This window comes from Vogesella indigofera (assembly GCF_003633895.1).
In the GTDB taxonomy this organism is placed as follows: Bacteria; Pseudomonadota; Gammaproteobacteria; order Burkholderiales; family Chromobacteriaceae; genus Vogesella; species Vogesella indigofera.
Genome location: NZ_RBID01000017.1, coordinates 36507 through 149132 on the forward strand (window position 1 = coordinate 36507; position 112626 = coordinate 149132).

At 65.1% G+C, this 112626-nt stretch carries 104 protein-coding genes, 4 tRNA genes and 1 riboswitch (1 of these 109 cut by a window edge); of the genes, 67 read left to right on the forward strand and 41 right to left on the reverse strand.

Annotation, left to right across the window (positions count from 1 at the left end):
* The 3 genes from C8E02_RS13380 to C8E02_RS13390 form a co-directional block, all read left to right on the forward strand.
* A protein-coding gene (locus C8E02_RS13380) for an Ig-like domain-containing protein (protein WP_425451996.1) crosses the window boundary here: on the forward strand, window positions 1-36 show its end. Its footprint begins 1401 nt before the window's first position; only the last 36 of its 1437 coding nucleotides appear in the window; the start codon falls outside the window, past its left edge; its stop codon occupies window positions 34-36.
* Window positions 30-1535, forward strand: coding sequence for a VCBS domain-containing protein (locus tag C8E02_RS17755; protein ID WP_120811440.1), 1506 nt, complete (start codon window positions 30-32; stop codon window positions 1533-1535). The genes C8E02_RS13380 and C8E02_RS17755 overlap by 7 nt, the downstream gene beginning before the upstream one ends.
* Window positions 1536-1834: 299 nt before the next feature.
* Entirely contained in the window at window positions 1835-3097 is a 1263-nt protein-coding gene (locus C8E02_RS13390) for an MFS transporter (RefSeq protein WP_120811442.1), read from the forward strand.
* Between the two features lie 12 nt (window positions 3098-3109).
* Here the strand turns inward: C8E02_RS13390 and C8E02_RS13395 are convergent, their stop codons facing one another.
* The 3 genes from C8E02_RS13395 to C8E02_RS13405 form a co-directional block, all read right to left on the reverse strand.
* Entirely contained in the window at window positions 3110-3811 is a 702-nt protein-coding gene (locus tag C8E02_RS13395) for a substrate-binding periplasmic protein (RefSeq protein ID WP_170152167.1), read from the reverse strand.
* A gap of 185 nt (window positions 3812-3996) precedes the next feature.
* A complete protein-coding gene (locus tag C8E02_RS13400) occupies window positions 3997-4767 on the reverse strand; it encodes a sulfite exporter TauE/SafE family protein (protein ID WP_047967862.1) in 771 nt (256 codons plus the stop codon).
* Window positions 4768-4895: 128 nt separating this feature from the next.
* On the reverse strand, window positions 4896-5651 hold the full coding sequence (locus tag C8E02_RS13405) for a sulfite exporter TauE/SafE family protein (protein WP_245961151.1): 756 nt from the start codon (window positions 5649-5651) through the stop codon (window positions 4896-4898).
* Between the two features lie 102 nt (window positions 5652-5753).
* Here C8E02_RS13405 and C8E02_RS13410 point away from each other — a divergent pair, with 102 nt between their 5' ends.
* The 8 genes from C8E02_RS13410 (at window position 5754) to C8E02_RS13450 (ending at window position 15242) form a co-directional block, all read left to right on the forward strand.
* Complete coding sequence (locus C8E02_RS13410; RefSeq protein WP_238377337.1) at window positions 5754-6665, forward strand: LysR family transcriptional regulator; 912 nt, start codon at window positions 5754-5756, stop codon at window positions 6663-6665.
* Window positions 6666-7282: 617 nt separating this feature from the next.
* A complete protein-coding gene (locus C8E02_RS13420; protein WP_120811450.1) occupies window positions 7283-8392 on the forward strand; it encodes a hypothetical protein in 1110 nt (369 codons plus the stop codon).
* 189 nt (window positions 8393-8581) lie between these two features.
* On the forward strand, window positions 8582-9829 hold the full coding sequence (glyA, locus tag C8E02_RS13425; RefSeq protein WP_120811452.1) for a serine hydroxymethyltransferase: 1248 nt from the start codon (window positions 8582-8584) through the stop codon (window positions 9827-9829).
* Window positions 9830-10057: 228 nt separating this feature from the next.
* A complete protein-coding gene (nrdR, locus tag C8E02_RS13430; RefSeq protein WP_047967867.1) occupies window positions 10058-10513 on the forward strand; it encodes a transcriptional regulator NrdR in 456 nt (151 codons plus the stop codon).
* A gap of 36 nt (window positions 10514-10549) precedes the next feature.
* Entirely contained in the window at window positions 10550-11662 is a 1113-nt protein-coding gene (ribD, locus tag C8E02_RS13435; RefSeq protein WP_120811454.1) for a bifunctional diaminohydroxyphosphoribosylaminopyrimidine deaminase/5-amino-6-(5-phosphoribosylamino)uracil reductase RibD, read from the forward strand.
* Between the two features lie 181 nt (window positions 11663-11843).
* Window positions 11844-12899, forward strand: a complete 1056-nt coding sequence (locus tag C8E02_RS13440) for a malate/lactate/ureidoglycolate dehydrogenase (protein WP_047967869.1) — start codon at window positions 11844-11846, stop codon at window positions 12897-12899.
* Window positions 12900-13008: 109 nt separating this feature from the next.
* On the forward strand, window positions 13009-13659 hold the full coding sequence (locus tag C8E02_RS13445) for a hypothetical protein (RefSeq protein ID WP_047967870.1): 651 nt from the start codon (window positions 13009-13011) through the stop codon (window positions 13657-13659).
* Window positions 13660-13757: 98 nt separating this feature from the next.
* The gene (locus C8E02_RS13450) at window positions 13758-15242 is read left to right on the forward strand and encodes a carboxypeptidase M32 (protein ID WP_120811456.1); all 1485 of its coding nucleotides are present in this window, start codon (window positions 13758-13760) and stop codon (window positions 15240-15242) included.
* 88 nt (window positions 15243-15330) lie between these two features.
* On the opposite strand, the gene C8E02_RS13455 is transcribed toward C8E02_RS13450, so the two are convergent.
* Both C8E02_RS13455 and C8E02_RS13460 read right to left on the reverse strand, forming a co-directional pair.
* Window positions 15331-15906 (reverse strand): cold shock domain-containing protein, encoded by a 576-nt coding sequence (locus tag C8E02_RS13455; RefSeq protein WP_120811458.1) that lies wholly within the window; start codon window positions 15904-15906, stop codon window positions 15331-15333.
* 75 nt (window positions 15907-15981) lie between these two features.
* Window positions 15982-17409: an aminotransferase-like domain-containing protein gene (locus C8E02_RS13460; protein WP_120811460.1), complete on the reverse strand. Its 1428-nt coding sequence runs from the start codon at window positions 17407-17409 to the stop codon at window positions 15982-15984.
* Window positions 17410-17718: 309 nt separating this feature from the next.
* Here C8E02_RS13460 and C8E02_RS13465 point away from each other — a divergent pair, with 309 nt between their 5' ends.
* The 3 genes from C8E02_RS13465 (at window position 17719) to C8E02_RS13475 (ending at window position 19891) form a co-directional block, all read left to right on the forward strand.
* Window positions 17719-18327, forward strand: a complete 609-nt coding sequence (locus C8E02_RS13465; RefSeq protein WP_120811462.1) for a LysE family translocator — start codon at window positions 17719-17721, stop codon at window positions 18325-18327.
* Between the two features lies 1 nt (window position 18328).
* Window positions 18329-19042 carry an aspartate/glutamate racemase family protein gene (locus tag C8E02_RS13470; protein ID WP_120811464.1) on the forward strand — a complete coding sequence of 238 codons (714 nt, stop codon included), beginning with the start codon at window positions 18329-18331 and terminating at the stop codon, window positions 19040-19042.
* A 90-nt stretch (window positions 19043-19132) separates the two neighbouring features.
* Window positions 19133-19891, forward strand: coding sequence for a substrate-binding periplasmic protein (locus C8E02_RS13475; RefSeq protein ID WP_170152168.1), 759 nt, complete (start codon window positions 19133-19135; stop codon window positions 19889-19891).
* A gap of 134 nt (window positions 19892-20025) precedes the next feature.
* Here the strand turns inward: C8E02_RS13475 and C8E02_RS13480 are convergent, their stop codons facing one another.
* The 7 genes from C8E02_RS13480 to tgt all read right to left on the reverse strand — a co-directional run bounded on the left by C8E02_RS13480 (window position 20026) and on the right by tgt (window position 28435).
* Complete coding sequence (locus C8E02_RS13480; RefSeq protein ID WP_120811468.1) at window positions 20026-21189, reverse strand: benzoate/H(+) symporter BenE family transporter; 1164 nt, start codon at window positions 21187-21189, stop codon at window positions 20026-20028.
* 22 nt (window positions 21190-21211) lie between these two features.
* Window positions 21212-23182 (reverse strand): DNA mismatch repair endonuclease MutL, encoded by a 1971-nt coding sequence (gene mutL / locus C8E02_RS13485; protein ID WP_120811470.1) that lies wholly within the window; start codon window positions 23180-23182, stop codon window positions 21212-21214.
* Window positions 23183-23286: 104 nt separating this feature from the next.
* Complete coding sequence (locus tag C8E02_RS13490) at window positions 23287-23925, reverse strand: DedA family protein (protein WP_202902783.1); 639 nt, start codon at window positions 23923-23925, stop codon at window positions 23287-23289.
* 88 nt (window positions 23926-24013) lie between these two features.
* Window positions 24014-24949 (reverse strand): protein translocase subunit SecF, encoded by a 936-nt coding sequence (secF, locus tag C8E02_RS13495; RefSeq protein WP_120811473.1) that lies wholly within the window; start codon window positions 24947-24949, stop codon window positions 24014-24016.
* A 12-nt stretch (window positions 24950-24961) separates the two neighbouring features.
* Window positions 24962-26809: a protein translocase subunit SecD gene (secD, locus tag C8E02_RS13500; RefSeq protein ID WP_047967880.1), complete on the reverse strand. Its 1848-nt coding sequence runs from the start codon at window positions 26807-26809 to the stop codon at window positions 24962-24964.
* Between the two features lie 45 nt (window positions 26810-26854).
* The gene (gene yajC, locus C8E02_RS13505; RefSeq protein ID WP_120811475.1) at window positions 26855-27157 is read right to left on the reverse strand and encodes a preprotein translocase subunit YajC; all 303 of its coding nucleotides are present in this window, start codon (window positions 27155-27157) and stop codon (window positions 26855-26857) included.
* 162 nt (window positions 27158-27319) lie between these two features.
* Entirely contained in the window at window positions 27320-28435 is a 1116-nt protein-coding gene (gene tgt, locus C8E02_RS13510; RefSeq protein WP_170152169.1) for a tRNA guanosine(34) transglycosylase Tgt, read from the reverse strand.
* Window positions 28436-28570: 135 nt separating this feature from the next.
* Here tgt and C8E02_RS13515 point away from each other — a divergent pair.
* From C8E02_RS13515 to C8E02_RS13575, 13 genes are all read left to right on the forward strand, one after another.
* Window positions 28571-28647, forward strand: a tRNA-Val gene (locus C8E02_RS13515).
* A gap of 184 nt (window positions 28648-28831) precedes the next feature.
* A complete protein-coding gene (gene thrS / locus C8E02_RS13520) occupies window positions 28832-30733 on the forward strand; it encodes a threonine--tRNA ligase (protein ID WP_047967883.1) in 1902 nt (633 codons plus the stop codon).
* Between the two features lie 35 nt (window positions 30734-30768).
* On the forward strand, window positions 30769-31293 hold the full coding sequence (gene infC, locus C8E02_RS13525; protein WP_082133798.1) for a translation initiation factor IF-3: 525 nt from the start codon (window positions 30769-30771) through the stop codon (window positions 31291-31293).
* Between the two features lie 153 nt (window positions 31294-31446).
* Window positions 31447-31644 (forward strand): 50S ribosomal protein L35, encoded by a 198-nt coding sequence (gene rpmI, locus C8E02_RS13530; protein ID WP_047967884.1) that lies wholly within the window; start codon window positions 31447-31449, stop codon window positions 31642-31644.
* 11 nt (window positions 31645-31655) lie between these two features.
* Window positions 31656-32012 (forward strand): 50S ribosomal protein L20, encoded by a 357-nt coding sequence (gene rplT, locus C8E02_RS13535; protein ID WP_047967885.1) that lies wholly within the window; start codon window positions 31656-31658, stop codon window positions 32010-32012.
* Between the two features lie 116 nt (window positions 32013-32128).
* A complete protein-coding gene (pheS, locus tag C8E02_RS13540; RefSeq protein ID WP_120811479.1) occupies window positions 32129-33115 on the forward strand; it encodes a phenylalanine--tRNA ligase subunit alpha in 987 nt (328 codons plus the stop codon).
* 18 nt (window positions 33116-33133) lie between these two features.
* Complete coding sequence (pheT, locus tag C8E02_RS13545; protein ID WP_120811481.1) at window positions 33134-35494, forward strand: phenylalanine--tRNA ligase subunit beta; 2361 nt, start codon at window positions 33134-33136, stop codon at window positions 35492-35494.
* Between the two features lie 65 nt (window positions 35495-35559).
* On the forward strand, window positions 35560-35862 hold the full coding sequence (locus C8E02_RS13550; protein ID WP_047967888.1) for an integration host factor subunit alpha: 303 nt from the start codon (window positions 35560-35562) through the stop codon (window positions 35860-35862).
* Window positions 35843-36190 carry a MerR family transcriptional regulator gene (locus C8E02_RS13555; RefSeq protein WP_047967889.1) on the forward strand — a complete coding sequence of 116 codons (348 nt, stop codon included), beginning with the start codon at window positions 35843-35845 and terminating at the stop codon, window positions 36188-36190. Before C8E02_RS13550 ends, C8E02_RS13555 begins: the two co-directional genes overlap by 20 nt.
* Window positions 36191-36218: 28 nt before the next feature.
* Window positions 36219-36295 (forward strand) — tRNA-Pro (locus C8E02_RS13560).
* A 92-nt stretch (window positions 36296-36387) separates the two neighbouring features.
* A complete protein-coding gene (locus tag C8E02_RS13565) occupies window positions 36388-36792 on the forward strand; it encodes a DUF1289 domain-containing protein (protein ID WP_120811483.1) in 405 nt (134 codons plus the stop codon).
* Between the two features lie 86 nt (window positions 36793-36878).
* Complete coding sequence (locus tag C8E02_RS13570; RefSeq protein WP_245961152.1) at window positions 36879-37472, forward strand: methyltransferase domain-containing protein; 594 nt, start codon at window positions 36879-36881, stop codon at window positions 37470-37472.
* A gap of 97 nt (window positions 37473-37569) precedes the next feature.
* A complete protein-coding gene (locus C8E02_RS13575) occupies window positions 37570-39369 on the forward strand; it encodes a methyl-accepting chemotaxis protein (RefSeq protein ID WP_120811488.1) in 1800 nt (599 codons plus the stop codon).
* 69 nt (window positions 39370-39438) lie between these two features.
* Here C8E02_RS13575 and C8E02_RS13580 read toward each other — a convergent pair whose 3' ends face one another.
* Entirely contained in the window at window positions 39439-39771 is a 333-nt protein-coding gene (locus tag C8E02_RS13580; RefSeq protein ID WP_047967893.1) for a DUF2325 domain-containing protein, read from the reverse strand.
* Between the two features lie 108 nt (window positions 39772-39879).
* Entirely contained in the window at window positions 39880-41538 is a 1659-nt protein-coding gene (locus C8E02_RS13585) for an ABC1 kinase family protein (protein ID WP_342766780.1), read from the reverse strand.
* A gap of 84 nt (window positions 41539-41622) precedes the next feature.
* Between C8E02_RS13585 and C8E02_RS13590 the strand changes: the two genes are divergently transcribed.
* The 10 genes from C8E02_RS13590 (at window position 41623) to C8E02_RS13635 (ending at window position 52921) form a co-directional block, all read left to right on the forward strand.
* Window positions 41623-42402, forward strand: a complete 780-nt coding sequence (locus C8E02_RS13590; protein ID WP_120811491.1) for a C40 family peptidase — start codon at window positions 41623-41625, stop codon at window positions 42400-42402.
* A 96-nt stretch (window positions 42403-42498) separates the two neighbouring features.
* Window positions 42499-42711, forward strand: a complete 213-nt coding sequence (locus C8E02_RS13595) for a hypothetical protein (protein ID WP_047967896.1) — start codon at window positions 42499-42501, stop codon at window positions 42709-42711.
* Window positions 42712-42736: 25 nt separating this feature from the next.
* Window positions 42737-43984 carry a lipoprotein-releasing ABC transporter permease subunit gene (locus C8E02_RS13600; RefSeq protein WP_120811495.1) on the forward strand — a complete coding sequence of 416 codons (1248 nt, stop codon included), beginning with the start codon at window positions 42737-42739 and terminating at the stop codon, window positions 43982-43984.
* The gene (lolD, locus tag C8E02_RS13605; protein ID WP_120811498.1) at window positions 43977-44675 is read left to right on the forward strand and encodes a lipoprotein-releasing ABC transporter ATP-binding protein LolD; all 699 of its coding nucleotides are present in this window, start codon (window positions 43977-43979) and stop codon (window positions 44673-44675) included. The genes C8E02_RS13600 and lolD overlap by 8 nt, the downstream gene beginning before the upstream one ends.
* Window positions 44672-46000, forward strand: a complete 1329-nt coding sequence (locus C8E02_RS13610) for a mechanosensitive ion channel family protein (RefSeq protein WP_211329248.1) — start codon at window positions 44672-44674, stop codon at window positions 45998-46000. Before lolD ends, C8E02_RS13610 begins: the two co-directional genes overlap by 4 nt.
* Complete coding sequence (locus C8E02_RS13615; RefSeq protein ID WP_047968070.1) at window positions 45997-46617, forward strand: response regulator transcription factor; 621 nt, start codon at window positions 45997-45999, stop codon at window positions 46615-46617. Before C8E02_RS13610 ends, C8E02_RS13615 begins: the two co-directional genes overlap by 4 nt.
* Window positions 46614-47075: a dihydroneopterin triphosphate diphosphatase gene (nudB, locus tag C8E02_RS13620; RefSeq protein WP_120811501.1), complete on the forward strand. Its 462-nt coding sequence runs from the start codon at window positions 46614-46616 to the stop codon at window positions 47073-47075. Before C8E02_RS13615 ends, nudB begins: the two co-directional genes overlap by 4 nt.
* Window positions 47076-47169: 94 nt before the next feature.
* Window positions 47170-47904 (forward strand): response regulator, encoded by a 735-nt coding sequence (locus C8E02_RS13625; protein WP_120811504.1) that lies wholly within the window; start codon window positions 47170-47172, stop codon window positions 47902-47904.
* A gap of 17 nt (window positions 47905-47921) precedes the next feature.
* On the forward strand, window positions 47922-52190 hold the full coding sequence (locus C8E02_RS13630) for an ATP-binding protein (RefSeq protein WP_120811507.1): 4269 nt from the start codon (window positions 47922-47924) through the stop codon (window positions 52188-52190).
* Complete coding sequence (locus tag C8E02_RS13635) at window positions 52172-52921, forward strand: endonuclease/exonuclease/phosphatase family protein (RefSeq protein ID WP_238377352.1); 750 nt, start codon at window positions 52172-52174, stop codon at window positions 52919-52921. Before C8E02_RS13630 ends, C8E02_RS13635 begins: the two co-directional genes overlap by 19 nt.
* Window positions 52922-52936: 15 nt before the next feature.
* Here the strand turns inward: C8E02_RS13635 and C8E02_RS13640 are convergent, their stop codons facing one another.
* From C8E02_RS13640 to C8E02_RS13660, 5 genes are read right to left on the reverse strand one after another with little or no spacing between them, the layout of a single operon-like run.
* A complete protein-coding gene (locus tag C8E02_RS13640; protein WP_120811513.1) occupies window positions 52937-53683 on the reverse strand; it encodes a proteasome-type protease in 747 nt (248 codons plus the stop codon).
* Window positions 53680-54474 carry a transglutaminase family protein gene (locus C8E02_RS13645; RefSeq protein ID WP_120811516.1) on the reverse strand — a complete coding sequence of 265 codons (795 nt, stop codon included), beginning with the start codon at window positions 54472-54474 and terminating at the stop codon, window positions 53680-53682. Before C8E02_RS13645 ends, C8E02_RS13640 begins: the two co-directional genes overlap by 4 nt.
* A gap of 60 nt (window positions 54475-54534) precedes the next feature.
* Window positions 54535-55041 (reverse strand): arsinothricin resistance N-acetyltransferase ArsN1 family B, encoded by a 507-nt coding sequence (locus C8E02_RS13650; RefSeq protein ID WP_211329249.1) that lies wholly within the window; start codon window positions 55039-55041, stop codon window positions 54535-54537.
* On the reverse strand, window positions 55038-55961 hold the full coding sequence (locus C8E02_RS13655; protein ID WP_202902790.1) for an alpha-E domain-containing protein: 924 nt from the start codon (window positions 55959-55961) through the stop codon (window positions 55038-55040). The genes C8E02_RS13650 and C8E02_RS13655 overlap by 4 nt, the downstream gene beginning before the upstream one ends.
* Window positions 55962-55963: 2 nt before the next feature.
* On the reverse strand, window positions 55964-57391 hold the full coding sequence (locus C8E02_RS13660) for a circularly permuted type 2 ATP-grasp protein (RefSeq protein WP_047968064.1): 1428 nt from the start codon (window positions 57389-57391) through the stop codon (window positions 55964-55966).
* A gap of 252 nt (window positions 57392-57643) precedes the next feature.
* Here C8E02_RS13660 and C8E02_RS13665 point away from each other — a divergent pair, with 252 nt between their 5' ends.
* From C8E02_RS13665 to C8E02_RS13695, 7 genes are all read left to right on the forward strand, one after another.
* On the forward strand, window positions 57644-59230 hold the full coding sequence (locus C8E02_RS13665; protein ID WP_120811519.1) for a GGDEF domain-containing protein: 1587 nt from the start codon (window positions 57644-57646) through the stop codon (window positions 59228-59230).
* Between the two features lie 81 nt (window positions 59231-59311).
* Complete coding sequence (locus tag C8E02_RS13670) at window positions 59312-60073, forward strand: hypothetical protein (RefSeq protein WP_120811522.1); 762 nt, start codon at window positions 59312-59314, stop codon at window positions 60071-60073.
* A 340-nt stretch (window positions 60074-60413) separates the two neighbouring features.
* Window positions 60414-61151, forward strand: a complete 738-nt coding sequence (locus C8E02_RS13675; protein WP_120811525.1) for a methionine ABC transporter ATP-binding protein — start codon at window positions 60414-60416, stop codon at window positions 61149-61151.
* Entirely contained in the window at window positions 61152-61841 is a 690-nt protein-coding gene (locus tag C8E02_RS13680; protein ID WP_120811528.1) for a methionine ABC transporter permease, read from the forward strand.
* Between the two features lie 74 nt (window positions 61842-61915).
* Complete coding sequence (locus tag C8E02_RS13685; protein ID WP_047968073.1) at window positions 61916-62725, forward strand: MetQ/NlpA family ABC transporter substrate-binding protein; 810 nt, start codon at window positions 61916-61918, stop codon at window positions 62723-62725.
* A gap of 324 nt (window positions 62726-63049) precedes the next feature.
* The gene (locus C8E02_RS13690) at window positions 63050-63913 is read left to right on the forward strand and encodes a MurR/RpiR family transcriptional regulator (protein ID WP_211329250.1); all 864 of its coding nucleotides are present in this window, start codon (window positions 63050-63052) and stop codon (window positions 63911-63913) included.
* Window positions 63914-64171: 258 nt separating this feature from the next.
* Window positions 64172-65944 carry a cyanophycinase gene (locus C8E02_RS13695; protein WP_211329251.1) on the forward strand — a complete coding sequence of 591 codons (1773 nt, stop codon included), beginning with the start codon at window positions 64172-64174 and terminating at the stop codon, window positions 65942-65944.
* A gap of 131 nt (window positions 65945-66075) precedes the next feature.
* Here the strand turns inward: C8E02_RS13695 and gltX are convergent, their stop codons facing one another.
* The 4 genes from gltX to C8E02_RS17275 all read right to left on the reverse strand — a co-directional run bounded on the left by gltX (window position 66076) and on the right by C8E02_RS17275 (window position 68391).
* Window positions 66076-67461: a glutamate--tRNA ligase gene (gene gltX, locus C8E02_RS13700; RefSeq protein WP_120811537.1), complete on the reverse strand. Its 1386-nt coding sequence runs from the start codon at window positions 67459-67461 to the stop codon at window positions 66076-66078.
* A 188-nt stretch (window positions 67462-67649) separates the two neighbouring features.
* A tRNA-Glu gene (locus C8E02_RS13705) sits at window positions 67650-67724 on the reverse strand.
* A 5-nt stretch (window positions 67725-67729) separates the two neighbouring features.
* A tRNA-Ala gene (locus C8E02_RS13710) sits at window positions 67730-67805 on the reverse strand.
* A 136-nt stretch (window positions 67806-67941) separates the two neighbouring features.
* Window positions 67942-68391, reverse strand: a complete 450-nt coding sequence (locus tag C8E02_RS17275; RefSeq protein WP_147424501.1) for a hypothetical protein — start codon at window positions 68389-68391, stop codon at window positions 67942-67944.
* Between the two features lie 611 nt (window positions 68392-69002).
* Between C8E02_RS17275 and C8E02_RS13715 the strand changes: the two genes are divergently transcribed.
* Window positions 69003-70958: an Ig-like domain-containing protein gene (locus tag C8E02_RS13715; protein ID WP_245961153.1), complete on the forward strand. Its 1956-nt coding sequence runs from the start codon at window positions 69003-69005 to the stop codon at window positions 70956-70958.
* Window positions 70959-71027: 69 nt separating this feature from the next.
* Here C8E02_RS13715 and C8E02_RS13720 read toward each other — a convergent pair whose 3' ends face one another.
* The 4 genes from C8E02_RS13720 to C8E02_RS13735 all read right to left on the reverse strand — a co-directional run bounded on the left by C8E02_RS13720 (window position 71028) and on the right by C8E02_RS13735 (window position 77463).
* Entirely contained in the window at window positions 71028-74129 is a 3102-nt protein-coding gene (locus tag C8E02_RS13720; protein ID WP_245961154.1) for a hypothetical protein, read from the reverse strand.
* Window positions 74130-74405: 276 nt separating this feature from the next.
* Window positions 74406-75005: a lytic transglycosylase domain-containing protein gene (locus C8E02_RS13725; RefSeq protein WP_245961155.1), complete on the reverse strand. Its 600-nt coding sequence runs from the start codon at window positions 75003-75005 to the stop codon at window positions 74406-74408.
* Window positions 75006-75103: 98 nt separating this feature from the next.
* Entirely contained in the window at window positions 75104-75817 is a 714-nt protein-coding gene (locus tag C8E02_RS13730) for a general secretion pathway protein GspB (protein ID WP_147424502.1), read from the reverse strand.
* 2 nt (window positions 75818-75819) lie between these two features.
* Window positions 75820-77463, reverse strand: a complete 1644-nt coding sequence (locus tag C8E02_RS13735) for an ExeA family protein (protein WP_120811552.1) — start codon at window positions 77461-77463, stop codon at window positions 75820-75822.
* A gap of 433 nt (window positions 77464-77896) precedes the next feature.
* On the opposite strand from C8E02_RS13735, the gene gspG reads away from it, so the two are divergent.
* The 11 genes from gspG to C8E02_RS13790 all read left to right on the forward strand — a co-directional run bounded on the left by gspG (window position 77897) and on the right by C8E02_RS13790 (window position 87112).
* The gene (gene gspG / locus C8E02_RS13740; RefSeq protein WP_120811555.1) at window positions 77897-78322 is read left to right on the forward strand and encodes a type II secretion system major pseudopilin GspG; all 426 of its coding nucleotides are present in this window, start codon (window positions 77897-77899) and stop codon (window positions 78320-78322) included.
* Between the two features lie 12 nt (window positions 78323-78334).
* Window positions 78335-79516 carry a type II secretion system F family protein gene (locus tag C8E02_RS13745; RefSeq protein WP_120811556.1) on the forward strand — a complete coding sequence of 394 codons (1182 nt, stop codon included), beginning with the start codon at window positions 78335-78337 and terminating at the stop codon, window positions 79514-79516.
* Entirely contained in the window at window positions 79513-81207 is a 1695-nt protein-coding gene (locus C8E02_RS13750) for a GspE/PulE family protein (protein ID WP_120811559.1), read from the forward strand. The genes C8E02_RS13745 and C8E02_RS13750 overlap by 4 nt, the downstream gene beginning before the upstream one ends.
* Window positions 81188-82021, forward strand: a complete 834-nt coding sequence (locus C8E02_RS13755; protein WP_147424503.1) for a hypothetical protein — start codon at window positions 81188-81190, stop codon at window positions 82019-82021. Before C8E02_RS13750 ends, C8E02_RS13755 begins: the two co-directional genes overlap by 20 nt.
* 2 nt (window positions 82022-82023) lie before the next feature.
* Window positions 82024-82548, forward strand: coding sequence for a hypothetical protein (locus C8E02_RS13760; RefSeq protein ID WP_120811564.1), 525 nt, complete (start codon window positions 82024-82026; stop codon window positions 82546-82548).
* Window positions 82545-83093, forward strand: coding sequence for a hypothetical protein (locus C8E02_RS13765; RefSeq protein ID WP_120811566.1), 549 nt, complete (start codon window positions 82545-82547; stop codon window positions 83091-83093). Before C8E02_RS13760 ends, C8E02_RS13765 begins: the two co-directional genes overlap by 4 nt.
* 2 nt (window positions 83094-83095) lie before the next feature.
* On the forward strand, window positions 83096-83596 hold the full coding sequence (locus C8E02_RS13770) for a hypothetical protein (protein ID WP_245961157.1): 501 nt from the start codon (window positions 83096-83098) through the stop codon (window positions 83594-83596).
* Window positions 83597-83661: 65 nt separating this feature from the next.
* The gene (locus C8E02_RS13775) at window positions 83662-85578 is read left to right on the forward strand and encodes a secretin N-terminal domain-containing protein (RefSeq protein WP_245961158.1); all 1917 of its coding nucleotides are present in this window, start codon (window positions 83662-83664) and stop codon (window positions 85576-85578) included.
* A 17-nt stretch (window positions 85579-85595) separates the two neighbouring features.
* Window positions 85596-86096, forward strand: coding sequence for a type II secretion system protein (locus C8E02_RS13780; RefSeq protein ID WP_047967218.1), 501 nt, complete (start codon window positions 85596-85598; stop codon window positions 86094-86096).
* 52 nt (window positions 86097-86148) lie between these two features.
* A complete protein-coding gene (locus C8E02_RS13785) occupies window positions 86149-86529 on the forward strand; it encodes a type II secretion system protein (protein ID WP_211329252.1) in 381 nt (126 codons plus the stop codon).
* Window positions 86504-87112 carry a type II secretion system protein gene (locus C8E02_RS13790; protein ID WP_245961159.1) on the forward strand — a complete coding sequence of 203 codons (609 nt, stop codon included), beginning with the start codon at window positions 86504-86506 and terminating at the stop codon, window positions 87110-87112. Before C8E02_RS13785 ends, C8E02_RS13790 begins: the two co-directional genes overlap by 26 nt.
* 51 nt (window positions 87113-87163) lie before the next feature.
* Here the strand turns inward: C8E02_RS13790 and C8E02_RS17475 are convergent, their stop codons facing one another.
* The 5 genes from C8E02_RS17475 to C8E02_RS13815 form a co-directional block, all read right to left on the reverse strand.
* Entirely contained in the window at window positions 87164-87334 is a 171-nt protein-coding gene (locus C8E02_RS17475; protein ID WP_170152170.1) for a hypothetical protein, read from the reverse strand.
* A gap of 111 nt (window positions 87335-87445) precedes the next feature.
* A complete protein-coding gene (locus C8E02_RS13800; protein ID WP_170152171.1) occupies window positions 87446-87970 on the reverse strand; it encodes a MarR family winged helix-turn-helix transcriptional regulator in 525 nt (174 codons plus the stop codon).
* 23 nt (window positions 87971-87993) lie between these two features.
* Window positions 87994-89529: a DHA2 family efflux MFS transporter permease subunit gene (locus C8E02_RS13805; protein ID WP_120811901.1), complete on the reverse strand. Its 1536-nt coding sequence runs from the start codon at window positions 89527-89529 to the stop codon at window positions 87994-87996.
* A gap of 10 nt (window positions 89530-89539) precedes the next feature.
* Window positions 89540-90682 carry an HlyD family secretion protein gene (locus tag C8E02_RS13810; protein ID WP_120811580.1) on the reverse strand — a complete coding sequence of 381 codons (1143 nt, stop codon included), beginning with the start codon at window positions 90680-90682 and terminating at the stop codon, window positions 89540-89542.
* Between the two features lie 39 nt (window positions 90683-90721).
* Window positions 90722-92170 carry an efflux transporter outer membrane subunit gene (locus C8E02_RS13815; RefSeq protein ID WP_120811584.1) on the reverse strand — a complete coding sequence of 483 codons (1449 nt, stop codon included), beginning with the start codon at window positions 92168-92170 and terminating at the stop codon, window positions 90722-90724.
* A gap of 105 nt (window positions 92171-92275) precedes the next feature.
* Here C8E02_RS13815 and C8E02_RS13820 point away from each other — a divergent pair, with 105 nt between their 5' ends.
* Window positions 92276-92956 (forward strand): TetR/AcrR family transcriptional regulator, encoded by a 681-nt coding sequence (locus C8E02_RS13820; RefSeq protein WP_120811587.1) that lies wholly within the window; start codon window positions 92276-92278, stop codon window positions 92954-92956.
* A 97-nt stretch (window positions 92957-93053) separates the two neighbouring features.
* On the forward strand, window positions 93054-93659 hold the full coding sequence (locus tag C8E02_RS13825) for a TetR/AcrR family transcriptional regulator (protein ID WP_120811590.1): 606 nt from the start codon (window positions 93054-93056) through the stop codon (window positions 93657-93659).
* A gap of 67 nt (window positions 93660-93726) precedes the next feature.
* Here C8E02_RS13825 and C8E02_RS13830 read toward each other — a convergent pair whose 3' ends face one another.
* The 4 genes from C8E02_RS13830 to C8E02_RS13845 all read right to left on the reverse strand — a co-directional run bounded on the left by C8E02_RS13830 (window position 93727) and on the right by C8E02_RS13845 (window position 100242).
* A complete protein-coding gene (locus C8E02_RS13830; protein ID WP_120811594.1) occupies window positions 93727-94695 on the reverse strand; it encodes an AraC-like ligand-binding domain-containing protein in 969 nt (322 codons plus the stop codon).
* A gap of 145 nt (window positions 94696-94840) precedes the next feature.
* Complete coding sequence (gene capA, locus C8E02_RS13835) at window positions 94841-96925, reverse strand: caprolactamase subunit alpha (RefSeq protein WP_120811596.1); 2085 nt, start codon at window positions 96923-96925, stop codon at window positions 94841-94843.
* The gene (capB, locus tag C8E02_RS13840) at window positions 96922-98703 is read right to left on the reverse strand and encodes a caprolactamase subunit beta (protein WP_120811599.1); all 1782 of its coding nucleotides are present in this window, start codon (window positions 98701-98703) and stop codon (window positions 96922-96924) included. Before capB ends, capA begins: the two co-directional genes overlap by 4 nt.
* A 198-nt stretch (window positions 98704-98901) precedes the next feature.
* Entirely contained in the window at window positions 98902-100242 is a 1341-nt protein-coding gene (locus C8E02_RS13845) for a purine-cytosine permease family protein (RefSeq protein ID WP_211329253.1), read from the reverse strand.
* A 186-nt stretch (window positions 100243-100428) separates the two neighbouring features.
* On the opposite strand from C8E02_RS13845, the gene hpnC reads away from it, so the two are divergent.
* From hpnC to C8E02_RS13885, 8 genes are all read left to right on the forward strand, one after another.
* The gene (gene hpnC, locus C8E02_RS13850; protein ID WP_120811602.1) at window positions 100429-101268 is read left to right on the forward strand and encodes a squalene synthase HpnC; all 840 of its coding nucleotides are present in this window, start codon (window positions 100429-100431) and stop codon (window positions 101266-101268) included.
* The gene (gene hpnD / locus C8E02_RS13855; protein WP_120811604.1) at window positions 101265-102110 is read left to right on the forward strand and encodes a presqualene diphosphate synthase HpnD; all 846 of its coding nucleotides are present in this window, start codon (window positions 101265-101267) and stop codon (window positions 102108-102110) included. Before hpnC ends, hpnD begins: the two co-directional genes overlap by 4 nt.
* The gene (hpnE, locus tag C8E02_RS13860; RefSeq protein WP_245961161.1) at window positions 102107-103399 is read left to right on the forward strand and encodes a hydroxysqualene dehydroxylase HpnE; all 1293 of its coding nucleotides are present in this window, start codon (window positions 102107-102109) and stop codon (window positions 103397-103399) included. Before hpnD ends, hpnE begins: the two co-directional genes overlap by 4 nt.
* The gene (locus C8E02_RS13865) at window positions 103383-104132 is read left to right on the forward strand and encodes an SDR family oxidoreductase (protein ID WP_047967206.1); all 750 of its coding nucleotides are present in this window, start codon (window positions 103383-103385) and stop codon (window positions 104130-104132) included. The genes hpnE and C8E02_RS13865 overlap by 17 nt, the downstream gene beginning before the upstream one ends.
* A gap of 15 nt (window positions 104133-104147) precedes the next feature.
* Window positions 104148-104750 carry a hypothetical protein gene (locus C8E02_RS13870; RefSeq protein WP_047967205.1) on the forward strand — a complete coding sequence of 201 codons (603 nt, stop codon included), beginning with the start codon at window positions 104148-104150 and terminating at the stop codon, window positions 104748-104750.
* A gap of 96 nt (window positions 104751-104846) precedes the next feature.
* A complete protein-coding gene (gene radA, locus C8E02_RS13875) occupies window positions 104847-106217 on the forward strand; it encodes a DNA repair protein RadA (RefSeq protein WP_120811609.1) in 1371 nt (456 codons plus the stop codon).
* Between the two features lie 14 nt (window positions 106218-106231).
* On the forward strand, window positions 106232-106792 hold the full coding sequence (locus tag C8E02_RS13880; protein WP_120811612.1) for a sigma-70 family RNA polymerase sigma factor: 561 nt from the start codon (window positions 106232-106234) through the stop codon (window positions 106790-106792).
* On the forward strand, window positions 106789-106965 hold the full coding sequence (locus C8E02_RS13885; RefSeq protein ID WP_202902739.1) for a zf-HC2 domain-containing protein: 177 nt from the start codon (window positions 106789-106791) through the stop codon (window positions 106963-106965). The genes C8E02_RS13880 and C8E02_RS13885 overlap by 4 nt, the downstream gene beginning before the upstream one ends.
* Window positions 106966-107029: 64 nt before the next feature.
* Here C8E02_RS13885 and C8E02_RS13890 read toward each other — a convergent pair whose 3' ends face one another.
* The 3 genes from C8E02_RS13890 to C8E02_RS13900 all read right to left on the reverse strand — a co-directional run bounded on the left by C8E02_RS13890 (window position 107030) and on the right by C8E02_RS13900 (window position 110030).
* Window positions 107030-107587 (reverse strand): TMEM165/GDT1 family protein, encoded by a 558-nt coding sequence (locus C8E02_RS13890; protein ID WP_047967202.1) that lies wholly within the window; start codon window positions 107585-107587, stop codon window positions 107030-107032.
* 5 nt (window positions 107588-107592) lie between these two features.
* Window positions 107593-107774: riboswitch (yybP-ykoY riboswitch) on the reverse strand.
* A 74-nt stretch (window positions 107775-107848) separates the two neighbouring features.
* Window positions 107849-108304 (reverse strand): large-conductance mechanosensitive channel protein MscL, encoded by a 456-nt coding sequence (mscL, locus tag C8E02_RS13895; protein ID WP_120811615.1) that lies wholly within the window; start codon window positions 108302-108304, stop codon window positions 107849-107851.
* A gap of 133 nt (window positions 108305-108437) precedes the next feature.
* Window positions 108438-110030 (reverse strand): methyl-accepting chemotaxis protein, encoded by a 1593-nt coding sequence (locus tag C8E02_RS13900; protein ID WP_120811617.1) that lies wholly within the window; start codon window positions 110028-110030, stop codon window positions 108438-108440.
* A 232-nt stretch (window positions 110031-110262) separates the two neighbouring features.
* On the opposite strand from C8E02_RS13900, the gene C8E02_RS13905 reads away from it, so the two are divergent.
* The gene (locus C8E02_RS13905) at window positions 110263-111258 is read left to right on the forward strand and encodes a 2-hydroxyacid dehydrogenase (protein ID WP_120811619.1); all 996 of its coding nucleotides are present in this window, start codon (window positions 110263-110265) and stop codon (window positions 111256-111258) included.
* A 37-nt stretch (window positions 111259-111295) separates the two neighbouring features.
* Here C8E02_RS13905 and C8E02_RS13910 read toward each other — a convergent pair whose 3' ends face one another.
* Complete coding sequence (locus tag C8E02_RS13910) at window positions 111296-111694, reverse strand: GFA family protein (RefSeq protein ID WP_120811622.1); 399 nt, start codon at window positions 111692-111694, stop codon at window positions 111296-111298.
* Window positions 111695-111781: 87 nt separating this feature from the next.
* On the reverse strand, window positions 111782-112561 hold the full coding sequence (gene yaaA, locus C8E02_RS13915) for a peroxide stress protein YaaA (protein ID WP_120811624.1): 780 nt from the start codon (window positions 112559-112561) through the stop codon (window positions 111782-111784).
* Between the last annotated feature and the right edge of the window lie 65 nt (window positions 112562-112626).

Below are 112626 nucleotides of genomic sequence, written 5' to 3' on the forward strand. Positions count from 1 at the left end.
GCACCGAAAACCAGCTACTCAACATCGACGTGCTGACCAACGACACCGACGTCGACGACGGCCACGTGTTGAGTCTGGTCAGCGCCAGCGCACCGGCTGGCATGGGCACAGCCAGCGTGGTGGACGGCAAGGTGGTGTTCAACCCAGGTAGCGACTTCGACCACCTGGCCAAGGATGCGGTGGTGCACGTCACCCTCAGCTACACCATGACCGACCAGTTCGGTGCCGAGTCGAGCAGCACGGTGGACGTCACCGTCACCGGGACCAACGATCTGGCAAGCATCACGGGGACGGCCAGTGGTGGCGTGCAAGAGGCTACCGCTTCCTCTGCCGGCGTGCCGACGACCGGCGGTGTGCTGCTGCTCAGCGATGTCGATGACGGCGAAGCGGTGTTCCAGCTGCCGGCCAGTCTGGACGGGGTGTACGGCAGCTTCACGCTGGATACCGGCAGCGGGGTGTGGAGCTATCAGCTGGACAACAGCAGGGCGGCCACCCAGGCGCTGAATAGCGGCACCACGGTCTACGATACGCTGCTGGTGAAGTCGTACGATGGCACGGCGCAGCAGACCATCACGGTTTCGATCCAGGGTGCGACCGATAACTCGGCACCGCAATTCCTCAGCAGCGGCGTGCTGGTCAGCATGTTTGAGCATTTGCTGAATGCGGCGACGAGTCCGACCGGTTTTGCTTCCGCCCTGCTGGGCAGTGTCCTGGCCAGCGATGCCGATGGCAATGCCTTGACCTATAGCCTGCTGTCGGATGCGTCCGGCGGTGGGTTCCAGATGTCGGCGGGCGGGGCGGTGTCGGTCAAGGATCTGTCGCTGCTCGATTACGAGTCGGCGGCGCTGATTCCGGGGGGCGGTGGTGCCCGGGGCTATGCGCTGGAGGTGGCGGTCAGCGACGGGATTGCCGCACCGGTGACCACTACCCTGTATGTCGAGGTCAAGAATGTGACGACCGGGCTGACTGGTGGCAATCAGACTGACTATCTGGATGGTGGCAGTGGGGGCGAGACCCTGATCGGAGGCGGGCAGGCGGATGTGGTCTTCGGCGATGGCGGTGATGACACGCTGACCGGCGATACAGGCACCGGTGCCGAGAAAGCCGACCAACTGTTTGGCGGTGCCGGCAACGACCAGCTGTTCGGCAATGGCGACAGCGACATGCTGCGCGGTGGCAGCGGCAACGATGGACTGACCGGCGGGACGGGCAGCGACACCTTCGTCTGGTCGCTGGCCGACATTGCCGGCGGGCCTTACACGGACACCGTCAAGGATTGGGGCGCCGGCGGGACCGCCGACAAGCTGGACCTGCGCGACCTGTTGCAGGGCGAGCATGCCAATGCACTGTCGCTGGATGGGTATCTGGATTTCAGTTACGCCAGCGGCAATACCACCATCGCGGTTCATTCCGCCGGGGCCGGCACGGCGGTGACGCAGTCGATCGTGCTGGAGAGTATCCAGCTGGCCGGCGCCGACGATCAGGCCATCATCAGTAATCTGCTGAGCAGCAACAAGCTGGTGGTCGATGTCTGAGTGAGGGCAGGGTTGTGGTCATGGCCCTCTGCGCGAGAGGGGGCTTTGTCGCCGGGTGCTGACCGGCACGAGGGGGAGAACAAGGTTGGCCGCAACACTGCGGCCAACCTTGTTCATTTTTTGTCCTGGCGTAATGACCGTCGCCGGATGGGAGCGGCACAGGCTTGGCCGCAATCGACCGCCCCCCCGCTCACAACAAAGCGGTTTGGATATGGCCGCGCTGGCGATATGCTATGCGTTTGGCCTGATGCCGGCGGTGCGCTGCCGCGGCGGGAGGGCCGTTTCCTGGATAAACAAGCATGGCTCTTCCCGTGACGCCCTCCGGCGTGGCGCATCCGCGCCTGATCTTGCTGGCCATCTGCCTGGTGGCGTTGATGAGTACCGCCGGGGTGGCGATGCCGTACCCGATTCTGGCGCCGATCTTCGTCGATGCCGCCGCCGACGGTTTCAACCACTTTGCCGGCCTGCCGCCCAAGCTGCTGCTGGGCATGGCGCTGGCCGCCAACCCGCTGGGCATCCTGATCGGCAGTACCTTCATCGGCGCGCTGTCCGATCGTCTCGGCCGACGCCGCGTGTTGCTCAGCACGCTGTCGCTGACCTTGCTCGGTTACCTGCTGACGGCGTGGGCGCTGGATTTGCGCTGGTATCCGCTATTCGTGTTCGCGCGCTTTCTGACCGGCCTGACCGAGGGCAATGTCGCGGTGGCGCGCGCCATCGTCGCCGACCTGCATCCGCAGCTGGATCGCACTCGCAGCTTCGCCATCCTCAACGCAGTGCTGTACATGGGCTGGCTGGTGGGGCCGATGATCGGCGGCTTCACCCTGCCGCTGGGCGAACCGGTGCCGTTCCTGATCGGCGCGCTGACGCTGCTGCCGTGTCTGGCGATCCTGCTGTGGGTGCTGCCGGAAACCGGTCGCGCCGCCGGGCTGCAGGGGGTGTCGCTGTGGCAGACGGTGCGGCAGCAGCAGGCGTTCCGGCTGTTGCAGCAGGATGCGCTGCTGGCCGGGCTGTTCTGGATGCAGCTGCTGTTCGCGCTGGGGGTGAACGCCTTTTACGAGTTCTATCCGCTGTGGCTGGTGGAGTTCGCCGGCCTCGGCAGCAGCGGCATTGCCTGGGTCACCGCCGGGCTGTGCCTGATGATGTCGCTGGCCAGCACCGTGTCCGGCAAGCGCGGCCTGCACCATGATCCGCTGCGCCAGGCGCGCAAGTCGGCGGTGATCTTCGCGCTGGGGCTGTTGCTGCTGTCGCTGTTGCCGGATGGCCCAGGCGTGGTGCTGGTGGTGTTGCTGGGGCTGCCGCTGGCGATCTACAACGCGGTGCTGCCCAGCTGGTGCGCCGAGCGTTTCGAGCACCACGGCCAGGGCAGCGTGATGGGGCTGCTGTCGACCATCTTCTGCATCAGCAATGTGCTGATCGCGGTGATCGGCGGCCTGCTGACGTTGCTGGACACGCGGCTGACGCTGGCGCTGGGCGCGGTGATGTGCGTGCTGGCGGTGGTGCGCCTGAACCGGCTGATCCGCCAGGCGGCACGCATGCCGCAGCTGGCCGGCGCCGGGGGGTGAGCACGCGGGCGTTTACGGCGCGCGCGCCTTGTCCGGCAAGTCGGCAATGTGGGGGTTGAGTTGCAGCAGCAGCGCCCGTGAACGCGGGCTGTCGGGCAGTGCGATATAGGTCAGGTTGCTGGCGAGGATGCCGGCTTCTTCCAGCTCGCCCTGATTGAGCGCGGCGATGCTTTCGCGGATGCCGATCAGGTAGTCCAGCCGTCCCAGCCGCAGCTTGTCGACATTCTGCGCGTCGCGCGCCGCCTCGTCGGCCAGCAGCCGCTTCTCGTCGCGGGCGCGGCTGAAGGCGTCGCTGTAGAACCAGCCGGACAGCACGCCGACGCGCTTGCCGTACAGCGAGGCAATGCCGCTGTACGCTGCCATGGCGTGGCCCTTGCGCGCATACACCACCAGTTCCTCGCGGTAGATCGGTTTGGAGAACAGGTATTTGCGTTGCCGCTCCTCGTTGCGGTAGATGCCGGCCACGCCGTGGCTGCCCTGTTCCAGATAGGCCAGCGCCCGCTTCCACGGTATCGCCTCGATGCGCAGGGTCAGTCCGGCGCGCTCGCCCAGCTGGCGCAGCGTCTGCGCGTACAGCCCCTGCGCCACGCCTTGACCGTCGACATACATGAACGGCGGGTTGTGGGCGTCGATGGCAAAGCGCAGCACCTCGCGCGCCTGGCTCAGGCTGCACAGCAACAGCAATACGGCGGTGGCAAGACGGGAGGCGGACATCGCGGAATCCTTGGCTGATGACGACGGGGGCGGCCGCGAAAGTGATCGCCGGCATCCTTTGATGATAAGAAGATAACGGCGATATCCCAAGCCGGCAATGCGCACCGCCCGCACCAACGGCATTGCGGCCAACCTTGAACCCAAGGTTGGCCGCAATGTCATGAAGCGGGAGCGGGGTGAAGCGTTTACAGCACCAGCTTGGCGCCGATCAGCGCCATCATCAGCGCCAGTGCCGGACGCAGCCAGCGCTCGGCGACGCGGCGGGTCAGGTGGCTGCCGAGCCAGATGCCGGGCAGCGAGCCGATCAGCAGCTGCGCCAGCAGGCCGTAGTCCATATTGCCCATGCTGGCGTGGCCCAGGCCGGCGACCAGGGTCAGCGGCACCGCGTGGGCGATCTCGGTGCCGACCAGGCGCGCGGTCGGCAGCAGCGGGTACAGCGCGAAAATCGCCAGCGTGCCCAGCGCGCCGGCACCGATGGAGCTGAGGGTGACGATCACGCCCAGCACCACGCCGGTAAACACGGTGGCCTTGGTCGGGATGTAGCCTTCCGGCCGTGCCGGCATGAAGCGGGCAATCTGGCGCAGGATCCATGGCTTGAACAGGATCGCCAGCGCGGTGAGGATCAGCGCAAAGCCGAGCATCACCTTGATCAGGCTATTGGCGGCCTGGGTGTCCAGCTGCAGGTAGTGCAGCACGATCACGGTCAGCAGCGACGCTGGCACGCTGCCGATCGCCAGCAGTTTGGTGATGTGCCAGTCGATGTGCTTGTGCTTGTGGTGCACCCACACGCCGCCCATCTTGGTGATACAGGCGTACAGCAGGTCGGTGCCGACCGCGGTGGCCGGATTGATGCCGAACCACAGCAGGATCGGTGTCATCAGCGAGCCGCCGCCGACGCCGGTCAGGCCGACGATGAAGCCTACTGCCAAGCCTGCAATGATGTAACCCGGATCCATGCCGTCTGCTTTCTGCCAAATCGTGATCAGGCAGCCATGCTAACCGAAGGGTTTATAACCGCTTAGATGTTTTAAGAGATTAGTTATTCGGTAAATGAATAAGCTGTGCACGGCAGGCGGACGGCGGCTCACCGCCCGCTGCTGCACCACAGCAACAGCGCGGTCAGCAGCAGCATTGCGGCGAAACACTGCTTCAGCCGCGCCTCCGGCAAGCGGTGCGCCAGCGCCACGCCCCAGGAGATAGTCGACAGGCCGCCAACGGCGAGGGCGATGCCGGTGGCCCACTGCACCTGGCCGGAGCCGGCATAGGTCAGCAGCGCCACCAGCGCGCTGGGCACCACCAGCGCCAGCGCCATGCCTTGCGCCACCGCCTGCGGCAGGCCGAAACCGCGCACCAGCAACGGCGCGGCGATGATGCCGGAACCGACACTGAACAAGCCGCCGCAGGCACCGCCGAGCACGCCGACCGCCGGCAGGTAGCGTTGCGGCCAACCTTGCACCGCCTGCGGCCGGGCGCGGCGGCCCTGGCGCCAGAAGTAGTACGCCAGCCACAGCAGGAAGGCGGCGAACACCTGCTGCAGCCGCTGCTGGTCAAGCGCCACCGCCAGCCGCGCCGCCGGATAGGTTGCCAGCATGGCGCCGGCACCCATCGCCAGCGCGGTGCGCAGCGGGAACGGATGGCGCTGGCGGTAACGCCAGAACGCCAGCAGCACATTGGGCACGATCATCACCAGCGCGGTGCCCTGCGCCAGCGCCTGCGGCTGGTGATAGGCCAGCACCAGCAGCGGGATGGCAATGATGCCGCCGCCGATGCCGAACAGGCCGCCGACGGCGCCGAGCAGCGCGCCCAGCAGCAGGGTGGCAAACAGCAAAAGCAGGTCCATGGTTGGCTCCGTCACGCGATGACGCCAGTTTAGCGCCGCCATTCATGTTTATAATTCAGATTGAATTAATCCATTCTTTACCTGAAAGCAACAATGGACGCGATGGCCGATTTGACCCTGGTCGCCAGCATTGCCCGCTGCGGCAGCCTGACCGCGACCGCGCAGGAGCAGGGCGTCACCACCCCGGCGATCAGCCGCCGGCTGGCGGCGCTGGAGCAGCGGCTGGGCGTGGCGCTGTTTGCCCGCACCACGCGCACGCTGCTGCTGACGCCGGAGGGCGAGCGCTACCTGCAGGCGGCGCGCCGCATCCTGGACGACATCGGCGAGCTGGAGCGCTCGCTGCGCGGCAGCCACGCCGAGCCGCAGGGGCTGTTGCGCGTCAACGCCACCTTCGGCTTTGGCCGCCGCCACATCGCGCCGGCGATCGCGCTGTTTGCCGCGCGTCATCCGCAGCTGTCGGTGCAGCTGAGCCTGACCGAGCGCATGCCGGCGCCGGGGGAGGGCAGTTTCGATGTCAGCATCCGCTTCGGCCCGCCGCCGGATGCGCGGCTGTGCGCGCAGCGCATCGTGCACAACCGCCGCATCCTGTGCGCGGCGCCGGCCTATCTGCAGCAGGCCGCGCCGATCCGCCAGCCGCAGGACCTCAGCCGGCAGCAGTGCCTGTTCGTGCGCGAGAACGATGCCGTCTACGGCCAGTGGCAGTTGCAGTGCGACGGCCAGCAGCAACGGGTGCGGGTCAGCGGCCGGCTGAGCGCCAACGACGGCGAGAGCGTGGTCGGCTGGGGGCTGGCCGGCCACGGCGTGATGCTGCGTTCGGAGTGGGATGTCGGCGCGGCGCTGGGCGACGGTCGCCTGCAGCGGGTGCTGCCGCAGTGGCAGGGCACGCCGGCGGACATCTACGCGCTGTACCCGCCGGCGCTGACGCTGTCGGCGCGGGTGCGGCTGTTTGTCGATTTCCTGTGCCAGCATTTTGCGGAGGCGGCGACCGGCGCCGTTACGCGCGACAGCAAATAAATCGGCATCCGCCTGAACTTTTCAGCGCCGGGCGTGACCAAGCCGTAGCAAGCGTCGTCCTGACGTTTTCTCCTCTGATTGTTTCGCATTGACTTGACCGCGCCGCGCAAGCTGGCGCGGCTTTTTTTTGTTCAGTTTTCAGTGAAACCGAACTTTGGATGTTCGTTTTTGATTACAGCAAGGTGACAAACCGAACGCTGATGGCGGGGCGGGGGCGCATCACTTCCATGCCATTGGCGTTAACGATGCGCGTGCGACAGCGACGACGGCCGGCGAGCTGCGAGCGGAACAAGTGTTTGATTTTGCTGGAGGAGAAAAACGGGCAAAAAAATTGCGCGGGGTTTTACGCCCGCGCCAAGTCTACAAAGGAGAAATAGAGGAGAAACTATCAAGAAGCAATTGCTGCATCCCAACGAGTACGGATTATCCGGATCGTGTTTGTCGCTGTCAATGTATACAATCTGCAATAACGCAAAAAATATAACATTTTGTCGCGCTTTGAACACATCGCGTGTTGGAAAGTGAAAATCTAGCGCTTGCTTGCTGCGCTTGATGCGGCGCATCACGCCAAGCTGTGCCACAATATCGTCTTTGCCAGATTTGTCCGGTTGCCTGTGATGAGCGATATTTCCCTGCAGTTGCCTGATCCGCGTCAGTACCCCGAATCCTCCCCTTCCAATATGTTGATCCACTACACGCAATCGATCGTGAACGCGCGTAGCGAGGACGATCGTGCCATGTGGCGTGCCTCGCTGCGCGCCGCGCTGGTCGAGATGCTGGAACGCGAAGAACTGTTATCGCTGTCCGTTGCGCTGGCGATGGTGACCTCGCAGCAGATCTACCGCGAGCTGTGGGACGCGCTGCGCGATGCCGCCGAGCGTCCGGACAGCGGCCGCCACGCGGTGATCTTCGCCGTGCCGCTGGTGCTGGTGATCGGCAGCAAGGGCAAGGCCACGCTGCCGGAGCGCATTGCCGACGTCGATACCCTCAATGCCTTGTTCCGCCAGCACGGCCTGTTCGCCGACGGCGCCGAGGTGTTCCTGTCCGGCAAGCTGCTGCACCCGGACAATGTGGTCGGCATCCATTCCGCCCAGATCTACCGTTACACCCGCCAGCTGGTGGACGCCGCACGCGGCCTGCCGCTGGAATTGCCGGCGGCGCCGATCGTGGCCAAGGACGAGGGCGTGTTCCTGCGCTACCTGCTCGGCGTGGCCATCCGTGAAGACGGTGCCGAGGCACCGGTGAAACTGGGCGGCAATGTCGGCGCCTGGGGCGTGCCGGTGATGAAGTTCATCGGCGAGCAACTGAAGACCGAGGGCGTGACCCTGTTCCCGATCCCGCGTCCGCCGATGCCGCTGATGCAGGCCATTGTTGCGGCCAACTTTGCACGGCTGGAAGTGGCGCTGCAGGTATTTGCCAGCACCCAGATCCGCCAGCTGCGCGACCTGGGCCAGGAGCCGGTGGCGATCATGTCGGCGCACGACAACGGCGAGTTGCACATCACCGTGTCGGCCACCGGCAACGAGAAGGACTGGGGCGGTTTTGTGTGGCCGCTGGCGGCACAGGACGACGTGGCACAGATCGAGACCAACTTCCGCCTGCTGATGGCGGAGTGCCAGGTCGGCGACGTGCGCGTGGTGGACGGGGTGCAGCCGGAAAGCCGCGACGGCATTCCGCTGTTCTTCACCGCCGACGACTGGCCGCCGCAGCCGGTGACGCTGCAGTAAGTCATTGAAATGGCAGGGGCAGCATGAAACGCTTTCATGCCAAACCTGCCATTTGTTCATCACGGCGCCGCGCCGGATGAGGTAAAATAGCCGCCTTGCAGTGTTGACGTTTGCCCTGCCGCCGCCGCGCGACAGGCTAAACGTCAAGACTGCCTTTTAGTTCAAACCCTCCAGATGGAAGAGTCAACGATGTTTGCTGATCTGAAAATTGCCCAGTTTGACCCGGAACTCGCAGCTGCGATCGGCGCGGAAGTCCAGCGCCAGGAAGACCATATCGAGCTGATCGCCTCCGAGAACTACACCAGCCCGGCAGTAATGGAAGCCCAGGGCTCCCAGCTGACCAACAAGTATGCCGAAGGCTACCCGGGCAAGCGCTTCTACGGCGGTTGCGAGCACGTTGACATCGTCGAGCAACTGGCGATCGACCGCGTCAAGCAGCTGTTCGGCGCCGAATACGCCAACGTGCAGCCGCACTCCGGTTCGCAGGCCAACCAGGCGGTGTACTTCTCCATCCTGAAGCCGGGCGACACCGTGATGGGCATGAACCTGGGCCACGGCGGTCACCTGACCCACGGCAGCCCGGCCAACCTGTCCGGCAAGCTGTTCAACATCGTGGCCTACGGCCTGAACGAGAACGAAGAAATCGACTACGACGACATGGAGCGCGTAGCGATGGAAACCAAGCCGAAGCTGATCATCGGCGGCGCTTCCGCCTTCGCACTGCGTTTCGACTTCGAGCGCATGGGCCAGATCGCCAAGAAATGCGGCGCCTACTTCATGGTCGACATGGCGCACTACGCCGGCCTGATCGCCGCCGGTGTGTACCCGAACCCGGTACCGCACGCCGACTTCGTGACCTCCACCACCCACAAGACCCTGCGCGGTCCGCGTGGCGGCCTGATCCTGGCCAAGGCCGAGTTCGAGAAGTCGCTGAACAGCAACGTGTTCCCGACCCTGCAGGGTGGCCCGCTGATGCACGTGATCGCCGGCAAGGCGGTGGCGTTCAAGGAAGCACTGCAACCGGAATTCAAGGCCTATCAGGAACAGGTGCTGAAGAACGCCGACGCCATGGCCAAGACCCTGGCCGAGCGCGGCCTGCGCATCGTGTCCGGCCGTACCGAGAGCCACGTGTTCCTGGTTGACCTGCGTGCCAAGGGCCTGACCGGCAAGGCGGCCGATGCCGCGCTGACCAAGGCGCACATCACCGTCAACAAGAACGCGATCCCGAACGACCCAGAAAGCCCGTTTGTGACTTCCGGCATCCGTATCGGTTCGCCGGCGATCACCACCCGCGGCTTCAAGGAAGAAGAAGCCCGCATCGTCGCCAACCTGGTGGCCGACGTGCTGGACAACCCGACCGACGAAGCGGTACTGGCGCGCGTGGCCAAGGAAGCCACCGAGCTGTGCCACCGTTTCCCGGTGTACAGCAAGAAGTAAGTCACCGTCCCGACGGTAGACGACAAAGCGGCCTGCGGGCCGCTTTTTTCATGCGGCCAACGTTGGCCGCAGCGTGGGCCGGGCAGGGGGCGGGCAGCTTGCTGCCGGCGGGCCGCTGCTTGTGGTGAGCGGTGCGGCCGCCGCTTACGCTGCGCTGCGGCACGGGCTGCGCGGCAGTGCCGATTGCTGATAACATCAGGCTATTGAAACCAGCAGGATTGTAAAGCCATGAAATGCCCGTTCTGCGGCTGTGCCGATACCCAGGTGGTTGATTCGCGTGTCAGTGACGACGGCAACAGCATCCGCCGCCGCCGCCGCTGCATGGGCTGTGAAAAGCGCTTTACCACCTTTGAAAACGCCGACGTGCGCATGCCGCAGGTGGTGAAATCCGGTGGCCACCGTGCTGAGTTCGACGTCGAGCGGGTGCGCACCAGCTTCCTGCGCGCGCTGCACAAGCGGCCGGTACCGACGCCGCTGGTCGACGACGCCATCGACCGCCTCTGCCAGCGCCTGCTGCAGCTGGGCGAGCGCGAGGTGTCCAGCCGCCAGATCGGCGAGATGGTGATGAACGAGCTGGCCCGGCTGGACAAGGTCGCCTACGTGCGCTTTGCCTCGGTGTACAAGAGCTTCCAGGATATTGCCGAGTTCAGCGACGCGATCAAGGAAATCCAGAAGCGCGACTGAGTGTCGCCGCCAGCCTCCACCGCGATGGAATTGCCGATGAGCATATTTACTGCCGACGATCACCACTACATGCAGCAGGCGCTGCGCTTGGCCGAGTCCGCCACCCGCCGCGCGGCGCCCAACCCCGGTGTCGGCTGCGTGCTGGTGCGCGACGGGCAGATTATCGGCGAGGGCGCCACGCTGGCGGTGGGCTCGGACCACGCCGAGATCCAGGCGATCAAGGACTGCTACGCGCGCGGCCTGAGCCCGGTCGGCGCCACCGCCTACGTCACGCTGGAGCCGTGCAGCCACCACGGCCGCACCCCGCCGTGCGCCGGGCGGCTGATCGCGGAAAAGCTGGGCCGCGTGGTGGCGGCGATGGTCGATCCCTATCACGAGGTCGCCGGCCGCGGCATCGCCATGCTGAACGCCGCCGGCATTGCCGCCGCCGCCGGCTGCCTGCAGGCGGAGGCCGAGCGCGTGCATCGCGGTTTTCTGTCGCGGGTGACGCGGCAGCGCCCGTTCGTGACGCTGAAGGGCGCGGCGACGCTGGACGGCAAGACCGCACTGCTCAATGGCGTCAGCCAGTGGATTACCGGCGCCGACGCGCGCCGCGACGTGCACCGCCTGCGTGCGGCCAACTGCGCCATCCTCACCGGCAGCGGCACGGTGCTGGCCGACAATCCGCAGCTGACGGTGCGCGAGGTGGCGTGTACGCGCCAGCCGCTGCGGGTGGTGGTGGACGGCGCGCTGCAGACGCCGACGAGCGCCGCGATCTACGACTCCACCGTGGCGCCGACCTGGCTGGCCACGGCGGTGAGCGATCCGACCCGCCACGCGCCCTACCTGGCACGCGGCGTCAGGCTGCTGCCGTGCGCGGCGGACGATGGCCGTGTCGACCTGGCGCAGCTGCTGCAAGCGCTGGCCGCCGACGGTATCAACGAGCTGATGGTGGAGGCGGGCGCCGGCCTAGGCGGCGCGCTGGTTGCCGCCGCGCTGGTGGACGAGGTGGTGCTGTACCTGGCGCCGTATCTGGCCGGCGACGCCGCACGCGGGCTGTTTGCCTGGCCGGCGCTGACCTCGCTCGACGACAAGGTACCGCTGACGGTCCGCGACCTGCGCCTGGTCGGGCGCGATATCAGGGTTACCCTCACTTTTCCGCCGCGCTGAGTAGCGGTTCAATGCCTGCGCCAGCGGAGATCAATGCGGCGATACGGCGTGCTGGTTTATCTCCAGCCAAACGCCGCTTCCGCCGTCGTTGTTGCCTTGTCTTGCGTGAGCGGGCGAGAGCTTGAACCGGTTCCAAACGCGTCATACTGTTGCAATCCATTTTCTTCCGACAAGGTATGCCATGCTGATTCCGGCCGAGCGTCTCCACCGCCTGGCGCACGCCACCCTGTGCGCACTGGGTTCCACCGCCGACGAGGCCAGCGTGGTGGCCGACCACCTGCTCGCGGCCAACCTCAAGGGCCACGACAGCCACGGCGTCGGCATGCTGCCGTTTTACGTCGACAGCGTCGCCGCCGGCACGCTGCAGCCGAACCAGCCGGCGTGGCTGCTCAACGATTGCGGCGCCATCCTGCAGTTCGACGGCGAGCGCGGCTACGGCCAGCGCGTGGTGCGCGAGGCGATGGACGCCGCCATCGAGCGCGTCGGCCACAGCGGCATCGTGCTGCTGACGGTGCGCAACAGCCACCACATGGGCCGCATCGGCAGCTACGGCGAACAGGCCGCCGCCGCCGGCAAGGTGGCGCTGTTCTTCGTCAACGTCACCGATTTCCCGCAGCCTCTGGTGGCGCCGTTCGGTGGCTCGGCGCCGCGCTTCGGTACCAATCCGCTGTGCATCGCGTTTCCGGCCGGTCATCGCGAGCCGGCGTTCATCCTCGATTTCGCCACCAGCATGGTCGCCTACGGCAAAACGCGGGTGGCCTATCTCGCCGGCCAGCACTTTGACGAGGCGGTGATGCTGGATGCCGCCGGCCAGCCGACGGCCGATCCGGCCGCACTGCACGAAGCGCCGAGCGGTGCGCTGCGCCCGATCGCCGCCCACAAGGGGGGCGGGCTGGTCGCGGCCATCGAGTTCCTTGCCGGGCTGTTGTCCGGCGGCGGCACGCTGCAGCCGGACAACGCGCGGGAGGGCGGCATCGTCAACAACCTGACCGCGATCCTGATCGATCCGGAGGCGGTCAGCGATCTGGACTGGCTGCGCGCCGAGTACGACGCGATGGCCGCCTACATCCGCAGCTCGCCGCCGCCGCCCGGGCAACCGCCAGTGCTGCTGGCCGGCGAGCCGGAGCGGCAGCGCGAGGCGCAAAGGTTGGCCGCAGGGGTGGAAATTTCCGATAATGAGTGGGCGGCGATCGTGGCGGCGGCCCGGCGTGCCGGGGTCATTGATGCCGATCAGTAGTGGCGGCTGAAAACACGTTATGCTTGGCGCGCCTGGCCTTGTTGCCCGCAGTGGTAACCAGGCCAGTGCTGTATCTGGCGCAGTCGTTGTCATAAATGAGGTTGTCATCGTGGGTGATATTGCTGTCAGGGCGCTGGACGCGTACCTGAATCTGCTCGAACAAAAAGGTGCGGCGGTGGAGGTGGTGCTGTTCCGTCGAAACATCCTGCGCCGGCTGGTGCAGATCCTGCGCGGCCAGCCGCGCAACCGCGATGTCTATCGCAGCGCGATCAATGCGCTGCTGTCGATCTGCCCGCCCGGCGACCGCCCGGCGGCGATGACGGCGGCGCGCGAGTACTACTATTTCTGGCTCGGCGACCTGCAGCAGCTGGCGCAGATGAATGCCCGCGCCGGCTTTACCACCCATCACGTGCGGTTGCCGGTGCTGGCCTCGTTCGCCGACCTGCAGCAGCGCATGAGCGATGAAAACTTTGCCAGCTTCCCGCCGTCGCTGGACATCTATCTGGGCAAGCTGTACGAGCTGGGCGCCGACGACGAGGTGCTGGCCGAACGCGCCGGGCTGATCAAGCCGCTGTTGTACCTGCTGCACGGCCAGGCGCATCATCCGGACAGCTTCCGCACCGCGGTCGACGCCATGCTGATGCACCTCACCGACAGCTACGCGCGCGACAGTTTCCTCACCATCTCCCGCGAATTCTTCTACTACTGGATGACCTTTCCCGACGCCGGCGTGCGCCACAAAAAGGCCTCGCTCGCCTGAGTGATCAGGGCTTTTTATGTGTCGCCACATGGCTGGATGATTGATTGCTGCCGCTTGTGCTGGCATCATTGGGCATAATATTCCAAGAAAGTCACGCCATGACCACACCTGCCTACCAGCAAGTCGTTGCCGCCTTTACCCGTCTGTACCGCTACCAGCATCTGGCCGCCATCGCCGGCTGGGACCAGGCGGCGATGATGCCGCCCGGTGGCAACGAGGCGCGTGGCGCGGCGATGGCCGAGCTGCAATTGCTGATGCACGGCCTGCTGACCGCGCCGGCGCTGCAACAGGCCTTGCAGGCGGCGGCGCAGGAAAGCCTGTCCGACGCCGAGCAGGCCTCGCTGCGCGAAATGCGCCGTGTGTGGCAAAGCGCCAACCTGCTGCCGGCGCGGCTGGTGGAGGCCAAGTCGCTGGCCGGCAGCCGCTGCGAACACGCGTGGCGCGAACAGCGCAAGGGCAATGACTGGCACGGTTTCCTGTCCAATTTCCGCGAGGTGGTGCAACTGGCGCGCGAAGAGGCGCAGCTGCTGGCCGACGCCAGCGGCAAGTCGCGCTACGACGCGCTGCTGGACAAGTACGAACCTGGCATGAGCAGTGCCGAGCTGGAGCGCATCTTCGGCGACGTGAAAAGCTGGCTGCCGGGGCTGATCCGCCAAGTGATGGACAAGCAGGCCGGCGAGACGCTGATCCCGGCGCAGGGGCCGTTCGCGGTGGAGCGGCAGCGCGCGCTGGGGGTCGAGATCATGGGCCTGCTCGGTTTCGACTTCAACGCCGGGCGGCTGGACGTGTCGGTACACCCGTTCTGCGGCGGCGTGGCCGAGGACGTGCGCATCACCACCCGCTATCGCGACGACGACTTCATGCAGAGCATGATGGGCATCGTGCATGAAACAGGCCACGCCCGTTACGAGCAGCGCCTGCCGCGCGCGCTGGTGCAGCTGCCGGTGGGCCAGGCGCGCTCGATGGGCATTCACGAAAGCCAGAGCCTGGCGTTCGAGATGCAGCTGGGGCGCAGCCCGGCCTTCCTGCAGCTGATCGCGCCGCTGGTGAAGAAGCATCTGGGCGAGCAGGACGCCTTCGATGCGGCCAACCTGGCGCGCATGTACAGCCGCGTGCGTCCTGGCTTCATCCGCGTCGACGCCGACGAGCTGACCTATCCGGCGCACGTGATCCTGCGCTTCGAGATCGAGCGCGCGCTGATCGAGGGCGACATCGAGGCGGAAGACATCCCGGCGCTGTGGGATGAAAAGATGCAGGCCTATCTCGGCGTCGATACCCGTGGCAACTACCGCGACGGCTGCCTGCAGGACATCCACTGGACCGACGGCAGCTTCGGCTACTTCCCCAGCTACACCCTGGGCGCGATGTACGCGGCGCAGTATTTCGCCACCCTCCGTCGCCAGGAGCCGGCGCTGGACGCGCGCATCGCCGCCGGCGAGCTGGCGCCGGTGTTCGACTGGCTGGACGCCAACATCTGGTCGCAGGCCAGCCGCTGGGAAACCGGCGAACTGGTGCGCCGCGCCACCGGCGAGGCGCTCAATCCGGCGCACTTCCGCGCCCATCTGGAGGCGCGCTACCTGTAAGCGGCGAGACGCCTGAGCGGGACGTGACTGCGGCCAACCCTGGTGACAGGGTTGGCCGCAGTGTTTTTGACGCGGTGTGGCTGCTGGCTCAGTTGGCGAATTGCGTTTCGCACGGTTGTCCGTCGCCGTCACCGTCCATCCGGGTGTCCGGGCAGTGTTGCAGGAAGTAGGCGGCCTCCTGCAGCGTATTCATCTGCGAACAGTGCTGGCGGCCGTCGCAGCGGAAGCCGGCAGTGGTCGCTGCCGGCGTGGTGGCGGGCCGGGAGGTATCGATTGCGCGACTGGCCGGTGCCGCGCTGCTGCGGCCGGCATAGCTGGCGTAGCCGGCGACGCCGGCGGTAAGCAGCAACAGCAGCACGATGCCGTGCACGCGGCTGTGGTGCTGACGCGGCGCGGCCGGCGTCAGCACGTAGTCGAGTGGCGGCAGCGGCGGGCTGGCGGCGGGCGGTGCGGTGAACACCTTGCCCTGCACTTGGCGGGCCGACACCTTGCCGTTGGCCGCCTGCTGGCGCTGGAAGTAGACCACAAAACCGACCTGTGGTCGCACGCCGCTCGGCGGGCAATCGGAGAGGTCGAAGAACAGTTCTTCCCTGGTGTGATCCTGGGTGATGAAGCCGAAGCCTTTGTCGTCGTGCCAGCGGCTGATGGTGCCGTGATAAAGCATGGGAAAGTGCCTGGTCAGGTGGGTGGCCAATCCCGTATTTTAATGTCATTTATGCTTTATGTGTTTGCTTTGTCATTATTTGCCGCAGCTGGCGGCCAGCTCGCCGACCCGCGCCAGCGCGCTGACAAAGCGCTCGTCCAGCGGCTGGCAGCAGGACACCCGCAGCGCGTTGCGGTAGCGGCCGCTCGGCGAATACAGCGGCCCCGGCGAGATGCTGATGCGCTGCTGGATCGCCAGGTCGAACAGCTTCACCGTGTCGTAGCCGTCCGGCAGCTCCACCCAGATCAGGAAGCCGCCGCTGGGGTGGGTGGCGCGGGTGCCGGCCGGGAAGTGGTCGGCGATCAGCGCGCGCACCTTGTCGATGTGCAGCGTGTAGCGCCGCTTCAGCGCGCGCAGGTGGTGGTCGTAGCCGCCGGACTCCAGGAAGGCGCCCAGCGTCTCGCACAGCACCAGCGGCTCGGCGATGGAGGTGGCGAACTTCAGCTTGCGCAGTTCCTCGGTGAAGCGGCCGCCTTCCATCCAGCCGACGCGGAAATCCGGCGCCAGCGTCTTGGTGTAGCTGGCACAGACGATGACCCAGCCGTCGCTGTCGTAGGCCTTCACCGCCGGTTGCAGCGCGTCGCCGAACTGCAGCTCGGCGTACAGCGCGTCCTCGATCAGCGGCACCTGGTAGCGATTGACCAGTGCGGCCAACCTTTTCTTGTGTTCGGTGGGCATGCTGCAGCCCAGCGGATTGTGCACGTTCGGCATCGCGATGATGGCGTTGAGGCGCTTTTCCGCCAGCAACATCTCCAGCGCCTCCAGCGACAGCCCGGATTGCGGATCGGTGGGGATCTCCAGCGCCTTCAGCCCCAGGCTGGCGAACAGCGGCAGCAGGTTGAAGTAGGTCGGCGACTCGATGCCGACGGTGTCGCCGGGGCGGCACACCGCGCGCAGCGCCAGGTTCAGCGCCTCCATCGCGCCGTGGGTGAGGATGATGTTGTCGGCCTGCAGCGCCATGCCCAGCTCCAGCCCGCGCCGCGCGATCTGGGTGCGCAGCCGTTCCGAGCCCGGCGGCAGCGCGTAGTTGCTGACCAGGCCCGGGTTCTTGCGCAGCACCTGGCCCATCAGCCGCGCCAGCTTGCCGGCGGGGTAGAAGTCGCCGCCGCGCGGGCAGGCCAGCGCCATGTCGATGTAGCCCGGTGTCTGCTGCGCCTTCAGCGCGGCGCCGATCAGGTCCAGCACCGCGCCGTCGGTGCCCTGCGCCGGACCGGCGGCCTGGCTGCTGCTGCGCGCCGGCGACGGCAGCCGCGAGCGCACGTAGTAGCCGGACTGCGGCCGCGCCTCGACCAGGCCGCGGTCTTCCAGCACGCGGTAGGCGGCGACCACGGTATTGAGCGACAGCTGGCGGCTGTGCGCGGTCTTGCGCACCGAGGGCAGGCGCGAGCCGGGCGGCAAGGTGCCAAGGTTGATGGCGCCGGACAGGTCGTCGGCGAGTTGCTGGTACAGGGTGCTGCTATCCATGGCGGCTTTCCTAAGAACCTGTTCAATGGCTGCTGCGCTTTGTGGAACGTTACACGGTGAGTACGCCTTCGGCATGCTGCGTGCTCCCGTTGAATTCCACTTCCCCTGCCGTTTTTGCCTGGTCTCGCGTGAGCGCGCGAGACTTTGCACAGGTTCTGATACGGGCATGACAGTGGGCGGGAGAACGGGGGGTGACAGTTGCCAGTATGCTGCAACTGTCACCATGACAATAATAAATTCTTGGCACTGTATCCGGCAACTGCTGTTGGCTACGATGGAACGGTCTACTACTTGTTGCGGGAGCGTGTGATGCTGGGTCTGCCTTTATTGAGTTATGTGTCGCTGATGTCGATCACGCCGGGGCCGAACAACCTGATGTTGGCCGCATCGGGGGTCAACTTCGGCTTTCGCCGCAGCGTGCCGCACCTGCTGGGCATCAGCATCGGCCATGGCGTGCAGGTGTTGCTGGTGTCGCTACTGCTGGGCTGGGTGATGGCGTGGCTGGATGACTGGCGCCTGCTGCTGACGCTGGCCGGCTGTAGTTACCTGTTGTGGCTGTCGTGGCAGGTGTGGCTGGCGGGCGAGCCGCAGGCGAAACAGCTGGTGCGGCCGATGGGCTTTGTCGCTGCCGCCGCCTTCCAGTGGGTGAATCCCAAGGCGTGGGTGATGGTGATCAATACCGCCTTGCTGTTCTTGCCGCTGCAGGCGCAGCTGTCGCACGCGCTGCTGCTGGCGCTGGCCTGTGCGCTGATCAACTTCCCGTGCATCTGCGTCTGGGCCGGGCTGGGCGAGGCCTTGCGCCGCCATCTGTCGCAAGCGGCGGCACGGCGCTGGTTCAATGGCATCATGGCCTTGTTGATGGCGCTGACCGCGCTGTACCTGCTGTACGACGAATTACAACTGGCCGGGGTGCTGTGACATGACGGGAAAACTGCTGGGCCTGCTGGGCGGCATGAGCTGGGAATCGACCGCGCACTACTACGCACAGATCAATCGCCGGGTGCGCGACGCCCGCGGCGGGCTGCACTCGGCGCCGCTGCTGCTGCACAGCATCGACTTCGCGCCGCTGGCCGAGCTGCAGCGCCACGGCGAGTGGGCGCAGGCCGCCGAGCTGCTGGGCGAGGCCGGCCGTGGCCTCGCGCAGGCCGGTGCCGGGGCGCTGCTGATCTGCAGCAACACCATGCACCAGGTGGCGGTGCCGGTGGCGGAGCGGGCCGGGATCCCGCTGCTGCACATCGCCGATCCCACCATCGCCGCGCTGCGTGCGGCCAACGTTGGCCGCGTCGGCCTGCTCGGCACCCGTTTCACCATGGAGCAGGCGTTCTACCGCGAACGGCTGCAGGCGGCCGGGCTGCAGGTGCTGCTGCCAACGGCGGCCGAACGCGACGAGGTGCATCGCGTGATCTTCGACGAGCTGTGCCAGGGCCGCCTGCTGCCGGCGTCGCGGGCGCGCTATCTCGACATCATCGCCGCTCTGCAGGCGGCGGGGGCGGAGGCGGTGATACTCGGCTGCACCGAGATCGCCATGCTGCTCGACGGCTGCCAGGCCGCCTTGCCGCTGCTGGACACCACCGCGCTGCATAGCGCGGCGGCCGCCGACTGGCTGTTGCAGCCAGACAACGCCGCGCGCTGAGCGCAGGCCGGCTATGCCGTCAGCCGGTGCGACCAAGCGCGCGTCATGCTGTTAGGCTTGAGGCTTGTCGCCATTGCCGGGGAGTCGTGCATGTTCCGCAAACTGTTGGCGCTGGCCGCCATCACCCTGTCCGCCCCGGCCTCGGCCGCGGTGTTCACGCTGTGCGCCGAGGCGTGGCAGCCGTTCATCTACCAGAATGCGCAGGGCCAGCCGGTGGGGCTGGCGGTGGACGCGCTGGGCCGTGCCGCGCGCGCGGAAGGGCACCGCATCCGCTACCTGTTCCTGGCGCCGGCCTCCTGTCTGCGGCTGATGAAGGAGCAGCGCATCGATATCATGGCCTTTGCCACCGCCGAGGGCAGCCCGCCGGGCTGGCTGCAGACGCAGCAGCCGCTGGTGTACTGGGTGCTCAACGCCTGGGTGCGTGCCGACAATCCGCTGCACCACTATCCGGGGCTGGGCCATTTCAGCGCGCATAAGGTGGCCTTTGTCGACGTCTACGACTATCCGCCGGCGATCGCGGCAAAACGCGACTGGCAGCGGGTGGCGGCCAACGACTCCACCACCGCGGTGCGGCAGCTGGCGGCCGGGCGGGTGGACGTGATCTTCGAGGACGCGGTGGCGCTGCAGGATGTCGACCCGTCGCCGCACGGCAAGATCCGGCGCCTGCAGCCGGTGGTGGCCAGTGTCGCGCAGCCGTTCAGCTTCCGCCCCGGCCTCGAGCTGTTGCGCGATGCGGTGGATGGCGAGGCGCAGCGGCTGAAGGGCAGCGGCGAGCTGGATCGTTTCTACCAGCGCCATTTCGGCAGCACGCTGGCGCAGGTCAGTGCCAGCGTCGCCGCCAGCCCGTAAGCACCACTTTGTTGTGATGGGTCGCAATGGCGCGATCCGGCGTTGCAAACGGCTTCGGCATGTGGGCGTGCCGCCGGGCCAACACCGTTTCCCCCACCGTGTTCGCCCTGTCCCGCACTTGAGGCGCTAGCGGCTCAGGCCTTGCGCCGCGCGTTGAGGATCAGCAGCGCCAGTACGCCGCCCGCCAGCCCCCAGAACGCGGAGCCGATGCCGGCCAGCGACACGCCGGAGGCGGTAATCAGGAAGGTGATCAGCGCCGGCTCGCGCATCGCGTCGTCCTTCATCGCGGTGGCGAGGCCGCCGGCGATGGTGCCGAACAGCGCCAGCCCGGCGATGGCCAGCACCAGTGCCTTGGGAAACGCTGCGAACAGCGCGCCGACGGTGGCGCCGAAAATCCCCAGCAGCAGATAGAACGCGCCCGCCGCCACGCTGGCCAGATAGCGTCGCGCCGGGTCTTCGTGCGCGTCGCGGCCCATGCACAGCGCGGCGGTGATCGCCGCCAGATTCACCGCGAAGCAGCCGAACGGCGCCAGCAGCAGGTTGACCACTCCGGTGCCGGTCATCAGCGCCGAGATCGGCGGCCGGTAGCCGTTGGCGTGCAGGGTGGCGACCCCGGGGATGTTCTGCGACGCCATGGTGACCATGAACAGCGGCAGGCCGACGCCCAGCAGCACGCCGGGGTTGAACTGCGGCGTGGTCCACAGCGGCGTGGCCAGCGTCAGCGTGACCTCGCCCAGCTGCAGCAGGCCCTGTGTCGCGGCGATGGCGCAGCCGAGCAGCAGCACCAGCACGATGGCGTAGCGCGGCAGCAGGCGCTTGGCCAGCAGGTAGGCGACGAACATCGCCAGCACTAGCTCGAGCTGGGTCTGCATCGCGCCGAACACGTTGATGCCGAACTTGACCAGGATGCCGGCCAGCATCGCCGCCGCCATCGGCAGCGGGATGCGGTTGAGCGCCTTCTCGAACCAGCCGGTGACGCCGGCGAGCACGATCAGCGCCGCCGAGAACACGAAGGCGCCGATGGCCTCCGGCATGCTGACGCCGGAGAGCGAGGTGATCAGCAGCGCCGCGCCCGGCGTCGACCACGCGGTCACCACCGGCACCTTGTAGCGCAGCGACAGCCCGATGCAGGTGATGCCCATCGCGATGCCCAGCGCCATCAGCCACGAGGCGATCATCGCCTGGCTGGCGCCGGCGCTGCGTGCCGCCTCGAAGATGATCGCCGCCGAGCTGGTGTAGCCGACGAGGACGGTGACAAAGCCGGCGCTGAGGGCGGGCAGATCGCGACGTTGCAGCATGGGGACTCCGTGAGCGCGCGCCTTAGCGGCCGCGCATGAAAAGATTGTCCAGATCGCGCATCGACAGCCGCGACCACGTTGGCCGGCCGTGATTGCACTGTCCGGAGCGCTCGGTGGCCTCCATGTCGCGCAGCAGCGCGTTCATCTCGGTCAGCGTCAGCTGGCGGTTGGCGCGCACCGCGCCGTGGCAGGCCATGGTGGCCAAGAGCTCGTTGCGGCGCTCGGTCAGCACCTGGCTGAGGCCGATCTCGCGCACATCCTTCAGCACCGCGCGCGCCAGTTCCACCGGGTTACCATCCTGCAGCCACACCGGCACGCCGCGCACCGCGATCTGCGTCGGCGACAGCGGCGCCAGGTCGATGCCGAGGCGCTGCATCTCGGCGCCGTGTTCGTGCGCGGTGGCGACCTCGAAGCGGTCGGCGGCGAACGACACCGGCAGCAGCAAGGGCTGCATCGGGATCGTGTCTTCTTCTAATGCATTTTTCAGCCGTTCGTAGACGATGCGCTCGTGCGCGGCGTGCATGTCGACGACGATCAGGCCGTCCTCGCACTGGCTGAGGATGTAGACGCCGTGCAACTGCGCCAGCGCGAAACCGAGCGGCGGGATGCCGTCGCTGGCGTCGGGCAGCGCGGCAAGCTTGGCCGCAGACAGCGGCGCGGCCAAAGTGCTGCCGGCTATTGGGCTGCCGGCCGTTGGGCTGCTAATCGTCGTGCTGCCGGCCGGCGTGTCGGTGACGGCCGGTGTCAGGCCGCGCTCTTCCTCGCGCAGCCCGGCAAACTGGCGCTGGTAGCCGCCGATCGCCTCGCGTGCCACGTGCAGCGGCATCGCCTGCTGTTCGTAGCGCGGCTGCTGGAACGGCATCCGCTGCGGGCTGTCGCCAGCGCGCGCGGCGGCGGTGCCGAAGGCGGCGAGCGTGTCTTCGTTGCGGCCAACGTTGGCCGCACCGGCAATGTCATTGCCTGCCGGCTGGCCATCGTCCAGCGTCACCGCCGGGCTGGCGCCGGCGGTGGTGCTGGCCAGCGCCTTGTGGATGCTGTGGAACAGGAACTGGTGGATGCCCTGGCTTTCGCGGAAGCGCACCTCGATCTTGGTCGGGTGCACGTTGACGTCGACGTTGGCCGGGTCCAGCGTGAAGAACAGTGCGTAGGCCGGGTGGCGGTCGTGGTGCAGCACGTCGCGGTAGGCCTGGCGCAGCGCGTGCTGCGCGATCTTGTCGCGCACGAAGCGGCCGTTGACGTAGAAGTACTGCGCGTCGCGGCTGGCCTTGGAGTAGGTCGGGCTGGCGACGAAGCCGGTGAGCGTCAGGCCGGCGGCGCCGGTGTCGACCGGCAGCGAGGCTTCGACGAAATCCTTGCCCAGCAGCGCGCCGACGCGCTCGGCCAGGCTCTGTTGCGGCAGGCGCCACACCACCTTGCCGTTGTGGCGCAGGATGAATTCGACCTGCGGGTGCGCCAGCGCGATGCGCTCGAAGGTGGCCTCGCAGTGCGCGTACTCGGTGTTCTCGCTCTTCAGGAATTTGCGCCGCGCCGGGGTGTTGAAATAGAGGTCGACGATTTCGACGCTGGTGCCGGGCGCGTGCGCGGCCGGCTCCACCGGGTGCAGCGTACCGTCGATGGCGACGATCTGGTGCGCGTGCTCGGCGTCGTGCGGGCGGCTGGTCAGCGTCAGCCGCGACACCGAGGCGACGCTGGCCAGCCCTTCGCCGCGAAAGCCGAGGGTGGCGACGTTTTCCAGGTCGTCGAGGCTGCCGATCTTGCTGGTGGCGTGGCGGTCCAGCGCCAGCGCCAGGTCGGCGGTGGCGATACCGCCACCGTTGTCGGTGACGCGGATCAGCTTGATGCCGCCCTGCGCCAGGTCGACGCTGATGCGGTCGGCGCCGGCGTCGAGGCTGTTTTCCAGGATTTCCTTCAGTGCCGACGCCGGCCGCTCCACCACCTCGCCGGCGGCGATCTGGTTGACGAGGTGGTCGGGCAGTTTCTGGATGCGTTTCATGGTGTCAAAACCTTGTTTGCCACAGCAGCCACGGCAAGCAGCCGCAAGACCGGCTCAGCCGTGTGGGGCGGGCTTGTTGCCGTGTTGGCTGTGGCAGGAAAAAGTCACGCCTTGCCGGCGGCGCGGCGGTGGCGGATCACTTCGATGATACCCGGCAGCATCGACACGATGATGATGCCGAAGATCAGGTATTCCAGGTTCTTGCGCACGAAGGGCAGGTTGCCGAAGAAGTAGCCGGCGTAGCTGAAACCGGCCACCCACAGCACGGCACCGATCACGTTGTAGCTGAGGAAGTGGCGGTAATCCATGCGCCCGATGCCGGCGACGAAGGGGGCGAAGGTGCGCACGATCGGCACGAAACGGGCGAAGATGATGGTCTTGCCGCCGTGGCGCTCGTAGAAGGCGTGGGTCTTGTCCAGGTATTGCGGTTTCAGCAGTCGCGGAAAGCGGGCAAACAGCCGCATGCCGACATGTTTGCCGATGGCGTAGTTGACGCCGTCGCCGAGGATGGCGGCCACGATCAGCAGCACTACCAGCAGCTGCACGTTCATCTCGCCCATCGCGGCGAGGGCGCCGGCGACGAACAGCAGCGAATCGCCGGGCAGGAACGGTGTCACCACCAGCCCGGTTTCGCAGAACACGATCAGGAACAGGATCAGGTAGATCCACGGCCCGTAGCTGGCGACCAGCTGGGTCAGGTGCACGTCGATGTGCAGGATGAAATCGAGCAGAAAAGCGATCAGTTCCATGGCGACTCGGGGCAGGTAAACGTCAAAAAAGGTTGGCCGCATTGCCTGCGGCCAACCTTGCTCAGGTGCGGGGCGCGACGCGTCAGACCACCGCTTCTTCTTTCGGCTTCACGATCTTGATCATGTGCTCGCGCTTGACGCCCAGCGCCAGCGCCAGCGGGCTGGCGACCAGCACCGAGGAGTAGATGCCGAACACGATGCCGATGGTCAGCGCCATGGCAAAGCCGTGCAGTGCCGGGCCACCGAACAGCAGCATCGCCAGCACCACCGTCTCGGTGGAGCCGTGGGTGATCATGGTGCGGCTGATGGTGGAGGTGATCGCGTTGTCGATCACTTCTGCGGTGCTGCGGCCGCGCATGCCCGGCTTGCGGAAGTTCTCGCGGATCCGGTCGAACACCACCACCGATTCGTTGACCGAGTAGCCCAGCACCGCCAGCACGCCGGCCAGTACCGTCAGGCTGAATTCCCACTGGAACAGCGCGAAGCAGCCGATGATGATCACCACGTCGTGCATGTTGGCGATGATCGCCGACACCGCCAGCCGCCACTCGAAGCGCAGCGCGAGGTAGATCACGATGCCGAGGCAGACCAGCAGGATCGCGGTCAGGCCGTGGCTGACCAGTTCTTCGCCCACGCTGGGGCCGACGAACTCGACCTTACGCAGCTGCACGCCGGCGTCCCCAGCCTTGAGCAGACCCATCACCTGCTCCGACAGCTTGGCCGAGCTGGTGCCTTCCTTGCTCGGCAGGCGGATCAGCACGTCGCGGCTGGTGCCCAGGCTCTGCACCTGCACTTCGCCCACTTTCAGCGTTTCCACGCGATGGCGGATGTCGGCGAGGTTGGCCGGCTGCTGGTACTGCACTTCCATCACCGTGCCGCCGGTGAATTCCACCGACAGGTTCAGCCCTTTGCTGAACAGGAAGAACACCGCCAGGATGAAGGTCACCAGCGAGATCGCGGTGGTGAGCTTGCCGTAGCTCATGAACGGGATGTCCCGTTTGATGCGGAAAAACTCCATGTTTCTTGATCCTTACTTGGTTTCCGGCTTCCACACCTGGCCGATGGACACGGCAGTCAGGCGGCGGCGACGGCCGTACCACAGGTTGACGATGCCGCGCGATACCAGCACCGCGGAGAACATCGAGGTCAGGATGCCGAGGCAGTGCACCACGGCAAAGCCGCGTACCGGGCCGGAGCCGAATACCAGCAGCGCGATACCGGCGATCAGCGTGGTCACGTTCGAGTCGAGGATGGTGGCCCAGGCGTGGGCGTAACCGGCCTGGATCGCCGACTGCGGCGGCACGCCGTTGCGCAGCTCTTCGCGGATGCGTTCGTTGATCAGCACGTTGGCGTCGATGGCCATGCCCAGCGTCAGCGCGATCGCGGCGATGCCCGGCAGTGTCAGCGTCGCCTGCAGCATCGACAGCAGCGCGATCAGCATGAACAGGTTGACGCCGAGCGAGGCGACCGAGATCAGGCCGAATACGCGGTAGTACAGCACCATGAACACGGCGATGGCGGCAAAGCCCCACAGCGTGGCGCTGAAGCCCTTCTCGATGTTTTCCTTGCCCAGGCTCGGGCCGATGGTGCGTTCCTCGATGATGTTCATCGGGGCCGCCAGCGAGCCGGCGCGCAGCAGCAGGGCCACGTCGTTGGCTTCGGCCGGGTTCATGCTGCCGGAGATCTGCACGCGGCCGCCGCCGATTTCACTGCGGATCACCGGTGCGGTCACCACTTCGCTCTTGTTCTTCTCGACCAGTACCATCGCCATGCGCTTGCCGATGTTTTCTGCGGTCAGGCTGCGGAAAATCTCGGCGCCGGTGCTGTCGAGGCCGATGTCCACCGAGGCGCCGCCATTCTGGTCAAAGCCGGGCTGGGCGGAGTTGATGTTGTCGCCGGTCAGCTCGACATCCTTCTTCAGCAGGATCTTCTGGATGCCCTGCGAGCTGGCTTCGTCCAGCAGCTCGTAGCCGGTCGGCACGTTGCCGGCCATCGCTTCGGCGACGCGCGACGGATCGTCTTCCACCATGCGTACCTGCAGCGTGGCGGTACGGCCGAGGATGTCCTTGGCCTTGGCGGTGTCCTGCACCCCCGGCAGCTGCACCACGATGCGGCTCGGGCCGGCTTGCTGGATCACCGGTTCGGCGACGCCCAGCTCGTTGACACGGTTGTGCAGGGTGGTGATGTTCTGCGACACGGCGTCGCTCTGGATGCGGGTGATCTCTTCCGGCTTCAGCGCGAGGCTAAGGCGGAACAGCTGGTCGTCACTGCTGAAGGTCAGCGACGGCAGGCTGCGCGCCAGCTTGTCGGCGGCGGCGTTCAGCGTTTCCTGGTCACGCAGCTGTACTTCCAGCGCGGTGTTGCCGGTGCGCTTGATGGCGCCGTAGCGGATCTTGGCGGTTTTCAGCTCGCGGCGGATGTCGCCGGCGTAGCGTTCCATGGTCTTGTCCACGGCCGCCTGCATGTCGACTTCCAGCAGGAAGTGCACGCCGCCGCGCAGGTCGAGGCCGAGGAACATCGGGTTGGCGTGCAGCTTGCTCAGCCATTCCGGCGATGCCGCCAGCAGGTTCAACGCGATGATGTAGGTGTCGCCCAGCGCTTGCTGGATGATGTCGCGCGCCTTGATCTGCGTATCGGGATCGTTGAAGCGCACTTTCAGGCTGTTGCCGTCAAGGAACAGGCCGGCAGGCTTGATGCCCTGTTGCTGCAGTACGGTCTCCACCCGCGCCATCAGTGCCGTATCGACGGTAGCCGATTGGCGGGTGCTGGAGATTTGCACGGCAGGGGTTTCGCCAAAGAAATTGGGCAGGGTGTAGATTGTCGAGACAATCAGTACTACCGCAATGACGAGGTATTTCCAGATCGGGAAGCGGTTCATGGAGGCGGTAACAGGAAAAAGGGCCGCCAGGGCGGCCCATTGGGATTACAGGGACTTGATGGTGCCTTTTTCCAGCTTGGCGGCAACGGCGCCACGCTGGACATTGATTTCCACGCCGTTGGCAATCTCGATCGCCAGGTACTGGTCACCAGCCTTGGTCACGCGGCCAACGATGCCACCTTGAGTTGCCACTTCGTCACCCTTGTTGATTTCGGCCAGCATCTTCTGGTGTTCTTTCATTTTCTTCTGTTGCGGACGGATCAGCAGGAACCAGAACAAAACGAAAATCACGATCATGGGCAAAAAGCCCATCAGGTCGAGGCCGCCGGCGGCGGAAGTATTGAACATCGATTGAGTCTCCCTGTTTTAAGTTGAATGCGGGTATTACGTGTGCAAGTGGCCGATTGTAGCCACGCTGCGGCTGATTTCCAACCATTGTGCCGAGATGCCGCTTTTGCAAGCGGCATGGCGGCGCGTGGCACGACATTACACAGACAGCAGTTGGCCGCGTCAGTTCACACCGCGGGCGCGGCGCTCGTGGAAGCCGGCCTTCCAGTCTTCAAACTGGTCGGCGTCGATGGCGTCGCGCATCTCCTGCATCAGTACCTGATAGTAGTGCAGGTTGTGGATGGTATTGAGGCGGGCGCCGAGAATCTCGCCGGTGCGGTGCAGGTGGTGCAGGTAGGCGCGGCTGAAGTGGCGGCAGGCGTAGCACTCGCACTGCTCGTCCAGCGGCTTCTTGTCATCCTTGTAGCGCGCGTTCTTGATCTTCAGGTCGCCCCACTGCGTGAACAGCCAGCCGTTGCGCGCATTGCGCGTCGGCATCACGCAGTCGAACATGTCGATGCCGTTGGCGACGCCGTGCACCAGGTCTTCCGGGGTGCCGACGCCCATCAGGTAGTGCGGCTTCTCCGCCGGCAGCATGTCCTTGAGTTCGGTCAGCATGCGGTACATTTCCGGCTTCGGCTCGCCCACCGACAGGCCGCCGATGGCGATGCCGTCAAAGCCGATCTGCATCAGGCCGTCCAGCGATTCCTGGCGCAGGTCCTTGTACAGGTTGCCCTGCACGATGCCGAACAGCGCGTTGGGGTTCTTCAGTTCGTCGAAGGCGCGGCGCGAACGCTCGGCCCAGCGCAGACTCATGCGCATCGACTTGGCGGCGGTGGCGTGGTCGACCTGGCCCGGGGTGCACTCGTCGAAGATCATCACGATGTCGGAGTTGAGCACCTTCTGGATTTCCATCGACTTTTCCGGCGACAGGAACAGCTTGTCGCCGTTGACCGGGCTCTGGAAGGTGACGCCTTCCTCGGTGATCTTGTTCAGCGCGCCGAGGCTGAATACCTGGAAGCCGCCGGAGTCGGTGAGGATAGGCTTGTCCCAGCCGATGAACTGGTGCAGGCCGCCGAACTTCTCGATGATGTCGAGGCCGGGGCGCAGCCACAGGTGGAAGGTGTTGCCCAGAATGATCTGGGCCTTGATGTCGTGCAGCTCGTGCGGGCTCATCGCCTTCACCGAGCCGTAGGTGCCCACCGGCTGGAACACCGGGGTCTCGACCTTGCCGTGGTTCAGTTCCAGGGTGCCGCGGCGGGCGCCACCCGATGTCTTGTGCAGGGTAAACTTCAGCATGTGCTTGATAATAATGGCTGGAATCGGAAATTTAGCCGCGCAGTATACACCCCGTGTGCGGCCAGAGGGTGAGCTTTGCACGCAAATGGCTTGCATTTGCCGGCGCCGGTTGGTAATATCGGCAGCCTTGATTGCAGGCACGTAGCTCAGTTGGTTAGAGCACCACCTTGACATGGTGGGGGTCGTTGGTTCGAATCCGATCGTGCCTACCAAATTCAGTTTGGAGTATTAAATGTTCAAGCGAACTACCACCACCCGTATCTCGCGATAAAACCGAGCCATACGGGGGGCCTTTAAAATTAAAGGAACACTCCAAGCAAACCAAAAAGTGCGGCTCAAGCCGCACTTTTTTTTTGGATTTTTGTCGTCCACCTTCACTTTAAAGCTGGAGTTGCTATGCCTGACATTCGCCTGCCCGACGGTTCCATCCGTTCCTTCGACAAGCCGGTAACGGTGCACGAAGTGGCTGCGTCCATCGGTACCGGTCTTGCGCGCGCGGCGCTGGCTGGTCGCGTGGACGGCCAACTGGTTGACACTTCCTATCTGATTGCGGCCAACGTTGATCTGGCCATCATTACCGAGAAAGACGCGGACGGCCTGTCCATCATCCGTCACTCCACCGCCCACCTGCTGGCGTATGCGGTGAAAGAGCTGTTCCCGGAGGCGCAGGTCACCATCGGGCCGGAGATCGAAAACGGCTTTTACTACGATTTCGCCTACAAGCGTCCGTTCACGCCGGAAGACCTGGTGGCGATCGAGAAGAAGATGACCGAGTTGGCGAAGAAGGACATCCCGGTCGAGCGCTACGAGCTGCCGCGTGACGAGGCGATTGCCTACTTCAAGAGCATCGGCGAGGCGTACAAGGCCGAGATCATCGAGTCCATTCCGCAGGGTGAGGTGCTGAGCCTGTACCGCGAAGGCGAGTTCACCGACCTGTGTCGCGGTCCGCACGTGCCGTCCACCGGCAAGCTGAAGGTGTTCAAGCTGATGAAGGTGGCCGGTGCCTACTGGCGCGGCGACAGCAACAACGAGATGCTGCAGCGTATCTACGGCACCGCCTGGCAGAAGAAGGAAGACCTGGAGCAGTACCTGTTCATGCTGGAAGAGGCGGAAAAGCGCGACCATCGCAAGCTGGGTCGCCAGCTGGACCTGTTCCACCTGCAGGACGAGGCGCCGGGCATGGTGTTCTGGCACCCGAAAGGCTGGGCGCTGTGGCAGAGCATCGAACAGTACATGCGCAAGACGCTGACCGAAGCCGGCTACCAGGAAATCCGCACCCCGATGGTGATGGATCGCGTGCTGTGGGAAAAGTCCGGCCACTGGGAAAACTACCGTGAAGGCATGTTCACCACCGAGTCGGAAAAGCGCGACTACGCGGTGAAGCCGATGAATTGCCCGGGCCACGTGCAGGTGTTCAACCAGGGGTTGCGTTCCTACCGCGACCTGCCGATGCGGCTGGCCGAATTCGGTGCCTGTCACCGCAACGAGCCGTCCGGCGCGCTGCACGGCATCATGCGTGTACGCGGCTTCGTGCAGGACGATGCCCACATTTTCTGTACCGAAGAGCAGATCATCGAGGAGGCGCGTGCCTTCAACGAGCTGACCATGGCGGTGTACAAGCGCTTCGGCTTCGACAAGGTGGCGATCAAGCTGTCGTTGCGTCCGGAAAAGTACGCTGGCACGCTGGAAACTTGGGATCGTGCCGAAGAGGGCCTGCGCGAGGCGCTGCGCGCCTGTGGCGTGGAGTGGGAAGAGCTGCCGGGCGAGGGCGCGTTCTACGGTCCGAAGATCGAGTATCACATCAAGGACGCGCTGGGCCGTTCCTGGCAGTGCGGTACCCTGCAGCTGGACTACGTGCTGCCGGAGCGTCTCGGCGCCGAGTATGTCACCGAGGATAACGGCCGTGCCCGTCCGGTGATGCTGCACCGCGCGATTCTGGGTTCGCTGGAGCGTTTCATCGGCATCCTGATCGAAAACCACGCCGGTGTTTTCCCGCTGTGGCTGGCGCCGGTGCAGATGGTGGTGATGAATATCACCAGCGCACAGGCCGATTATGCTGCGGATGTGGCAACCAGTTTGCGTAAACTGGGTTACAAAGTCGATCTTGACTTGAGAAACGAAAAGATCGGCTATAAAATCCGCGAGCACAGCCTGCAGAAGCTCCCTTACCAGGTCGTCATCGGCGACAAGGAAAAAGAGGGCGGGCTGGTGGCCGTACGTGCTCGCGGCGAGGATCTGGGTCAGATGACTCTGCAAGCCTTTGCCGACCACCTGCAAGCCGCGATGGCTCAGGTCTGAGTGCCTACGGGTACGATCACTAAACTACAGGAGTATTGGCTATAGCTCAGGAACGCGAACCACGGATCAATGGCGAAATTACCGCCCGCGAGATCCGTCTGGTAGGAGAAGAAGGCGAGCAGCTCGGTATCGTCAGTCTGCGTGAAGGTCTGGCGCTGGCGGAAGAACGCGACGTTGATCTGGTGGAAATTTCGCCGACGGCCCAGCCGCCGGTGGTCAAGCTGATGGACTACGGCAAGTACAAGTACGAGCAGTCCAAGAAGCGCCACGAAGCGAAGCAGAAGCAGAAGCAGATCCAGATCAAGGAAATCAAGTTCCGTCCGGGTACTGACGATGGCGACTACAACGTCAAGCTGCGTAACCTGATCCGCTTCCTCACTGAAGGTGACAAAGCCAAGGTAACCCTGCGTTTCCGTGGTCGTGAGATGGCTCACCAGGATATCGGTCTCGCGCTGCTCAAGCGCGTGGAAGCCGATTTGGCGGAAGTGGGTACGGTCGAGCAGTTCCCGCGACTGGAAGGCCGCCAAATGGTCATGATGATTGCCCCGAAAAAGAAATAATCGGGTATAATCATCAACTTCTTCACGGCAGGCTCGCCTGCCGTGTTGATTTTGTAGGCCGGTAACGGCCTGCAGCAAAAGCGTGACGCAGTGGTTTTAAGTGCCTTTGGCCACCCTGGGTCTAATCTAACGAAAATTCAGCAGGAGCATTCCATGCCGAAAATGAAAACCAAGTCGAGCGCGAAGAAGCGTCTCAAAGTATTGGGCAACGGTGGTGTCAAGCGCTCTATGGCGTTCAAGCGTCATATCCTGACCAAGAAAACCACCAAAACCAAACGTCAATTGCGCGGTACTGCCATGGTAGATAGCACCAACATGGCTTCCGTTCGCAAAATGATGCCCTACGCTTAAGGAGATAATTCATGCCACGCGTAAAACGCGGTGTAACCGCACGTGCTCGTCACAAGAAAATCTTAGCTCTGGCGAAAGGCTATCGCGGCCGCCGGAAGAACGTCTATCGCATCGCCAAACAGGCGGTGATGAAAGCCGGTCAGTACGCCTACCGCGACCGTCGCCAGAAAAAGCGTCAGTTCCGTCAACTGTGGATTGCTCGTATCAACGCCGCTTCGCGTGAAAACGGCCTGCCATACAGCAAGTTCATGAACGGCCTGAAGAAAGCGCTGATCGAAATCGACCGTAAGGTCCTGGCTGATCTGGCCGTGTTCGATAAGCCGGCATTTGCTCAAATCGTTGAAAAAGCAAAAGCCGCCCTCGCTTAAGCGCTGGATACTAAAAAGGGAGGCTGATGCCTCCCTTTTTTTTCGATCTTCCCCAAGATGGCTGACTCGAGCGCGCCCCGTTCCGGTCAGTTTTCTTACGCATACTGGTGCGACCCATGAGCAATGTTGACGTGATTCTCAAGGAAGGTCTGGCGGCACTCGATGCTGCTGCCGATCTCGTTGAACTGGAACAGGTCAAGGCCCGCTATCTTGGTAAAAGCGGTGCCCTGACCGAGCTGCTGAAGCAGCTGGGCAAACTGTCGCCCGAAGAGCGCAAGAGTGCCGGCGCAACCATCAATGCCGCCAAGCAGGCGTTCGAGACCCGTCATAACGAAGTGCGCGACGGCTTCAATGCCGCCAAGCTGGCCGCACAGTTGGCCGCAGAGTCGCTGGATGTGACTCTGCCGGGCCGTGGCATCTCGCCGGCCGGCCTGCACCCGGTGACGCTGACGCTGGAGCGTATCACCGGCCTGTTTGCCACCATGGGCTTTGAAGTGGCCGACGGTCCGGAAATCGAAAGCGACTTCCACAACTTCCAGGCGCTGAACATTCCGGAAAACCACCCGGCGCGTGCGATGCAGGACACCTTCTATGTCGAAGGCGGCGACGTGTTGCGTACCCATACCAGTCCGATCCAGGTGCGCTACATGCTGGATAACCAGCCGCCGATCAAGATCGTGGCCCCGGGCCGCGTGTACCGCGTGGATTCCGACGCTACCCACTCGCCGATGTTCCACCAGATGGAAGGCCTGTGGATCGACCAGAACGTGAGCTTCGCCGACCTGAAGGCCACCATCACCGAGTTCCTGCGCCGCTTCTTCGAGCGTGACGACATGCAGGTGCGCTTCCGTCCGTCCTTCTTCCCGTTCACCGAGACCTCGGCCGAGATCGACGTGCTGGACGAGCAGGGGCGCTGGCTGGAAGTCGGCGGTAGTGGCATGGTGCACCCGAACGTGCTGCGCAATGTCGGCATCGACCCGGAAAAATACACCGGCTTCGCCTTCGGTATCGGCCTCGACCGCTTTGCCATGCTGCGTTACGGCGTGAACGACCTGCGTTTGTTCTTCGAGAACGATCTGACGTTCCTGAAACAATTCAACTGATCGCGACGGAGACTCATCATGCAATTTTCCGAACAATGGCTGCGCAGCCGCGTTAACCCGTCGCTGAGCACCGACCAGCTGTCCTACCTGCTGACCATGGCCGGCCTGGAAGTGGAAGAAGTCAACGCCGCCGCCCCCGCTTTCAGCGGCGTGGTGATTGGCGAAGTGAAAGAATGTGAAAAGCACGAGAACGCCGACCGCCTGCGCGTGACCAAGGTCGATGTCGGTACCGGCGAGCTGGTGCAGATCGTGTGCGGCGCCCCGAACGTGGCCGTAGGCGTGAAGGTGCCGTGCGCGCTGCCGGGCGCCATCCTGCCGGGCGATTTCCGGATCAAGCCGACCAAGATGCGCGGCGTGGAGTCCGGCGGCATGCTGTGCTCCGGCAAGGAGCTGGGCGTGCCGGACGAGGCCGATGGCCTGATGCTGCTGCCGGCCGACGCGCCGGTAGGCCACAACATCCGCGACTATCTGGGTCTGGATGACAGCCTGTTCACGCTGAAGATCACGCCGAACCGTGCCGACTGCCTGTCGGTGCGCGGTATTGCCCGCGAAGTGGCGGCACTGACCGGCAGCGCGCTGACGGCTTGGGACATCGCCGCGGTGGCACCGCAAACCGACAGCAAGCTGACGGTCAGCATTGCCGACAACGCACCGTGCGGCCGCTATGTTGGCCGCGTGCTGAAGAACGTGAACGCCGCCGCGCCGACGCCGGAGTGGATGAAGCGCCGCCTGGAGCGTTCCGGCCTGCGTTCCATCTCCGCCATCGTCGACATCACCAACTACATCCTGCTGGAGCAGGGCCAGCCGATGCACGCGTTTGATCTGGACAAGATCGACGGCGGCATTACCGTGCGCATGGCCGCTGCCGGCGAGAAGCTGGTGTGCCTGAACGAAAAAGAAATCGAGCTGACGCCGGAGCTGATGGTGATCGCCGATGCCGCCAAGCCGCTGGCCATCGCCGGCATCATGGGCGGCCTCGACAGCGGCGTGACCACCGCCAGCCGCGACATCTTCCTGGAAAGTGCCTTCTTCCAGCCGGAAGCCATCGCCGGCAAGGCGCGTGCACTGGGTTTCGGTTCCGACTCCAGCTACCGCTACGAGCGTGGCGTGGATTTCGCGCTGCAGACCGAAGCCATCGAGCGCGCCACCGCGCTGGTGCTGGACATCTGCGGTGGCGAGCCCGGCCCGCTGACCGAAACCGTGTCGGCGCTGCCGGCGCGCGCCAGTGTGGCGGTGCGTACCGCCCGCGTTGCCAAGGTACTGGGCGTGACCCTGGCTGCAGACGAGATCGCCGCCATCTTCACCCGCCTCGGCCTGTCGTTCGAGCAGAACGCCGACGGCTTCGTGGTCAGCGCGCCGAGCTTCCGCTTCGATATCGCGATCGAGGAAGACCTGATCGAGGAAATCGCCCGCGTCTATGGCTACGACAATATCCCGGCCAACGCCCCGGTCGCCGCGCAAACCATGCTGCCGCAACCGGAAGGCCTGCGCGTGCGCAGCGAGGTGCGCCGCCTGCTGGCCGGCCGCGATTTCCAGGAAATCGTCAGCTACGCCTTCGTGGAAGAGAAGTGGGAGCGCGATTTCGCCGGCAATACCAACCCGGTACGCCTGATCAACCCGATTGCCAGCCAGATGAGTGTGATGCGCTCCAGCCTGATCGGCGGTCTGGTGGACACCCTTGCGGCCAACCTTAACCGCAAGCACAGCCGTGTGCGCGTGTTCGAGATCGCCCGCGTGTTCCACAAACAAGCCGACGGCAGCGTGCAGCAGCCGGAAGTGGTCGCCGGCCTGGCGCACGGTAGCCGTGTCGACGAGCAGTGGGGCAGCAAGGCCGAGCGCGTCGATTTCTACGACATCAAGGCCGACGTCGAGGCGCTGCTCTATCCGCGCGTCGCCGAATACCGCAAGGCCGCGCACCCGGCCTTCCACCCGGGCCGTTGTGCCGAGGTGCTGCTGGATGGCGCCGTGGTCGGCGTGCTGGGCGAGCTGCACCCGCAGTGGGTACAGGCTTACGGCCTGACCAACGCACCGGTGCTGTTCGAGCTGGCGGCCTGCGCCGCCGAACAGGTTGGCCGCGTCAAGCTGGCGCCGGTCAGCAAGTTCCAGCCGGTGCGTCGTGACCTGGCGCTGGTGGTAGCGGAAGAGGTGAGCGCCGCCACGCTGCAGCAGGCGATGCTGGCAGTCGCGCCTGAGTCTGTGCGCGAGCTGGCACTGTTCGACCTCTACCGCGGCAAGGGCGTGGACGAGGGCAAGAAGAGCCTGGCGTTCCGCATCGTGCTGCAGGCGGCCGACCGCACCCTGGTCGACGATGAAGTCGAGCAAGTGGTGGCCGCAATGCTGGCGGCCGCCGAAGCGGCCGGTGCCGTACTGCGCGCCTGATTCATTTCTGTTGGCCACCCGCCGGGCGGGTGGCGTTTTATCTGATGTTGTAGTGAGGAATTGTCATGACTTTGACCAAAGCCGAGTTGGCCGATCTGTTGTTCGACAAGGTGGGCCTGAACAAGCGCGAAGCCAAGGACATGGTGGAGTCGTTCTTTGAAGAAATCCGCTCCACCCTGGAAACGGGCACCAGCGTCAAGTTGTCCGGTTTCGGTAATTTCCAGTTGCGCGACAAGCCGCAGCGCCCGGGGCGTAACCCGAAAACCGGCGAAGAGATTCCCATCACCGCCCGACGCGTGGTAACTTTCCATGCAAGTCAGAAACTCAAGGGAATGGTTGAACAACATCATGCAAATACCCAAGGCTGAGCTTCCTGCCATTCCGGCCAAACGCTATTTCACCATCGGTGAAGTCAGCGAGCTGACCGGCGTCAAGCAGCATGTACTGCGCTATTGGGAGCAGGAGTTTTCCGAGCTGCGCAACGTCAAGCGCCGCGGCAACCGTCGCTACTACCAGCACCGCGAGGTCTTGCTGGTGCGTCGCATCCGTTCCCTGCTCTACGACGACGGTTTCACGCTGCATGGTGCCCGCCAGCGCCTGGAAGGCGATCAGCCGGCCCCGGCCACCGCCGGCGAAGTGCGCAAGGAGCTGCAGGCCATCCTGGACTGGCTGGATCTGAGCCTTGGCAAAGACTGAATAACTGTTTATAATTTTTGCCTTGAGTCGGAGTGTGGCGCAGCCCGGTAGCGCACTTGCATGGGGTGCAAGGGGTCGAAGGTTCGAATCCTTTCACTCCGACCAAAAAATCATTCAAAGGCCACTTGCTTGCAAGTGGCCTTTATCATTTGTTCTCAATATCGCTTTCTCCGTCTCAGTCACCGGGAGCCGCCATCATGATCGCCACGCCGTGTATCGGAGTCTGCTCCACCGCCGTTGGCGACGAGGTCTGCTTCGGCTGCGGCCGGAGTTTTGCCGAGGTCTCCAACTGGCTGGCGCTTGATGATGGTCAGCGTGCCGCCATCCAGGCGCAGCTGTCACGGCGCAAGGTCTGGCTGCAGATGGCGATGCAGAGCGGTGGCCGGCTGCAGGCGATCCTGCCGGCGCAGCAGCAGGCCACGCTGGCGCTGACGCCGTCGCTGCTGGTCACCCTAGGTTGGCCGCAGCAACGGCAGGGTCGCGGCTATGTGCCGCTGCTGACCCACGACGGCCGCAGCTATCTGCTGCCGGTATACCGCGATGACTGGCTGCGCCTGTTCTGGGACTGCCTGTTTGATGCCGACTGCGCGCCGTTGAACTGAGCGTTCCTTGTCTTCGCCTGCCGATCGGCGGCAAGATAGCGACTCGATCGGGAGCAGGGGGATGCCGCATGGCGCAGGACAGCAGCTTGAGTTCATTCTGGGACAGCCGTTACCAGCAGCAGGTGACACCGTGGGAGAGCGGCCAGCTGCCGGCCGGGTTCGCCGCGCTGGTGCAGACGCTGCTGCCGCTGGCGCATTCGGTGTTGCTGCCCGGTTGCGGCAGCGGCTACGAGGTCGCCTACCTGCAGTGCCAGGGCTTACAGGTGGCCGCGATCGACTTCAGCGCCGAGGCGGTGGCGCGGGCGCGGGAGCAGCTCGGCCCGCTGGCGCCACTGGTGCGGCAGGCCGATTTTTTCAGTGACGAGGTCGACGGCAGCTGGGACTGGGTGTACGAGCGCGCCTTCCTGTGCGCGTTGCCGCCACCGCGCTGGCCGGCCTATGCCGAGAAAATGGCGCGGCTGGTGAAGCCGGGCGGTTATCTCGCCGGCTACTTCTTCTTGCGGCCAACCTTGAAAGGTCCGCCCTTCGGCGCCGAGCTGACCCAGCTGCAGGCACTGTTCCAGCCCTGGTTCACCCTGCACCAGCAAACCCCGGTGAGCGGCTCCTTGCCGGTGTTCGCGCCGGACGAGTATTGGCTGTGCTGGCAGCGATCCGATGCACACTTGACGACGGTCATTTGATTTAAGATGGCCGCTGTATTTTTCTACAGAAACAGTGTAAAAACGACCGACAATAAGTGCAGATAGGCACGCGTGCTAGCAACAGGAGACATGAAGGATGAATTGGTTCTGGCGGACTTATTACCTGATGGAAAAATCGTTCTGGAACTCGCTGACCAAGAAACTGTGCAGCTTTTTCTTCATCAGCCTGTTTCAATTGATCCTGATTGCCTACGTTTACTTGGCACTGGACGACATCCGCCAGCTGGTCGGCGGCCAGGAGCTGACCGAACCGATCCGCCAGCAGATCTTCTCGTTGCTGGACAAGACCATGATCTGGTCGTTCGCCATCTGGTGCGTGTCGTTGGTGTTCATTGCCTTCATGGTCTGGTATCTGCGCTTCCTGATCGTGCGGCCATTGCAGATGATCATCGCCATCTTCCACGAGATCGGTGCCGGCGAGGGCGATCTGTCACGCGAGATCCCGACCATCACCTACGACGAGATCCGCGACCTGTCGCTGTCCTATAACGAATTCCTGAAGAAGATGCGCGAGATCATCAGCAATGTGCGCATCATGACCATCCGCATCGCCATGGACTCCACCCGCACGCGCAAGAACATCGGCGAATCGCTGAGCAGTGCCAAGCAGCAGGCGGAGCTGGCCAGCCAGGTGCGCGATTCCAGCGACAAGACCACCGCCGGCATCAACCAGGTGTCGGCCGAAACGCAGTCGATTTCTACCACCACCGTCGGCAACTTGGCGATGGCGCGCGAGTCCTACGCCGAGCTGCAGGACGCCGCAACGCGGATAGGCGAGATCAGCGGCCGCGTCGGTGCCTTCAACACCACCGTGGTGGAGCTGAACAACCGCTCGGCCAGCATCAAGACCATCGTCGACCTGATCAAGGACATCTCGGAACAGACCAACCTGCTGGCGCTGAATGCGGCGATCGAGGCGGCACGCGCAGGCGAATCCGGTCGCGGTTTTGCGGTGGTGGCCGACGAGGTGCGCAAGCTGGCGGAGCGGGTGCGGGTAGCGACCGAGGAAATCTCCGGCAATATCGACGGCATGCTCAATCTGGTGTCGCACACCCAGGAGGCGACCGCGCGCATCAATACCGATACCGCGCAGGCGCTGGACGTGGTCAATCGTTCCTCGCAGCACTTCGGTCGCATGATGAGTGATTTTGAAAACATGGCCAGCGGCCTGACCGAAATCGCCGGCACCATGGAGCTGTTTGCCGGCACCAACCTGCAGGTCAACCGCAATGTCTCGGAAATCCACGGCCTGAGCACGGTGGTGTCCACGCACCTGGCGCAGTCGGAAGACGTATCGGTGAAGCTGTCGGTGGCGGCGGAGCAGGTGCAGGAGCTGGTGTCGCGCTTCGTGATCGGCGAGGGCGAGCTGGATGCGGTGATCGGCGTTGCCCGGCACGCCCGCGATAACCTGGCGGAAATGCTGGAGCGGGCGCAGGGCGAGGGCCTCAACATCTTTGACCAGCGCTACCAGCCAATTCCCGGCTCCAATCCGGCGAAATTCCATACCGCCTACGACGACAAGCTGGCACCGGCACTGCAGAAGATCTACGACCAGGTGGTGCAAAAGACCAATGGCGGCCGTTTCTGCCTGCTGGTCGATACCAACGGCTATGCGCCGACGCACAACAGCTTCTATTCCAAGCCGCTGACCGGCGATCTGCAGCAGGATCTGGTCGGCAGCCGCGACAAGCGCATCTTCAACGATCCGACCGGCATCAAGTCGGCGAAGAACACCCAGCCGTTCCTGCTGCAGACCTATATGCGCGACACCGGCGAGATCCTGTCGGAGATTGCGTTGCCGATCCGGCTCGCCGGCCGGCACTGGGGCGCGATCCGCGTCGGTTTCGACCCGTCGGCGCTGCTGCAGGCGGACTGACACACTGCCCATGACAAAACGCCCGGATCGTCACGATCCGGACGTTTTGTTTGGCTGCGTGTTCCGGGCCTAGTGCTTGCGGTGGCAGGCATTGGGACAGCTGGCGCAGCGCTCGGACAGGCCGACACATTCCAGCGACTGCTTCAGCGAGCACACCGAGCGGCGGCAGGCGATGAAACGGATGTTCTCCTCGTTGGCCAGCTGGCGGAAGTGCTTCATCACGTTGTGGCCGAGGAAATCGGTGAACAGGATAAGCAAGTCGGTGCCTGCCGGCAGGCGGTCCACCTTGCGCTGGTGCGAGCTGTTGCGCCCGCTGAGGTGCTTGTTGATGGAAATACCGAAGTTGTCCAGTACGCCAGGAATATTGCCCAGTGTATCGGCGCCGACCAGCATTGCATTCATGATGAGACCTTTCACTGTATTTCTAACAATGATATTTATTCTCATTTGCAAATGCAACTCAAAGTTGCATGGCCGGCGCCAACGTTGCATTTATGCCAAAGCAGTAGCCTAGAACTCCTTGCCGGCCAGCCAGATCGACCAGATCAGCCACAGGCTGTTGAAGAACGCCACCATGAAGCCGAGAAAGCCGAACAGCGGCAAGCCGAACAGCGTCGGGCCGCCATCCACCGTCATCACGATCGAGGAGCCGATGATCAGACAGCCGGTGACGATACCCATCGTCAGCCGGTTGACGCTCTTGTCCAGCTGGTGGCCGAACTGCTCCAGCCGCTTCAGGTCGAGATTGATGCGGAACTTGCCGTGCTTGATGTCGCGGCCGATGCGGATGATGTCGCGCGGCAGGCTGGCCAGCATGGCGAAGCCGTCGCTCAGCGTTTCGCGGCCGCGCTTGAGCAGTGCCTCCGGACGGTAGCGTTCGATGATCAGCTTGCGCACGAACGGGGTGAGGTGTTCCACCAGCTGGAACTGCGGCTCCAGCTGCCGGCCCAGTCCCTCCAGCGTGATCAGCGCCTTGAACAGCATCGCCATGTCCGCCGGCAGCAGGATGCCGTGGTTGCGGATCAGCGCCATCAGGTCGTTGATCAGCTGCGACATGTTGAGGTCTTTCAGCACCACGTGATCGTACTGGAAGAAAATCTCGCCGATGTCCTCGGCAAACTGCTCCTCGTCCACCGGCACGCTGCCGGTCCAGCCTATCAGTACCCCCATCATCGCGTGCTCGTCGCGCTGCGCCATCGCCGCCAGCAGGTCGACGATCTCGTCGCGGCGACGGTGCGACAGGCGGCCAACCATGCCGAAGTCGATGAAGGCGATGCGGTCTTCCGGCAGGAAGATGACGTTGCCGGGGTGCGGGTCGGCGTGGAAATAGCCGTTGAGCAGGATCATCTTCAGCACCGCGTCGGCGCCACGTCGCGCCAGCAGCGACGGATCCAGCCCTGCCGTCGGCAGCGCGCTGACCGGTGAGGCACTGAAACCGTCGATGAAGTCCTGCACGTTGACATCGGCACGGGTGTACTCCCAGTACACCTTGGGAATGCGGATATAGGGATCCTCGGCAAAGTCGCGGGCAAAGCGCTCCATATTGCGGGCTTCGGCGGCCAGATCCAGCTCGCGCTTCAGCGAGCGGGCAAACTGCGCCACGATGTCGGAAGGCATGAAACGGCGCGCGTCGGGGAACTCCAGCTCGATCAGATGGGCCAGATGCTCCAGGATGCGCAAGTCGGCATCGACTTTCTGCACGATGCCGGGGCGGCGCAGCTTGACCACCACCTCGCTGCCGTCGTGCAGCGTGGCGCGGTGCACCTGCGCGATGGAGGCCGAACCGATCGGCACCATGTCGAAGCGGGCGAACAGCGTTTCCGGCGCCTCGCCCAGCACTTGTTGCAGGTAGGGCGCCAGCAGTGCCTCCGGTATCGGCGGCACGGTATTTTGCAGCTTTTCGAATTCATTGATCCATTCCGGCGCGAACAGGTCGACGCGGGTAGACAGGATCTGGCCCAGCTTGATGAAGGTGGGGCCCAGTTCCTCGAAGGCGAGGCGGACGCGGATGGGGGCGGGGATGGCGTCGGCGCTGTCCGGCAGGCGCAGGTTGAACCACTCGCCGGCCTTTTCCACCGCCGCCGGCAGCCGCAGGCGCTGCACGAATTCACCCAGTCCGTGCTTGAACAGCACCGCGCTGATTTCGCGCAGGCGGGGCAAGTCGCGCATGGCTATCAATGTTTCTCTGAGCATTTTTTCTGACCCGTTATGACGGCTTTACAGTGCCGGTTCGCTTCGTTACAGTGCAAGCCTATGAAATTGCATCTTCACCTGTTTGCCATCATTTTGGCCGGATTTATGTCGTTTGCCCATGCCGAACCGGAATCCGGGGTGGGCAACAAGCCGAATCTGGGTATTTTCGCCGATCCGATTGCCCAGTTTGCCGCGCCTGGCGAAGAAGCCGTGGGTGACCTGCTGCTGCAGGCGATGAGCCTGATGGGCGTGGCCTACCGTTTTGGCGGCAGCAGTCCGGAAACCGGCCTCGACTGTTCCGGTTTCATCCAGTACGTATTCCGCAAGTCCCTGCGCGTCAACCTGCCGCGCACTTCGGCCGAGATGGCGCGCGCCGGTCGCGTGATCGAGCGCGACGAGCTGGCGCCGGGTGATCTGGTGTTTTACAACACGCGCGGTTTCCAGTATTCCCACGTCGGCCTCTATCTGGGCGGCAACAAGTTCATCCATTCGCCCCGCACCGGCAAGTCGGTGGAGGTGGTCAACATGGCCAACAGCTACTGGTCGCAGCGCTTCAACGGCGCCCGGCGGGTGAACCGTGGCGGTAGCGAGTGGAAAGAGCCGGTGACGGCGCGCGCGGCCGACAGGCCGCCAGCGGAGAAAAAGCTGGCCGAGAAGAAAGTGGCCGAGAAAAAAACTACCGACAAGAAGTCGGCCGACAAGCCGGCAGCGGAGAAGAAGGGCAGGAGCAGTACCCGCGCCGAACGGCGCAAGGTGGCGCGCGAGCAGGAAGCGGAGCGCAAGACCGCCAGTCGCAAGAAAAGCGAGCAGAACCCGCGCAAAAAGAAAAAACCGGACTGAACGGACGGAACATTTCGGGATGGCGACTATCCATTCCCTTTTTAGCTTGCAGCCCGGATTGCGGGCTGCAGGCTTTTTCAGCAAGGTAAAACGGTCATGAGTTTGCAACTTCCCACCTGGTATGCCCCGGACGGCAGCGTGGTGTCCTGCACCGAGAAGATCAAGGTGATGACGGAAAATCTGCAGGAACTGGGCCAGATGGCGCAGGACGCGTTCGAGGACGCCATCCTGATGGGCTGCGATGAACAGCAGGTGCGCGCGTTCCTGGTGGACATGATGCAGCGCCTGGAAAATCCCTACCAATCCTGAGCCCCCAATTCTGAGCAAGGTATCGATGTCTTTTCCTTTCGAGATGTTTGTCGGGCTGCGCTACCTGCGCGCGCGGCGTCGTAACGGTTTTATTTCCTTCATCTCGCTGATGTCGGTGCTGGGCATCGCGCTGGGGGTGGCCGCGCTGATCGTGGTGCTGTCGGTGATGAACGGCTTCCAGCAAGAGATCCGCGGCCGCATGTTGTCGGTGGTGTCGCACGTCGAGGTCGGCAGCTACGACGGCCGCGTCGCCGGCTGGCCAACGTTGGCCGCAACACTGACGCAGCAGCCGCACGTGCTGGCCGCTGCGCCCTACGTCAATGCACAAGGCCTGCTGTCCAGCGGCGGTTCGGTCCGCGGCGCCATGGTGCGCGGCATCGTGCCGCAGCAGGAAGACAAGGTCATCGACCTCGGCCAGCAGATGCAGCGCGGCAAGCTGACCGATCTGCAGCCGGGCAAGTTCGGCATCCTGCTCGGTTACGAACTGGCGCGGGCGCTGGGGGTGGAGGTGGGCGACAAGGTGACGCTGATCACGCCGCAGGGCAATGTCACGCCAGCCGGCATGATGCCGCGCCTGAAGCAGTTCACTGTCACCGGCGTGTTCAAGATCGGCATGTTCGAGTACGACTCGTCGCTGGCGATGATCCACCTGCGCGACGCGCAGGTGCTGTTCCGCATGGGGCAGGACGTGTCCGGCGTGCGCCTGAAACTGGACGACCCGCTGCAGGCACCGCAGGTCAAGGCGGCGCTGAACGGCCAGCTGGCGGCCAACCAGGTGGCCAGCGACTGGACCGACATGAACAGCAACTACTTCCGCGCGGTGCAGATCGAGAAGCGCATGATGTTCATCATCCTGACCCTGATCGTGGCGGTGGCGGCGTTCAACCTGGTATCGACGCTGGTAATGGTGGTCACCGACAAGCAGGCCGACATCGCCATCCTGCGCACCCTGGGCGCCAGCCCGGCCAGCATCATGCAGATCTTCATGATCCAGGGCTCGGTGGCCGGCGTGCTCGGCACCCTCAGCGGCGTCGCCGGCGGCCTGCTGCTGGCCTTCAACCTGGACGTGATCCTGCCGGCGATCGAAAGCGTGCTCGGCATGCGCCTGCTGTCCAGCGAGGTGTACCTGATCGACTACCTGCCGTCCGAGGTGCAGCTGTCGGACGTGGTCACCATCGCCGTCATTTCCCTGGTGTTGTCGCTGCTGGCAACGCTGTATCCAAGCTGGCGCGCGGCGCGTACCCGCCCGGCGGAGGCACTGCGTTATGAGTGAAGTCCTGTCCTGCCGCGATCTGGGGCGTGTCTACCGCGAGGGCGAGCTCGACGTCAGCGTGCTCGCCGGTATCAACCTGTCGGTGCAGCAAGGCGAGCGCCTGGCCATCGTCGGCGCCTCCGGCTCCGGCAAGAGTACCCTGCTGCATCTGCTGGGCGGGCTGGACCGCCCGACCAGCGGCGAGGTGCTGCTGATGGGGCAGGCGATCGGCAGCCTGTCCGAGCAGAAGCTGGGCGAGCTGCGCAACCGCAGCCTCGGCTTTGTCTACCAGTTCCACCACCTGCTGCCGGAATTCAGCGCGCTGGAAAACGTGATGATGCCGCTGTTGATCCGGCGCACGCCGCGCCACGAAGCCGCGGCAGCGGCGCAGGCGATGCTGGCGCGCGTCGGTCTCGGCGCGCGGCTGCAGCACAAGCCGGGCGAGCTGTCCGGCGGCGAGCGACAGCGCGCGGCGATGGCGCGCGCGCTGGTGACCAATCCGGCCTGCCTGCTGGCCGACGAGCCGACCGGCAACCTTGACCGCGCCAATGCCGAGGCGGTGTTCGAGCTGATGCTGGAACTGAACCGCACGCTGGGCACCAGCCTGATCATCGTCACCCATGATCACGCGCTGGCACACCGCGTCGGCAAGGTGCTGACCCTGACGCCGCAAGGCCTGAGCGTTGCGGCCAACCTTGAGCACGAAACATGATCAATACCGTGAATGACATGCTGGACGGCTGGACGCCGGGGGTCACCCTGCACCGGCTGGGCCAGGTGATCCAGGGCGAAACCGGCTGGCAGGAACTGCTGGTCGGCGTCGCCGCCTTGCTGTGCGCTTGGCTGTGGGCGCGTCAGCTGTACCGCCGCTATTTCCAGACCGCGCAGGCGCAGGAGTGGTCGTTCGGCAAATACCTGCTGTACCGGCTGGTGTATCCGCTGTCGGCGCAGTTGCTGACCCAGGCCCTGGCGCTGGGCTGGCAGCTGCTGCAGGGACAGTCGTCGGTGATCCTGATGCTGTCGGCGACGCTGTTGTTCTGGCTGTCGCTGATCCGGGTGCTGACCGCCATCGTGCGTCACGCGCTGCCGGAGGGCAAGGTGGAGCGCCACTCGGAACACCTGCTGGCGATGCTGCTGTGGCTGGCCTTTGCCGCGTGGGTGACCGGCATCGATACGCTGGCGCTGAGCTGGTTGGAGTCGGTGCGCTTCCGCGTCGGCAAGAACGAGCTGAACCTGCTGATGATCCTGTCGGCGCTGTTGTGGGTGTCGGTGATCCTGGTCGGCGCGCTGTGGGTCAGCAAGCTGATCGAGAAGCGGGTGATGAAGCTCGGCGACATCGACATGAACCTGCGCTTCGTGATCAGCAAGCTGGCGCGCACGCTGCTGATCATCGGCGCGGTGATGGTGGCGCTGCCGATCGTCGGCATCGACCTTACCGTGCTGTCGGTATTCGGCGGCGCGCTGGGCGTCGGTCTCGGCTTCGGCTTGCAGAAGATCGCCAGCAACTACGTGTCCGGCTTCATCATCCTGCTCGACCGCTCCATCCGCATCGGCGACCGGCTGATGGTCGACGGCCGCGTCGGCTACGTCAGCAAGATCACCGCACGCTACGTGGTGCTGAAGGGGCTGGACGGCAGCGAGGTGCTGGTGCCGAACGAGGCGCTGATCGCCAACACTGTGATCAACCAGTCCTATACCGACAAGCAGATCTGGATCAGCATGCCGATCCAGGTCGCCTACGACACCGATCTGGAACTGGCGCAGCGCCTGCTGCGCGAAGCGGCCGAACACCCGCGGGTGATGACCGAGCCGGCGCCGAACGCCTTCGTCACCGCCTTTGCCGAGTCCGGCATCAATCTGGAAATCGGGCTGTGGGTGAAGGACCCGGAAAACGGCATCGCCGGTCTGCGTTCCGACATCAACCTGCGCATCTGGCAGCTGTTCAAGCAGCACCATGTGCAGATCCCGTATCCGCAACGCGAGTTGCGGGTGGTCAACCAGGCGGTGGTGGCACCACCGGTCGAGGCCAACGCATGAGCTGCCAGACACTTGCCGTCATTGATGACGATGCCGCGGTACGGCAATCGCTGCTGTGGCTGCTGGAAAGCGACACCCTGCGCGTCACCGGTTTTGACAGCGCCGAGGCCTTTCTCGCCGCGCCGGACAATACCGCCTTCAACTGCCTGATCGTCGACCTGCGCCTGTCCGGCATGAGCGGCATCGTGCTGCTGCAAACGTTGGCCGCATGGGCGTACTGCCCGCCGGTGGTGATGCTGACCGGCCACGGCGACGTGCCGCACGCGGTGGCCGCGTTCAAGCTGGGGGTGGTCGATTTCCTGGAAAAACCGTTCGACGACCAGCGCCTGCTGGCGCAGGTCGAGCACTGCCTGCAGCAGGACCGCGTCGCGCGCGAGCAGCACCAGCGCGAATCGCGGCTGCACCAGACGCTGGCGACGCTGACCGAACGCGAAAAGGAAGTGATGCAGCTGGTGCTGGCCGGCCTGCTCAACAAGCAGATCGCCGAGGCGCTGCACATCAGCATGAAGACGGTGGAAGTGCACCGCGCGCGGGTGTTCGACAAGATGGGCGTCAAGTCGGCGGTGGAACTGGCCGGCCTGATCGCCAGCTTGGCCGGCGCGGCGGGCAAGCCATGAGCAAGCCAGCGAAGCAGCCGGTATCGGTGCTGGTGGTGATCCACAGCGCCGACGGCCAGGTGCTGCTGATCGAACGCGCCGACCGTCCCGGCTTCTGGCAATCGGTGACCGGTAGCCGCGAAGGCGACGAGCGCCTGTGCGACACCGCGCGGCGCGAGGTGTTCGAGGAAACCGGTATCGATGCGGCCAACCTGGTGCTGAGCGACTGGCAGCAGCAGAACGTGTACGAAATCTACCCGCACTGGCGCCACCGCTACGCGCCGGGGGTCACGCACAACACCGAGCACGTGTTCAGCCTGCAGTTGCCGGCACCGTGCGCGGTGCGACTGGCCGCCGCCGAGCATCTGGCCTGGTGCTGGCTGCCGTGGTCGCAGGCGGCCGACAAGGTGTTCTCGCCGTCCAATGCCGCGGCGATCCGCGCGTTGGGGCAACGGTTGGCAAATGCTGAAGATGGCTGAATCATTCTCAAGTATTTTGCATAAAATCCTTGCCGGTCTTGCCGGCACTCGCCATCATGAAGCGTACCAACCAATATAAAGGCAAGGCCAAGTCATGACTGTTGACTTCTCCCGGCTGCGGGCGCTGATCGTCGATGACCAGATGCTGGTGCGCACGCTGGTGGCGCAGGCGCTGCGTACCATGGGCTTTGCGCCGGAAAACCTGTCGCAGGCGGTGGACGGCTCCTTCGCCAAGCGCACGCTGGAAGCCAAGCCGATCGACATCGTGCTGTGCGATGTGCAGATGGAGCCGATGAACGGCCTCGACGTGCTGAAAGACCTGCGCTGTGGCCGCACCAACAATCCGCCCAATCTGCCGTTCGTGTTCCTGTCCGGCCATCCGGAAAAGAGCAATATCGTCGTTGCCGCGCAGCTGCATGCCGACGGTTTCATCATCAAGCCGCCCAAACCGGCGGACATGGAGAAAACCCTGCGCCTGGCGCTGACGCGGCCACGGCCGGACATCGACCCGTTCTCCTACTACAAGGTGGCCACCGGCACCGCCTTCGACCGCCACGTGTTCGGCGAGCTGGTGACGCAGGCGTCGCTGCTGCTGGACGAGAACGACAAGCCGATGCAGCGCCTAGGCCTGGGCGCGGTGAAACCGGGAAGCCGGCTGGCGCGTGATCTATACAACAAGACCGGGCAGCTGCTGTTGCAGCGCGGCAGCGAGATCACCAAGACGCAGCTGCGCGTGCTGCGGCAGTTTCCGGAGCGCTTCGGCGTTGACGATATCGAGATCAGCTGCGAGCCGGACAGCGACATCACGTCACCGCCCCCGACCGCCTGAGCCACGCGAGGTCCGCCATGAGCAAGCAAGGCCAGCTGCAGCAGCAAACCGCCGGTATCGGCCAGGCGGTGATCCTGATCGTGGTGATCCTCGGCTCGCTGCAGCTGGTGGCCTCCGGCCTGCTGATCCGCTCCGGCGTGTACAACTACCGGCAGGCCAGCCAGCACGCTACGCTCAATGCGGCCAACCTTGACATCTTCCTGCTGGCCTCGGCGATCAACCGCGAAAACCAGCTGCAGCTCGGCCTGCTGGCGCTGACACGCCCGGCCAGCCGCCGTGAAAGCGCCGAGCTGCAGCTGGCGCGCACCGCCACCGACCAGCGCCTGCAGATCGCGCTGCGGCGGCTGTCGCAGCCGCTGGCCGACGACAGCAATGCCGCGCTGCTGCAGTTGCAGGAGCGGCAGCCGCACCTGCGCCAGCGGCGACAGGAGGTGGACAAGGTGCTGGCACGACGGCCGGTGCTGTTCGACGAGAATGCCATCTTCGGCTGGAAGCTGTCGGTTGGCACCTGGCAGGATGCCATCGACAAGGTGTTGCGTCTGGACGCCTTCCTGCTGTCCGACGGCGCCGACGACCGCCTGAACCGGCTGGCGGAAACCAAGTACCAGCTGTGGCAGCTGAGCCGTTCGCTGGAGCAGGAAGGCAACGCGCTGATCATTCGCGCGCAGCTGGCGCGCAAGCTCAACTCTACTGACGAATACGAACTGCTGCGCAGCCGCGAGCGCGCCTTGCTGCTGCTGGAGTCGTTGCGCTACAACACCGGCTATCTCGGTGATGCCACGCTGCGCCAGCAGTTGGCGGCGCTGGCGACCCAGACCTGGCTGCTGCACCAGAGCGCCGACCGGCAGCTGCTGGCGCTGGAGCAGGGGCGCGCCGCGCCGGCTACCGCGCACGAGTACAAGACGGCCGCGCAACAGGTCAACCGCAATCTGGGCGTCTTCTTTGCCGAGCTGACCCGCGCCGCGGCCAACCGTGTCGACGAGCAGCAGCAGCGCTACGCGCAAAGCCTGGCGCTGAACATCTCCTTCGCGGTGCTGGCGCTGCTGCTGTACGCCTACCTGCTGCTGCGCATGCGATACCGCATCCTGCGCCCGCTGCAGCGCATGCAGCGGGTGCTGGATGCGGCGGCGGACGCGATCCTGACCGTCAATGCCAACCACCGCATCGAGGTGGCCAACTACGGCGCCGAGAAGATGTTCGGCTTGCCGCTGGCGGCGTTGCAGGGGCTGTCGCTGGACGACATCCTCAGCGTCGACGGCGCCGATGCCGACTGGCTGGATGACGAGGGCCGCTTCGACGTGTCGCGCGCCGGCAGCGGCCGCCGGCACGATGGCAGCCGCTTCTTTGCCGCGATTACCGTCAGCCCGCTGGTGGACGGCCGCGACGGCCGCCACAGCCGCCGGCTGCTGATCATCCGCGACGAGCACCAGCGCACCATCGCCGAGCAGTCGCTGGCGCGCAGCATGCAGCTCTTGTCGGCGATCCAGCGCGTGGAGAGCCTGCTGTTTGCCCGCAGCCCGCGGCAGACGGTATTTCGCGAGGTGCTGCGCATCCTGCTCGACTACTTCGGCGTCGCCGAGGGCCTGGTGCTGTCGCTGGAGGCGTCGCGCGACAAGTCGGCGTCGTTCCGCATCCAGGCGCGGCTGGGCAACAGCAAGGAGCCGCCGTGGGTGGAGCGCTTCCGGCAGCTGCCGCTGGCGGTCGCCCTGCAACAGGGGCCGCTGCAGCAAACCATCTCCGAGGATGGCTGGACCTTCCTGCCGATCCAGATCGACAGCCGCACGGTGATGGTGGCCGGCATCGCCATCGACTCGATTGCCGAGGCCCACTACCAGGCATTGCAGCCGCTGCTCGGCGCCTGCGGCAGCATCGTCAGCTTCTATGCCGAGGAAGACCGCCGCCGGGCCAGCGAACGCAACCTGCGCGAAGTGCTGCAGCTGGAAGAGGCGATCTACAGCGCGTCACCGGTTGGGCTGATGCGGCTGGACAACAACTACCACATCGTGCGCGCCAACCGCGCTGGCGAAGCGCTGTTCGGTACCCGCGAGGACGGGCTGCAGGGCGTGCCCTTGCGCGAGCTGCTCGGCAGCGACGAGGCGTGGCAGCAGCTGCAGGGCCGGCTGGAAGAGGTGCGCCACCATGACCGCCACCTCAATATCGAGATCGAATGCGTGCAGGTCAGCGGCAAGCCGATCTGGGTGCTGTTCGCCGGCCAGCTGCTGTTCCCCGGCATGGCCGAGGACGGCGTGATCCTCGCCTGTTTCGACATCACCGGCCGGCGCGAGGCGGAGGAGGGCGTGCTGCGCGCGCGCGATGCCGCCGCCGAGTCGCGCCAGCAGCTGGAGCTGGCGATCGACTCGCTGGATGACGCCTTCGCGCTGTTCGACGCCGGCGACCGGCTGGTGCGCTGCAACAGCCACTTTGCCCGCCTGGCCGGTGCCGGCAGCACGCCGGAAACGCTGAAGGGGCAGTCTTTTGCCAGCGTGCTGCGTGCCAGCCTGATCGCCGGCGAGCAGCCGGAGCCGGGCTACGAGGAACACAGCTGGTTCGTGGAGCGGCTGGCGCGCTACGGCCGCGAGGCGTCGTCGTTCGAGCTGCGCTGGAACGAGCGTTGGCTGCAGCAGGCGTCGCGGCGGGTGCCGGACGGCGGCGCGGTGTGCGTGCTGACCGACATCAGCGCGCTGAAACAGCAGCAGGCCGACCTGCTGCTGGCGCGCGATGCGGCCAACGCCGCCAGCCGCGCCAAGAGCGCCTTCCTTGCCGCGATGAGCCACGAGATCCGCACCCCGATGAACGGCGTGCTGGGCATGCTGGAGCTGCTGTCGCTGACGACGCTGGACGAGGCGCAGCGCGACGCGGTGGATACGGTGCAGGAGTCGGCGCACACCCTGCTGCGCCTGATCGACGACATTCTGGATTTTTCCAAGATCGAGGCCGGCAAGCTGGAGATCATCCCCGAGCCGGCGTCGGTGCGCGCGCTGATGCAGCGCGTGCATCACCTGTACACGGAGCTGGCGCAGCGCAAGCAGCTGTGGTTCCTGCTCGACATCGACGAACAGGTGGCGCCGGCACTGCGCTTCGATCCGCTGCGCCTGCGCCAGATCCTGCAGAACTTCTGCAGCAATGCGCTGAAATTCACGCAGCAGGGGCAGGTGACGCTGCGCGTGCGCTGCCTGGAGAGCAGCGCCAGCGAGCAGTGGCTGCGCTTCGAGGTGGCCGATACCGGCATCGGCATCGACCGCCAGCAGCTGGCGCAATTGTTCGAGCCATTCACCCAGGCGGAAAGCAGCACCGCGCGCCGCTTTGGCGGCACCGGTCTCGGGCTGACCATCTGCCGGCGCCTGTCCGAGCTGATGGGCGGGGTGGTGGCGATGGACAGCGAGCCGGGCAGCGGCACCGTCGCCTCGCTGGAGATCCGTTTCCCCTTGTGCGACGCCGCCGAGCTGCCGCTGGCGAGCGAGCTGGACCACGCCGCCATCGTGGCCGCGACCGCGGGTTTGATGCGCGACATGGCGCCGGTGCTGTTTGTGGAAGACAATTCAATCAACCGCAAGCTGACCGTCAAGCAGTTCGAGCTGCTCGGCTACCCGGTGGTGACGGCGGTGGACGGGCTGATGGCGCTGAGCCTGTGGCAGCAGCAGACCTTCTCGCTGGTGCTGACCGATTGCCACATGCCGCAGATGGACGGTTACGCGCTGGCGCAGGCGATCCGCAGCCAGGAGGCGGCCCAGGGCCGCGCGCCGGTGCCGATCATCGCCTGCACCGCCAACGTGGCGAAGGAAGAACTGGACAAGACCCGTGCCGCCGGCATGGACGATTTTCTCAGCAAGCCGCTGGGGTTGGCGGCGCTGAAGGACATGCTGCACAAGTGGCTGGGCGACGTTGCCCTGCCGCCTGTGCCGCTGGCAACGGCGGTGGTCGCGGCCACGCCGGCGGCTGCTGCGGTCGACCGCCAGGCGCTGGCGATGTACAGCGCCGGTGACTGGTCGGTGGAGCAGGCGATTCTGGACGAGTTCATGCAGGGCAACGACGAGGATGTCGCCGCCCTGGCGCGGGCGGTGGCCGCCGGCGACGCGGTGCAGATCGCCTGGTCGGCGCACCGTATCAAGGGCGCCAGCCGCATGGTCGGCGCCATGGCGCTGGGCGATGCGGCCGAAGCACTGGAAAAAGCGGGACGTGCCGCCGAGCTGGCGGCGATCCCGGCCCTATGGCAGCAGTTCAATGCAGCGCAGGCGGCGGTGGCCGCCTGGCTGGAGGAGCAGGCCTCGTGCCAAGCAAGCGCCTGAGCGTGGTGACCTTCAACCTGCACAAGGGGATGTCGCCGTTCAACCGCCGTTCCCACATGCAGGAAATCGCCAGCGCCCTGCAGCAGCTGTCCGCCGACGTGCTGTTCCTGCAGGAGGTGCAGGGCCGTCATGCCGGGCGCGAACAGCGCCATGCCGGCTGGCCGCAGCACGACTTCCTGGCCGCGGCGCTGACCCATTCCGCCAGCTATGGCATGAATGTGCGCTACGACCACGGCCACCACGGCAATGCGGTGTTGTCACGTTTTCCGCAGCAGCTGGCCGCCAATCACGACATCTCGGTCAACCGTCTGGAGCGGCGCGGCATCCTGCACACCGTGATCCAGCCGGAAGGTTGGCCGCAAGCGGTGGCCTGCCTCTGTGCCCACCTCAACCTGCTGGCGCGCGACCGTCGCCGCCAGTACCTGACGCTGCAGCACTACATCCAGCAGCATGTGCCGGCCGGCATGCCGCTGATCCTGGCCGGCGATTTCAACGACTGGCGCGGCGAGGCCGACAGCTGGCTGGGGCGCGGCTGCGGCCTGCAGGAAGTGTTCGTGCAGCAGCAGGGCCAGCACGCGCGCACCTTCCCGGCGCGGCTGCCGCTGTTGCCGCTGGACCGCATCTACGTGCGCGGTCTGCACGTCAATCAGGTGGCGGTGTGTCGCGGCCAACCCTGGTCGCACCTGTCCGATCACCTGCCGCTGTTCGCCAGCCTGTCGCTGGCGTCCTGAGCCGGCGACGCGGTCTTACTCGGTGTCGCCGTGCTTGAACCACAGCGCATCCGGCAGCTGGCCGAACACGCTGCGCAGCCCCTCGCCCCAGCCCTGACGCAGCGCCAGAAAGTAGGGGTCGTCCTCGGTGACGCGGTGGCGCGGTGCGAAGTCGAAGTCGTCGCGTTGCTGCCACAACAGGTCGATGGGCAGCCCCACCGACAGGTTGGAGCGGATGGTGGAATCGAACGAGATCAGCGTGCACTTGATCGCCTGCGCCAGCGACGTGTCGTGGCGGATCACCCGGTCGATGATCGGCTTGCCGTACTTGGCTTCGCCTATCTGCAGGTAGGGGGTATCCACCGTGGCCTCGATGAAATTGCCCTGCGGGTAGACCTGGAACAGCCGCGGCGGCTCGCCCCTGATCTGGCCGCCGACCAGAAAGCTGCAGCCGTAGTCCACGCCTTGCGACTGGGTGTGGCCGTCGCCATCGCGCGCCAGCACCTCGCGCACCGTACTGCCCACCAGCTCCGCTGCCTGGTACAGGCTCGGCACCGTGTGCAGGTTGGCCGCATCGTGGCTGAGCCGGCTTTTCAGCAGGCTGACCACGCTCTGGGTGGTGGCCAGGTTGCCGGCGTTCAGCAGCACGATCTGCCGCTCGCCCGGCAGCGCGATCACGTTCATCTTGCGGAAGGTGGCGACGTGGTCCACCCCCGCGTTGGTGCGCGAATCGGAGGCGAAGATCAGCCCCTCGTCCAGCACCATGCCGACACAGTAAGTCATTGCTGATCCGCCTCCGTTACCCGCGCGTGCGCCTGCAGCGCTTCGCTGCCGCCACCACGGCGCACGCCGCGTACCGGGCTGGCGTCGGTGTAGTCCAGCCCCACCGCCAGCTTCAGGTGGTGGCGGTCCGGCTGCTGGCGGTTGCTGATGTCGAAGCCCAGCCAGCGCCCGGCGGCGTACACCTCGGCCCAGGCGTGGCTGGCGACGTGGGCGTCGCGATCGGTCAGCAGGTAGCCGCTGACATAGCGTGCCGGCAGCCCCAGGCTGCGGCAGGCGGCGATGAACACGTGGCTGTGGTCCTGGCACACGCCGGCGCCCAGCGCCAAGGCCTGCGCGGCGCTGGTTTCCGCCTGGGTGGCGCCGCTGGTGTAGGGCATGGCGTCGGCCACCGCCAGCATCAGCGCGGTCAGACCGCTCTCGGGGTTGGCCGCAATGGCGTCGGCGTGGCCGGCGGCCAGCGCGCGGATGGCATCGTCCGGCTCGGTCAGCGCGCTGCCGCGCAGGAACACCGCCGCCGGCAGCGCCTCGGCGCCGTCTTCGCAGTCGTCACAGGTTTCCACCACGCCGTGCGCACGCAGGCGGATCTCGCTGTGCGGGGTGTCCAGGGTGAGCACGTGCAGGATGTTGCCGTAGGCGTCGGTGCTTTCGCTGGCCGCCACCGGCAGTTCCAGCTGCCAGCTGATGATGCGCTGGTGGCGGTTTTGCGGCGGCGTCAGGCGCAGGTACTGGGTGCTGTGGCTGACGGTCGCGTCGTAGCGGTACACGGTTTCGTGGGCGATGGTGAGTTGCATGCTGCCTCCTGTGGGTAAGTACCGGCTCGCGATCGGCGCTGGCGCCATCGCGGGCAGGGGCTAGGCGGAAAAGGAAAGTTGCCAGTAGGCCACGTCCAGCCAGCGGCCGAACTTGCGGCCAACCTGTTCGAACAGCGCCACCTGCTTGAAGCCCAGCGTGCGGTGCAGCGCGTCGCTGGCCGGGTTGGGCTGCGCCACGCCGCCGATCACGGTGCGCAGCCCCTGCGCAGCCAGTCGTTGCAGCAGCTCGCGGTACAGCAGCTTGCCCAGGCCCTGGCCGACGGTGGCCTGGCGCAGGTAGATGCTGGCCTCCACCGCGTGGCGGTAGGCCGGGCGCGTGCGCCAGCGGCTGGCATAGGCGTAGCCGAACAGCTCGCCGTCCTCGGTTTCGGCCACCAGCCACGGCAGGCCCTGCGCCTGGGTGCCGGCGATGCGCTCGGCCATGTCGCCGACACTCACCGGCTGCTCCTCGAACGAGATGGTGCTGTACTCGATGTACGGGTTGTAGATGGCGCAGATGGCGGCCGCGTCGTCCGGCGTCGCCTCGCGGATGATCAGCTCGCTCATGCCGCCTCCAGATAGGCGCCGTGCACCGCGTTGCCCAGCGCATGGATCTGGCTGAGGAATTGCGCCAGATAGGCATGCAGGCCGGCGCCGAGAATGCTGTCGATCTGGTCGTAGCTCAGCTCGGCGTGCAGCGTGGCGGCCAACCTTTTGGCGCGATGGCCGGTGTCGCCCTGGATGCGCGGCAGCAGCTCGGCGATCTCGTCGACGCAGGCGCGCAGCGAGCGCGGCACGTCCGGACGCAGGATCAGCAGCTCGGCCACGCGCCGCGCGCTGAGGGTGTCGCGGTACAGCTCGTGGTAAGCCTCGAAGGCGCCCAGCGAACGCAGCAGCGCGCCCCACAGGTAGAAGTCGGCGGCGCTGTCGTCCAGCTCGTGGCCGATCAGGTGCGATTTCACGTCGATCAGCCGTGCGGTGTTGTCGGCGCGCTCCAGAAAAGTGCCCAGCCGGATGAAGGAGAACGCGTCGTTGCGCTGGATGGTGCCGTAGGTGGTGCCGCGGAACAGGTGTGAGCGCTCCTTCACCCAGTCGAAGAAACCGGCCAGCGGGCGGCCCTCGAACGCCATCTGCCGCGCTTCCAGCCAGCTGGCGTTGATGCTTTCCCACATCTCGCCGGTAATCTTGCCGCGCACCGCGTGGGCGTTCTCGCGGGCGAATTTCAGGCAGCTGATGATGCTGGCAGGGTTGGCCGCATCGAAGGTCATGAAGTGCAGCACGTCGGCGGCGCCAAGCGCCGGGTGGCGCGCGCGGCAGGCGTCCAGCGCGCCGGTGGTGGCCAGCGCGGCGGCGATGTCGGCGCCACCGCGCGATTGCGGCAGCATCGACAGGCTGTGGGTGACATCCAAGAGGCGCGCCAGGTTCTCGGCGCGTTCCATGTAACGGCTCATCCAGTACAACTGGGAAGCGGTGCGCGACAGCATCATGATCAATCCTCCAGTATCCAGGTGTCCTTGGTGCCGCCGCCCTGCGACGAATTCACCACCAGCGAGCCTTCTTTCAGCGCCACCCGCGTCAGCCCGCCGGCCACCATGCTGATCTCGCGGCCGGACAGCACGAAGGGGCGCAGGTCGATGTGGCGCGGCGCGATGCCGGCTTCCACGAAGGTGGGGCAGGACGACAGGCACAGCGTCGGCTGCGCGATGTAGTTGGCCGGGTCGGCGATGATGCGCTGGCGGAAGTCGTCGATCTCGGCGGCGCTGGCGGCCGGGCCGATCAGCATGCCGTAGCCGCCGGCGCCGTGGACCTCCTTCACCACCAGCTCGGCCAGGTTGTTCAGCACGTGGTCCAGCTCCGCCGGGCGGCGGCACATCCAGGTCGGCACGTTTTGCAGCAGAGGCTCCTCGCTCAGGTAGAAGCGGATCATGTCCGGCACGTAGGGGTAGATCGACTTGTCGTCCGCCACGCCGGTGCCGATGGCATTGGCCAGGATCACGCCGCCGCTGCGGTACACCGATAGCAGCCCCGGCACGCCCAGCATGCTGTCGGCGCGGAAGGCCAGCGGGTCGAGGAAGGCGTCGTCGATGCGGCGGTAGATCACGTCCACCTGCTTGTGGCCGGCGGTGGTGCGCATGTACACGCGGTTGTGCTTCACGAACAGGTCCTGGCCTTCCACCAGCTCCACCCCCATCTGCTGCGCGAGGAAGGCGTGCTCGAAGTAGGCGCTGTTGTGGTGGCCGGGGGTGAGCACCACCACGGTGGGGTTCTCCGCCAGGCTGGCGTGGCGCAGGGTGTTGAGCAGCAGGGTGGGGTAGTGCTGCACCGGCGCCACCGCGTGGCTGGCGAACAGCTCGGGGAACAGCCGCATCATCATCTTGCGGTTTTCCAGCATGTAGGACACGCCGGAGGGCACGCGCAGATTGTCTTCCAGCACGTAGAAGTTGCCGTCGTTGTGGCGGATCACGTCCACGCCGGTGATGTGCGCGTAGATGCGGTGCGGCAGGTCCAGCCCCTGCATCGCCGGCTGGTACTGGCTGTTGGAGAACACCTGCTCGGCCGGGATGATGCCGGCCTTGACGATGTGTTGTTCGTGGTAGATGTCGTGCAGGAAGGCGTTCAGCGCGGTGACGCGCTGGCGCATGCCGGCTTCCAGCGTCTGCCAGTCGCTGGCAGGGATGATGCGCGGCACGGTGTCGAATGGGATCAGCCGCTCGGCGCCGGAATCGTCGCCGTACACGGCGAAGGTGATGCCGACGCGGTGGAACATCAGGTCGGCTTCGGCGCGCTTGCGCGCCAGCGTCTGCGGTGACTGCGAGTGCAGCCAGTGGGCAAAGTCGCGGTAGTGCGGGCGGATACCACCGCTGGCGAGCAGCATTTCGTCATAGTGGTGCGCTTCGGGCAAGGTCAGTGCATGCATGGCGCGGTCTCCTGCTGTTCATCGTCATGAGCAGTTCAGCAAGCCGCGTGCCAGTGTTTGCCCTATCGAAATGCCTGTTACGTCACGGCAGCTTGCACCGCAATGATGCAGGCATCGGCGGCGCCGTAAATCATGTGTCATGGTGGTGCGTCATGCCCCGTTCGCGTGCCGCGCCAGCCGCAGCGACAGCCCTTGAAACGTTGCTGGCATGCTCTTATGCTGCTGTTTACTTTATCCAGATAGCGCCATGCCATGCACGCTTCCCCTGTTGCGGCCAACCTTGCCACGCCGGCCGATCCGCTGGTCGCCAGCGACCACGCGTTGCCGCTGGCGGTGCTGCTGCAGCGCTCGCCGGCGCGCTGGCAGCTGCTGCTGGCCTGGCTGCTGTCGCTGGCGGCCTGCCTGTGGCTGGGGGTGGTACAGCTGTATGGCGGCTGGTATGGCTACAGCGTCCACTTTGGCGAGCTGGATTTCGTGATCAGCATCTACCCGCCGCTGACCATCGCCACCTTGTGGGTGTTGTGGTTCGGCTACGCCTGGGGCGCCAGCCTCGCCTATTTGTCCACCTTGCTGGTCGCCTACCTGTCCGGGTTGCCGCCGGGCTGGGCCTTGCTGTTTGCCTGTTCCAATCCGCTGGGGCTGCTGGTGATGTCGCTGGTGTACCGCCACGTCAAGGTGCGCTATGTGCCGTCGTCGCTGCCGGCCATGCTGTTCTTCGTCACCATCTGCTTCATCTCCGCCGTGTCCAGCGCCACCGGCTCCTTCATCTGGAGCTACAGCAACAAGCTGTCGGCGATGGGCGCCTTCGCGGTGTGGCAAGGCTGGTGGTCGGGCAATTTCCTGCAGACGGTACTGACCTGCGGGCCGCTGCTGTTGCTGGGCACGCCGGCGGTGCTGCGCTGGCGCGAACAACGTTGGCCGCAGCGCGCCGCGACGGCACCGGCGCAGCGCTGGGTGGGGCTGGTGGCGGTGTTCGCGTTGTGTGGCGTGCTGGGCTTCCTGTGGCTGTCTTTCTGGCTGGCGGACCGCAGCGTGGCGGCGCAGGTCGGCGACAGCGCGCAGGCGTGGCAGCAGCGCGCGATGCTGTATCGCGACTCGGCGATGGCGGTGTACTGGGTGCTGTCGGTACTGATGCTGGCGCTGGTGTTCCTTGGCTACCGCTTCTTCCGCCAGCGCACGCTGCAGCTGCAGCAGGCGGCGCAGAGCGTGGCCTTCGAGCGCGACTGGGCACTGCAGCGGCAGCAGGAGGCGGAACACGCGCATCAGGCGCTGCAGACGCTGAACCGCGAGCTGGCGGTGCGCATGGCCGAGGTGGAGCAGCTGCAGCAACAGCTGCAGGAACAGGCGCGACGCGATCCGCTGACCGGGCTCTACAACCGCCGCTACCTGCACGAACGGCTGCCGGTCGAACTGCAGCACGCCAGCCATCTCGGGCAGTCGCTGTGCCTGGTGCTGATCGACCTCGACCACTTCAAGGCGGTCAACGACCAGTACGGCCACGCGATGGGCGACGCGGTGCTGAAGGCGCTGGCGACGCTGTTTGCCGGTCGCCTGCGCGCCGCCGATTTCGCGGTGCGCTACGGCGGCGAGGAGTTCTGCCTGGTGCTGCCCGGCTGCGACATCGTCGGCGCCGCCGCCTGCGTCGCCGAGCTGCAGCAGGCCTACGCCGGCTGCCGCGTGGCCGGCGACAGCAACGCACTGCAGGGGCTGCACTTCTCTGCCGGCATCGCCAGCTATCCGGCGCACGGCAGCGACGAGGAGGCGCTGCTGCGCGAGGCCGACTCCGCGCTGTACCAGGCCAAGGCCGCCGGCCGCAACTGCGTGCGCTATCGCGGCTGAAGCCCGGCCATGCGGCGGCGGGCTTGCCGCCGCGCGCGCGGACAGGTACAACGGCGCTTTGTCTACCGTGTTGCCATCCTCATGACCCCATCCGATATCCGTGCCGCCGCCATCGCCCTCGCGGCCCGCCGCCTCAGCGGCACTCAGGGCCCGCTGCTGGCCGACGCCCAGGCCCCGCAGACGCCGGACGACGCGCTGGCGATCCAGCAGGCTGTCTCCGGCCTGCTCAACGACGCCATCGGCGGCTGGAAGTGCGGCCTGCCGGACAACGACAAGATCGTCGCCGCGCCGATCTACGCGACGACTATCCACACCGCCGCGCCGTGCCCGGTGTGGCTGCGCGACGGTGCGGTGCGCGTCGAGCCGGAGCTGGCCTTCGTCTTCGACGGCGGCCTGCCGCTGCGCGCCGAGCCCTACACCGCGGCCGAGATCCGCGCCGCCATCACCCGCGTGCATCTGGCGCTGGAGCTGATCGACAGCCGCTACCAGCCGCTACCAAAGCCGCCGTTCCTGCAGTCGCTGGCCGACGGTCTGGTCAACCAGGGCCTGCTGCTCGGGCCGCAGGTCGAGCGCGACGCCGCCTTTGCGGCCAACGTACTGGGGCTGGTGCTGAATCAGGGCGAGCGCGAGGAAACACTGGCCGGCGTGCACCCGGCCGGCGATCCGCTGGCGCCGCTGTACTGGCTGCAGGGCTTTCTCGCTGAACGCGGCGAGGCGATCCTGCCGGGGCAGGTGGTGATCACCGGTTCCTATGCCGGCGTGCTGACGTTGGCGCCGGACAGCGAGGTGACCTTGCGCTATGGTGAGCTGGGTCAGCTAAGCGCCTGTTTTAGCGCGCGATAAGGGCAGATGGCAGCGTGATCGCGTGCCGGCGGGCGCTGCCAGTGTTTGGCACTGGATACAATATTTAAATTGCTGAAAGTTATATTAAAACTAATATTTGCAATTTTGCGACATAAGGGTAATATGGTGCATCGCAGCGATTGACACAAACGAATGTATATTGTTCAATTGTGTACAACAACTTGATTAACGCCGATTTGAACACAGCTTGCGGGCGTAAAACAGCTAAAGCGTGGGGATTGTTTTATCAAACGATTCTCCCAATTTTCGATACCGAAGATTCCACGTGATAAAGCCCGCCAGCGCAAACCCGGCGGGCTTTATTGCTTCGGAGTCCAGGATGATTCACCTCAAAAACGTACACAAGCGCTTCCGTCGCCCTGAAGGCGGCTGGTTTGACGCCGTGCGCGACACCACCCTCCATATCAAGGCGGGCGAGATTTTCGGCCTGATCGGGTTTTCCGGCGCCGGCAAATCCACGCTGCTGCGACTGATCAACCTGCTGGAACGCCCCGACCACGGCAGCGTCAATGTCGACGGCCGTGACCTGACCGGCCTGTCCGCCGCCGAGCTGCGCCGCGCGCGCCAGAATATCGGCATGGTGTTCCAGCAGTTCAACCTGATGGCCAACCGCACCGTGGCGGCCAACATTGCCTTTCCGCTGGAGATCGCCGGCTGGAGCCGCGCCGACATCGATGCCCGCGTCGCCGAGTGCCTCGATATCGTCGGCCTCGCCGACCGTGCCGGCCACTACCCGGCGCAGCTGTCTGGCGGCCAGAAGCAGCGCGTCGGCATCGCCCGCGCACTGGCGCCGCGGCCGCACGTGATCCTGGCCGACGAACCGACCTCGGCGCTGGACCCGAAAACCACGCAGTCCATCCTCGATTGCCTGCAGGACATCAACGCCCGTTTCGGCGTTACCGTGGTGATCGTCACCCACGAAATGCACGTCATCCGCTCCATCTGCCACCGCGCCGCCTTGCTCGATGCCGGTGAAGTGGTCGAGCTGCTGGAAGTCACCGACAAACAGGTCGCGGCGCGTTCGGCGCTGGCCAAATCGCTGCTGGAGGTCGCATAAATGGACGAACAACTGACTCTTGCCCAGGCACTGGCCAATCTGTCCGATCTGGCACCGGAAATCTGGCAGGCCAGCGCGGAAACCGGGCTGATGCTGGCCATCGGCCTCTCCGTCGCCATCGTGGTCGGCGGCCCGCTCGGCATCCTGCTGTACCTGACGCAGCCGGGACAGCTGTTCGCCAACCGTGCCGTCAACGGCGTGGTCGGCTGGTTCGTCAACCTGGTGCGCTCCTTCCCGTTCATTATCCTGATGGTGTCGCTGGTGCCGCTGACGCGGCTGCTGGTCGGCTCCACCATCGGCCCGATTGCCGCCGCGGTGCCGCTGTCGTTTGCCGCGATCCCGTACTTTGCGCGGCTGGTGGAGCAGACGCTGCGCGAGATCCCGCGCGGCGTGATCGAGGCGGCAGAGGCGATGGGCGCCAGCCCGGCGCAGATCATCTGGAAAGTGTTGCTGGGCGAGGCCCGCGCCGGCCTGATCTCCAGCCTCACCATTCTCACCATCAGCTTCCTCAGCTACTCGGCGGTGGCCGGCGTGGTTGGCGGTGGCGGCATCGGTGACCTGGCCATCCGTTACGGCTACTACCGCTTCCAGACCGAAGTGATGGTGGCGATGGTGCTGCTGCTGGTGGTGATCGTGCAGATCATCCAGTTTGCCGGCAACCATCTGGCGGCCCGCCTCGACAAGCGTTAAGCACTCTATTTAAAGCGGCGGGCGTTCACGCAGACGCCACGCCATTGGACAAAGACTCTCACAAGGAGAACACCATGCGCAGACTCGTACTGAAATCCATCGCTGTTGCCGCCATCGGCCTGACCGCTGCGGCCAACGTTTACGCTGCCGACCCGGCGAAAAAGGAAATCACCATCGGCACCACCGTTGGCGACTTCGGCGACCAGGTGAAGCAGCAGATCAAGCCGCTGCTGGAAAAGCAGGGCTACAGCGTGAAGCTGGTGGAATTCACCGACTACGTGCGCCCGAACCTGGCACTGCAGGAAGGCTCGCTGGACGTCAACGTGTTCCAGCACAAGCCTTACCTCGACAACTTCGCCCGTGAAAACAAGCTGCAGCTGAAAGAAGTGTTCCAGGTGCCGACCGCACCGCTGGGCATCTACAGCGGCAAGCTGAAATCGCTGAAGGACGTGAAAGTCGGCAGTACCCTGGCGGCACCGAACGATCCGTCCAACTTCGCCCGCGCGCTGGTGATGCTGAACGACCTGGGCTGGGTCAAGCTGAAGAAGGGCATCAACCCGCTGACCGCGTCGGAAAAGGACATCGAAGTCAACGTCAAGAAGATCAAGATCGTACCGCTGGAAGCCGCGCAACTGCCGCGCTCGCGCGCCGATGTTGACTTCGCGGTGGTGAACGGCAACTACGCCGTCAGCTCCGGCATCAAGCTGACCGAAGCCGTGTATCAGGAAAAGAGCTACGCCTACGTCAACTGGGGCGTGGTGCGCGCGGCTGACGCCGCCAAGCCATGGGCCAAGGACGTGATCGCCGCCTACAACTCGCCGGCGTTCCGCGCCTGGGCGAAGCAGAAGTACGCCGGCTACAAGTTCCCGGCCAACTGGAAGTAAGCGTTTTATCCGTACCGGCCTGCAAGACAGCAGCCGGTACGGCGGTTTTCCTTGAAACACTCCTGGCATTCAAGGCTGCTCGGCGGATCCTGCGATCCGCCATTTTTTTTGTCTGCAGGGAATGCGTGCGCGGTTGGCTTGCTATTGGCCTTGCCGTATTGCCTGCCGGCGAGTGTCACTAATTTGCGACGATGGCCGCCTGCCTCTCCGGCGCGCGATCGATAATCGTTGTTATGATCTCTGATTGATGTGATTATTTTCATTAAATCAAATTATGAAAATAAATATTCAATGATTGAACCTACATTGCATGACTCCCCCTTAATGCAGACGCTGCAACAGGCGTTGTCGTCTCTGTCTCCGGCCTTGCGCAAGGTTGCGGATTTCTTGCTGCGCCACCCGCTGCTGGCGGCGACGCATTCCATTGAGGAGCTGGCGCAGGCAACCGGTGTTTCTGCGGCAGCGGTCAACCGGCTGGCCAATAGCCTCGGTTATCAGGGGTTTGGCGGTCTCAAGGCGGAGTTGACCGCGGCTTTGCAAGAAGCCGTGTCGCCGGTAAGCAAACTGCGTCAACAGATCGGCATGCAGGCGGATGACCGGGTTTCCTTGTCTTCGCTGCTGTCTGCGACAGCATCCAATCTGGCATTTACTGCCGATCGCAGTGGCGCCTTGCAGTTTGAGCTGGCGGTAGCGCTGCTCGCCGCGGCGCGGCGGGTGTTCTGTCTTGGCTTTGGCAATAGTGCCTATCTTGCCGGACTGGCTGCGGCCAACCTGGCGCCTTTTTGCGATGCCCAGGCGATCAGCCTGGAAGGCGGTAATGAAAATGCCGCTTATCGCTTGGCGACAATCCGGCCAGAGGATGTACTGCTGGCGATCAGCTTGCCACGCTATTCCCGGGATACGGTGCAGCTGGCGCGTTTTGCCGTCGATCGCGGGGCGACGCTGCTGGTGATCACCGACTCGCCGGCCTCGCCGCTGGCGGCGCTGAGTTCGCACGTGCTGTATGCGGTTGCCGACCATCCCGTACTGGCCGCGTCAGGTACTGCCGCACTGGCCCTGATCGAGTCGCTGGTGTCCGCGGTGATGGTGCAGAACAAGGAGGCGGTGCGTCTCAGTGCCGAGCTGTCGGAAAGCATGCTGCAATACCTGTACTGGAATGATTCTGCCCAACCGCCGAAACGCGGTTGAGCGAATGCGCCTGCTGTAAAGGGCAGTGGGCGTGACTGCACCGTCCGGCTAGATCCGGCGGGCAAACAAAAAGCCGCGGCTTGTCCGCAGCCACAAAGCACTTTTATCAACAAGAGAAACAGGAGCTTCGTTCATCCCGCCTGGCCCTGATCCGTGTTGCCGCCTGCTGCTGCATCCGGCAGACGTACTGCGTGTGCGTCGGTCTGGCAGGCTGTTGCCCGGTCCTCGGCTGGGGCGGGTGGCAGCTCAGGAGAAATGATGAAACAGCACACTATCAAGATGGGCGGCCTGCTGGCTGCGCTGGCACTGGCTTGGCCGCTAGCGCCGGTGCCGGCGCAGGCAGAGGGGCATCTGCTGGCCGTCGGGGGCATGCTGCGCGCAAGTAACCAGCCTGTGTACCAAAAATTCATCGAACTGGCCGGCGGTGTGAGCAATGCCCGTATTGCCATCATGCCCACTGCCAGTGGCAGCCAGAGTTCGAGCAAGCGTTTTCGTGGCGAGCTGATCGCGCTGGGGGTACCGGAGGCCAATATCAGCATCGTCAATATTGATCGCAAAAACTATCAGGACACCATGAACGACCCCGACACGGTGAAGCCGCTGACCCTGGCCAGTGCCGTGTGGTTCGTTGGCGGCGATCAGGCCCGGATTGCTCGTGCCCTGTACAACGGGGATGGCTCGCCATCGCTGGCCTTTCAGGCGATTCGTGCACTGAAAGAGCGGGGAGGGGTTGTTGGCGGTAGCAGTGCCGGTGCCAGCATTCAGGGTGTGTGGATGCCGACGGCCTATGGTGTGGTCATGGATACGCTGGATTTCGGCGTGGCTGCGCGTGGCAATATGCGTGGCACGGCGGTGCTGAAGGGAAGCGGCCTGTTTGATGGTGTGATTGATCAGCACCTGGACAAGCTGGAGGAGACCACCTCCGGCCGGGCGCTGCGCATGGCGAGCTATCTCACCAGCCGCAACCTGAAGCGGGGTTATGGTCTGGATACCAATACGGCGATGTGGATCAAGCCAGATGGCACCATTGAGGTGCTGGGCGAGGGCTATGTCACGGTGATGGATGTCTCGTCGGCCAGCAACCGCTTTGGCATCTATGGTAGTGAAATCCGTAATGTCCGGCTGGCGATGCTGGGCAGCGGTGACCGTTACGACCCGGCACGTGATGTCATTGTCCCTGATCCGGGCAAAGTAGCGATCAAGGCCGGTGACGAGTATCTGAACGGCAATGCGCTGATCCCGGACCTGTCTGCCGTCAACAGCGTCGGCCGCGCCGTGATCTATGGTTTGGCCGACAACAAGGCCAGGCAGCAGCAAGGTTTGCTGACACGCTACAACCCGGCCAATGGCTATCACTATGGTTATCGCGTCAATTTCAGCAAGGGCGAGTCGTTTGCGGCTTGGAGCCGTTTTGTCGATTCGCTGACCAATTACACGGTGCGCGATGTGCGCATGGATATCGAGCCGGTGGATGCGATGCTGGGTCATCCGTCGCGCACATTGCCTGTCGATATTGGCCGCAGCAAGCAGCAGCAGGCGATTGCCGCGGTCGTGTTCCGCGGCCTGATGACGACCGATGCTCAGCGTCGTTTCGAGCCGCAGCGTGCCATTACCCGCGCCGAGCTTGCCAATGCGCTGCAGATGACGCTCAACGGCGAGCTGAAGGCGGCGGAAAAGCCGTTGCTGTCGGATGTTGCTGGCGATCACCCTTTGCGCGAACAGATTGAGATCGTGGTGAGCAATGGCTGGATGAGCGGTTATGACCGCTTCTGGCCGCGGCAGGCGGTGACCCGTGAAGAGTTTGCGCTGGCGGTAAAACGGCTGGCGGAGGTTTTCCAGCAGCGTTCGCTGGCGCAACGTGCCACATTGCTTGATGCTGCCCAACTGGGTAAGGGCTACGATGAGGCTGCGGAGCTGGTGGTGGGCGAAGGGTTGCTTGCGGCGCCAGGCGGGCATTTCAATGGCAAGGCGCCCGTGATGCGCGAAGAGGTGGCGCGCGTGCTGGCCCAGGTGACCGGAATCGCCTCCTGAGTGCAGGCGGCCGGCATGGCTGCATTCACGCTGACAAAATGACAGCCCCTAGCGGGATAAGCGGCAGGGGCTGTTTACATGCAGCAAGCCGGAGTGCTGCGTGTCAGGCGGCATGCTACGGCTTTGCGGGCTTAGCCGCGCATGCGGCGCAGCACCTCGTCCTTGCCGATCAGCGCCAGCACCGCATCCACCGATGGTGTCTGCGCGGTGCCGCAGACCAGCACGCGCAGCGGCATGCCCAGCTGGCCCATCTTGATGCCTTCGTCGGCGCAGAACGGCTTGAACAGCTCGTGGATGCTCTCCGCCGTCCAGCTGTCCAGCGCGGCCAGACGTTCGGCAAAGCGCAGCATGCGCGCGTGGCTGTCGGCGGACAGGTGTTTTTCCACGTCGGCGGCGGCAGGCGTGCGCTTGGCGTAGAAGTAGTCCACTTCCACGGCCAGCGCGTTGAGGTCCTGCACCCGTTCCTTCACCAGCGCGATCACGTCAGCCAGTGCCGGGCCGCTGGTAGTGTCAACGTTGGCCGCAGCCAGACGACCGGCGATCAGCTCGGCCAGGCGCGTGTTGTCGGCGGCCTTGATGTACTGCGCGTTCAGCCACAGGAATTTCTCGTGGTTGAAACGGCTCGGCGAACCGCTGACCGCTTCCAGCGTGAACCACTCCACGAACTGCGCCATGTCGAACAGCTCGTCGTCGCCGTGACCCCAGCCCAGGCGCGCCAGGTAGTTCAGCAGCGCTTCCGGCAGGATGCCCTTGTCGGCGTAATCCACCACGCTCACCGCGTCGCGGCGCTTGGACATCTTCTGACCGTCCTCGTTGAGGATCATCGGCAGGTGGCCGTACACCGGCAGCGGCGCGTTCAGTGCCTTGAGGATGTTGATCTGGCGCGGGGTGTTGTTGACGTGGTCGTCGCCGCGGATCACGTGGGTGATGTTCATGTCCCAGTCGTCGACCACCACGCAGAAGTTGTAGGTCGGGCTGCCGTCCGGGCGGGCGATGATCAGGTCGTCCAGCTCGGTGTTGGCGAACTCGATACGGCCCTTGACCGCGTCATCCCACGCCACCACGCCATCCAGCGGGTTCTTGAAGCGGATCACCGGCTGCACGCCGGCCGGTGGCGGCGGCAGTGTCTTGCCGGCTTCCGGGCGCCAGCGGCGGTCGTAGCGCGGCTTCTCGCCGTTGGCTTCCTGCTGCGCACGCAGCGCTTCCAGCTCTTCCTTGCTGCAGTAGCACGGGTAGGCATGGCCGGCGGCGAGCAGTTGCTGGATCACTTCCTTGTAACGGTCAAAGCGCTGCGTCTGGTAGAACGGGCCTTCGTCGTAGTCGAGGCCGACCCAGTGCATGCCGTCGAGGATGGCTTTTACCGATTCCGGCGTCGAGCGTTCCAGGTCGGTGTCTTCGATGCGCAGCACGAAGGTGCCGCCGTTTTTGCGGGCAAACGCCCAGGAGAACAGCGCGGTGCGGACACCGCCGATGTGCAGGAAGCCGGTCGGGCTGGGGGCAAAGCGAGTGCGGATCATGTCGGATGGCCAGCGAAAACGAGAAAGGGCGTATTGTACGCTGCCGGCAAAATGACGGGCAAACCATCGCCACCGCCGATGCCATTTTTGCGGCGTGCGCCTGATCCGGCGCGCTGGCGGCAGGCTGCGGCCAACGTTGGCCGCCAATGCAAAAAGCCCGTTACCGAAGTAACGGGCTTTTCCTGTTCTGGCGTCCCCACGGGGAATCGAACCCCGGCCGCCGCCGTGAAAGGGCAGTGTTCTAACCGCTAAACTATAGGGACTGAAGTGGTGGAGATAAGCGGGATCGAACCGCTGACCTCTTGCATGCCATGCAAGCGCTCTCCCAGCTGAGCTATACCCCCACTGGCTTCGTGTCACAGTGCTGCATCACGAATTGGCGTGCACTTTAACGTCTGGTTTTGAGCAAGTCAAGCCTGTTTTTAAAAAAATATGCGCTTTTGGCATGTTTTAAATGGCAGCTTATTGATTTTAATGCTGTTATTGATTTTTGCATTGCGGCGCGCCGATTGGTAATGACCGCGCCATCGGGCTTTGCGCGCGGTTGCCGGCGGCGAAAGCGTGCAAAAGGTGGCCGATCGTTAAATTGTGGCCGCTTTGCCGCCGGCGCCGATGTTTCGCTGCCATCCCGCCAGCGGCGCGCTTGCTGCTGGCACGGTTGCTGCGCTTGCTGCTTATCTCGTGGTGCGCCTTGCGCGATGACCCTGTCGCGTGCTGGCAGTGCTGGCTACATCTTGGTTCATTCTCCGTTTTCATCCTCCTGTTGCGCTGTTTGTGCTGCTGCCGGTGCGGCTTTTTGCCGTGCCGGCGGCCAACGCTAGCGCTGTGCTTTGGCGCCGCGTTGGCGGGTGATTTGCGCCCGGTTTTCAGCGCAACCAGCCGTTCGAACGGGATAAAGATGAGTGGAATGACCCGTTGCAAAATTTCCAAAGATATTGCCGGTAAAGCTGTCATTTATCTGATTGATGAAATGATGTTTGTCTAATTAAAACAAAGACATATATCTTGCGTGCTATTTTTTGAATCGGCCGAAAAACGGGGCGGTAACTCCTCAGCAACTATGTATAGTAGCGACGTCATCCGATAGGTTCGGACGTGGAATCACGGTGTCAGCCTTGTGGCCAGACTATGTGAACTGACTTGACTGTTTGTATCTGACATCCTTCGGCTATTGATTTTAATAGTGGCTGTTGCAAGTAAAACAACAAGTGTCAGCAAGACGAATGGCCGGCGCCAGCGCTTGCCGACGGGATGCCAAAAAGGGGGCGCGTCCTGTTGTGCGGGTGGCTGGTGTCATCGAGACAGCACGCCGGACCTATCGGCGGATACGAAGCAAGGCTTGGTTGTGGCGTGTTGCCTGCGGCCGGGAGCGGACACGATGTGGTGTCGCTTCCGGCTGCTGCCGCCACACAGGAAAAGGGTATTGCCGGATCGGGCAGGGCGCTGAGCGCCGCCGGCCGGCAGCCCGGGTTACACGAAAGGAAATTATGTCTATTGCAGCAGCGCCAGTTTGGCCGCGCCTGATGGCCCGCACCGGCACCATGTTGTCACTTGTCTTGACCCTGTTTGCCGCCCCCGGCATGGCCCAGAGCAGCAAGGCCCTGCCGCAGAACCAGGGCACCGCGACGGCAGCGGCTGCAGTGGAGCGCGAGGGTGAGCTGGAGGTGATCCACGTTCACTACTTCGACAAGACCACCGGCAACCGCTACTACCTGAAAACGGAAGAGGGCCGTGTCGAGCTGAAGTTCAAGGGCAAGGGCCCGCGCCAGCCGAGCGGCACCAAGGTGCGGGTGAAGGGTTCGCTCAGCAACAATGTGCTGGCGCTGGACAGCACCGGCAGCACCAGCTACCAGGTGCTGGCACTGGCCGCACCGAATACCTTTGGCGAGCAGAAAACCGCGGTGCTGCTGGTCAACTTCCAGGACAACCAGACGCAGCCGTATACCGCGAGCCAGGCCAACACCACCGTGTTTGGCAGCAGCAGCGATTTCATCAAGGAAAACTCGTCGCAGCAGACCTGGCTGAACGGCAATGTCTTCGGCTGGCTGACGCTGCCGATCAACCAGACCTGCAGCCCGGACAACGTGGCCGCCTACGCCAACCAGGCCGCCAAGACCGCCGGCATCGACCTGACGCAGTATCCGCGCCGTATCTACGTGATGCCGAAAAACACTGCCTGCACCTGGTCCGGCATGGGCACCGTCGGCGGTTCGCCGTCGTCGTCGTGGCTGAACGGCGCGCTGTATCGCGGGGTGGTCACGCACGAGATGGGGCACAACTTCGGCCTGTGGCACTCGCACTCGCTGGATTGCGGCGCGACCACGCTGGGCAGCAGCTGCAGCCGCAGCGAGTACGGCGATGCCTTCGACACCATGGGCAATGGCGGCGTGCACTACAACGCGTTCCAGAAAGAGCGCCTGGGCTGGCTGAATTACAACCTGTCGCCCGCCATCGCCACCGTGGAAAGCGGTAGCACCACCGTTACGCTGACGCCGTACGCGGCCGCCGGTAATGGCATCAAGGCCGTGAAGGTGCTGAAGGGCGTGGACGCCACGACCGGACAGAAGAGCTGGTATTACGTCGAATTCCGCCAGCCACTTGGCTTCGACAGCGACATCTCGCGCTTCCCGCAGGCGGTCAATGGCGTGCTGGTGCGCACCGGTACCGACAACAGCGGTGACACCAGCGACCTGCTCGACCTGACGCCGAACAGCTCGGCCACCGATGACATCAGCGATTCGCCGCTGGCGGTGGGCAAGACCTTCACCGATAGCGGCAGCGGGGTGAGCATTTCGCTGCTGTCGCTGAGCAGCAGCGGTGCCACGGTGAGTGTGGCGACCGGCGGGCAAACGCCGGTGCAGCCGGTGTGCACCCGTGGCAATCCGAGTGTGGCATTGACGCCGGGGCAAAGCCCGTCGCTGGCTGCCGGCACGGCGGCAAGCTTCAGCCTGAGCGTGACCAATACCGATTCCAGCGCCTGCAGCAGTTCGCAGTTCAGCCTGGCGGCCACGGTGCCGGCCGGCTGGAGCAGCCTGCCGCTGTCGACGCTGACCCTGGCGCCGGGTGCCAGCACCAGCACCACCCTGAGTGTGACGTCGGCAACGACCGCGGCAGCCGGTTCCTACGGCTTCAGCGTCGTTGCGGCCAACGTTGGCAGCACGAGCTACCGTGCCACGGCCAGCGCCACGTATGTGGTGGCCAGCAGCACGACCAGCACCAGCAACAAGCCGCCGGTGGCGGTCAATGACAGCGGCGCGACCAGGGTCGGCACTGCCGTCAGGATGGTGGTGCTGGGCAATGACTACGATCCGGAAGGCAAGCCGCTGCAGGTGAAGACCGTGGGCGTGCCGGCGCGTGGCAAGGCGGTGCTCAATAGCGACGGCAGCATCACCTACACCCCGAACGGCAAGTTCAAGGGCAGCGACAGCTTCAGCTACAGCATCAGCGACGGCGCCGCCAGCGCCAGCGCGGTGGTGTCGGTACAGGTTGCCAGATAAGGCGGCACCGTCTTATCGCCAACAAAAAGCCCGGCTTGCGCCGGGCTTTTTTTGATACGCCAGTCTGGTTTACAGGCAGGCGCTTGGCAGGTTGTTGTTGTAGTTGTCCAGTCGAGTCGCCAGGCTACGGGCCAGGCTGGCGTCAGTGGCGCTGACCTTGCCGGTGTAGCCGTAACCAGTGAACTGGTACTTGGTCAGCAGCGCATTGGCTGCCACGATAGCCTCGCTGACTTTGGCGCAGGTTGTTGCCCCTGCTGCGTAGTTCAGTTCAGCCGCTACCAGTTGCGCCGCCATGTTGAACAGCGGGTCGCTGGCTTTCTTGGTACCGCTAAAGGTGGACTTGTTGAGCAAGCTGACTGCCTTGCTGCAATCCGGTGCCACGTCAGGGTTGGCCACATCACCATGCAGGTAGAAGCTGTTTACCTGGATACCGGTAGGCTCAGCCAGGGCCATGGTTTGGTCGAGAACAGGTGCTTGCTTGCCGCCACTTTGTTTGCAGGAAGCCCAGTTTTTCCAGTAGCCGATGGTGTGGGCCTGGCCTCCCGGCGGTGGTACGTTGTCGATGGTGAAGCTTACAGACTGACCGGCAGCGGCGCTAAAGCCGACGCAAGTAGTGCTGTTGTCACCGCCATTGGGTGGCGAGAAGGCGCCGGGCATGGAGGACAGAGAAGTTGTCCAGCCAGCCAGGATACCCTGTTCGCACAGCTGGTAGTCGCCAGGAACCACCTTGTCAAAGGTAATGGTGCCACCGTTGCCGGCATTGGCCTGCAGGGTTTGCAGGATGGTGCCGTCAGCTGCGGCCGATGCGCCGGTACGCAGACTGAAGGTGAACACTTCACTACCAGTGATGGGTGCGCCGTTGAAGGTCTTGATTACCTGCACTTCGGCCCGCTTGGTGTTCTTGAACAGGCAGGAGAACACTTTGCCGGCATCGGCTGGGTAATTGACGGTAAAGGAGCAGGTTGTGGCAGCAGGGTCACTGTTGACACTGTTCAAGTCCCAGCCACTCTTCAGCGTTTCGGTCACGGTGTAGACACCTTCGGAAAGCGAGAACGGCTGGCCGCCTGCTTCGAACGCTACTGCACCACCACCGGCATCAGCCTCGGCGAGGACGCCCGTCCCGGCACCAGGGCCAGTCAGGGTAAAGCTCCACTTGAAGTCGGCATCACCGGATTGCAGCACCGGATCGGTGACTTTCTGCACTTCGGCGGTGGCCGGACCAAATGCCCGCTTGTTGGCGAACACGGCAGTGCCCAGGCAGATCGGTGTGCTGTCGGTGACAGTCAGGTCGACACTGCGCGAGTTGCTGGTCGCATCGGCAAGCACGCCGATCGCTTCAACGTTGGCCGCATTGACGAACACGGTTTCCTCAACCACTTGATAGGTATCCGGTACCAGTCCGGTCAGGGAGACCGATTTGGTGGCACCACTATCGCCGAAGTTGAATACCAGCTCTTTGCTGTCCTGGTAGGTCGCATCACCCAGGCGGGTAATGGTGAAGCGGATCACGTATTTCTCGCCCGCTGCCAGGAACGACATCGATTCCGCGTCGATGCTCTTGTCGATCTTCAGCTCTGCAGCCGAACTCGACACGATGGCCACATTGACTGGGCCGGAAACCTGCGGGCTGCCATCTTTCGGTGTCAGTGTCGCAGTGTCAGTCAGGGTGCCGGAAGTGATTTTCTGGCCATTCAGGTGAATGGTCTTCATGAATACAACCGAACCGCTGCTGCTTTGTTCGCCGGATGTCCAGTTAACCGGACCGACAGTTTTGGTACCCAGTACATAAGCCGGATTGAAGCTGCCGGCGACGCTGCCGCCCAGGCTATCGACCGAGAACTGCAGGAAATTGCCAGTGATCGACTCGGTGTCGGTGATGACCGCGGTGGCGTTGGTGGTGGTGCCGGTGCTGATGGCGGCACTGGCGGTGGCGGTGGTGTTACCCGGTACCGCTATACCGGTTGCCTTGTCGATGTAGGTCGCAGTGGCCACATCGTTGAAGGCACCCTGATCGCCATCACTGGCTGGCAGAGTCTGCTGGTTGGTGAGCACCAGTACTTCGGTCTTGGCGGCCACATCAACCTCGCCCGAGTTCGCGGTACTGCCGACCTGGGTGGTTGGGGTCAGGCCCTTATAGATCTTGTCGGAGACACTGACGGTGATGGTGCGCGATGCCGGGTTCTTGGCGTAGACGTTGGTAGTGACGGTGATCATGCCGTTGATGGCGGCCGAGCGCGTCCACTGGATGGTGATTTCCACCGGTAGCTGGTCATCAAAACCTTCCGCGCAGACGTTGCCGAACGAGACATCGGTCGGGTTGGCCTGTTTGGTGATGTTCCAGCTGTAGTCGGTGTCCTGACTGGCAGTCATATCCTTGCGCAGTTCTTGCGGCAGGATTTCTTTTACCGGAATGGACACGTCACGGGCGCCGATACCGGCAGTGCCGAAGGCCTCATTGGCCAGGTTGGCGTGCAGCGACGATCCCGGGTACAGATGCGAACCCAGTGCCAGCCGCGCATAGTAGTCAAACACGCAAGTGCTGTTCTTGTCCTGGCTGATGGTGACTAGCCGGTACAGCGACTTGTCGGTACCGCCGATGCCGGGTTCGAGCACCATCTGGGCGCTGATGTTGGTGATCGAGCAGGTGCCGCTGGAGAGCGCCACGTTCTTGGTCAGCGTCGACAGCACGTCGTAGCCGGGCTTGCCGGCATCTTCATGATCGACTACCACCGCGATGGTGTAAGTCTGGGTTGCCGGCGCAGAATTACCGGCATCGACCGTCAGCCGATACGGCACCAGATCCAGCTCGTTCCAGCCTTTGCCGAGGTTACCGCTGGTGTAGACGTCGTCGGGGCAGACAAACTGGCCGCTGCCATTAGGCAGGGTGATGTCGCCGTTGTTGCGGCAACCTTCCAGCGTGTTCTGGATACCGACAGGCGCTGCTGCGGCGGCAGGATTGGTGGTCAGCAGCAGGAACAGCGTGCTGAACAGCAGGGCGAAAAACCTGAATAGGGGTTGTTTGAAACCCGCCGTGCGACAGATGGCGGATGTGTGTATTCCGGAAGCTTTGTGCAGCTTCCCGAGGCCGTTGGGACTCATGTTACACCTCCTTTGAATCTTCAAAGGCGGTTCCTTGCCTAGGAATCGCGCGAGATCCCCTCCTGCGTACATTAGAAAAAAATACCGCCAGTACTGTTCTGCCGCTTTTGTTCGATACCAGAGGCTGCAGCTTGCCAGCCAAATTACGACCCTCTCCGGCAGTGTCTGCCGCGAGTGGCCGGTGCGATTACAGAACACGCTAACCGAGGTTTGCCTCCTTCCTTTTTTTGGCGGATTGGTACGCTGTATCGTAGGTCATTGTGACAATAGATTCAACGGAATATTTAAAATATGGCGGCAGCAAAATGGCAAGGATTTCCTGCCGCCATCAGCATTTTTGGGGCTTGATCAGTACTCGGGAGCGGCTTGGGGCCGCTGTTGATTGCGTGCATAGTTGCCCAGCACGCGCGGTACATACTGCATGGTCTCCTGATAAGGCGGCACGCGGTTGCCATAACGTGCCACCGCCTGTTCGCCGGCGTTGTAGGCGGCCAGCACCAGCCTGAGGTCGTTGTCGAAGCGGCCCATCAGCTCGCGCAGGTGTTGCGCGCCGGCGCGGACGTTCTGCTGCGGGTCGTACAGGTTGGTCACGCCGTAACGTCCGGCGGTGGCCGGCATCAACTGCATCAAGCCAATCGCGCCCTTGGGCGACACCGCGCGCCAGTTGTAACCGGATTCGGTGGCGATGACCGCGTGCAGCAGGGCGGCGTCCAGGTTCAGGTTCTGCGCGGTGCTGTCGATCAGCTGGCTCCAGCGTGCGCGCTGGCTGGCGCGGTACTGCACGCCCGGCGCGCGCTTGCCGGTCGTGACTTCAGCGCTGTCGCGCGGCGTGCTCAGTGCCAGCCGGTAGCGCTTGTCCTGCGGCACATTGCTGAAGTGCGTGGTGCCGTCGGCATCGGTAAAGGCATAGATGTTGGCACCGGCGATGGGCGCAAGGAGCAGCAGCAAGACGGTCAGCAGCGCCGGCCTTTGCCGGCAGCGAAGCGGCCCGGCCCGGGGCAAGCAAACAAGGGTTGCCATGATGGTTTCCTCTGGTGGGTGGGAGGTCAGAAACTTCCGCTACGGAAGCGATAGCCCTTGTAGTTCAAGATCACGCCATCGGCCTGGATGCTTTCCAGTGTCATGCCGGCCACGACGTCGTCACCGGCGCGCCGTACCCGGTCGTTGATGATCACCAGTCGTTCCGAATCTTCGGCGGAGGAGGAAAAGCCGGAGATCACGACACTGTCACCAATCTCTTTTTGCAGGGCCGCCGGCAGCTCGCGCAGGTTGAACACGCGGTTGTCGATGCGGCTGACGGTGGCTTCGGCCGCAGGCGCCGGGGCCGCCGTTGTTTGTGCGGCCGGCTTGCTTGCCGCCGCGACATGGTTTTCCTTGCGACTGGGCGCCGGGGCGGCCGGCGCTGGCAGCGGCGTCAGCTCGGCATCACTTTGCCTGGCCAGCGGCAGACTGTTCGCCGGCGGCAGGTAAGCCACCGTCGCTTCGGCTGGCTGCGGGGTATTGCGGTTGAGGGCAACGCTGCTGTTGTCGGCCGCCTGCGGCGTGGCCGGCCGGATTGTCGCCAGTGCCTGCCAGCCGAACAGCATGCCGGCCGCGGCGATGCCGCTGCCCAGCAGCAGTATCAGTAACAGGTAGCGCCAGCGCGGTTTGCCCGGCGTCGGCTGGATGCTCTGCGCGGCGTGGATGGAGTGCACGGTCGGCGTGCTGTGGCGTTGTCGTTCCTGATCGGCCTTGAGCAAGGCGTCGAGTATGTAGGACATGATCACTCCCTCCGGATGGTGACGGGCGCGGTGGCGCTCAGGTGTGGCGAGTCAGGATTACCGGCCTGAGCCAGCCGTATCAGGGTCAGCGGCCCGGCGATGCCGTCGCCGGGCAGATCGTGCTGCAGCTGGAAGTCGCGTACCCGCGCGGCCAGCCCGGCATCGTAGCTTGCGGCCAACGTTGCGCCGCCGGCCGCCGGTAGCTGGCCGAGCTGTTGCCGCAACCAGGCGACCGCCAGGCTGCGGCTGCCGGGCGCCAGCGGCTGCTGATAATGCGGCGGCGGCATCCACAGCACGGTGTAGCGTCCGTTCCATGCCTGTGCCAGCGCCGCCAGCGTCAGCTCGTGCTGTTGTTGGCCGATGACCACCCGCGCCTGTTCGCCTTGCAGCGCCAGCAAGGTCAGGTGCTGCAGCTGGCCGGCGGGCTGGTGCAGCTGCAATACCGCCGGCAGGTTGAGGCGGCGCAGGCTGTCCAGGTCACCACTGCCGCTCAGACAGCGGGCGCCGAACAGTTCGGCCTGCTGGCAGGCGCCGGCTTCATCGCTGACCGGTGCCGGAATCCGCCATTGCCCCAGCAGCGTGCGGTACGCCAGTGCCTGCGCGAGGTCGGCGGCCGGCAGGCGTGCCAGTGCGGCGGTGGGGCGGGGCGCGGCAGCGGTTGCGGCGGGCTGTGCCGGCGCAGGGGTACGGGTTGCCGTGCTGCGGGCAGCGGTGGCTGCGGCCGGCGGGGGCGAGTGCTGGCCGGCCGGTTGTGCGCCATAGAACAGCACGGTGGCGACCGCGACGGTGCTGAGCAGGGCGCCGCTGGCGAGGGCCAGCTTGTGCCATGGGCGGATCGGGTTGCTGTTGAACACCTCCCGTGCCGCCTGCCGCACCGTGGCACGGTCGACGCGGGGTTTGCCCTGCGCGTAGCTGCCGAGCAGGGCGCGGTCGCACAGCACGTTCAGCTTGCGCGGCACGCCGCCGGTACAGGCAAACAGCTGCCGCATCACCGCCGGCGGGAACAGGTCGAGATGGCTGCCGGCCACGCTCAGCCGGTGCTGGATATAGGGGGCGATCTCGTCGCGTTGCAAGGGGCCGAGGTGGTAACGGGCGACGATGCGCTGCGACAGTTGCCGCAATTCCGGCCGTGCCAGCTTGTCGCGCAGTTCCGGCTGCCCCAAGAGGATGATGTGCAGCAGCTTGCACTCGTGCGTTTCTAGATTCGTCAGCAGCCGCACCTGCTCCAGCACCTCGTCGCTCAGGTTCTGCGCTTCGTCGATGATCAGCAGCGTGGTGCGTCCCTGCGCGTGGGCGGCCAGCAGGTGCTTGTTGATGAGGTCGATGCAGGCCTTGTTGCCGTGCTCGGCGGGCAGTGCGATCTGCAGCTCTTCGCAGAGGGTGGCCAGCAGCTCCGGCACGGTGAGCTTGGGGTTGATGACGAAGGCGACATCGCAGTGCGCGGGCAGTTGTTCCAGAAAGCAGCGGCACAGCGTGGTCTTGCCGGCGCCGACCTCGCCGGTCAGCAGCACGAATCCGCCTTCGCCCCTGATGCTGTACATCAGGTGGGCTAGCGCTTCGCGGTGCTGCTGACTCATGAACAGATAGCGCGGATCGGGCGCGATCGAGAACGGCGAGTCGGCAAGGCCATAGTGACTGGTGTACATGGCGCGACCTGTTGTGATGTGCTATCCGATATCAGTACGGTTGAAAAAAAGTATAGTTTGCTACCCGGTATTTGCCGCGAATTGCCGGCCGCTGCCGGCCATTTCTTAAAGTACGCCACCGCTGGCTCCGTGTTTCCGGTTACAGCTGCCGGCGCTGCTTTTTCCCCCTGCCTTGCGCCATGCGGATTGGGCCTCGCGCGCATCTGGCCTGCCGCTATCGGCACCCCATCCGTTATCGCTAGCGAAAGCCATATGCGTTGTCTTTGCATTGCATCTAGCACTGAAGAATGGATGGCGAAAGCCGGCGTGGCCCTCTATAAATGTATTTATCTAAATTCTGTTGTAAGCATGATTGACAACTGGGTCAAGTAGCTTACTGCGTGGCAGGCCGCCGTCAGGGCTGGGCTGGCCGGCGGATCGAGGCGTGAAATCTATGTATAGCCTTTCTCGGAAGCGATTCGGCAGCGCGGGGTTCACCTTGCTGGAATTGCTGGTGGTGCTGGTGATCATCGGCCTGCTGGCCGGCTATGTGGCGCCACGCTATTTCGCGCAGGTCGGCAAGGCGGAGGTGAAGACGGCGCAGGCACAGGTGGACGCGCTGGAAAAGTCGCTCGACCAGTACCGGCTGGATACCGGCCGCTATCCCACCACCGAACAAGGGTTGGCCGCACTGTACTCGCGCCCGGCCGACGAGCCGAAGTGGCAGGGGCCGTACCTGAAAAAGGCGCCGCCGCCGGACCCGTGGGGACGGCCCTACCAGTATCGCCAGCCGGGAGAGCGCGGCGAATATGACTTGTACAGCTACGGCAAGGACGGTCAGTCCGGTGGCTCGGGCGAGGATGCCGATATCGGCAGCTAGGTCAGGAACATCATGTATTTCGAGATCAAGGCCATCAACCATGATGGCGAGGTAGCGGTACTGGTGCTGGAAGCCGGCAGCGATGGTGAAGCCGTCAGCCAGGCGCAGGACCAGGGCTATGCCGTGCTGGCGGTCAGGCAGCGCAGCTTCTCGTGGACATGGTCGCGTTCCGGCTTCCAGCTGGCGCTGTTTACCCAGGAACTGCTCGCGCTGCTGGAGGCCGGGCTTGCGCTGGTGGAGGCCATCGAGGCGCTGAACGAAAAAGAATCACGCCCGGAGTCGCGCCGCATCCTGAGCCAGATCATCCAGCGCCTGCACGAGGGCCTGTCGCTGTCGGTGGCGCTGCAGCAGTTTCCGGAGACCTTTCCTTCGCTGTATGTCGCCACCGTGCGCGCCAGCGAAAAAACCGGCGACCTGCAGAATGCGCTCGGCCGTTACCTCGCCTACCAGACCCAGGTTGATGCGGTGCGCAAGAAAGTGATCAGCGCCTCCATCTATCCGGCGCTGCTGATCCTGGCCGGTGGCGCGGTGCTGCTGTTCCTGATCGGCTACGTGGTGCCGCGCTTCGCCCAGGTCTACGAAACGATGGGCAGCGACCTGCCGCTGTTCTCGCGCTTGCTGCTGGCCTGGGGCAATTTGTTTCAGACCTATGCCGTGTTCCTGCTGCCGGCGCTGTTGCTGCTGCTGCTTGCGGCCGGCTACCTGCTGACCCGCCCCGAGGTCATCCGCCGGCTGGGCGAGTTGCTGTGGAAGATCCCGTCGCTGGGCGAGCGCATGCGGCTGTACCAGCTGGCGCGGCTGTACCGCATGCTGGGCATGCTGCTGGTCGGCGGCACGCCGGTGGTGCCGGCGCTGGCGATGGTGTCCGGCGTGTTGCAGACCTCGCTGCGGCTGCGGCTGCAGCAGGCGGCGCGGGATATCAGCGACGGCAAGCCGATTTCCGGCGCGCTGCACAGCCACGGACTGACCACGCCGGTAGCGCTGCGCATGCTGCGCGTCGGTGAACGCAGCGGGCAGATGGGCAGCATGATGGGCCGCATCGCCGGCTTTTACGAGGAAGAAATGGCACTGGCGGTGGAGCGCTTCATGCGCATGTTCGAGCCGGTGCTGATGGTGTTCATCGGGCTGGTCATCGGCATCGTGGTGGTGCTGATGTACCTCCCCATCTTCGAGCTGGCCGGGAGCATCCAATGAGCCGCGATCTTTCCCTTCCCGAGCCGGCGGCGTTCAGCGCCAGCCAAGTGCAGCAGGCGCGCGACGACGCGCAGCGCTACCAGCGGCCGCTGCTGGCGGTGCTGGAAGAGGGCAGCGGCCTGCCGCCGGATGCCTTCGTGCGCCACCTCGCCGCCACCGCGCACTACCCGGCGCTGGCGATGGCCGACATCGAGCAGCTGCAACCGGCCTTCGACGTGATCGCCTACCCCGACGCGGTGCGCCAGGAGTGCATGGCCTGCCGCAGCGCCGACGGCGAGCTGCGCATCCTGTTCAGCAACCCGTTCGATGCGGCGCTGCAGGAGTGGGTGCATTGCGCGGTGCAGCCGGCCGCCAGCTGGTATCTGGTGCACCGCGGCGATCTGGCCGCCTTCCTCACCCGTTACGAGGAGTCCTGGCGCGCCATCGACGTGCTGCTCGGCTCTGCGGCCAACCATGTCGAAACCACGCAGACGCTGGAGGACATTTCCTACAAGTCGATCAGCGAGGACACCAGCCAGGTGGTGAAACTGGTGCACTCGGTGATTTACGACGCGCTGAAGATGGGCGCCAGCGACATCCACCTGGAGTCGGGCGGCAACGGGCTGGTGATGAAGTACCGCATCGACGGCGTGCTGCTGACCGTGGGCAGCCTCAACGGCGCCGATCTGGCCGAGCAGATGGTGTCGCGGGTGAAGGTGATGTCGGAGCTGGATATCGCCGAGCGGCGCATCCCGCAGGACGGGCGCTTCAAGATCGCGATGCAGGGACGCGAGGTCGATTTCCGCGTCTCCATCATGCCCAACATCCTCGGAGAGGACGCGGTGCTGCGCATCCTCGACCGGCGCACGCTGACCGACAGCCAGCAGGAACTGCGACTGGACAGCCTCGGCTTCGACAGCCAGTTGATCGGCGAGATCCGCCGCTACATCAGCGAGCCCTACGGCATGGTGCTGGTTACCGGCCCGACCGGCAGCGGCAAGACCACCACCCTGTACGCGGCGGTGACCGAGATCAACTCCGGCAGCGACAAGATCATCACCATCGAGGACCCGGTCGAGTACCAGCTGCCGGGGGTGCTGCAGATCCAGGTCAACGAGAAGAAGGGGCTGACCTTCGTGCGCGGCCTGCGCTCCATCCTGCGCCACGACCCGGACAAGATCCTGGTCGGCGAGATCCGCGACCCCGAGACGGCGCAGATCGCGGTGCAGGCGGCGCTGACCGGCCACCTGGTGTTTACCACCGTGCACGCCAACAACGTGTTCGATGTCATCGGCCGCTTCATCCACATGGATATCGAGCCGTACAGCTTTGTCTCGGCGCTGAACTGCATCTTCGCGCAGCGCCTGGTGCGGCTGAACTGCCCGTTCTGCTCGCAGCCGGAGCAGCCGACGGTGGCGCAACTGCTGGCCGCCGGCCTGCCGGCCGAACTGGCCACGCACGACGGCTTTCGCAGCGGGCGCGGCTGCGGCCACTGCCGCGGCACCGGCTACAAGGGGCGCAAGGCGATCGGCGAAATGCTGCGCCTGACCGACGAGATCCGCGAGCTGATCGTGGCGCGCGAACCGATCCGCCACATCAAGGAAGCCGCGCGTCGCAACGGCACCCGTTTTCTGCGCGAGGCCGCGGTCGACATGGTCAAGCGCGGTGAAACCACACTACAGGAAATCAATCGTGTCACTTTCGTTGCATGAGCGAATCGGCTTGTCGCTGGCGCCGGAACGCGCGGTCTGGCTGCGGCTGTCGCGCGGCCTGCGGCCACGGCTGGTCGAGCGCGCGGTGGCCGCTTGCCCGCCGGCGGAGCAGGGGCCGGCGTGGCGCCCGGCGCTGGCCGCCCTGCGCGGCTTGCTGCAGGAGCAGCGCCTGCCGCCGCGCGCAGCAACGCTGGTGCTGTCCAACCATTTCGTGCGCTACCAGCTGATCCCGTGGCGCGAGGGGCTGGACACCCCGGAAGAGTGGCAGGCGCTGGTGCAGCACGCCTTCCGGCAGGTATACGGCGATGCCGCCGCGCAGTGGCTGTACCGCTGGAGCGGCAGCGGCTACGGCGGCCCGCTGCTGGCCAGCGCCATCGACAGCGAACTGCTGCAGGAAGCCGCTGCGCTGGCACAGGAGGCCGGCCTGCGGCTCGCGTCGGTGCAGCCCTATTTGATGGCGGCCTGCAATCACTGGCGCGGCCAGATCAAGGTTGGCCGCGGCGCCTTCCTGCTGGCGGAGCCGGGGCGGGTGGGGCTGGCCTGCTTTGACGAGCGCGGCTGGAGCGACCTGGTGTTCGAGCCGCTGGACGGCGACATCGCTACCGCCTTGCCGGCGGTATTGCCGCGCATGCTGTTGCGCCTGCAGCGCAGCCCCCTGCCGCTGGAGGTGTTCGCCTTTGCCGGCGACGGCAGCGCGGTGGTGTGGCCCGAGCCGCAAACGCTGCGCCTGCGCCCGCTGGCGCTGCCGTCGGCGCTGGCCGCCCTGTCCGCGGCGGACCGGGCCGCCTGCAGCATGGCGCTGCTGGGAGACTGAACATGCGCGCGATCGATCTCGACTACGTCAAAACCCGCCACCACTACGGCCGCGGCCTGCTGTTGCTGCTCGTGCTGGCGGCCTTGCTGCTGCAGGGCGGCTACTACGCGGCCCTGCAGCAGCAAGTCGCCAGTCAGCAGCAGATGGTCGCGCGCAACGAGATGGCGCTGCAGCGGTTGCAACCGCGCGCCACCGCCGCCGTGGCACCAGCGCTGCAACGCGAGATCGCCCGCGCCAACGAGGTGTGGGCGCGGCTGAACCAGTCGTGGCCGCAGCTGTTCGACGCGCTGGAGGCGGCCAGGAACAACGAGGTCGCCTTGCTGGAAGTGGAGCCGGACAGCCTGCGGCAGACGGTGCGCATCACCGCGGAAGTGAAGCGGCGCCCGGCGATGCTGGCCTATATCGAGCGCCTCGGCCAGCAGCCGGCACTCGGCGACATCACCCTGCTGGAGCACCACGTCAACCAGCAGGACAAGGAGCTGCCGATCCGCTTTTCGCTGTCGGCACAGTGGAGGGCCGGCTCATGAACACGTTCTGGCCCCGGCTGAACTACCTGCGCCAGCGCGCGGGCTGGCCCTTGCTGCTGCTGGTGTTGCTGGTAATCGGCATGCTGCTGTTCCACACCATGCTGACGCGGCCGTTGCAGGGCCAGCTGACGCAGCTGCAACAGCAGGCGCAACAGCAGGAGCGCGACATCGTGCGCCTGCGCTACCAGCGCAGCCACCCGGTGGCCAGCCCGCAACTGCGGTTGCAGCGCTTTTATCGCGCCTTTCCGCACCAGGCGACCGCGCCGCTGTGGCTGGAGAAGATCTATGCCGCCGCCGAAGCGCAGCAGCTGGCGCTGCCGCGCGGCGACTACAAGGTGCTGCCGGACCGCAGCGGGCAGCTGCTGCGCTACGAGGTGCAGCTGCCGGTGCGCGGCAGTTACCGACAGCTGCGCGCCTTCGTGGCGCAGCTGCTGGCCGAGAACCCGACGCTGTTGCTGGCCAACCTGCGCTTCAAGCGTGACAGCATCGGCCAGCCGCAGCTGGATGCCGCCATCCACCTGGTGCTGCTGCTGAGGGAGAGCTGACCATGCTTGCACAACGACAACGCTGGTTGCTGCTGGGGGGCGCACTGCTGCTGACCCTGCTGCTGGCGGCCGGCATCGGACAGCCGGAGAGCGAGACCGGGGCGGTGGTGGTCGAGCCGGTGGCCGCGCGTCCGCGCGGCAGCCGCGTCGCAGCCGCACCGCCGGCCGAGCTGCAGGTCGGCAGCCTGGCCAGCCTGCCGCGCGATCTGGGCGCGGGGCGGGTCAAGGATCTGTTCCCGGTGCAGAGCTGGTATGTGCCGCCGCCGCCGCCGAAACCGGCGCCGCCGAAGCCGCCGCCATTGCCGTTCACCTATCTGGGCAAGGCGGTCGACGATGGCCAGGTGACCGTATTCGTGGCGCAAGGGGAACGTAATCTGGTGGTGAAAGCGGGCGATGTCATCGACGGAGTGTACCGGGCAGACAGCATCCTGCCGCCGGTGATGACGTTCACCTACTTGCCGCTGCAAATGCAACAGACCTTAGAGATCGGAGTGGCAAATTGAAACGCTTACTCTTTCGGCTGCTCATCCTGTCCGTGTTCGCGGGATGTGCCAGCAACAAGGCTTTCATGGAAGGCAAACAGCTGCTGCTGGACGGCCGGGCGGAGGAGGGCTTTGCCCGCCTGGAAGAGGTCGTCAAGCAGTCTCCGGACAATGTCGAGTACAAGAGCTACCTGTACAACCAGCGCGAGCGCTTCATCAACCAGTGGCTGGCGCAGGCCAATACCGTGCAGCTCAACAGCCAGTTCGACGACGCGGAGATCCTGTACCGCCGCGTGCTGAACCTCGACCCGCAAAACCAGCGCGCGCAGGCCGGGCTGGATGGTCTGGTGCAGGAGCGGCGCCACCGGCTGATGCTGGACGAGGCGCAGGCGCAGCAGCAAAAAGGCGAGGTGGCCCCGGCACTGGCCACGGTACGGCAGGTGCTGGCCGACAACCCGCGCCATCGCGACGCCAGGATCATGCTGCGGCGGCTGGAAGAGCAGGGCGGCAACGACAGCATCGTCAGCCCGCAGCTGAAATCGGCGCTGGCGCGCCCGATCACGCTGGAGTTTCGCGACGCGTCGCTGAAAGCGGTGTTCGAGATCATCTCGCGCACCGCCGGCGTCAACTTCGTCTACGACAAGGACGTGCGCGCCGACCTGAAGGCCACCATCTTCGTGCGCAACACCACCATCGAGGAAGCGGTGCAGCTGCTGCTGGTGTCCAACCAGCTCGACCGCCGCGTGCTCAACGACCGCACCATCATGATCTACCCCAACAACCCGGCGAAGCAGAAGGACTACCAGGAGCTGGTGGTGAAAAGTTTCTACCTGGCCAATGCCGAGGCCAAGGATGCGGCCAACCTGATCCGCACCCTGCTGAAGACGCGCGACATCTTCGTCGATGACAAGCGCAATCTGGTGGTGATGCGTGACACCCCCGAGGCGGTGCGGCTGGCGGAAAAACTGATCGCGTCGCAGGATCTGGCGGAGCCGGAAGCGATCCTGGAAGTGGAAGTGCTGGAGGTCAACCGTGCCCGGCTGCAGAACCTGGGCATCGAATGGCCGGGCCAGGTCGGCTACGGTCTGCTGCAGGGCGGTACCACCACCGCGGTGCTGGGCACCGGCGGCAACACCATCTCCGAGGTCACCACCCCTGGAAATACCGTGGCGCAGGGCGTGATTGACCTGCGCGCCAACCCCAGCCGGCTGACCACCTTCATCGCCAACCCGGCGCTGCTGGTCAACCTGCGGGCACAGGACACCAACGCCAACGTGCTGGCCAACCCGCGCATCCGCGTGAAGAACCACGAGAAGGCGAAGATCCACATCGGCGACAAGGTGCCGGTGTTCACCAGCACCGCGGTGGTCAATGCCGGCATCGCGCAGTCGGTGTCCTACCTCGATGTCGGCGTCAAGCTGGAGGTGCAGCCCACCATCGGCCTGGACGAAGACGTCACCATCGATGTCGGGCTGGAAGTCAGCAGCATCGTCAAGCAGGTGAACTTCGGCGACAGCATCGCCTACCAGATCGGCTCGCGCGCGGTGGATACCATGCTGCGCCTGCGCAACGGCGAAACCCAGGTGCTGGCCGGCCTGATCCAGGATGAGGACAGAAGTTCGGTGACCAAAATCCCGGGGCTGGGTGATTTGCCGCTGCTCGGCCGCCTGTTCTCCACCAATAACGACAACCGCTCCAAGTCGGAAATCGTGTTGCTGATCACGCCGCACATCGTGCACAACCTGGCGCTGCCGGCCCGCAATATTTCCGAATTCCGCGCTGGCACCGAAAGCAGCATCGGCGGTATGGGCGCGGTCGGCGGCGCACCGTCACCGATCCCGTCTTCGGGTGTGAGCAGTCGCAGTGTGCCGCCGGCCGTGCCAGCGGTGCCGGGCATGATCCCGTTGCCGGGCATCGTGCCGTTCCAGCCGACACCGGCGCCGAGCACCGCACCGGCCCCGGTACCGATTCCGCCGCCGGCCGCACCGGCCCCGGCGCAGTAGCCGGACGGGGAGGGAAAATGAAGGCGCCAGCGCAAACCGGCGGCCACCGCGCCCGCGGATTCACCCTCATCGAGCTGGTGGTCACCGTGGCGATCGTGGCGCTGCTGGCCAGCATCGCGCTGCCGCTGGCGGAGCTGACGGTGCAGCGCGGTAAGGAGCAGGAGCTGCGCGTGGCGCTGCGCCAGATCCGCGACGGCATCGACGCCTACAAGAAGGCGGTCGACGACGGTCGCATCCTGAAGGCGGCCGACGAAAGCGGCTACCCGAAGACGCTGGCGGTGCTGGTGGAAGGCGTGCTCGATCCCAAGGACCCGGACAAGCAGAAGAAGATCTATTTCCTGCGCCGGCTGCCGCGCGATCCGCTGGCGGCCGACCCGCAGCAGGACGCCGCCGAAACCTGGGGGCTGCGCAGCTATGACAGTGAGGCCGACGCCCCGGAAGAGGGCGAGGACGTGTTTGATGTCTATTCCAGGGCGGATGGCAACGGGTTGAACGGCATCCCGTACCGGCAATGGTGATAACGCGGCCGCCGTGGTGTGCCGCGTGCGGCAGGGAAGATCGGGCGTGTCTATGAAAATGCACCAAGCGCGTGGCTTTACGCTGATCGAGCTGATGGTGGTGATGAGCATCATCGCCCTGTTGCTGACCATTGCCGTGCCGCGCTATCTCAGCAGTGTCGAGCGTTCCAAGGAAGCGGTGTTGCACAGCGACCTGTTCATCATGCGCGAGGCCATCGACAAATACTACGGCGACCGCGCCAGGTATCCGGATGCGCTGGAACAGCTGGTGACCGACAGGTACCTGCGCAGCCTGCCGCAAGACCCGTTTACCGAGAGCAGCACGACCTGGGTGGTGGTGCCGCCGGACGATCCGGCCAAGGGCGGGGTGTTCGACGTCAAGAGCGGCGCCGAAGGCGAGGCACAGGATGGCAGCCGCTATCAGGAGTGGTAGCGCGCGTCGCCGTGCCCGGCGGGCGCCGGCTGCCGGCCAGCGCGGCTTCACCTATCTCGGGCTGCTGGTGCTGATCGCGGTGATCGGCTGGATGTTGGCCGCAACCGGCGAAGTGTGGTCCACGGTGCAGCAGCGCCAGCGCGAGCAGGAGCTACTGTTCGTCGGCAACCAGTACCGCGAGGCGATCCGACTGTATTACGAGCGCTCGCCGGCGGCGGCCAAGCGCTACCCGCCGACGCTGGCCGACCTGCTGCTGGACAAGCGCTATCCCACTGTCCAGCGCTATCTGCGCCAGCTGTATCCCGACCCGATGACCAGCAAGCCGCAGTGGGGGCTGCTGCGCGCGCCCGACGGCGGCATCGCCGGCGTCTACAGCCTCGGCGGCGGCGTGCCGTTCAAGGTCGACCAGTTCGAGCAGCGTGACGCCGCGTTCAAGGGTGCGCGCAGCTACGCACGCTGGCAGTTCAGCTACCAGATCGTCGGTGGTGCCGCACTGCAACCGGATGCGGCCAACGAGGATGGTGAGAGTGAGCAGCCGTTCGACGCGCCGGCCGACAACGCCGATACCGGTGCTGACGGTTGAGCGTCGATTGGACGCGATGCAATCTGCCGGGATGGCCCGCACGCCGGTTCTTCACGATGCCCCGCCGGGGTTGATCGGCCTCCGGCGTGCGCCACATGTCTTCAAATTCCCTGGATGGCAGATGATGTTGTGCGGCTGGCCGATCCGCTCGTCCTGCTCGGATCCACAGGCGCTGATGAAGGCCGGGTTGGCCCGCAGGATCACGCCCTTATGCTTGGTCATGCAGACCAGCGGGCGATGGAACTCCCGCGGGTACGCCTGCCCGGTCACCGGTTGATGGTGTCGCCTGCTGCGCTTTCGTATCGGGTTATGGGCGTCATGGCACGCTTGCCGTCATCCGGCAAGCGGTCCGGCGTGTGCCAGGATCTTCTTTTGTAACCGTAGCAGCAGGTTTTTCTCGGACAGGCTCAGGACGGAAAATGTCCGCTCGGCCTGCTCGTGCAGGCGCGGCAGCAGCGCGTCCATTTGCGCGATGCCCCGCGCCGTCAGTCGCAGTTCGACGGTGCGCCGGTCATGTGCACTCCGGGAGCGCCGGATCAGCTGCATGGCTTCCAGCTCGTTGCCAATACGGGAGACGTTGGTCGGCTGTTCCCCGGTGCTTGCCGCCAGCGCGGAGGGGGTCATCACTCCATCCTGCGCCTGGTACAGCACCAGCAAGGTGGCGTAGGTCACCGGGGTCAGGTGGGCCTCGCGCAGCGTGTCGTGCATGTCCGCCAGCATCACCTTCCATAAGCATTGGAGCTGGTGAACCAGTTCCATGCTTTGTGGCGAATTGGGCGGCAGGCCGGGCTTGCTGCGGGCGAGCAGCGCTTCGGCAGCCCGGACGGTACGCCGTCCGGGCTTGGCGGGATGGCTCATGGTGCGGTCCATTGGTATCGGCCTCAGTGCACGTTGCTGGTATCGGCGACGCGGGTGGGTCTGGGCGCGAGCCAAACCACACAGGCCGCCACCACGAACGACAGGCCGCTGATCCAGAACACCTCATTGGTCGACAGCATGATGCTTTGACTGTCCACCAGATAATTGAGCAGGTTGCGTGCCGGCTCCGTTCCGAAGACCGTTCCCATCGAATGTACCGCTTCGCCGCCGGCATCGGACAGGCCGGTCAGCACGTCGTGGTAGTACTTGGCCTTGTCCTCCCAGGCCGTGGTCACCAGCGAGGTGGCAATCGCGCCGGACATGGTGCGCAGGAAGTTCATTAGACCGGCGGCGGCGGCCATCTCGTGTTCTTCCACGCTGGACATGGCCAGGCCGATCAGCGGCACGAAGAAGAACGGCATGCCGAGCCCTTGGAAGAACAGCGGTAGCGCCACTTGCACGAAACTGATGTCGGTGGTGGCAAAACTGCGGAACAGCGTCACCGCACCCAGCCACATCACGCCCATGAACACCAGTGGCCGCGGATCCATGCGCGTGGTCAGCTGCGCCACCAGCGGTGCGGCCAACACGGACAGGATGCCGCTGATGGCCTGCGCGATGCCGGCATCCGTCGCGGTGTACCCCATATAGCTTTGCAGCCATTGCGGGGTGAGCACGGTGGCGCCGAAGAACGAGCCGAAGGCGAGGGAAATGGTCAGCACGCTGACCCAGTAACCACGGTGGCGGAACACGCGCAGGTTGACCACCGGGTTGCGCTCGGTGAGCTCCCAGATCAGGAAGGCGGCGAAGCCGATCACCGCGACGATGGCCAGCGTCACGATTTCATTCGACGCAAACCAGTCGTGGTTCTTGCCTTCATCCAGCATCAGCTGCAGCGCCGCGACCCAGATCACCAGCAGTGCCAGCCCGATGCTGTCAATGCGCGAACGCTGGATGGCGCTTTCGTGGCGCTTCAGCATCTGCCAGGCGATGTAGCTGCAGATCAGCGCGATCGGTACGTTGATGTGGAAAATCCACGGCCAGCTCACCTGGTCGCACAGCACGCCGCCCAATAGCGGCCCCAGCACCGGCGCCACCAGCGTGGTCATACTCCACAAGCCAATGGCCGTACTTTGTTTCTCTTTCGGGAAGATCTGTTGCAGCAGGGTCTGCGACAACGGCATGAGCGGGCCGCCGGCCAGACCCTGCAGCACGCGGCAGGTCAGCAGCATCTCCAGCGAACTCGACATGCCGCACAGCATGGAGAACAGGCCGAACAGCAGCATCGAGGTCACGAACAGGCGCACGGTGCCGAAGCGTGCCGTCAGCCAGCCGGTCAGCGGTACGGTGATGGCTTCTGCCACCGCATAAGAGGTAATGACCCAGGTGCCCTGGTTGGCAGCCACACCTAGGCCGCCGGCGATATTGGGTACCGAGACATTGGCGATGGTGGTGTCGAGCACCGCGATGAAGTTGCCCGCCGCCAGCGCCCCCGCGGCCAACCATAACTGGGCGCCGCTTAGCGGCGCGGGCGTAGCATGGGTTGTCGTTGCTGACATCATGGCTTCCTTAGTTGTCGCGGGTGTCGATGGTCGCGGTCATGGACAGGCCCACGGACAGCGGGTGTGCCTTGAGTTCGGCTGGATCCAGCGCAATGCGTACCGGCAGACGCTGTACCACCTTGATCCAGTTGCCGGTAGCGTTTTGTGCCGGGATCATGGCGAAGGCCGAGCCGGAGCCACCGGCCAGGCCCACGACCTTGCCGTGATAGACCGCCTTGCTGCCATACAGGTCGGACGTCAGCTTGACGGCTTGGCCGAGACGAACCTTTTCAAGTTGCACTTCCTTGAAGTTCGCATCGACGTGGGCCTGTTGCAGCGGCACCACCGACAGCAGGTTGACGCCGGCCTGTACGCGCTGGCCTACCTGCACTTGGCGCTTGGCCACCACGCCGTCGATCGGAGCGCGGATGACGGTGCGCGCCAGGTCGAGCCGGGCCTGGTCGCGCTTGGCGCGCGCCAGGGCCACTTCGGGGTTGGTGTCGACCGTGGTGTTGGCGGTCAGCGTCTGGTTGCTCTTGAGCGCCTCGACCGCCGCTCGGTAGTAGGCTTCGCTTTGTGTCGCGGCTGCTTCCGCGTCGCGGTATCTGGCCTCGGCAACGGACAGTGCGTTCTTGGCATTGCTCAACTCCTCGGCCGATACGGAGCCATTCTTGACCAGTGCCTCGCGACGCTTGAAGTCAAGCTGCGCGCGCTCCAGGTCCGAACGTGCCGACGCCAGTTGCGCGGCGGCTCGAGTCTGCTCGGCGCTGCGTGCCTGCACCTGCGCCGTCAGCCCGGCATCGTTGGCGAAGAAACCGCGTACGCGACGTTCCGCGCGTTCCAGATCGGCTTGTGTCTGCGCCAGCGCCAGCCTGGCATCGCTGTCGTTCAGCAGCACCAGGATGTCTCCTCTCTTGACGTGCTGGGTGTCCATCACCTGCACCGTGCGCACGGTGCCGGCGACTTCCGGGGTGACCTGGGCAATTTCGGCGGCCACGTAGGCATTGTCGGTGCTGACGTAGTGCGAGGCGACAAGCACCCAGTAGCTGCCGTAGCCGATGGCGGCCGCGGCGATGGCGCCGCCCAGCAGCATGAACAGTTTTTTGCGGCGTACCGGCATTTCGTCTGCAGGCATCTGGGCGGCGGGAAGAGTTTGGGCTTGGCTGGTCATGTCATGTTCCTCGAAAAGTGTGATGGTTCGTATGTGTTATCAGGTGCGGTCGCTCTGGTAGCCGCCACCCAGCGCCTTGATCAGGGCGACGTCCTGGGTAAATTGCTGGCTCTGCAGGTCGGTCAGCACCCGGCGGGCGTTGATGACGCTGTCTTCTGTATTCAGCACGGTCAGGTAATTACCCAGCCCGCCCTGATAGCGTTCCAGGGACACGCGGTAAGCCAGTTGCGCTGCCTGCAGCGAGGCCTTGCGCAGCTGCAGTTGCGGATCCAGCATGCGCTGTTGCGTGACGGCGTCGGCCACCTCGCGCAGCGCCTGGGCCAGCGTCTGGTTGTAGCTGGCGACCGCACTGTCGTATTCGGCGCGTGCCACTCGGTAGCCGCCTTCCAGCTGGCCGCCACGGAAAATCGGCAGGCTGATGGCCGGGCCGATGCCGGCGATGCCGGCGCCACCCTTGCTCAGCATGTCGATGCCGAGCGACTGGACGCCGAGGTAGGCGCCCAGATTGACGTTGGGGTAGAAGCCGGCGTGGGCCACGTCGATACGCTTGGCAGCGGCTTCGGCGCGCAGGCGCGCCGCGACCAGATCCGGCCTGCGGCCGATCAGTTCGGCCTGTACCTCGGACGGCAGACCCTGCGCCTGGCTTAGGTCAACGCTCGGCCGCGCAATGCTCTGGCCGCGGTCCGGACCGGCACCGGTCAGGGCGGCCAGCTTGTTGCGCTGCAAGGCGATCGCCTCGTCGACCGCGATCAGGTCGGCTTCCGCGCCAGCACGGCGCGATTCGGCCTGGTAGCCGCTGCCGAGGGTTTCCAGCCCGTTGCGCTGGCGTTCGTTCAGCAGTGCCTCGCTGCGGCGGCGGACTTCCACGGCTTGCGTGGTGGCGTCTCGGTCGGCATGCAGGCGGGCCAGTTCGGCATAAGCGGCGGCGATGGCGCTGGTCAGCATCAGCCGGGTCTGTGCGGCTTCGGCCTGGGCGGCGGCGAGCTCGGAGGTTGCCGCGGCGACGGAAGCGCGGTTCTTGCCCCAGAAATCCAGTTCGTAGCTGAAGTCCAGCGCCACGCGGGCCGAGGTGTTGAAGCCCTGCGGCATGGCGGCACGCGGCGTGCCGTTGTTGTAGCTCTGCTTCTGGCGCATCACGCTGGAATTCAGATCCACGCCGGGGAGGCGGCTGGCGCCGGCCTGCTGGGCATAACCTTCGGCCTTGAGGATGCGGGCCTGTGCGGTGGCCAGGTCCGGCGCATTGGCCAGCGCCTCTGCCATCAGCTGGGTGAGCTGGGCATCGCCGTAGCGTTGCCACCACTGTTGCCCGGCCCAGCTGTTGCCGGTTCCGGCTAGGCTCTGGCTGCTTTGCAATTTTTCCGGGGTGTGCAACTGCGGCTGCGGGCCGAGATCCGGCACGCTGGCACAAGCTGCCAGTGCGGCAGTAAATGCCAGAACAAGGCCGTTGCATGCGATGTTACGTGCTGAGTTTCGCGGGTAAGCGGGCATTGCGTTCTCCTATAAGTAAACCAATTGGTAAAGTTATAGCAACAAGCTACAATGGCTGTCAATACTTAACTTAACCGTACAGTAAACTTATCAAGAGAGGGAGATATGCGAGTGAAGAGCGAGAGCCGGCGGCAGGCGATAGTCGCCGCAGCGGCCGAAGTGTTCCTGGAACGTGGTTACGAGATCGCCTCCATGACGGAAATCGCCGAGCGATCCGGCGGATCGAAAGCCACGCTGTACAGCTACTTTCCTTCCAAGGAAGCGCTGTTCCTTGTGGTGATGAAGCAACAGGCCGAAGAATACATGGTGGAGGCGTTTGGCCGTTTGTCGCCGGGCAGTGATCTTGCCGGGACCTTGCGGAAATTCGGAGAGCACTATTTGAATGTGATACTGCTCCCGGATCTGCTCATCATGCGCAGCATCGTGATGGGCGAGGGACCGCGTTCAGGCATGGGGCGGGTGTTTTTTGACAGCGGCCCGGCGCAAGGGTGGGGGCAACTGGCGAGGTTTCTCGAAGGGGAAATGGCGGCCGGCCGCCTGCGCCCCGCCAAGCCCTGGCGTGCCGCCTTGCATTTGATCAATCTGCTTGAGGCGGATTACCTGGAGTCTTTCATGACAGGCTTCGCCGAGGCGCCCAGCGCACAACAGATCGTGGCGTCAGCGCAGGAAGCCGTTCAAGTGTACTTGCATGGTTATGGTCGAAGCAGCAGCCGTGACCTGGGCATGCTTGAAAATGGCAGCTCAGGCCGCGTGGATGCGGAGGTGCCGGAGCCAGTCAACCAGTGAACGATGGTGGCGCTCCATGTTATAACTAAACCATTTGGTTAAATGTGAAGGCCATGGGTGAGGAATTATGACAATCGAGCGGAATCGTTGAGGCGGCATGCGTGTAAAAACTGAAGACAGGCGCCAGGCAATTGTTGCCGGGGCGGCCAAGGTGTTTCTGGAGCAGGGCTTCGATGCCACCTCGATGGCACAAATCGCCGCGCAGGTCGGCGTGACCAAGCCCACGCTTTATGGCTATTTCCCGTCGAAGGAAGATATCTTCCTGCACGTGATGAAAAAAGTGGCGACCGAGCTACTGGCGGCCGCTTTCGAGCGCCTGGCGCCGGGCAAGGATCTGGGGCAGACCTTGCTGAATTTCGGCGAGCACTTTCTCGCCAGCATGCTGCAACCGGATCTGATCACGTTACGCGGCATCATCATGACGGAGGGACGGCGTTCGGGTATCGGGGCCCTGCTGTTCGACAAGGGGCTTGCCCAGGAAATCGCAAAACTGGCCGCTTTCCTGGCGACAGAAATGGAGGCCGGCCAGCTGCGCCGGGCAAAGCCCGACACCGCGGCCGCCCATCTGCTGGGCATGCTGGAGTCGGAATACCAGCAGCACCTGCTTGGTGCCGCCAGTGAGCCGCCTACGGCCGCACAAGTTTCACAATCCGTTCAAGATGCTGTGGCCGTGTTCCTGCGCGGCTATGCGCCGGCTGCGTGACACTGCTGCATTCAACGGCGCCAGTCAGCCGGCGCCCGACACCCCTCCGTCTGCCGGCTTGATACCGCTAGTGCGCCTTGCCTTGGCGCGCCGCCTGCAGCCGCTCGGGCTCCTCGCGCGGGGTACAGCCGTAGCGCTGCTTGAACACCCGTGAAAAATGCGACTGGTCGGTAAAGCCCCACTGGTAGGCCAGCTGCGCCAGCGTTTGCGGCTGCGGGCTGCCCAGCGCCTGGCGTGCGCCCGCCAGCCGCTGTTCGCGCAGCCACAGGCCGAAGGTCTGGCCGGTGTCGCGGAACAGGTCGTGCAGGTAGCGCACCGAGATGCGGCAGGCGCCGGCGATCTGTTCCGGGGCCAGGCGGGTATCGGCCAGATTGGCGCGCACATAGCGTTCGATGCGGTTCAGGTGCGCGGCGCGCACGCAGGAGGCCTGCGAATCGAGCACCGCCGGATTGCCTTCGGTGGCGGCGACGAACAGCTCCAGCAACTGCTGGCCGACCAGCGGGTGCAGGCAGTCGTCGCCCTGTTCCAACCGCCGCCCGACCGCACCGAGGTAGTCGGCAAACAGCGCGCCGATGCTGTGACTGCCGTCAAAGGTCACCGCGCAGTAGCGCTCCGGATTGCGCAGCCGCGCGCGCAGCAGGTGGCCGGGGATTTTCAGCACCCACAGGTTGTTGGCGCGGGTGTGGTGGAATTCGTAGGGATCGTTGCTGCGTTCGAGGATGAAATGGCCGGCGCCGCAGTGCGCTTCGCGCCCCATCTGGCTGAAAAAGATGGCGCTCTGTCGCGGCAGCGACACCAGGAACTGCTCCTCGGCGGTGTCGTGCATCTCGCCGCGCACGCGGCGGTAGCTGAGCGGGCCGCTGCTGAGCCGCGACAGCGACTGCTGCCCCAGCTGCCAGCAGCTGAGGTCGCCCTCGAAGCGCGCCGGATCAAGAAAATCCAGCTGCAGGTTGAAATAGGTCTGGCCGATGATTTCCTGCCAGCGGCGATGGCGCTCTGCCGGCGCGGCGGCGAAGGTCGAGTAGTGCTGCATCATGTGTCGTCTCCTCTGGTGCCACCCCGGGATCGAGTCCGCCCGTCGTCGTTGCGACAGGATGCGCGGGTGTGGCGGCCGGCAGGCTGCCGGCGCTCATCACATGGGCCGACTGCAACGTTGGCCGCAGTCGACATTGCATCATTGCCTATTCTGCCCAGCGTGTCAGTTGATAACTGCCGGACTCGTGCAGCACCGCCTGCCAGCCGGGGCGGATGATGACGGTGGTGGTCGGCTCCTCGATGGCGGCGGGGCCGACGATACGGTTGCCGGCCTTCAGTTGTTCGCCGCGATAGACCGGCGTTTCCACCCAGCGGCCACTGTCGTCAAAAAGCATCGCCCGGAAGCCGTCGTGCGCCTGCGCCACGCCATCCTCGCCGGATGCCAGGTTCGGCAGCGCCGGCTTGTCGACCAGGCCGCTGACGGTGCACTCCAGGTTGACCAGTTCCACCGGGTTGTGCGGCTCGGCATAGGTGAACAGCGCCTCGTGGCGGTGGTGGAAGGCCTGCAGGATCTGCTCGGCGCCGTCTGGCGTGATCTCGCCGTTGGCGATCTCCACCGTGCACTCGTGGATCTGGCCCTGGTAGCGCATCTCCAGGCTGCGGTGCACGCGGATCTTGTCGTCGTCAAAACCGTCGGCGCGCAGGTGGCTGCGGCCCTTGGCTTCCATGTCGTCGAACAGCCGGTTCAGCGTGGCGAGATCGGCCTCGCGGTGCAGCCGCATCGGCGCGCTGGCGAGGAAGTTGTACTTGACGTCGGAAATCACCTGGCCGAAGGCGCACAGGCAGGAGGCGAATTTCGGCACCAGCACGGTGTGGATGCCCAGCTCCTCCGCCAGCGCGGTGATGTGCATGCCGGTGGCGCCGCCGGCGCAGATCAGCGCGAAGTCGCGCGGGTCGTAGCCCTGTTCGATAGAGATGCGGCGGATGCCGTTGGCCATGTTCATGTTCACCAGCGTGCTGATGCCGTAGGCGGCGCGCTCGACGCTGATGCCCAGCGGTTCGGCCACGTTGGCCGCAATCGCGGCACGCGCCTTCGGCTGGTCGAGGCGGATGCTGCCGCCCAGCACCGCGTCCGGGCGCAGATAGCCCAGCGCCAGATTGGCGTCGGTGACGGTGGCGCGCTCGCCGCCCTTGCCGTAGCAGGCCGGGCCGGGGCTGGCGCCGGCGCTGTGCGGGCCGACTTCCAGCATGCCGAAGGTATTGATGTGGGCGATGGAGCCGCCGCCGGCGCCCAGCGTCTCGACGTGGATCATCGGCACGCCGATGCGGTGGCGCAGGAAGTCGATGTTGCGGTTGAGGTTGGTCTGGCCGTCCTTGGCCAGCGTGATGTCGAACGAGGTGCCGCCCATGTCGACGGTGATTACGTTGTCGATGCCGAACGGGCGGGCGATGTACAGCCCGGCCTGCGGCGCCGACGCCGGCCCGGAGTTGATCGCGTTCACCGCCCGCTCTCGCATGATGTTGCCGACCGCCAGCCCGCCGTTGGACTGGAAGTAGCGCACCGGGCTGTGGGCGCCCAGCTCGGCGAAGAACTGGTCGATGCGCTGCACGTAGCGGCCCATCACCGGGCTGAGGTAGGCGTTGACGATGGTGGTGGAGGTGCGGGTGTACTCGCGCACCTGCGGGTAGACCTCGCTGCCGCTGCACACGAACACGCCGGGCAGGTGCTGTGCCACCAGCTCGCGGGCGCGCTGCTCGTGGGCCGGGTTGCGCACCGACCACACGAAGGAGATCGCCACGCTTTCGACGCCCTCGGCGCGGAAGTGTTCGATGGCGGCGAGGATGTCGTCCTCGTTCAGCGCCTCGTGCTCGCTGCCGTCGGCCAGCACGCGGCCGCGCACCGGGCGGCGCAGGTGGCGCGGCACCAGCTGCGGTGCCGGCGGGTAGCTGGCGTCGTAGCGGTAGCCTTCTTCCTTGTGGCCGAGGCGGATCTCGATACTGTCCTCGTGGCCGGCGGTGCACAGCAGGCCCACCTTCACGCCTTTCAGCTCGATCAGCGCGTTCAGCGCCACGGTGGTGCCGTTGATGCACAGGTCGCAGTTCTGGATGATGTCGCCAACCGGCATGTCCAGCGCCTCGGCCATCTGCTGCAGGCCGGCGGCGATGGCGCGGGTGCCGTCGTCTGGCGTCGACGGACTCTTGAACAGGCGTAGCGGGCCGTTGTGCTCGGCCAGCACGAAGTCGGTAAAGGTGCCGCCGGCGTCCACGCCCAAACGGAATCGCTGTTTCATGCTTGTGCTCCCAGGTTCAGTTGCTGACGCAGCGCGGCGGTGGCGGCGTCGTCGATATGCAGGCTGTCATCGGTGATGATCACGCCGTATTCCTCGCGTGCGGCCAACCTTGAGATCAGCCCGTTCTTCAGGTCGGCCAGCACCTGTGCCGGCGGTCGCTGCCACGGCAGACCGTAGCCGCCGCCGCCGGGGTTGATGTTGCGCGCGCGCTGGCCGGGCTTGAGGGTGGTGATCACGTTGTGGCGGTGCACGGTCAGCGCGCCGTCGTGTTCCACTTCCAGGCGGCCGAGCTTCTTGTCGATCAGCACGTCGTGCGCGCCGGCGGCACCCATGGTCGGGATCTGGCGGCCTTCGCCGAAGGCGATCACCGTCATGTCGTGGCCGCGCGGTTCCACTTCCCACACCGTGCCGCTGCCGCCGCGGTGCGTGCCGGCGCCGCCGCTGTCCTGCAGCAGGCCGTAGCGGTGGATGATGATCGGGTAGGCGTATTCCAGCAGCTCGATGTCGCCGGAGCTGAGCGCGCCAAAACAGCACAGCGGGCCGCAGGCGTGCCAGCCGTCCATGTACTGGGTGGCGCCGGCGCCGGAGATGATCGAGGCCAGCACCATGGTCACGTACTGTTCGCCGGTGGCGGGGTTGATGCCGGCGATGTTGATGCCGCTGGCGTGGCCCCAGGAGGCGGTGACGCGCTCCGGCGCGGCGGCCTCGAACGCCATGCGCACCGCGTCGGTCAGCGTTTCCATCGGCGTGGTGGTGCAGTTGACGTGCGGCGCCGGCTCGGCGGCGTTGCACAGCGTGCCGTGGGCGCCGAGATCGACCGATACGCAACGGTACAGCCCGGCGTTGTACGGCGGCGGCACCTGCGCGAACATCATCAGCCCGAGGTAGACGCCGGACATCGAGTTGCCGGCGTAGGAATTGATGAAGTAGGGGATCTGCGGCGGGCTTTGCACGCTGATGTGCACGTTGTCGCCGCTGACGGTGACCTGGGTGCGGATGGTCAGCTCGCCGTAGCCGTGGCCGGCGTCTTCCAGTACCGCTTCGCCGTGGTAAGTGCCGTCGGGAATGGAGCGGATCAGCGAGCGCATGTGGCGGTCGGCCATGTCCTTCAGCTCGGCGATGGCGGCGCGCACGGTGGCGAGGCCGTACTTGTCCAGCAGTGCCAGCAGGTTGCGCTCGCCGACGCGGCAGGCGCCGAACTGGGCGTTCAGGTCGCCTTCCTGGTCGCGGCGGGCGCGCATATTGCACAGCAGCAGGTTGACCACGTCGTCGCGGCGGCGGCCCTGGTCCCACAGCTTCACCGGCGGGATGCGCAGGCCTTCGGCGTAGATCTCTTTCGCATCCGGGTTGTAGCCGGCCGGCACCGGGCCGCCGATGTCGGTGAGGTGGCCCTTGCACACCGCCCAGAACACCAGCTCGCCCTGGTAAAACACCGGCTTGTACATGCAGCAGTCGAGGATGTGGCTGCCCTGGTACACCGGGTCGTTGTGGTAGATCACGTCACCCTCGTGGATGTCGTCGCCGAAGAAGTCGGCCACCGCCTTCATCGCCGGGATCAGCGAGCCGAGGTGGATGGGGATGTCCTGGCCCTGCAGGATCATTTCCGGCAGGTTATCGAACAGCGCGTTGCTGTAGTCGTGTGCCAGGTTGAACACGCTGGAGCGGCCGGTTTTCTCCAGCGTCAGCGTCATTTCGCGTTGCGCGGTTTCCAGCGCGCCGCGGACCACGGCCAGCGTGATCGGGTCGATCGCGGCTGGGACTTGATGCGCTTGTGTCATGGTGTGTCTCCGTTTTCTGGGGGGCAGCAATGCCTGTTGCCTGACTGCTACGGTAAGAACTTGTCCGGCCAGCGGCTTGCACCAGCGCGCACGAAATCTGGTCTGCCAGCGCAGTGCGCGGCGACAAAAAAGAACCCCGCAGCCAGGTGCGGGGAAAAGAGGAGTGAAGACGGTAAAAATGAAGCGGGAACGGCGCGCTCAGCCGCCCTGCGCCGCGGCCAGGCGGCTTTGCGACAGCTGCTGCAGATAGCGGTACAGCCCGAACGACACCAGGGCGGTGGCCGGCGCCGAGAAGCTGGCCAGCAGGCCGCCGCTCTCCAGCAGCGCGATGCCGCAGCCGGCGGCGACAAACCAGGCGCTGATGCCCTCGCGGCGCACCGCCTTGTTGTCGTCCGGCGCAAGGTTGGCCGCAGGCTGGCTCAGGATGTGGGCCAGCGCGATGCCGACCCACGCCACCACGAAGATGCCCTGGTAGGCCAGCGCCTGCAGGATGACGCTGAACACATTGCCCAGCATCAGCAGGTAGACGATGGCGCCGACCACCACGCCCCACGCCGCCTTGGGCAGGCGCAGGCCGCAGCTCTTGTCGAAGAAGGTTTGCATGTTGACGGTGGCGAGGTAGAAGTTGGCGGTGTTGATCCGCGTCTGGCTGACCCAGACAAAGGCCAGTCCGACCCAGCCCATCAGCTTCAGCAGCGCCAGCACCACCGACACCTCGCTGACGCCGCCGGTGGTCGGAATGCTGGCGGCGAGGAAGATGCCGACCACGCCGTTAAGCAGGAAGGTGAACAGGTAGAACGGCAGGCCGAAGTTGAAACGGGCGTGGTAGTCGCTGTCTTCTGCTTTGCCGAAGCGGGCGTAGTCCCAGGTGTACATCATCAGGATCCACACCCCCATGAAGTAGCTGAAACAGTGCCACCAGCCGTCCGCCGGAGCCCCGTCGGCCGGGGCCAGCTGTAGCCAGGCGTCGCTGTAGCCGTATTCGGTGATGGTCAGGATCACCGCGGCGGCCAGGCCCGACAGGTAGAACGGCAGCAGCACGCCGTTGAGCTTGTCCAGCCAGCGCTGCACGCTGCCCAGCACCAGCGGCACGCTGTACACCACCACCAGCAGGTAGGCGTGCTCGATCGACAGCGCCGGGAACATGTGCTGGATGGCGACCGCGATCACCGAGCCCTCGAACACCGCGTAGTAGATGGCGGTGGCGAAGAAGATCAGCGTCGCCAGCGAGGCGCCGGAATTGCCGAACAGGATGCGCGAGAACAGCCCCACCGACAGCCCGCTGCGTATCGCGTAGCGGGTGATGATGCCGTTGATCACGCTGTAGCACAGCGCCGACAGCGCGAGGCCGATCAGCGTGTTGACGGTGCCGTAATTCAGCGCCAGCGTGGCCGATACCACCAGCCAGAACATGGCGCTGCACACCGACCACCACGCCATGCTCAGCCCCAGCCGCCCCATGCGCGCATCGGCCGGCACCGCGCTGCGGGTGAAGTCCGGGTCGTCGTGCCGCAGTGCTTGATTGATGATTGTTGCCACGATTGTCTCCTTTGTTATCAGCCTGATGGCCTGGAGTCATCGTAGGAAGGCGCTGCCCGGCGGGATAGCACGCCAGCGCAGGCTTTATGGTGCGCCAGTGCAGGCGCACGGCTGCCGCGCAATAAAGCAAGCCCGCCGCCGGCTTGCTTTATAATGCCGCTTTTGTTGACGGGCGGTGCGCAGGCAATGTCGGTTGGTCATTACGAGAATTTCCCGGTCGGTTCCCTCCTGCTGCCGCGGCGCATGCGCCGCGCGGTGCACGTGATCTATCACTTTGCCCGTCATGCCGACGATATCGCCGACGAGGGCGATGCCCAGCCGGCGCAAAGGTTGGCCGCATTGCAGGCGCTGCGCGACGAGCTGGCGCGCATCGAGGCCGGCACCGCGCCGCAGCTGCCGCTGATGCAGGATCTGGCGCGGGTGATCGCCGCCTACCAACTGCCGCTGGCGCCGTTTTACGACCTGCTGTCGGCGTTCAGCCAGGACGTGACCAAGACGCGCTACCAGGACTTTGCCGAGCTGGTCGACTACTGCCGCCGCTCGGCCAACCCGGTCGGGCGCCTGATGCTGGCGCTGTACGGCGAGCGTGACCCGCGCAGCCTGGCGATGTCGGACGGCATCTGCACCGCGCTGCAGCTGATCAACTTCTGGCAGGACGTGGCCGTCGACTGGCAAAAGGGCCGCGTCTACATCCCGCAGGACGATCTGGCCCGATTCCGCGTCAGCGAAGATCAGATCGCGCGCGGCGACGCCGGCGGGGTGTGGCCGATGCTGATGGACAAGGAAGTGAAGCGGGCGCTCGCCATGCTGGAGGCTGGCTCGCCACTGGCGCTGAAGCTGAAGGGGCGGCTGGGCTGGGAGCTGCGCCTGATCGTGCTCGGCGGCGAGCGCATCCTGAAAAAGATACACGACGCGCGCGGTGACGTATTCACGCAGCGACCGGTGCTGACCAGCCGTGACTGGCTGGCGATCATCTGGAAGGCGCTGAGCGCGCGTTCCGGCAAAAACAAGAGGAGACGGGCGTGACCCCGCAGCAATACTGTGAAGACAAGGCCGCCAAGAGCGGCTCCAGCTTTTACGCCAGCTTCCGTTACCTGCCGCCGCAACAGCGCGATGCGATGGTGGCGCTGTACGCGTTCTGCCGCGAGGTGGACGACGTGGTGGACGAGATCCACGACGACAATGTGGCGCGCACCACGCTGGCCTGGTGGCGCAGCGAGCTGGCGGCGCTGTACCACGGCACGCCCAGCCATCCGGTGATGCTGGCACTCAAGCCGCACGTGGCGCGCTTCGAGCTGCCGCAGGCGTGGCTGGCGGAGATCATCGACGGCATGCAGATGGATCTGGATGTGCCGCGCTACAACCGTTTTGCCGACCTGCAGCTGTACTGCCACCGCGTCGCCGGCGTGGTCGGCCAGCTGTCGGCACAGATTTTCGGCTATACCGACCGCGCCACGCTGAAATACGCGCACGAGCTGGGGCTGGCGTTCCAGCTCACCAACATCATCCGCGATGTCGGCGAGGACGCGCGCCGCGGCCGGCTGTACCTGCCGGTGGAAGACCTGCAGCGCTTCGGCGTGCCGGCGTCCGAGGTGCTGGCCTATCGCGAATCGCCGCAGTTCGAGGAACTGATGCGCTTCCAGATCGAGCGCGCGCACCAGCACTACCGCAAGGCGTGGGAGCTGCTGCCGGCGGCCGACCGCAAGGCGCAGCGCATCGGCCTGGTGATGGCGGCGATCTACCGCGCCACGCTGGACGAAATCGCGCTGGACGGCCCGGGCAAGGTGCTGAACCAGCGGCTGTCGCTGTCGCCGGGGCGCAAGCTATGGCTGGCGTGGAAAACCTGGACCTTCGGCTACAAGCCTTGAAACCACGCGTCGCCATTATCGGCGCCGGCTGGGCCGGCCTCGCCGCCGCCATCACGCTGGCGCCTGCGGCCAACCTTGTGCTGTTCGAGGCCGGAAAGGTGGCCGGCGGCCGTGCCCGCCGCGTACCGCTGGACGGCATGGCGCTGGACAACGGCCAGCACATCCTGATCGGCGCCTACCGCGAAAGCTTGCGCCTGATGCTTCAGGTGGGCGTCGATCCGGCGCAGGCACTGGCCAGCCAGCCGCTGCGCTGGCACCAGATCGACGGCGTGCAGCTGCACTGCCCGGACTGGCCGGCGCCGTGGCATATGCTGGCCGGGCTGTGTCGCGCCAGGGGGCTGGGCTGGCGCGACAAGCTGGCACTGGCACGGCTATTGACCCAGCTCAGGGTGCGGCGCTGGCAGATCGGGCACGATGTCGCGGCGCTGGACTGGCTGCGGCAGCGTGGCCAGTCGCAGGCGCTGCTGGACGGCTTCTGGACGCCGCTGATCCTGGCGACGCTGAATACACCGCCGGCGCAGGCGTCGATGCAGCTGCTGGCCAATGTGCTGCGCGACAGCCTTGGCGCGGCGCAAGCTAACGCCAGCCGCCTGCTGCTGCCGCGCACCGACCTGAGCGCGCTGTTTGCCGAGCCGGCGCTGCAATGGCTGGCCGGCGCCGGCGCGCAGCTGCGCCTCGGGCAGCGGGTGCGGCACATCGACTGGCACGCGGCGCGGCCGCTGGTGGACGGCGACGCGTTCGATGTGGTGTTGATTGCCACCGCGCCGTATCACGCCGCCGCGCTGGCGGCGGACGAAAAACTGTCCGCCATGCTCAAGGCGTGGCAATACCAGCCGATAACGACCCTATACCTGCGTTTCGAGGGCAGGGTGCGTCTGCCGCAGGCGATGACCGGTTTGCAGCACGGCATCGGCCAGTGGTGGTTCGACCGCGAGGCGCTGACCGGCGAGGCCGGCCTGGTGGCGGTGGTGATCAGCGCCGCCGGCGAGCACGACACGCTGTCGCGCGCGGAACTGACGGCGCGGGTGCTGGCCGAATTGCAGCAGCACGTGCCGGACTTGCCGCAGCTTAAGGACAGCTGGCAGATCACCGAACAGCGCGCCACCTTTGCGGCCAACGTTGGCCTTGCGCGCCCGGCGCCGCGACTTGGCGTAAAATCCGGCTATCTCGCGGGTGACTGGTTGTGTGCCGACTATCCGGCGACGCTCGAAGGCGCCGTCCGTAGCGGCATCGCCAGCGCCCATGCCCTCATGCAGGACTGGAAAAAAGAACATGATGCAAACGTTTGACAAAGATTATCTCGCCGGCCGCGTGGTGCTGGTGACCGGGGCAACGCAAGGCATCGGCCGCGAGACGGCGCTGGCCGCCGCGCGCCATGGCGCCACCGTGGTACTGCTGGCGCGCAGCGTGAAGGGCCTGGAAAAGGTGTACGACGAGATCGTGGCGGCCGGCCTGCCGGAGCCGCTGGCGATTCCGCTGGACCTGCTCAAGGCCAGCGACGACGAATTCAATACCCTGGCGTTCCAGATCAAGCAGGCTGTGGGACGGCTGGACGGCATCGTGCACTGCGCCTCGCACTTCTATGCGCTGTCGCCGCTGGTGGACCAGCGCATCGACGAGTGGATGAACCAGTACCGCATCAACACCGTGGCGCCGTTCGCGCTGACCCGCGCCTGTCTGCCGCTGTTGAAGCAGGCGGCCGACGCCAGCGTGGTGTTCGTCGGCGAGACCCACGGTCAGCGTCCGGGGCCGTTCTGGGGTGCCTTTGGCGCCTCCAAGGCCGGGCTGGGCTATCTGGTGAAAGTCGCGGCCAACGAGTGGGACGTGTGGCCGCAGCTGCGCGCCAACCTGCTGGTGCCGGGGCCGGTCAACTCGCCGCAGCGCACCCGTACCCATCCGGGCGAAGCCAAGAGCGAGCGCGGTGAACTGGCGGCACTGATGCCGCACATGCTGTACTGGCTGGGACAGGCCAGTGCTGGCCGCAGCGGCGAGATCATCGAGCTGGATCTGCGTCCGTCGTAAACCACAAGGACAAGTATGCGTGCCTATCTGTTATTACCAGCGCTGGCGCTGCTGAGCGGCTGTAACTGGGTAATGAATGTCAGTGGCCTGGCCGCCGAGGCCAACAAGGCCATCGGCGCCGCCTGCCGCCAGACCGGCCGCTCGCTGGAGACGTGCTACACCCGCAATCCGGACGCGGACAAGGCGCAGATCTACGCCGGCTGGCGCGAGATGCACGAATACATGGCCAAGAACAAGCTGGAGACCATGGAGCCGCCACCGGAGCCGGCGCCGGACTTGTCCGCGCCGCTGGCCGCGGTCGACAGCAGCAGTGCAAAAACGGCGGAACATGCCGCTCAAAAAAAAAATGAGCCAGCCGTAGCCTCGCTGGCACCGCTGGCGAAGCGGCACCCACTGACCAGCGATGAAGCCGACGAACTGGCGCGCAACGATCCGCAAGTGGAAGCGATCCTGTCGACCATCCGCCGCAACGAACAGTCCGAAGCGAAGCCCAAACCCAGCGGCCCGTCGCCCTCGGAGCAGCGTCTGCTCAGCCTGATCAACGAGCAGAGTGCGCCGCCGGTGGCCGCAGGGCAGGAGGATTCCTTCGGCAAGCCGGCCGCCGTGGTCAAGAAATAATCACCCCTGCTACGCAGCTCGCGGGGAAGCCCCGCATTTCCTGTTTCAACCCGCTAGTGCCGGCACTAACGGGTTTTGTCATTTTTTGAAGACGCCATGGCCAAATTCAACAAGACCCTCTATCAATGCACGCAATGCGCGGGCAGCTCGTCCAAATGGCAGGGCCAGTGCCCGCACTGCGGCGAATGGAACACGCTGACCGAAACCGTGGCCGCGCCGGCCCCGGTGGCCAACGCCCGCTACCAGAGCTGGACGGCGCAGACGCAGCCGGTGCAGCAGCTGTCGCAGGTGCAGGCGGCGGAGGTGCCGCGCGAGCCGTCCGGCATCGAGGAGCTGGATCGCGTGCTCGGCGGCGGCATCGTCAAGGGCGCGGTGGTGCTGCTCGGCGGCGATCCCGGCATCGGCAAGTCCACGCTGCTGCTGCAGGCGCTGTCCGCCATCGGCTCGACACGCAAGGTGCTGTACGTGTCCGGCGAGGAATCGCCGCAGCAGATCGCGCTGCGCGCCTCGCGGCTGGCGGTGGACGCGGCGCGGGTGCGCTTGCTCTCGGAGATCCGCCTCGAATCCATCCTCGCCACGCTGCAGACCGAGATGCCGGAAGTGGCGGTGATCGACTCGATCCAGACGCTGTATTCCGACCAGGTGACCTCGGCCCCCGGCTCGGTGTCGCAGGTGCGCGAGTGCGCGGCCCAGCTGACGCGGATGGCGAAGCAGAGCGGCATCACCATCATCCTGGTCGGCCATGTCACCAAGGAAGGCTCGCTGGCCGGGCCGCGCGTGCTGGAGCACATCGTCGATACCGTGCTCTATTTCGAGGGCGACAGTCACTCCAGCTACCGCATGATCCGCGCCATCAAGAACCGTTTCGGCGCTGCCAACGAGCTGGGCGTGTTCGCGATGACCGATCGCGGCCTGAAGGGGGTGTCCAACCCGTCGGCGATCTTCCTGTCCAGCTACCGCGACGACGTGTCCGGCTCCTGCGTGCTGGTGACGCAGGAGGGCACGCGGCCGTTGCTGGTGGAAATCCAGGCGCTGGTCGACGATGCCCACGGCTTCCAGCCCAAGCGCCTGACCGTCGGGCTGGAGCAGAACCGGCTGGCGATGCTGATGGCGGTGCTCAACCGCCATGCCGGCATCGCCTGCTTCGATCAGGATGTGTTCCTCAATGCGGTGGGTGGCGTCAAGATCAACGAGCCGGCCGCCGACCTGGCGGTGATCCTGGCAATGGTGTCCTCGCTGCGCAACAAGTCGCTGCCGGAGAAGCTGGTGGTGTTCGGCGAGGTCGGCCTGTCCGGCGAGGTACGGCCGGTGACGCGCGGCCAGGAGCGGCTGAAAGAGGCGGCCAAGCTCGGTTTCGAGCGCGCCATCGTGCCGGCGGCCAACAAGCCGCGCCAGGCCATCGACGGGCTGGAGGTGATCGGGGTGGAACGCTTGTCCGAAGCCGTGGAATACTGTGCCCGTCGTTAACCGCGGGAGCCGGCATGCCGCCCAGTGTTGAACAGATCGAGGCCGAACGGCCCTACCTGCTGCGCTTTGCGCTGGCACAGCTGCGCGACAGTGCCGCTGCCGAGGACGCGGTACAGGATGCGCTGCTGGCGGCGCTGGAGGCGCGCGAGCGCTTTGCCGGCAAGGCCAGCCTGCGCACCTGGCTGACGTCCATCCTGCGCTTCAAGCTGATCGACATCGTACGCAAGCAGCACCGCGAGGTGGCCACCGACCTGTCCGAGGATCTTGACGATAGTGACTTGGACGGCCTGTTCAGCGCCAGCGGCCACTGGCAGGAAAAAATCAGCGCCTGGGGCGCGCCGGAACAGTCGCTGCTGGCCGCCCAGTTCTGGCAGGTGTACGCGCGCTGTGCCGAGGCGATGCCGCGGCGTACCGCGCTGGTGTTTGCCATGCGTGAGGTGCTGGACATGGACATCAGCGAAATTTGTCAGAATCTGGAGATCAGCGCGACCAACTGTTCGGTGATGCTGTATCGCGCACGGATGAGCCTGCGCGAATGTTTGCAGCTGCGCTGGCTGCAGGGGGAAAACGCATGATGCTCAGTTGCCGCGAGGCCAGCCGGCTGATATCCGACGCCATGGATCGCAAGCTCAGCCGCTATGAACAGGTCAGCCTGCAGTTCCACCTGCTGCTGTGCCAGAACTGCCGCCATTTCCGGCAGCAGATGGCGACGCTGCGTGCCGGCATCCGCGAAGGACGCCAGCGCTGACGCTAATGGCAAAAAGCCGGATCACGAGCAGTGATCCGGCTTTTTTTTATGGCGGCGCGGCGGCTTAGAAGCCGACCAGGGTGACCACCCCCAGCACCGCGAAGATACAGGCGGCAATGCGGTGCACGGTGGCCACCGGCAGCTTGCGCGCGGCCACTTCGCCCAGTAGTACCGCCGGCACGTTGGCGATCATCATGCCCAGCGTGGTGCCCATCACCACCGCCGGCAGTGCGTCAAAGCGGGCCGACAGCGCCACGGTGGCGATCTGCGTCTTGTCGCCCATCTCGGCCATGAAGAAAGCGATCACGGTGGCGCCGAACACGCCGACGCGGTCCAGCAGCGGCATATCGTCATCCAGCTTGTCCGGAATCAGCATCCACAGCGCCATGGCGATGAAGGAGATGCCCAGCACCCAGCGCAGCAGGTTGTCGGTAATGTAGGCCGACGCAATCTGGCCGAGCCAGGCGGCGGCAAAATGGTTGAGCACGGTGGCCACGAAAATGCCGGCGATGATGGGTAGCGGTTTCTTGAAACGGGCGGCGAGCAGCAGCGCGAGCAGCTGGGTCTTGTCGCCGATTTCGGCCAGGGCGACGATGCCGGTAGAGAGCAGGAAGGCTTCCATGAAATGATCCGGGGGGCTGCGCGGACAACATGATTCTCCGCTGCCGCAGCCCCCGCTACGCACCGGAAAATCATGAGTCTTGCCAGGCCTTGCGGCTGTTTGCGCCATGGTGCTGCCGGATTGCCCGGCGAACCAAGTGTGTTGACGCAAGCCTCTGTCAGTAATGCAGAGCGGCTACTCCCTCAGGACGAGGCGGATTGTACGCGATGGCGGCAGGCGCTTCAAGGTTGGCCGCAAGCGTGCGGCCAACCTTGTGCCGGATCAGCCCAGTTGCGAGGTGCAGTGCGGGCAGCGCGTCGCCTTCAGCGGAATGCTGGACAGGCAGTAGCTGCACTCCTTGGTGGTGATTTCCACCGGTGCCGCCGGCGCCGGGCGTTGCAGCTTGTTCAACGTCTTGATCAGCATGAAGATGGCAAAGGCGATGATGGTGAAGCTGACCAGCGCGTTGATGAACAGGCCGATGTTCAGCGTCACCGCACCGGCTTCCTTCGCCGCCGCCACCGACGCGTACGGTGCCGCCTTGGCGCCTTCCTTCAGCACGAAGAACAGGTTGGCAAAGTCGACGTTGCCGATCAGCAGGCCGATCGGCGGCATGATTACGTCATCAACCAGCGACTTGACGATGGTACCAAAAGCACCGCCGATGACGACACCAACGGCCAGATCGATGACGTTGCCACGCATGGCAAACTCGCGAAACTCTTTCAGTACGGACATGTTGTTCCCTTCGTTTAATGTCGGATATCAATGACAAGCTAGTATCTGACAGCGGCAAAGGCAATGGCAACGGCTTTTTGCACGCAAAAACCCCCGCTGCCGCCGTCGCGGCAGCGGGGGGCGTGCGTCGGCTTCAGGCGGGCTGGGTGTCCGCTTCCACCTCGAAGTGGGCGGCCAGCGCCGAGACCCGCGCCGCCTGGTCGGCCAGCTTCTCGATGCCGTGATTGGCGGAACGGATGTGCTGGTGCGACTCGGCAAACTGCTCGGCGATGTGGGCCATGCGCTCGGCGAGGTGGGCGGCGGCGGCAGACTGCTGCGCGTTGGTGCCGGCGATGGCCTGCATCATCTGGTTGACGCTGTGCGAGCTGTCCTGCACCCCCTGCAGCTTGGCGGTGGTGCGCAGCTGCGCCTCGGCGCCGGCTCGGGTCTGCTCGGTGATGGTGGCGATGGCGCTGACGGTACTGTTGGCCGCCTCGCGCACATTGTGGATCAGCTGCTTGATCTGGTCGGTGCTGAGGCTGGTGCGTTCCGCCAGCTTGCGTACCTCGTCGGCGACCACGGCGAAGCCGCGGCCGGACTCGCCGGCACGCGCCGCCTCGATCGCCGCATTCAGCGCCAGCAGGTTGGTCTGGTCGGCGATGTCGTGGATGGTCTGCGTCACCTGGGTGATGCTGTCGATGGCGCTGGCCAGGTCGGTAATGATGTGCTGCGCCTGCTCCACCGACTGGCTCGCCGCCAGCGTGCGCTGCTGCGAGGTGTTCATGTCGGCATTGCTCTGCGCCACGCTGCTGCTGGTGTCGATGCTGAGGCGGGCGGTTTCCTCGGCGTGGCCGGCCACCTGTTCGATGGAGGCGGACAGCTCTTCCACCGCGCTGCTGATCTGGCTGACGCTTTCGTTGCCGGCGGCCATGCGGTTGAACAGCTCGGCGATGCGCTGCTGCATGTGTATGGTTTCCTCCGCCTGCGCGCGCGCGGTCATCTGCAACTCGTCCAGCATTACCTTGAGGTGTACCTGCATGTAGGCGAGCGCGGTTTCCAGCTTGCCCTGTTCGCCGGCGCGGTTGATGGCCAGCTCGTTGGTGAGGCGACCTTCGGAGATGTTCATGCAGCTGTCCAGCAGGTGCTGCTGGTGGTCGCGACGGTGTTTTTCCGCCAGCAGCCAGCCCAGCGTCGACAGCGCGCTGGCGCCGATGATCACGCCGCCGGCGACACCGCCGGTCAGCACGCCGGCGCCAAGCACCAGCACCGTGCTCAGGGCGACATGGATGCGGCGGAACCAGGCCAGCGTGCGGCCGGGCGCCTTGGCCTTGGCCAGCGGCTTGCCCTGCATCAATTGTGGATACAGCAGTTTCGCCTCGCGCACCGCCTCCGGCCGCGCCGGGCTGCGCACCGACATGTAGCCGCGGACGGCGCCGCGTTCCTTCACCGGCACCACGAAGGCGTCGACCCAGTAGTAGTGGCCGTTCTTGCAGCGGTTCTTGACCAGGCCGCGCCAGCAGTCGCCGCGCTTCACCGTCTGCCACAGGTCCTCGAACAGCACCGGTGGCATGTCCGGATGGCGCACGATGTTATGGTTCTGGCCGAGCAACTCCTCGCGGCTGAAGCCGGACAGCTGGACAAAGCTGTCGTTGGCGTAGGTGATGCTGCCCTTGAGATCGGTTTGGGTAACAATGAGGCCGCTGGTAAACGGCACTTCAATATCATGGACTGGCAGATTCTTTTTCATGATTCGGACACTGAGACGGCTAGGCAATCGTGGAGGTGGATAACGCTGCAAGCCACGCATGGTATAACCACGTCATGGAGCGTGCCATTTATCCGCTTGATCTGGATCAAGGCTGCGCGACTCTGATTTTCCTGTTTAAAATCATCGGGGTTATTGCAGTGGCTTTTAATGAATGGTGCCGTTTGATACGGCGGATTTGTATCGAATCCGATACAGCATGGAGAGACCGAACATGAAAATCGCCGTTTTCGATAGCAAGCAATACGATCGTCAGGCGCTGACCTTAGCAAATCATGATTACGGTTTTGCGCTGAGCTTTTTCGAGCCGCGCCTCAATGGCGACACCGTGGCGCTGGCCGCCGGCTTCGAGGTGGTGTGTCCGTTCGTGAACGACCGGCTGGACGCGGCGGTGGTGGCCAGCCTGGCCGCCGGCGGCACGCGGCTGGTGGCGCTGCGCTGCGCCGGTTTCAACGGTGTCGACCTGGCGGCCTGTAGCCGGCACGGCATCCGCGTGGTGCGGGTGCCGGCGTATTCGCCGCACGCGGTGGCCGAGCACGCGTTCGCGCTGCTGCTGGCGGTCAACCGCCGCATTCACAAGGCCTACGTGCGGGTGCGCGAGATGGACTTTTCGCTGGACGGGCTGGTCGGCTTCGACCTGCACGGCAAGACCTTCGGCGTGATCGGCACCGGCCGCATCGGCGAGGCGGCGATCGGCATCGCCCGCGGCTTCGGCATGCGCGTGCTGGCACACGACGTGGCGCAGGACCGGCTGCTGGCCAATCAGCTCGGCTTCAGCTATGTCGACCGCGCCACGCTGCTGGCCGAATCCGACGTCGTCAGCCTGCACCTGCCGCTGCTGCCGGCGACGCGGCACCTGATCGACGCCACCACCCTGACGCAGATGAAGCGCGGCGCGCTGCTGATCAATACCAGCCGCGGCGGCCTGATCGATACCCCGGCGCTGATCGAGGCGCTGAAGGACGGTCGCCTTGGCGGGGTGGGGCTGGATGTCTACGAGATGGAGGAGGGCGTGTTCTTTGAAAACCTGTCCGAGGCCGGGCTGCAGGACGACCAGCTGGCGCGGCTGCTGACCTTCCCCAATGTGCTGATTACCTCGCACCAGGGCTTCCTCACCCGCGAGGCGCTGGACAATATCGCCCGCACCACGCTGGGCAATGTGCAGGCCTTTGCCAGCGGTGCGGTGCTGGACAACGCGGTACACGGCTGACGCCGGCCGCGCTTGCGGCCAACGTTGGCCGCAACCGTCATTCGCGGCCCGGTTGCCACGCCGCATGGTGCGGCAGCCCGTCGCTTGCCAGCCACGGCCGGTCGTGACTGCACCAGATGTGCTGCTGCGGGCTGACGCCGGGGTCGTCGTCCAGCGTCGCCACGCGCACGATGACTTGCGGCTGGCCGGTGCGCTCCGCCACCAGCTGGCTGCCGCAGCGGGTACAGAAGTGGCGCAGCTTGCCCGGCGACGACTCATAGCTGCCCAGCGCCGGCTGCCCGGTCAGCCAGCGGAAGTGCTGGCGCAGCACGCCGGCGGTGCTGGCGAATGCCGCCGCGTGCGCCTTCTGGCAGGTCAGGCAGTGGCAATGCGCGATCGGCCCATCGAGCCGGTCGACTTCATAGCGGACGGTGCCGCACAGGCAGCTGCCTTGCATCGGGGACTCCTTTCGCGTTGCAGCGCATGGCCAACGTTGGCCGCAAGCAGGTGGCCGCGTGGTTTCCTGCGTCGTTTCCCACTCAGCTTATTGCGCTGCAGGATCGCGGCGGAACAGCCAGGTCCGGGCATCGGACAGCTCCGGCACGAAGGCGTAGCCCTCGCTGTCGAACGCCTTCAACTGCTCGGCGTCCGTCACCTGCCGCTGCGTCGCCCAGCGCGCCATCAGCCCGCGCGCGCGCTTGGCGTAGAAGCTGATGATCTTGTACTGGCCGTTTTTCAGGTCCTGGAACACCGGGGTGATGATGCGGGCCTGCAGTTGCTTCGGCTTCACCGACTTGAAGTACTCGTCGGAGGCGAGGTTGACCAGCACTGGTGCCGCCTCGTTCTCCAGCTCGCGATTCAGCGCCTCGGTGATCAGCGTGCCCCAGAACTCGTACAGGTTCTTGCCGCGCGGATTGGCGAGGCGGGTGCCCATCTCCAGCCGGTACGGCTGCATCAGGTCCAGCGGCCGTAGCAGGCCGTACAGCCCGGACAGGATGCGCAGGTGGCGCTGCAGGTAGTCGTGCTCGCTCGCATCCAGCGACGCCGCATCCAGCCCCTCGTAGACATCGCCCATGAACGCCAGCACCGCCTGCTTGGCATTGTCCGGCGTGAAATCCGGCTGCCAGTCGTGGTAGCGGCCGACGTTGAGCTGTGCCAGCGCATCGCTGATGCCCATCAGCTGGCCGATATCGGCCGGCGACTTGTCGCGCAGCACGCGGATCAGCGCCATGCTGTGATCGAGGAAATCCGGCTGCGTGTACGGTACCGTCCGCGGCGGGGTGTCGAAATCCAGCGTTTTCGCCGGAGAAATAACCATTAACATAGCAATCCTTGTCACGCGCAATGGCAGGGATTGTAACGCAGAGCCGAAACGCTTTTCAGGAGGGA

Excerpts from the sequence above, each read along its gene's own strand:
- pheS (WP_120811479.1), top strand. The coding sequence starts at position 32,129 with ATGAGCAATGTTGACGTGATTCTCAAGGAAGGTCTGGCGGCACTCGAT.
- C8E02_RS13625 (WP_120811504.1), top strand. The coding sequence starts at position 47,170 with ATGACTGTTGACTTCTCCCGGCTGCGGGCGCTGATCGTCGATGACCAG.
- C8E02_RS13460 (WP_120811460.1), bottom strand. The coding sequence starts at position 17,409 with ATGGATAGCAGCACCCTGTACCAGCAACTCGCCGACGACCTGTCCGGC.
- lolD (WP_120811498.1), top strand. The coding sequence starts at position 43,977 with ATGAGTGAAGTCCTGTCCTGCCGCGATCTGGGGCGTGTCTACCGCGAG.
- gspG (WP_120811555.1), top strand. The coding sequence starts at position 77,897 with ATGTATAGCCTTTCTCGGAAGCGATTCGGCAGCGCGGGGTTCACCTTG.
- C8E02_RS13470 (WP_120811464.1), top strand. The coding sequence starts at position 18,329 with ATGACGGGAAAACTGCTGGGCCTGCTGGGCGGCATGAGCTGGGAATCG.
- C8E02_RS13760 (WP_120811564.1), top strand. The coding sequence starts at position 82,024 with ATGCGCGCGATCGATCTCGACTACGTCAAAACCCGCCACCACTACGGC.
- C8E02_RS13670 (WP_120811522.1), top strand. The coding sequence starts at position 59,312 with ATGACCCCATCCGATATCCGTGCCGCCGCCATCGCCCTCGCGGCCCGC.
- C8E02_RS13400 (WP_047967862.1), bottom strand. The coding sequence starts at position 4,767 with ATGGATCCGGGTTACATCATTGCAGGCTTGGCAGTAGGCTTCATCGTC.
- C8E02_RS13440 (WP_047967869.1), top strand. The coding sequence starts at position 11,844 with ATGCTGATTCCGGCCGAGCGTCTCCACCGCCTGGCGCACGCCACCCTG.
- yaaA (WP_120811624.1), bottom strand. The coding sequence starts at position 112,561 with ATGTTAATGGTTATTTCTCCGGCGAAAACGCTGGATTTCGACACCCCG.
- C8E02_RS13660 (WP_047968064.1), bottom strand. The coding sequence starts at position 57,391 with ATGCATGCACTGACCTTGCCCGAAGCGCACCACTATGACGAAATGCTG.
- C8E02_RS13910 (WP_120811622.1), bottom strand. The coding sequence starts at position 111,694 with ATGCAAGGCAGCTGCCTGTGCGGCACCGTCCGCTATGAAGTCGACCGG.
- C8E02_RS13420 (WP_120811450.1), top strand. The coding sequence starts at position 7,283 with ATGAGCGATATTTCCCTGCAGTTGCCTGATCCGCGTCAGTACCCCGAA.
- C8E02_RS13575 (WP_120811488.1), top strand. The coding sequence starts at position 37,570 with ATGAATTGGTTCTGGCGGACTTATTACCTGATGGAAAAATCGTTCTGG.
- mutL (WP_120811470.1), bottom strand. The coding sequence starts at position 23,182 with ATGAAACGCATCCAGAAACTGCCCGACCACCTCGTCAACCAGATCGCC.
- C8E02_RS13480 (WP_120811468.1), bottom strand. The coding sequence starts at position 21,189 with ATGCTGCAACGTCGCGATCTGCCCGCCCTCAGCGCCGGCTTTGTCACC.
- C8E02_RS13610 (WP_211329248.1), top strand. The coding sequence starts at position 44,672 with ATGATCAATACCGTGAATGACATGCTGGACGGCTGGACGCCGGGGGTC.
- C8E02_RS13640 (WP_120811513.1), bottom strand. The coding sequence starts at position 53,683 with ATGACTTACTGTGTCGGCATGGTGCTGGACGAGGGGCTGATCTTCGCC.
- C8E02_RS13630 (WP_120811507.1), top strand. The coding sequence starts at position 47,922 with ATGAGCAAGCAAGGCCAGCTGCAGCAGCAAACCGCCGGTATCGGCCAG.
- C8E02_RS13455 (WP_120811458.1), bottom strand. The coding sequence starts at position 15,906 with ATGCTTTATCACGGCACCATCAGCCGCTGGCACGACGACAAAGGCTTC.
- capA (WP_120811596.1), bottom strand. The coding sequence starts at position 96,925 with ATGAAACAGCGATTCCGTTTGGGCGTGGACGCCGGCGGCACCTTTACC.
- C8E02_RS13765 (WP_120811566.1), top strand. The coding sequence starts at position 82,545 with ATGAACACGTTCTGGCCCCGGCTGAACTACCTGCGCCAGCGCGCGGGC.
- C8E02_RS13450 (WP_120811456.1), top strand. The coding sequence starts at position 13,758 with ATGACCACACCTGCCTACCAGCAAGTCGTTGCCGCCTTTACCCGTCTG.
- C8E02_RS13880 (WP_120811612.1), top strand. The coding sequence starts at position 106,232 with ATGCCGCCCAGTGTTGAACAGATCGAGGCCGAACGGCCCTACCTGCTG.
- C8E02_RS13555 (WP_047967889.1), top strand. The coding sequence starts at position 35,843 with ATGCAAATACCCAAGGCTGAGCTTCCTGCCATTCCGGCCAAACGCTAT.
- C8E02_RS13395 (WP_170152167.1), bottom strand. The coding sequence starts at position 3,811 with ATGTCCGCCTCCCGTCTTGCCACCGCCGTATTGCTGTTGCTGTGCAGC.
- C8E02_RS13410 (WP_238377337.1), top strand. The coding sequence starts at position 5,754 with ATGGCCGATTTGACCCTGGTCGCCAGCATTGCCCGCTGCGGCAGCCTG.
- C8E02_RS13810 (WP_120811580.1), bottom strand. The coding sequence starts at position 90,682 with ATGACCAGCCAAGCCCAAACTCTTCCCGCCGCCCAGATGCCTGCAGAC.
- C8E02_RS13790 (WP_245961159.1), top strand. The coding sequence starts at position 86,504 with ATGGCAGCCGCTATCAGGAGTGGTAGCGCGCGTCGCCGTGCCCGGCGG.
- capB (WP_120811599.1), bottom strand. The coding sequence starts at position 98,703 with ATGACACAAGCGCATCAAGTCCCAGCCGCGATCGACCCGATCACGCTG.
- radA (WP_120811609.1), top strand. The coding sequence starts at position 104,847 with ATGGCCAAATTCAACAAGACCCTCTATCAATGCACGCAATGCGCGGGC.
- C8E02_RS13690 (WP_211329250.1), top strand. The coding sequence starts at position 63,050 with ATGCAGACGCTGCAACAGGCGTTGTCGTCTCTGTCTCCGGCCTTGCGC.
- mscL (WP_120811615.1), bottom strand. The coding sequence starts at position 108,304 with ATGTCCGTACTGAAAGAGTTTCGCGAGTTTGCCATGCGTGGCAACGTC.
- C8E02_RS13405 (WP_245961151.1), bottom strand. The coding sequence starts at position 5,651 with ATGGACCTGCTTTTGCTGTTTGCCACCCTGCTGCTGGGCGCGCTGCTC.
- C8E02_RS17475 (WP_170152170.1), bottom strand. The coding sequence starts at position 87,334 with ATGACCAAGCATAAGGGCGTGATCCTGCGGGCCAACCCGGCCTTCATC.
- C8E02_RS13730 (WP_147424502.1), bottom strand. The coding sequence starts at position 75,817 with ATGTCCTACATACTCGACGCCTTGCTCAAGGCCGATCAGGAACGACAA.
- C8E02_RS13885 (WP_202902739.1), top strand. The coding sequence starts at position 106,789 with ATGATGCTCAGTTGCCGCGAGGCCAGCCGGCTGATATCCGACGCCATG.
- C8E02_RS13600 (WP_120811495.1), top strand. The coding sequence starts at position 42,737 with ATGTCTTTTCCTTTCGAGATGTTTGTCGGGCTGCGCTACCTGCGCGCG.
- C8E02_RS13780 (WP_047967218.1), top strand. The coding sequence starts at position 85,596 with ATGAAGGCGCCAGCGCAAACCGGCGGCCACCGCGCCCGCGGATTCACC.
- C8E02_RS13745 (WP_120811556.1), top strand. The coding sequence starts at position 78,335 with ATGTATTTCGAGATCAAGGCCATCAACCATGATGGCGAGGTAGCGGTA.
- rpmI (WP_047967884.1), top strand. The coding sequence starts at position 31,447 with ATGCCGAAAATGAAAACCAAGTCGAGCGCGAAGAAGCGTCTCAAAGTA.
- gltX (WP_120811537.1), bottom strand. The coding sequence starts at position 67,461 with ATGATCCGCACTCGCTTTGCCCCCAGCCCGACCGGCTTCCTGCACATC.
- C8E02_RS13720 (WP_245961154.1), bottom strand. The coding sequence starts at position 74,129 with ATGTACGCAGGAGGGGATCTCGCGCGATTCCTAGGCAAGGAACCGCCT.
- C8E02_RS13645 (WP_120811516.1), bottom strand. The coding sequence starts at position 54,474 with ATGCAACTCACCATCGCCCACGAAACCGTGTACCGCTACGACGCGACC.
- C8E02_RS13615 (WP_047968070.1), top strand. The coding sequence starts at position 45,997 with ATGAGCTGCCAGACACTTGCCGTCATTGATGACGATGCCGCGGTACGG.
- C8E02_RS13865 (WP_047967206.1), top strand. The coding sequence starts at position 103,383 with ATGATGCAAACGTTTGACAAAGATTATCTCGCCGGCCGCGTGGTGCTG.
- tgt (WP_170152169.1), bottom strand. The coding sequence starts at position 28,435 with ATGCTGAAGTTTACCCTGCACAAGACATCGGGTGGCGCCCGCCGCGGC.
- C8E02_RS13585 (WP_342766780.1), bottom strand. The coding sequence starts at position 41,538 with ATGCGCGACTTGCCCCGCCTGCGCGAAATCAGCGCGGTGCTGTTCAAG.
- C8E02_RS13775 (WP_245961158.1), top strand. The coding sequence starts at position 83,662 with ATGGAAGGCAAACAGCTGCTGCTGGACGGCCGGGCGGAGGAGGGCTTT.
- C8E02_RS13565 (WP_120811483.1), top strand. The coding sequence starts at position 36,388 with ATGATCGCCACGCCGTGTATCGGAGTCTGCTCCACCGCCGTTGGCGAC.
- C8E02_RS13890 (WP_047967202.1), bottom strand. The coding sequence starts at position 107,587 with ATGGAAGCCTTCCTGCTCTCTACCGGCATCGTCGCCCTGGCCGAAATC.
- C8E02_RS13905 (WP_120811619.1), top strand. The coding sequence starts at position 110,263 with ATGAAAATCGCCGTTTTCGATAGCAAGCAATACGATCGTCAGGCGCTG.
- C8E02_RS13590 (WP_120811491.1), top strand. The coding sequence starts at position 41,623 with ATGAAATTGCATCTTCACCTGTTTGCCATCATTTTGGCCGGATTTATG.
- yajC (WP_120811475.1), bottom strand. The coding sequence starts at position 27,157 with ATGTTCAATACTTCCGCCGCCGGCGGCCTCGACCTGATGGGCTTTTTG.
- rplT (WP_047967885.1), top strand. The coding sequence starts at position 31,656 with ATGCCACGCGTAAAACGCGGTGTAACCGCACGTGCTCGTCACAAGAAA.
- C8E02_RS13815 (WP_120811584.1), bottom strand. The coding sequence starts at position 92,170 with ATGCCCGCTTACCCGCGAAACTCAGCACGTAACATCGCATGCAACGGC.
- C8E02_RS13900 (WP_120811617.1), bottom strand. The coding sequence starts at position 110,030 with ATGAAAAAGAATCTGCCAGTCCATGATATTGAAGTGCCGTTTACCAGC.
- C8E02_RS13475 (WP_170152168.1), top strand. The coding sequence starts at position 19,133 with ATGTTCCGCAAACTGTTGGCGCTGGCCGCCATCACCCTGTCCGCCCCG.
- C8E02_RS13820 (WP_120811587.1), top strand. The coding sequence starts at position 92,276 with ATGCGAGTGAAGAGCGAGAGCCGGCGGCAGGCGATAGTCGCCGCAGCG.
- hpnC (WP_120811602.1), top strand. The coding sequence starts at position 100,429 with ATGTCGGTTGGTCATTACGAGAATTTCCCGGTCGGTTCCCTCCTGCTG.
- C8E02_RS13465 (WP_120811462.1), top strand. The coding sequence starts at position 17,719 with ATGCTGGGTCTGCCTTTATTGAGTTATGTGTCGCTGATGTCGATCACG.
- C8E02_RS13805 (WP_120811901.1), bottom strand. The coding sequence starts at position 89,529 with ATGTCAGCAACGACAACCCATGCTACGCCCGCGCCGCTAAGCGGCGCC.
- C8E02_RS13675 (WP_120811525.1), top strand. The coding sequence starts at position 60,414 with ATGATTCACCTCAAAAACGTACACAAGCGCTTCCGTCGCCCTGAAGGC.
- C8E02_RS13715 (WP_245961153.1), top strand. The coding sequence starts at position 69,003 with ATGTTGTCACTTGTCTTGACCCTGTTTGCCGCCCCCGGCATGGCCCAG.
- C8E02_RS13650 (WP_211329249.1), bottom strand. The coding sequence starts at position 55,041 with ATGAGCGAGCTGATCATCCGCGAGGCGACGCCGGACGACGCGGCCGCC.
- C8E02_RS13770 (WP_245961157.1), top strand. The coding sequence starts at position 83,096 with ATGCTTGCACAACGACAACGCTGGTTGCTGCTGGGGGGCGCACTGCTG.
- ribD (WP_120811454.1), top strand. The coding sequence starts at position 10,550 with ATGAGCATATTTACTGCCGACGATCACCACTACATGCAGCAGGCGCTG.
- glyA (WP_120811452.1), top strand. The coding sequence starts at position 8,582 with ATGTTTGCTGATCTGAAAATTGCCCAGTTTGACCCGGAACTCGCAGCT.
- secF (WP_120811473.1), bottom strand. The coding sequence starts at position 24,949 with ATGGAGTTTTTCCGCATCAAACGGGACATCCCGTTCATGAGCTACGGC.
- C8E02_RS13695 (WP_211329251.1), top strand. The coding sequence starts at position 64,172 with ATGAAACAGCACACTATCAAGATGGGCGGCCTGCTGGCTGCGCTGGCA.
- C8E02_RS13595 (WP_047967896.1), top strand. The coding sequence starts at position 42,499 with ATGAGTTTGCAACTTCCCACCTGGTATGCCCCGGACGGCAGCGTGGTG.
- C8E02_RS13750 (WP_120811559.1), top strand. The coding sequence starts at position 79,513 with ATGAGCCGCGATCTTTCCCTTCCCGAGCCGGCGGCGTTCAGCGCCAGC.
- C8E02_RS13390 (WP_120811442.1), top strand. The coding sequence starts at position 1,835 with ATGGCTCTTCCCGTGACGCCCTCCGGCGTGGCGCATCCGCGCCTGATC.
- C8E02_RS13870 (WP_047967205.1), top strand. The coding sequence starts at position 104,148 with ATGCGTGCCTATCTGTTATTACCAGCGCTGGCGCTGCTGAGCGGCTGT.
- C8E02_RS13785 (WP_211329252.1), top strand. The coding sequence starts at position 86,149 with ATGAAAATGCACCAAGCGCGTGGCTTTACGCTGATCGAGCTGATGGTG.
- nudB (WP_120811501.1), top strand. The coding sequence starts at position 46,614 with ATGAGCAAGCCAGCGAAGCAGCCGGTATCGGTGCTGGTGGTGATCCAC.
- C8E02_RS13800 (WP_170152171.1), bottom strand. The coding sequence starts at position 87,970 with ATGAGCCATCCCGCCAAGCCCGGACGGCGTACCGTCCGGGCTGCCGAA.
- C8E02_RS13655 (WP_202902790.1), bottom strand. The coding sequence starts at position 55,961 with ATGATGCTGTCGCGCACCGCTTCCCAGTTGTACTGGATGAGCCGTTAC.
- C8E02_RS13825 (WP_120811590.1), top strand. The coding sequence starts at position 93,054 with ATGCGTGTAAAAACTGAAGACAGGCGCCAGGCAATTGTTGCCGGGGCG.
- C8E02_RS13580 (WP_047967893.1), bottom strand. The coding sequence starts at position 39,771 with ATGAATGCAATGCTGGTCGGCGCCGATACACTGGGCAATATTCCTGGC.
- C8E02_RS13550 (WP_047967888.1), top strand. The coding sequence starts at position 35,560 with ATGACTTTGACCAAAGCCGAGTTGGCCGATCTGTTGTTCGACAAGGTG.
- C8E02_RS13735 (WP_120811552.1), bottom strand. The coding sequence starts at position 77,463 with ATGTACACCAGTCACTATGGCCTTGCCGACTCGCCGTTCTCGATCGCG.
- C8E02_RS13685 (WP_047968073.1), top strand. The coding sequence starts at position 61,916 with ATGCGCAGACTCGTACTGAAATCCATCGCTGTTGCCGCCATCGGCCTG.
- C8E02_RS13830 (WP_120811594.1), bottom strand. The coding sequence starts at position 94,695 with ATGATGCAGCACTACTCGACCTTCGCCGCCGCGCCGGCAGAGCGCCAT.
- pheT (WP_120811481.1), top strand. The coding sequence starts at position 33,134 with ATGCAATTTTCCGAACAATGGCTGCGCAGCCGCGTTAACCCGTCGCTG.
- C8E02_RS13665 (WP_120811519.1), top strand. The coding sequence starts at position 57,644 with ATGCACGCTTCCCCTGTTGCGGCCAACCTTGCCACGCCGGCCGATCCG.
- thrS (WP_047967883.1), top strand. The coding sequence starts at position 28,832 with ATGCCTGACATTCGCCTGCCCGACGGTTCCATCCGTTCCTTCGACAAG.
- nrdR (WP_047967867.1), top strand. The coding sequence starts at position 10,058 with ATGAAATGCCCGTTCTGCGGCTGTGCCGATACCCAGGTGGTTGATTCG.
- C8E02_RS13680 (WP_120811528.1), top strand. The coding sequence starts at position 61,152 with ATGGACGAACAACTGACTCTTGCCCAGGCACTGGCCAATCTGTCCGAT.
- secD (WP_047967880.1), bottom strand. The coding sequence starts at position 26,809 with ATGAACCGCTTCCCGATCTGGAAATACCTCGTCATTGCGGTAGTACTG.